The following is a 115343-nucleotide window of genomic DNA, read 5'->3' on the forward strand; positions in this document are numbered from 1 at the left end:
ACCTCCCCCGCGACGCGGGGGAGGAAAGACGCAGCGCTCATCGACAAAGGATTAAATTATATGACCGCACAAAGAGGAAAAGACCTTCTTTTGAAAATCGGCGATGGCGGCGAGCCGGAAGCCTTCAGCATTATTGGCGGCCTTCGCACCAAAACCCTGTCGCTCAACGCGACGATTGTCGACATCACCCATTCGCAGTCGGCGGGGGGCTGGCGTGAATTGCTGGCCGGGGCGGGCGTCAAGCAAGCCTCCATCGCCGGCGCGGGTGTTTTTCTGAACGACGCGGCGGCGCAAAGCGTGCGCGGCGTCTTCTTCGCGTCCGAATTGCGGAACTGGCGAATTATCGTACCGGGTTTTGGTGTTATTGAGGGCGGTTTCGTGATCGCCAATCTCGACTACGCCGGCGAGCATGACCGCGAGGCGGCCATGTCCCTCGCGCTTGAATCCGCTGGCGCGCTGGCGTTCACGGCGGAGGCGTAGGCCATGACTGTTTTTAATGACTGTCTCCCCACTCACCCCGGTGCAGGCCGGCGCCCGGCAAAAGCCCCTCTCCCCGGAAGGGAGAGGGGAGAGGAACGCGAGGAGGGCGCTCATGACCCATCCACGTGGTGATGTCCGTATAAGGATCAATGGCGAAGACCGCTCTTTGCGCCTCACTCTCGGCGCGCTGGCGGACATTGAACAAGCGCTGGGCGGCGGCGATTTCGAGGCGCTGCAGCAGCGGCTGAAAAAACCGCGCGTCGCCGACATCATCATGATTTTACACGCCCTCCTGCAGGGCGGCGGCGCGTCCCTGACGATGGAAGCGTTAAAGGCGAGCGATGTGGATCTCGCAGCGGCCTCCCGCGCCATCGCCAAGGCCTTCGAAGCGCTGGCCGATACGCCAGGGGGCGATGCTTCGCCGGGAAAGTCGCTTTCGGGGGCGGGGTAGAGCGATGGCGCGCCATGTTGTCTTTCGCGGTTTTGCGTCTCGGTCTTTCGCCGCAGGATTTCTGGGCGCTTGGCGCCGCGGAATGGCCGGCGCTCGTTCCCGCCAGCGCGACGCAAGGATTGAACCGCGCCGGTCTCAACGCGCTGATCGCACAACACAAGGAGAAGTCCGATGCCTGAACATGTGAATATCGAAGTCAACACGATCGGCCTGAATGAAGCCAGCCTTGAGATCGAACGCATTGCGCGCGAGCGGATCGCGCCCGCAGCGGGCCTGATTGAAGACGCGTTTTCTACGGCGGCGAATTCGATCCAGTCGAACCTCGCGCGCGCCGCCGAGCGCGGCGAGCTTTCCCTAAAAAAACTGAGCCAGGCGCTTCTGCGGGATTTGCGCCGCTTCGCCATCGACTCGCTTGTGCGCCAGCCGGTGCAGAATTTTCTGACCAATGCGCTCACCGGCGCCTTCGGCGGAGGAAGATCGAATGGCGGCGTTGTCGCGCCCGGCCAGTCGTTCCTCGTAGGCGAACGGGGCCCGGAACTGTTCACGCCCGCCGGCGCGGGAAACATCCGTCCCCTGAATGCTGCTTATGGCTCGGGCGGCGTGAGCGTCAACATCACCCTGCCGGGCGTCACCGATGCGGCGAGCTTCAAACGCTCCGAAACGCAAGTGGCCGCCGCGCTCGCCCGCGCCGTGGGGCGTGGGCGGCGGAATTTGTGATGAAGTGAGGGATGAGGGACTAGGGAAGAGGGACTGGGATGTCGCCAAAAGCTGCTTCTCAAATCCCTAATCCCTCATCCCTAATCCCTGAAACAGTTGAGTATCAAATATGTCCTTTCACGAAGTTTTATTCCCCGTCGATATCGCGCTGAATTCCGAAGGCGGGCCGACGCGTAAAACCGACATCGTCGCCCTCGTCTCCGGCCATGAGGAGCGGAACGCGCCATGGGCGGGCTCGCGCCGCGCCTTTAACGCCGGTTATGGGGTCAAATCCGTCGCCGACATCGAGGATGTCATCGCCTTTTTCGAAGCGCGCCACGGCCGGCTTTACGGCTTCCGGTTTCGCGATCCCTTTGATTTCAAAAGCTGCCGCGTGGCGCAAACGCCTGCGCCGGACGACCAGCTCATCGGAACCGGCGACGGCGTTGAAACATCGTTTCAACTGGTCAAACGCTACGCCTCAGGCGCGGCGAGTTACGCGCGGCCGATCCAAAAGCCTGTCGCTGGCTCGGTGCGCGTCGCGGTGGACGGCGTCGAACAAGCGCAAGGCGCTGATTTCACCCTCGATGAGACCACGGGGGGCGTAACGCTCGCCAGCGCTCCGGGGGCGGGGCTTTCCGTCACCGCCGGGTTTTTATTCGATACGCCGGTTCGTTTTGATACGGATGAATTGCGCATCAACCTCGCGGCGTTTCAGGCGGGCGACATCCCGTCGATCCCGTTATTGGAGATATTAATATAATGCGCGCGCTCGACCCGGCCCTTCAAACCCATCTCGATACCGGCGCGACGACGCTCGCGACTTGCTGGCGCATCACCCGCCGCGACGGTTTTGCGCTCGGCTTCACCGATCACGACCGCGCCCTCGCCTTTGACGGAACGGATTTTCTGCCCGACTCAGGCGCGACAGGCTCGGCGCTGTCTTCCTCCGCCGACCTTGCGGTGGATAACGCGGATATTGAGGGCGCGCTTTCGGCCGCCGCGCTTTCCGGAGACGATCTCGCCGCCGGGCGCTATGACGGCGCGGCGGTGGAAGTCTTCCGCGTCAACTGGGCCGCGCCGGACGAGCGCGTGCTCCTCAAAAAAGGCGTGATCGGCGAGATCACGCGGGATGGAAACGCCTTCCGCGCCGAATTGCGCGGCCTCTCTCACACTCTCGACCAGCCGGTGGGCCGCGTCTATCAGCGCCTGTGCGATGTCAATCTGGGCGCGCCCGAATGCGGCGTCGATCTTGATAACCCGGCGTTGAAGACTGGCGGCGCGGTGACGGCCCTGCGCGATGAACAGAGCTTTATCGCCGATGGTTTCAGCGCGTTTGATGACGGCTGGTTCGTCCACGGAGTATTGACGTGGGAAACGGGCGCCAATGCGGGTCTCTCCGCGCATATCAAGACGCAGGCTTCCACCGGCGCGGTCGCGCTCTGGCTGCCCGCCGGGGCCGCAATTGAAATCGGCGATACGTTTACGGCCACAGCAGGATGCGACAAGCGCTTTTCCACCTGCCGGGAAAAATTTTCAAACGCCGTCAACTTTCGCGGCTTCCCGCTCATGCCCGGGAACGACTTCGTCATGTCCTATCCGCTGAAATCGGAGCGCAACGATGGGGGGAAGCTGAAGTGATGCTTAACCGCTGCGCGCCACTTCTTTACCTCTCTCCTTTGGGGAGAGGTCGAAATTCGTACTGCGAATTTCGGGTGAGGGGAACAGCATTTCGGAAATTGTCTTCGGCATTCATGTTTATTCCCCCTCACCCTAACCCTCTCCCCGGCGGGGAGAGGGAACAGAAAGGCGCATAACCATGTCCGCCATCCCCTCATTCTCCTCAACAGCCAGCCGCTTGGCTGTCATCGACGCGGCGCGCGCATGGCTCGGCACGCCTTACGTGCATCAGGCGAGCGCGAAGGGCGCGGGCTGCGACTGTCTTGGTCTCGTGCGCGGCGTCTGGCGAGATCTTTACGGCGCGGAGCCGGAACGCCCGCCCGCCTACACGCCGGACTGGCCCGAGCGCCACTGGAAGCGCACGGCCGGCGGCGAAACGCTTCTCGCCGCCGCGCGCCGCAACATGATCGAGCGGCCCGATAAAAATTTTGAGCCCGGCGACGTTCTTGTCTTCCGCGTCGACCGCGCCGGTCCCGCGAAACATTGCGGAATCGTCTCCGGCGAGGATCAGTTCATTCACGCCTATGCGGGCCGCGCCGTGGTGGAGAGCTGGCTCAACCGCTGGTGGCGCGAGCGCATCGCCGGCGTCTTTCTATTTCCGGGTACGGAAGAGTGAAAATGTATCGATCCGCCCGCCCTGGCCGTCCTTCGAGACGCCGGCTTGCGCCGGCCCTCAGGATGAAGGGCCAGGGCGCGTGGCGGACAAATCGGAGAAATTAAGCCATGGCCCAACTCATTCTCACCGCAGCGCAAGGGGCGGGCGCCGCCGTCGCCAAGGGCGGTATCGGCGCGTTTCTGGCGCGCACTGTGGCGACGACCGCCGCATCCTACGCCGCCGGTTACGCTGACCGGCTGATCTTCGGCCCGCGCAAGCGAAAGGTCGAGGGCCCGCGCCTTGACGGGTTGCAGGTGCAGGCGAGCCAGGAGGGCGCGCCTGTCTTGCGCGTTTACGGCCGCGCGCGGCTGTCCGGCCAGTTGATCTGGGCGGCGAATTTCAAGGAAGCCACGTCGCAGACGACGGAAGCTTCCGGCGGCAAGGGATCGCGCCCCGCCGCGCAAACTACCTATACGGAATATCTCTATTCGGTCTCGTTCGCCGTCGGCCTGTGCGAAGGGGAAATCGACCGGATCGGGCGCGTCTGGGCGGACGGCAAGCCGTTCGATCTGTCTAAACATAATGTCCGCGTCTATCGCGGGAGCGAAGCGCAGAACCCCGACGCGCTGATCGCCGCGAGCGAGGGCGCAGGATCGGCGCCGGCGTTTCGCGGGCTCGCCTATATCGTGTTCGAGGATCTGCCGTTGAAAGATTTCGGCAACCGCATTCCGCAGCTTTCTTTCGAGATTGAAAAGAGCCTGAAGAAAACCGAGGCGCAAGCGCTGGAAAACAATCTCACCGCGGTCACCATGATCCCCGGCTCGGGTGAGTTCGTCTACGGAACGACGGGCGTCAACCGCGTCATCGGCGAGGGCGTGACCGCCTCGGAGAATATTCACAACAATCAGGGCGTCACGGATTTCATCGCGTCGCTCGATGCGCTTATGGAGACCGCGCCGAACCTCGCCCATGTGTCGCTGGTCAGCGCGTGGTTTGGAAATTCGTTAAACGCCGCGTCCTGCACGTTGCGGCCCGGCGTTGAAACGGCGGACAAGGAAACCGCGCCCTATGCGTGGAAAGCCGGCGGCGCCGCGCGCGCGGGCGCGCATCCGGTTTCAACCGTGAACGGCGTCGCGGCTTATGGCGGCACACCGGCGGACCGCTCGGTCGTGGAGGCCATCGGCGCCATGAACGCGCGCGGCCTGAAGGTGATGTTTCACCCGTTTATCCTGATGGACGCGGCCGGTTACCCCTGGCGCGGGCGCATCGATACGAGCGCGAGCGATAAAACCGCGGCGGCGCCGGGCGATATCGCCGCCTTTTTCGGAACCGCCAGCGCGGCGGACTTTTCCATCGCCAATGGCGATGTCGTTTATTCAGGCCCTGCGGAATGGTCTTTCCGGCGTTTCGTCCTGCATTACGCCAAACTCTGCGCGCTTGCGGGCGGCGTAGACGCGTTTTTGCTGGGCTCGGAATTGCGCGGGATCACGACGGCGCGAGATCATAATGACAATTACCCCGCCGTGGCGCAGCTCGTCTCGCTGGCGGCTGAGGTCCGCGCGATCCTCGGGCCCGCGACGAAAATTTCCTACGCCGCCGACTGGTCTGAATATTTCGGCCATCAGCCCGGCGACGGTTCGGGCGACGTCTTCTTCCATCTTGACGCTCTGTGGTCGGATGGAAATATCGATTTCATCGGCGTTGACAATTACATGCCGCTCGCCGACTGGCGCGACGGTTTTGCGCACGCCGACGCCGTCAGCGGCGCCGCCAGCCAGTACGATCTTGACTACCTCAAAGGCAATATTGAAGGCGGCGAAGGCTATGACTGGTATTATGCCAGCGCCGCCGACCGGGAGAGCCAGACGCGCACGCCGATTTCGGACGGCGCTCATGGCGAGCCCTGGATTTACCGGTACAAGGATTTCCGGAACTGGTGGTCGAACGCCCATTACAACCGGCCGGGCGGCGTGCGCGCGGCATCGCCGACGGCCTGGGTCCCGCAATCAAAACCAGTCTGGTTCACGGAGACCGGCGCGCCCGCCGTCGACAAGGCGGCGAACCAGCCGAATGTTTTCGTGGACGCCAAGAGCAGCGAAAGCGCGCTGCCCTTTTTCTCCTCCGGCGACCGCGACGATCTCGCCCAGCGCCGCATGATAGAGGCGCAGGCCGCCTATTGGCGCGCGGGCGCGAACAATCCCGTATCATCCGTTTACGGCGGGCCCATGATCGACGCCGAACGCCAGTATGTTTACGCGGTGGATGCTCGGCCCTTCCCGGATTTTCCGGCGCGCTCCGACGTCTGGGGCGACACGGCGAACTGGGAAAAGGGGCACTGGCTGAACGGGCGGCTCGGGCGCGCGCCGCTGGACCTTCTGGTGACGGCGCTCGCCGCCGAAGCGGATTTCACGGCGGTGGAGACCGGCGCGCTTAACGGCGTTCTCACCGGTTATCTCGTTGACCGGCCCATGTCGGCGCGCGAGATGATCGATCCGCTGGCGGATGTTTTTCAGTTCGACATTGTGGAAATGGGCGGCGCCATCCGGTTTCAGCCGCGCCACGGCGCGCCCGTCCTGACGATTGAGGCGGGCGATCTGGCGGAAAGGCGGGGCGGCGCCTTTACCCTGTCGCTGGCGCAGGCGGCGGACCTGCCGGCCGCCTTCCGTCTCGGGTTTTTCGACGAGCAGGAGGAATTCGCGCCCGCAACGGTGGAGGCGCGCGATCCCGGCGCGGGCTCGCCGCGCGCGGCGGGCGTTGATGTCGCCGCCGTCATCCCGGCCGCGGAGGCCGAAGCGCGGGCGCGCTCCATCCTCGCCGACGCCTGGGTGATGCGCGAGGGGCTGGCGTTTTCGCTGCCGCCCTCGGCGCTCGGGCTGGAGCCCGGCGATGCGGTCATCCTCAATGATCCGGGACCGGATGGTTCGGGACTGCAACGGCGCTACCGGATCGTTGAGATCGAGGACGGCGCGGCGCGCGATGTCTCGCTGGTGCGCGTCTCGCCGCAGGTTTACGAAGCGCCTGTGGGCGCGGCCATTTTTACGCCGCCGGGTGATGTGCGCGTCTTTTCCGCCCCGGTGTGGGAGCTGATGGACCTGCCGCTGATTGAGGGCGCCGATGCGCCGGCCGCGCCCTGGCTTGCGGCGTTCGCGGATCCGTGGCCGGGCGGCGTTGCGCTTTACCGCACGGCGGGCGGCGGCGCGCCGTCGCTGGCCGGTCTTGCGCCCGCCCGCGCGGTCATGGGGCGGCTCGAAACCGCGCTGGCGCCCGCCGGTTCCGGGCGCTGGATCGAACACAGCGCCGATGTGCGCCTGTTATTCGGGTCGCTGTCGTCAAAAGCGGAAGAAGACGTTTTCGCCGGCGCCAACGCCTTTGCGGTAAAGGCCGCTGACGGCGCGTGGGAAATCTGCCAGTTCCGCGACGCCGTGCTGCAGGAAAACGGCGCGTGGCGCCTGACCGGACTGTTGCGCGGTCAGGCGGGTACGGAGCGCGAGGCGCTTGCGGGCGCGCCCGCAAGCGCGCGTTTTGTCTTGCTGACGGCGGGGCTTGCGCAAATCCAGTTCGATATCGCACAGCGCGGGCTTAACTATGAATGGCGGGCGGGGCCGGAGGGCGACCTTCCCGATACGGAGAGTTTCTCCGGCGCGGCGCTGACCATGAATGCGCGCGGTCTCGCGCCGCTCAGCCCCGTTCATTTGCGCGCGCGGCGTCAGGGCGGCGACATCGCGCTCTCCTGGATCAGGCGAACGCGGACCGGGGGCGACACATGGGCGGGCGAGGTTCCGCTCGGTGAAAATTCCGAGCGCTACCGCCTGACCATCTATGACGGCGAGACGGCCGTGCGCACGGTGGAGACGGCGGCGCCGTCCTATGTTTACGCCGGCGCGGATATCGCGAGCGATTTCGGCGGGCCATATGCCGATTCCGCCATCACTTTTGCCGTTGCGCAGATTTCCGATGCGGTCGGCGAGGGGGTGGAGAGAAAAGAGAGCGTTGTATTCAGTTAAACCGACAATCGGCGAAAAACCGAAAACCCCGTCCTCATCCTGAGGTGCAAACGCGCAGCGTTTGCCTCGAAGGATGTGCTGCAAACTCAGTATTCGCCGCACATCCTTCGAGGCTTTTCGGCAATCGATCGATTGCCGAAAAGACGCCTCAGGATGAGGCTTACGGTGATCATTCAAGATGAACGAGCGCCGCCTCGATGACGCCAAAATAAAACAGTACAAGGAGTAAATTACAATGAGAAGCAATGAATTCAGGGGCGCCGATCTTGCTGAAGCGGTCAGGAACGCCACGGCGGCGTATCGGAAGCCAACCATAACTGAAGCCAAATCTTATTGCAGAAACCTGTTTAACGAATTTGATCGCAAGAAAACCCGATTTGATCACATGCATGATCGAATTGTTGATATGCAGCGTGAGATTAACCGGCTGGAAGATCAAGCGCGCAATGCACGAAATACAGCTGCATTGTCAGCATTAATCGCAGCTGCGGGCGCATTGGGAAGCGCTGCGCGCGGACTCGATAAGCTCAGAAAGCTCCGCCTCGGGAAATTCACAAAAGGAGATTTATTAGACTTGGTGCCATTCGTTGGCGGAGCCCTCTCAGCTGGGGCTAATGCTCTAGGCGCAAGGTCGGCCTTTAGGGAGGCGCGGCGATTAGAACAAGAAATTGAACGGGTGAAGTCTCAACATGAAAGACTGGGCGATGAATTGATTAGCCTTGCGGAAAGCTATGAAAACTCAAACTGCCATTTGAGACCCGGAATAGTTTGATTGTTTTAGCGGCGGCGCCTTTGCGCTTATATGGCTATCCAGCAGAAATTTCGCAAAAGCGCCGACCAGAATGCAAAATAGTAGAATGGCGAAAGATGAAAAGCCCTTCGACTTTGGAAAGATCCTTGCGGTTGCAAAAAAACAAAACAGCGCTAACGCAATTGCCGTTATGCCTGTTCCTATTTCGTAAGTAAAATTCAACAACCGGCTTTCGAAAACGGAGCCGGACAGGCCGGTCCAAATGAGCATTCCGATCAATCCGGCCCAGGCGATGAAAATCAATATTCTTCTGGTCATTGCTCTGGATGCGTCTGATTTTCTGGCTCGTGATTTCATCCTGTCAGCCAGAACATATAAATGTAAAGCAGACCGAATGTTGCGGCTATGCCGGAAATCATCGAGACCATGAATTTCGCCCGCAGCGACCAGCTTGGATTGTCGATGGCTTTATCGTCGTCGTTCAATATTTCCCCCGGCTCAAATTTTATTTGACGGGGAAACTCGCGGATAAAACGGCGCCAGTCAAACGCGCCGTCGCCCTCAGCGAAACCAGCAGCAAGGAATCAGCGCCCCCCGCTCCCCAATCCCCACACAATTTCCCCCGCAAAATTAACCCTAAACTCTTCATTTCGGGCGAAAATCACCTATCTCTAGGGGGAACAGGCGTGCGCCCTTGGCATTGGAGCGCGCGCTCTTTTATGAACAAGAGTTTAACGGCCGCGTAAAACGCACGAATGCGGCCGGTGAAGGAACAGGCGAGCAAGTGGCGAAGAACCCTTATCTGGTGCTGGGGCTTTCCCCGAAAGCGACCGACGCGGAGATCCGCTCGGCGTTTCGTCAGCTTGCGAAAAAATATCACCCGGACCGCAATCCCGGCGACAAGAAATCCGAAGACAAGTTCAAGGAAGTCTCCGCCGCATTCGATATTCTGGGCGATCCGGAACGCCGCAAGAAATACGACCGCGGCGAGCTTGACGATGACGGGCGCGAACGTCCGAACCCGTTCCATCAATGGACGCAGCGCGAAGGCGGCCGGCCGGGTCAGGGCGGTTATGGCGGCGCGCAGGCCGGCGGGCCGGGCGCCGGCGCGTCGTTCGAGGATTTTTCCGATATCTTCTCCGATCTGTTCGGCGCGCGCGGCACCCGCGGCGGCGGCGGTCACCACATGCGCGGGCGCGATGTGCGCTACCGCCTGGAAGTCGATTTTCTGGACGCCGTGAACGGCGCGAAAAAGCGCGTCACCATGCCGGACGGCAAAAATCTCGACCTGTCCATTCCCGCCGGCTTTGAAGACGGCCAGACCCTGCGCCTGAAAGGCCAGGGCGAAAAAGCGCCCGGCGGCGCCGGCGACGTCTATGTGGAGGTCAAGGTCAAGCCGCATGCGATTTTCGAGCGCAAGGGCGACGACATTCATATGGAGGCGCCGATCTCGCTGAAGGAAGCGGTACTTGGCGGCAAGATCACCGCGCCGACCGTGGCGGGCGATGTTTCCGTCAACGTGCCGAAATATTCCAGCTCCGGCACCGTATTGCGGCTGAAGGGGCGCGGCGCGCCGAAACGGACCGGCGGCGCGGGCGACCAGTATGTAAAGCTGAAAATAGTCCTGCCTGAGGGCGGCGACAAGGCGCTTGAGGAGTTCGTCAAAAACTGGAAAGGCGCCGATCAGAAGGCGCGCAAGGATTTCGCCGGCGCATGACCGGGACGGCTCGCGGCTCTGCGCTTCATCCTTCGGGCTGGCGAGGCGTGTAATTGCGCCGCTGGATAAGGGTGGTAAAAGCCGCCAGTGATCAAAGGCATCGTAACGTTTTCTCATGACCCTTAACCCCCGCAAAAGAGAACGTCTCAGCGCCTTTCTGGGCGAGCTGCCCGTGGCGGCGGCGGTGAAGCTTTTCGCGGCCGTGGAAGCGGACATGAAAAGGGGCGGCGAAGCCCTGCCGCATGATGCGATCCTCGACGATCTGCGCGCCGGGTTGACGGCGCGGGGCGCCGCCCCGCCGTCGCGCGCGCCGGACGCCAAGCGGACCTTTTTCGAGCCGTTTGAGGACTTTTTCGTCAGTATAAGGACGGGGAAGAAACGTAAAGGCCAGATCGCGCGCACCTCGCTCGATCCGGTCTGGCGCGTGATGATGACCGACACCGCCATGACCGAAACGGCGTTCGCCGCCGCCGCGCTCGACGACGCCTATGCGGCCGACGAGGAAACAAAGCCGCTTGTGGATGCGATGTTTCTGAGCGCCGAAGCGGGCCTCGGCCGTCTTTGCGGCCACGCCGCCGCCAGCGCCATGTCGCAAGAAACGTTGATCGGCGAGCTTGGCGGAGAGGGCGCGCTGGAGGATATGGAGGAGATTTACGCGCTGATGCAGGGCGTCGAAATGCTGCGCCGTCTGCGCGCGGCCGCGCCGTCGCACGCGCCGTCCCTGAGCGAAGAACAATATTATGAGCTGCGCCAGATCTTTTTATCAGCTTACGAACAGTCTCCGGCCCTCGGCGGCTACATGCTGCTGGCGCTGAAGGGACGGCTCGAGGCGCCCTGGCGCGCCCTCGGCGTTTATTATCATCTGGCGGGAAGCGCCGATGAACAATTGTCGGCGGCGCAGGAAACCGTAATGGCCCTGCCCGAAAGTCTGTTCGAGGATCTCGAGGGGATTGCGCGCTGGCTCGAACGGGCCTGCGCGGCGCCGCTCGACGCGCAGACGTCGCTCGCGCGGCTCGCCTGGTTCGCCGATTACGCCGACGGGCTGGCGGCGCATGCGGCGAAGGCGGGCGACAATGTCTTTCTCAACCGGATCGAGGCGTGCCGGGATATCGCCGGCGAAGCGCATGAGCGGTTTGCCGAACAGGCGCTGCAGGCGATGCGCGCCGTCATGCCGGTGCGCGCCATGCGCGGCTCCAGCCGTCTCGCCGCGCCGCGCCCGGATTTTTCAAAACCGTTGAGCGCGGAGACCATCACAGACGCCAGACAGGCTGCGGCGCTGATCGCCGCCGCGCCGAAAAACGCCAACCGCCTTGGCGCGGATACCGCCGCCATTGAAACGCTCGCCAATGAAGCGCGCGACCAGGCGCAAGTCTACGCCAATGACCTGGTGGCGGAAATCCGCGCCGCGGAAGGGCCGGAACGCGCCGCCGCAAGGCGGTTGCTGGACCAGGTGCTTGATGTCATCGCGCCCTTGCTGAAAAGCGACGATCTCGGTCTTATTCGTGATCGCGCCGCGGCGGCCGCGGTCACGGTTTAGTGCGCAGCAGATAGCGCGTAATGCGTGGATAACCGAAGCCGGCAATGTTAAATCGCAACTTGCCTCGCACAAAGGATTGTCACTTTGACCGGCGAAACAAAGAAAACCGAATTCAGAACCGGCGGCGGGGAAAAACTCGCCGCCGCACTGGAGTTGCCGTCGGGCGATCCCAAAGCGTTCGCGCTGTTCGCCCATTGCTTTTCCTGTTCGAAAGACATCAAGGCCGCGCGGGAAATTGCGCGGGGACTGCGCGCGCAAGGCTTTGCGGTTTTGCGTTTCGATTTCACCGGGCTTGGCGGCTCCGAAGGCGATTTCGCCAATACGAATTTCTCCTCGAATGTGGAGGACCTTGTCAGCGCCGCTGATTATCTGCGCGATGAATTTGAAGCGCCGTCAATCCTGATCGGCCATTCGCTCGGCGGCGCCGCTGCGATTGTGGCGGCGGGCCGTATCCCCGAGGTGAAGGGCGTCGCCACGATCGGCGCGCCGGCGGAAGCCGACCATGTGGCCATGCAGATCGGCGAACAGCGCGAAGAAATCGAAAAGAACGGCTTCGCCACCGTCAGCCTTGCGGGCCGTCCGTTTACGATCAAACGGCAGTTTCTGGAAGACCTCGAACGCCAGGACGTGCTGACCTGCGCGGAAAAGCTCAAAAAACCATTGCTGTTATTGCATGCGCCGCTTGATGCGACGGTGGGCGTCGATAATGCGTCCAGAATTTTCGCCGCCGCCAAACATCCGAAAAGTTTCATCAGCCTCGACAGCGCCGATCATCTGTTGTCGGACCCGGCGGATGCGCGTTATGCGGCGCATGTGCTCGCCGCCTGGGCGGCGCGCTATCTTGATGAAGATGCGGCGTATGAACGTCCTGAGCCGGCTTCGACATCCGGCGCGTCGTCATCAGCGCCAGCCTTCGCGGACGGCGCGCTGGCGAAATCGATCAACGGTGAAGCGCTCGCCATGACCATGTCCATCGACGGCCACCCTATGGTGATCGATGCAGGGACCGCCGCGGGCGGCGCCAATCTGGGGCCGAACCCGACCCGGACTGTCGAGGCCGCGCTCGCCGCCTGCGCCGCGATCACGGCGAAAATGTACGCCAAGCGCAAGAAATGGGATCTGGGCTCGGTGGAAGTGCGGGTGCGCCGCGCGGCGTCTGAAGACGATCACGCGCCGCATCTTCTGGAAAAGGAGCTTCGCGTGACCGGCGAACTGGACGATAAACAGCGCCAGCGCCTCCTTGAAATCGCGGATAAATGTCCGGTTCACCGGATGCTGACGGAAGGGGTTCAGGTTCGATCGCGAATCGGTTGATTTACATAAACAATTTTTAATATTGGCAAGGCGCTTTTGCTGACGGTTGATCGTAATTATCTACATTACAATCTGAAAACGATGGGGCGCTTTTGAAAAGAGCCCGATCCGGTAAATATTGCCGGGTTCGGCCCTGAACAGAAGGCAACAAGGGAAAATGAAGTTGAATAGCAGTCAATCAAAATTGAAAAGCAAAAATACCTCCAGGCCAGCATTTTACGCCGTCGCCGCGGCCGGCGCCGCCGCAACCGCGCTCGGTTTCGCAGCGCTCGGCTCAACCGCCGCAACGGCCCAGGCGCCGCGCCTCATGGCGCCGCCGGTTTCCGCCGACGGCACGCTGTCCTTCGCGGATCTTGTGGAGCGCGTCAGCCCGGCCGTGGTCAGCATCCTTGTTGAGCGCGAAGTGGAAACGCCGCAGATCCCAGACAGCCTGGAGCAGTTTTTCAATTTCCGCTTCGGCAATCCCAGTAATCCAAACGCGCCCGCGCCGGATGATTTCAACAACGGCGTGCGCCGCATGGAAGCGCAAGGCTCCGGTTTCTTTATCGACACGGACGGCCATATCGTCACCAATAATCATGTGGTTGAGGACGCCGACAATGTCCGCATACGTCTCGCCAATGGCGACGAGATCAGCGCCGAAGTTGTCGGCACCGATCCGTTGACCGATCTCGCCGTGCTGAAAGTCGACGCCCGGCGCAATCAGCCCTTTGTAGAATTCGCTGACGACGTGAATTTGCGGGTCGGCGATTTTGTGCTGGCGGTCGGCAATCCATACGGTCTCAACGGCACGGTCACGAGCGGCATCGTTTCCGCAATCGGCGGGTCGAACCGTGAAAACCAGTATCTTGATTTCATCCAGATCGATGCGCCCATCAATCGCGGCAATTCAGGCGGGCCGACATTCGATCTGAAAGGGCGCGTCGTCGGCGTCAACACCGCGATCTTTTCGCCCACCGGCGGCAGCGTCGGCATCGGCTTTGCGATCCCCGCCCGGGTCGCCAAGGAAACCGTCGCGCAACTGATCGACAATGGCGCGGTGACGCGCGGCTGGCTCGGCATCCAGCTACAGGAAGTGACGACCGAGATCGCCGCGGCGATCGGCATGAAGCAAAGCGGCGGCGTTCTGGTTGCGGATGTTATCGACGGCACGCCGGCGCAAAAAGCCGGGCTTCGCGACGGCGACGTCATTCTCGGCATCGCCGGCGAAGAGGTGCGCAACTCCAATGAGCTGTCGCGCCGCGTCGCGTCCTTTCCGCCGGGCCGCAAGATCGAACTGCAAATCCATCGCGACGGCAGGACCCGCGACATTGACGTGACGCTGGGCCAGCGCGACGACGACCAGACAGCCGCCGCTGAAGATGTTCCGTCTAATGACAATGACAGTCTTGCGGCCGATCTGGGCTTGCGCATCGCTGAATTGAACCAGACATTGCGTCAGCAATATCGCGTACCGGACAATGTGGACGGCGTTATCGTCACCGGCGTTCGTCCCGGCAGCGCAGCGCAGGACGCCGGGTTGCAGCCGGGCGTCGTGATCCTTCAGGTCGACGGCGATCCGGTCACCTCCGGCAACGATCTCAGATCGAAGATCCGGAACGCCAGACAGGAGGACAAGGACGCTGTCCTCTTGCGCATGCAGTTCGGCGCCAACCGCCAGTATGGCGCGCTGTCGCTGGATAATGAGTAACGGTTGATTTTCCGGCGCCGCCCCCATGCGATGTAAATTCGCTCGGCGCGGCGCCGAATCGTTCGTGACGGAATTATACCGCTCCTGCCGTGTTGCATTTCGGCGAAACAGATTAAGGTGACATCAATGCGAATCCTTCTTGTCGAAGACGATGCGGAAGCGGCGGCCTACGCCGCCAAGGGCCTGCGCGAAGCCGGCCATGTGGTGGACCACGCGCTGGATGGCGAATCCGGGCTGAATATGGCGACCTCCGGCGGTTATGACGCTTATGTCATCGACCGGATGCTGCCGAAAATGGACGGCCTTTCTCTTCTCTCCAATCGCCGCGACGACGGCGATGTAACGCCGGCGCTGTTTTTATCAGCCCTCGGCGAAGTCGATGATCGCGTTTCCGGGTTGAAAGCCGGCGGCGACGATTATCTCGTCAAGCCCTATGCGTTTTCCGAATTGCTCGCCCGCGTCGAAGCGCTGGGCCGGCGACGCGGGGCGCCGGCGGAAGTCACGACCCGGTTCGCCGTCGCCGATCTGGAGCTTGATGTTCTGAACCGCACCGTGCGCCGCGCCTCGCAGAAGATCGATCTGCAGCCGCGCGAATTTCGCCTGCTGGAATATCTGATGCGCCACGCCGGGCAGGTTGTGACGCGCACTATGCTATTGGAAAATGTCTGGGAGTATCATTTCGATCCGCAGACGAACGTTATCGACGTGCATATCTCCAGATTGCGGGCGAAGATCGACAAGGATTTTGACAAGCCGCTTTTAAAAACCATTCGCGGCGCCGGTTACAAACTCTCCGACGACGAGGGCTGACGGGCCTCCATGCTGCGCATTCTCCGCACGACGTCATTCCGCTTCACGGTAATTTACGTCGTGTTGTTCGCCGGTGCAGTGGCGATGCTGGGGGCTTATCTTTACAGCGCCACTTTCGGCGAGGCGGCGAAACAGACCGACGATGTCATCGACAGCGAAATCGGCGTTCTGGCGGAGTTGTTCTCCACCTCCGGCCCGGGCATGCTCACGCGCGTTATCCGTCAGCGTACGGCATGGTCGGACGATGCGATCTATATGCTGATCGGCGCGCCTTCCGGCGCAGTGCTTGCGGGCAACCTGACCGCGCTGCCGCCCGAAGCGCTGACTGCGGAAGGCGATTTTTTCAATTTCAAATTCGAAAAACCGCTGGTTGACGCCGCCGGCCGCGAGGTCGGCGTGCAGCAGCGCGAAGCGCGCGGAAAGATGATGCGTTTTCGCGCTGCGCCGGATGCGGAACAATCCTATCTGGTGGTCGTGGCGCGCGATGTGGCGAGCCGGGAATATCTGCGCAACCGTTCGCAAAGCGTCGTCACCCGCGCCGCGCTGGTGACCATTGCATTCGGCGTCGTCATCGGGCTGATTTTCTCGCGCTCGCTCTTGCGCCGCGTTGAGGTCGTCAATAAGACGTCGCGGGCGATCAGGGGCGGTGATCTTTCACAGCGCATTCCCACCACCGGCGCCGGCGACGAACTTGACGACCTCGGTGAAAACCTCAATTCGATGCTCGATCAGATCGAACGCCTGATGGCCGGTATGCGCGATGTATCGGACAATATCGCCCATGATCTGCGCTCGCCGCTGACGCGTATACGCAACCGGCTCAGCGACGCCACCGGCGCCGATCAGGAGACCAAGGATACGGCGATCCGCGCCACCATCGAGGATTCAGAAAAACTGCTGGCCACATTCAATGCGCTCTTGTCGATTGCGCGCATTCAGTCCGGCGAGGGCGCCGGCGTTCTGAAGCCCATCGATATTGTCGCCATCGCCGAGGAAATGGCGGAGCTTTATGAGCCCGCCGCGCAGGACGCCGGTTTTGCGTTCAGCCTCGTCACCGCGCCGACCCCGGCGGTCAAGGGCTCGCGCGAGCTTGTCTCGCAGGCGGTGGCGAACTTTCTCGACAATGCGCTGAAATACGCCGCCGGCGGTTCGCGCATTGAGTTGACCGTGGGGCCTGTGAAGGGCGGCGGCGCGATCCTGTCCGTCGCCGATGACGGCCCTGGCGTTGCGCCCGAAGACCGCGACCGGATTTTCGAACGTTTCGTGCGGCTTGAAAAAAGCCGTTCGACGCCGGGCTCCGGTTTGGGGCTGTCGCTCGTTTCAGCGATTGCGCGCGCGCATGGCGCGAGGCTGGAATTGAAAGACGGTCTTGCGCATGCCGACGGCGACGGACATGGTTTGCGGATCGTCATGACATTTGCCGCATCCGAGTAAAGACAAAGCCGCAGAAACTGATTCAAAATCACGATTTACCTGTAAAACACTGGATTTCAGCGCGATCAGCGCTTGCGTGCAACGGGAAATCAGTTCTTGTTTTCCTGTCATCACCCACTGTCTGAAATTGCGGTCGGCGTAGATGGACCGATTGGTCACGGAAGAGACCGCGCTATTTGAGGAATTTCAAAAATGAGCAAAGCGGAATTTATCGCAAATGTCGCCGAGGCCGGCGATATGAGCAATGCGGAAGCAAAGCGGGTCGTCGAACTGGTTTTCGGTGAAATCGAAAAAGGCCTGAAACGCGCCAAGAAGGACGGTAAATATACGATCGGCACTTTTGGAACATTTACGGTTTCCAAGCGCGCGGCGCGCAAGGGCCGCAATCCCCGCACCGGCGAGGAAATCAAGATCAAGGCGTCGAAGTCATTGCGCTTCCGGCCGTCCTCATCGCTGAAAGAAGCCGCGGGCTGCTGAGCGCGAAAACTTTATTACGGTATTGTTAGCGACCGCCGCCCGGCTGCGCCCGGCGGCGGTTGTTTTTTGGGTGGATTTTTAACGCCGCCCATTGTCAAATCAAACGCAATGACGGCCGGTCAAAACTTCACTTCATCAATCAAAAGCGCGCCTCACATTCATGACGCTGAGGCGGCGGATCGCTTTCGCGCCGACCTCGGTGAAGCATTTACTACGTTGCCCAAAAGCGCGCAGGATTTATTGTACGGGGTCGCGTCATGTTCGCCTTATCTGCGCCGTCTTGCGCTGCGCAGGCGCGATGATCTGTCCGCGCTGTTTGACCGGCCGCTGGCGCAAACGCTCGCAGAAGCGTGCGACGCCGCGCACGCAAGCAGCCGCGACGTGTCTGCAGAAGAGCAGATGCGCCTTTTGCGCGACGCCAAGCAGCGCGCCGCCATGGCGATTGCGCTGGCCGATATCGCCGGCGCTATCGATGTGATGGAAGCGGCGGCGGCGCTATCGCGTTTTGCTGACGCCTGCGTGGAAGGCGCGCTCGCCGGCGCCGTTGCGCGTTCGCCGCTGTCGTCGCCAAACGGCCTCAGCATTCTCGCCATGGGCAAGCATGGCGCATTCGAGTTGAATTATTCCAGCGATATCGATTTGATCGTGCTGTTCGATCCGGCGCGCATGGAGGTGGGCGATCGCGCGCAGGCGCAACAACACGCCGTCGCCGCCACGAAGGACCTCGTCAATTTATTGCAAATGCAGACAGGCGACGGCTATGTGTTTCGAACGGATTTACGCCTGCGGCCCGATCCGGGCGTCACGGCGCCGGCGGTTTCCGTCGCGTCGGCTGAGGCTTATTATGAAGCTTACGGACAAAACTGGGAGCGCATGGCGTTTATCAAAGCGCGGCCCTGCGCCGGCGATATGGAAATGGGCGCGTCATTCCTGCAGTCTTTGCGCCCGTTTATCTGGAGAAAATATCTGGATTTCGCCGCCATCGAAGACGTCCATGCGGTGAAGCGCCAGATGCATTCGGCCAAGGGCGGCGGCGATGTCGCGTTTGAGGGCCATGACGTGAAACTCGGCCGCGGCGGCATTCGCGAGATTGAGTTTTATGCGCAAACGCAGCAATTGATCCTGGGCGGGAGGAACAAAAATCTGCGCCAGCGTGAAACGCTTGAGGCGCTGGGCGCGCTTCAGGCAGCGGAACAGATTACCGAAAGCGCCCGCGAGGCCTTAAACAGCGCCTATCGCTATCTGCGCCATGTGGAGCATCGGTTGCAGATGATCAATGATGAACAGACGCACCGTCTGCCGTCATCGGCGGATGAAATTCAACGCGTCGCTGTGTTCTGCGGCGAGCGGGACCCGGAACAGTTTCGGGAAAAGTGCCTGTCGACGTTTAACGCTGTCTCGCGGCGTTACGATACGCTTTTCAAATTCGACAGCGACGAAACGGAGCAACCGGGCCCGCTTGTCTTTACAGGCGTTGAAGCCCATCCGGCGACGTTGGAAACGCTGGAGGCGCTGGGCTTTCAAAGAGCCAGAGACATCAGCGCCGCCATCCGCCGATGGCACACGGGCGCCTTGAGAGCCACGCGAACGGAACGCGCGCGGGTGCTGTTGACGAAACTTGTTCCGCCCCTGCTTGCAGCGCTTGCCGATGCAGGCGAGCCGGATGAGGCGTTCTTCGCTTTTGAAGATTTCCTGACGCGCCTGCCGTCCGGCGTTCAGGTGTTCTCGCTGTTGCTCAGCAATATAGATGTCTTTGATACGCTGATCCGTCTCATGACGATTTCGCCATATCTGGGCCGTCAATTTTCAAAGCATATCAATCTCGTGGAAAGTCTTCTGGATCAGAACTGGGGCGCGCCCCTGCGCGATCCGGCGGGCTATGCCGGCGAGTGTGCTGAAGCCGTGGCGCAGGCGCCGGATTATGAAGCGGCGCTCAACGCCGCGCGCCGCTGGGCGAGCGAGACAAAGTTCCGCATTACGGCGCGGCTCGCCGTCGGCCAGATCCATCATGAAGACGCGGCGCGCCATTACACCGCCATCGCTGATGCGTCGATCGGGGCGCTTGTCGCCGCCGCCGCGCAGGAAATGAAAAGCCAGCACGGCGCGATCGACGGCGAGTTTGTGGTCATTGGTCTGGGGCGCCTCGGCGCCGGAGAAATGACGGCCACGTCGGATATTGATCTTATGTTCGTTTACGATGCGCCGCCGGAAGTGCAGTCCGACGGCAAACGGCCGCTGGCGCCAGCCGAATATTTTACGCGCCTCGTGCGCCGCGCCGTAACGGCTTTATCTGCGGCCACGGAAGAGGGCGCGCTATACGAAGTGGACATGCAATTGCGCCCCTCCGGCAAGGCGGGGCCGCCGGCCGTCAGTCTCGCCGCTTTCATACGCTACTATGAAGACGAAGCCTGGACGTGGGAGGCGATGTCGTTAGTGAAGGCGCGCGTCGTCGGTCCTGATGGTGCGCTTGCGGAGCGAGCGGATGCACAGATCAATGCTGTGCTTTCGCGGCGAAGGGATGCGCAGACCGTCGCTCGCGATGTGGCGGACATGCGCTTGCGGCTGAATGAAGCCAAGCCCGGCGCCGGCCCCTGGGACGTTAAAAATATTTCCGGCGGCGTTACGGATATCGCCTTTCTCTGCCAGTACCTGACCCTGGCCGGCGCCGGCGCGGAAACGCGCCCGCCGCGCGCTGTCGGCGCGGCGCTCGACTGGTTTGCGAAAAAAGGCGAACTGGCGCAGGAAGATGCAATGAAACTGAAAAATGCGCACAACACGTTCGAAGCGGTGCTTCAGTCCGGACGGGCGGCCACCGGCGGCCTTTTCGCCCCCGAAATCGCCGGAAAGGCGTTGCGGGCGCACATGGCGTCTGTGTGCGGAGAAAATTCAATCGAGGCGGCGGAGCGTGTCTTGATCAATCTGGAATCCGAGGTGGAGCGGCTCTTTGCTGCGCGCCTGGCGTGAAGCGCGGGTCAGCCCTATCTCATGAGCGGTCAGTTTGATTTTCTGGTAATCGGCGACGATGAAGCAAGTTTTTGCGCGGCCGCCTGTGCGGCCAAAGCAGGCGCGCATGTGGGACATTTAAAACTGTCGCGCCGGAAAAAACAGAGCGCGGGGGCGGCGGCGCCCGCTGTGCCGAATTTTGTCTGGCGCCGTCTTGAGCTGCAAAATTACGATCTGACGCTGGAGCCCGCCAGCGCGCGGGTGACCTTGTTCAAGGAAGGCCAATCGATTGTCACTTACGCCAATCCCCGCGAGACGCGCGATGCGCTGGCGGCGCGCGATATACCGGATCACGATGTCTGGGTTGATTTTGTTGAGGAAGTTTCCGCGCTGGCGAATGGCGGTTTCGCCGAGCCCGGCCGCGGCGCGCCGCTGAGCGGAAAGTCCTTTGCAGGGTTGCTGACGGATCCGAACGCTCTTGCGCGCGCCGCAAGACTTTACGGGTCGTGTGCGGAACTGGCCGATGATTATTTCACGGACGAAAACCTGCAGGCGCATGTCAGCGCGCATGCCCTCGCCCCCGGCGGCGCCGGCGGCGAGGACGCCGGCACGGCGCGCGCGCTCGCCGAATTTTTCGATGAAGATTCTTGGCGCGTGCGTACGCCGGACGATTCACCGCCCTTATTGAGAGTGTTGTCGCAAGTTGCAAAAGACGCAGGGGTCGTGGGTTGGTCCGGCAGGCTGAAGGAGATTGCCCGCGAAGGCGCGAAATCCATAAGGGTTCACGCCGGCGATGAAGAAGACATAAAAACGCGATTTGTTTTCTTTTCAACGCCGGACGCCGCGATCGCCGCCGGCGCAGCGGATTTGCTGGCGGGCGGCCCGCGCGCGAAAGTCACCGTGCGCTTTAAACTCTCCAACCGGCCTGAGCCGCCGGCGGGCGATGAAAAATCCATTTTTCAAATCATCGACAATGCGGAGGATATAAATGCGGCCAGCGCCGCCGCGGTCAAAGGAGAATTATTTGAAGGCGTTCCCGTAGAATTTGAATACGCGGCCAATGGTGAGATTATTGCGCATACGGCCTATTTTCCAGCGGCGTTTTACGAAGACGGGGATTGGCGCGGATGGACGGGGCAGGACCGTCAGGCTGCGGCCGCTATTGTCAAGAACCGGATCGCCTCGCGGCTTCCGGATTTCGCGGCGGCGGTGCGCGGCGCGCAAACCGAGGTTGAGGCGCCGGGGGCCCGTCGCCGGGAGATCGGCGGATGGGACCGCGTTGTCATTCAGCCGCATCGCCACAACGCGATCAGCGCAGCGGTAAAGCTGATCGATAAAGTGATGTTGCGCGATGAGTGACGTAGACGCCGAAATCAAGGAAGACATGGCGGATCCGCAACGTTCCGGCCGCATCGAGGGCGGGATCGACGCAATCGTCATCGGCGCCGGCGTCGATGGGCTGGCCGCGGCCGCCTATCTCGGAAAAGCCGGACTTCATACCGTGCTGGCGGGCGCCGGCCAGGATATCGGCGGACGGATCAAGGAACGTGAACTTGCGCCCGGCGTTGTCGGCGTCGATGGAGAGCATCTTGTTACGATCCTCGATCCGGATGTCATCGCCGAGCTTGATCTTTATCGGCACGGGCTCAGCTTCGCCGCGCGGCGGCTGGAAACGACATGCTTTTTCGAGAACGGGGAACCGTTCAAGTCTGACGGGGACCTTGCGCGTTTGCAGGTCGCCATTGACGACGCCGGCGATCGCGAAGCTGTGGAATCCTTCATGATGGAGATGCTGGACCTGTCGGCGTTTTTGCGTCCCGCGTTTCGCGCAGCCGCGCATGGGCCCGGCGGAGATGCGGACCGTGTTTTAAAAAAAGCCATAGCGGGTGCTACGGCGCAGCGCGCGGGGCAGATTCAACGCTATCTGTTCGCATCGGTTGACGATGTTCTGTCCGAACGATTTGAAGACGGACCTTTAAAAACGTTTCTTTACGCAGAAGCGGCGTTTCGTTCGGGAACCGCGCCGAACGAGCCTTTCAGTTTCATGTCTTACTTGCGGCGGCTTGCGGGCGAGGCGGCGGGCCTGCAGGGCGCAAAGGCGTATCCCGCCGGCGGCGCGCTTTCGGTGGTGACGGCGCTGCGGCGCGCCGCGCAGCAGGCGAAAGTCGATATCCGCGTTTCAGCGCCGGTGAAATCCATTCTCATCGAAGGCGATCGCATCGCGGGCGTAACGTTGGAAGACGGCGGACAATTACGCGCGCCGATCGTGATTGCAGCCGCCGGCGCCGAGCGTGTTTTCCTGAACATGATTGGCGTGGACAAGATCGATATTGAGCTGCAGCGGGTGCTGACAATGCGGCGCAGACGGATAGCCACCGCAAGGGTTCAACTTGTCCTGAAAGGCGTTGCGCAGGATGACGTGACGAAATCGAATATGCGCCGGCGGCTGTTTTTTGCGCCGGCGCCGGAAATGGTCCGGGCGGCGTTCCTGGCGGCGCGCGCTGGAAAAACGCCTGAACATCTGGTTATCGAAGCGCTGTTTCCCGGCGCTCTGGATGAGAGCGCCGTTCATGAGGGGCGCCAGTTGATGTCGGTCATGGCGCATCCTGTTCCCTTTGACGAAACGCCGCCTGAGACGCGCCGGGATGAAATTAAAGAGGCCGCGTTGAAGTGCATTGATATGTTTGCGACGGGACTTTCTGATCGTATAGAAACAGTTGACGTACAGTTGCCGTGCGATGAAGCGGCGGCGGCGGGAACCGCCGCAGCGACTTTCGCCGCAAAGCCGGAGATGATCCGGCAGTGGGCGTTTGCATCCGCTGTCACACGCGCCGCCGGCATCGCCGGATTTTATTTCTGCGGTCCAGAGGCCCAGACCGGCGAAGGAATTTCATGTGCTTCGGCGCGTATCGCGGCGCGCGCAGCTTTACGCGCCTATCACAAGGGGATCGGATGATTTTTCCCGGTGAGGATATTTTTGCCGATGCGCCGCGGCCGACCCCGTTATTTACCGCTGTGGCCTCCGCCAGCGAAGCGAACCTGTGGACATCTATAAATGGCTGGACGGCCGCAAGGGTTTATTCGTCTGTAAGCCAGGAGTACGAGGCGGCGAAAAGTTTTGCGGCGCTCGCAGACCTTGGCCCCCTGACGCGTTACGCCGTGCGCGGCGCGGCGGCGCCCGAATATCTGGGCCGGCTCACAACGGCGCCCGCACACAGGCTGCATGTGGGCGAAAGCGCGCGCGGCCTGATGCTTGATGACAAAGGCGACGTCATCGACCTTGCCGAAGTTTCGCGCCTTTCCGGCGATCTGTTCGTGGCGACATGCCCGAGCGCGCATGGGCGGCGGATAAAGCTGGCGGCGCGCGGGATGAATGTTGATGTTGAGGACATCACCGGGCAAGTCGCCGCGCTTGGCGTTTTTGGCCCGCAAACGTCCGGCGTGCTGGCGGCGGCGGGATTGAAATCAATTAACGAGACCGTTGCGGCGTCAGGCGTGCTGCGCGGCGTTGAAACCGCTTCGCGTCCCCTGCAATTTGGCGCGCTGCCGGGCGTCGAACTTATTTTTCCAAAAGAAGAAGCGTTGACCATCTGGGAGCGGATCATGCGGCGCAGCGCCGGCCAGCCGATCGGTCTCGACGCTTTTGAAATCCTGCGTCTGGAAAGCGGCGCCCCCCGGCCAGGTGTTGATTTCACGCCAGCGGACCGGGTCAGGGGAAATGACGGCCGCGCCAGATCGCCGGCTGAGCTGGGACTGGCGCATCTGGCGCCGCTGGACCGGGGGTGGTTTAACGGGCGGCGCGGCCTGCGCGCGCGCGGCGGCGCGGCGGCGCGGCGTCTCGTCTCGCTTTCGCTGGATGCGGAGACCTCATCGCCGGGCGCCGCCGTCTTTCAGGGCGATAAAACCATTGGCCGGATCACCAGTTGCGCCTGGTCGCCAGCCAGCAAGCGGGTCGTCGCCTTTGCTGACATCACGGCGTCAACACCCGGAAAAGATTACCAAATCGCCGTTCCGTCCCCGGCTGAGGGGCGGGTTTCAGCGTGGGTGTTCGACAGTGCTGAAAGCGCGCTGGCAAGGGCTTTTTCACGCGAACAGGACCGGTCCGCAGGATCAGCGACGGATTTTCGCCGTTGAGCCGTTTAAGGTTTGCTGGAAGGCGAATGACACAAACAACATTCGAGGATGAACATGAAGAACAAGATTGTTTTTAGCGCCATCGCGGCGGCGGGCGCCGCTCTCCTGACGGCCGGCGCCTATGCCGAAGACGGCAAGGGTCGCGGCGGTTACTGGGAGAAAATGGACACAAACGGCGATGGTGAAATCACCGCCGATGAAGCGTCGGACCGTTTTGCGGAACGTCTTGAGGCGGCGGATACTGACGGCTCCGGCGGCGTTTCCAAGGCGGAAATGGAAGCCTATCACAAGGCCCGCCGTGCGGAGCGGCGCGAAGCGCGCAATCCCGACAAGAACGACGATGGCGTTGTCGATCGCACCGAATTCGTTAATGCGGCCCAGGAACGTTTTGAGCGCATGGATAAAAACGGCGACGGCGTGTTGAGCGAAGACGAACGCCGCCGTCGCGGTCATCGCGGACGGCATCGCCGCGGCGGCGACGATAACTAAGAGTTGTTTCTCATCTCCGGTCCGCGCAAAACGCCTATCAGTGCGGGCCGGTAAAGACAGGCATTGCCGGCGCTTTTGTTGGAACATGAAACCGATAGCGACGAAGCGCTGGTCAGGCGCGCGGGCCGCGGCGACAAAGCCGCAGCCGCGCTCTTGGTCGAAAGGCATACGAGTATGATTTACGCCGCCAGTTACAGAATGCTGGGTAACGCGCACGCCGCAGAGGATGCGGCGCAGGAGACATTTTTGCGGTTATGGCGGAACGCCGGCAAATGGAAACCGCAAGGCGCAAAGTTCGAAACCTGGCTTTATCGCGTGGCGATGAATTACTGCCTTGACCAGTTACGTAAATCGAAGCGCGAAGCGCCGGAAGAAGCCGCGCCTGAACGCGCTGATAATGCAGACCGGCAGGACCAGAAGCTGTTCCTGTCGGAGCGGCGTTTCGCCATCGACGAAGCGCTTGCGGGACTGCCGGACCGGCAACGCCTCGCGATTACGCTTTGTCACTATCAGGAGCTTTCGAATATCGAAGCTGCGCAAATCATGAATGTGAGCGTCGACGCGCTGGAGTCCCTTTTGGCGCGGGGCAGGCGGGCCTTGCGCGACAGGCTTGCGCCGATGCGCGAACATTTGATGGGAAAGATGGACGATGAGCAAAACAGCCATGTCAACTGACCGTCTCGAAGAATTGCGCCGCGTGTGCGAGGTTCACGGCGCCGACCCGGCCCGCTGGCCGGCGGACCAGCGCGCGCGTCTGTTGCAAGTTTACGCCAGCCGCGAGGCCGCTGAGATTCGCGCCGAAGCCGAGGCGCTTGACGGGTTTTTGAACGCCGCCACAGCGCCCCGTATGGCGGAAGATCTGGAGCGCCGCATCGCTGCATCCTATGCGCCGCCTGCGAAAACCGCGCGTTCGCTCAATGACTTTTTACGCATGTTGTCGCCGTTTTCCGGCGGCGCGCCGCGCCGGCTTATTCCCGCCGGCGCGCTGGCGGGGCTCGGCGCGATCGGTCTGGCGTCGGGTGTCATGTCGGCTTCGGCCCAGGCGCCGTTGACGCCGGAAGGCGAAGCGCTTGCTTATGTTGAAAGCGACTTCCTGTTGGCGTCGCTTGATGAAGAGGAGGCCGCGACATGGGACGCGGACTGATTATTTTGCTGGTCGCATCGCTCGGCCTCAATATTTTTGCGTTCGGTCACTTTTCCGGGCGAATATTGGCCGGCGACAAGCCACCGCCGTCGCGCAGTCATATTGAGCACGGATCTCGCGGCGGATTTGATAATCCGTTCCGGTTGATGCGGTATGCGGATGAGTTGTCGCCTGAACTGCGGGAGGCGTTTCGCGCTGAGATCAAGAAAGAATTGCCGGCGTTGCGTGAGCAGCATGACCGCATGCGTGAATTGCGCCGACAATTGAGCGCGCTTATCAGCGCGGATACATGGGATGGTGCGGCGGTGGCGGCGAAGCTTGAGGAAATTCGCACGGCGCAGGACCGCCAGCGCGATGCGTTTAACCGCGCCTATGTCGGTGCGTTCGAAACATTGCCGGCCGATCAGCGAAAGCTGTTGGTGGAAAGAGCAAAGGAGCGCCGGGATGAGCGCCGGCGCAAACGTAAAATGCGCCGCGACGGCGATGCGCGGCATGATCAGCGCTCCGATGGCCCGCCGCCCGACAGACCGGCCGACAGTGCGGCAGAGGAAAATGAAGCGCCGCCGGAAAACTGATTTTCTGTGCGGCCTCGCTGTTGCGCGCCGTTTCCCAAGAATGACTGATGTTTTCTATAATTCGCGCTACGTGTATTTGCGCGGTGTCTTTTCGCATCGTGTGTGACTGGCGGGCGGAGAGGGGTCGTACAGTCGCGGCCGGTATGCGGGTCGTGAACAGTCCCTATTCCGCTGCCTGGGTGGCGTCGAAATTCGGCGTTGCGGGTTGTTCCTTGCCGGTTAAAACATGCGCTTCGCTGCGGATGAAACTCGGCAGACGGACTTTTGCGTTTTCGCGGCGCGGGAAGGTGGCGCAGGCGACGGTGCCTTTGCCCGGCTGGCTCGCCAGCGCCAGAATGCCGCCCTGCATATCCATCAGTGCGCGCGACAGGGCGAGACCGAGGCCCGAACCGTTCTGCGTGCGGGAGAAATGGCTCTCGGCAAGCTCGAACGGCGCGCCGAGTTTGGACAATTGCGCCTTGTCGATGCCCGACCCTGAATCGGCGACGATCACGGTGACGCCGTCAAGATCGGCCTCCGCTGTCAGCGTCACCTCGCCGCCGCCTGGGGTGAATTTCAGCGCGTTGGATAAAAGGTTCAACACGACCTGTTTGACGGCGCGGCTGTCGGCCCAGACGGGCGGCGCGTGGCCGACCGATGCGGTGAGCTTGACGCCGGAGTCGCCTGCGCGCTTGGCGACGAGACGAACGCTTTCTTTCAGGATGCGTTCAAGCTCCATGCGCTTCGGTTCCAGCGCCAGACGGCCCGCCTCGATCTTGGACATGTCGAGAATATCGTCGATCAGTTCCAACAGATGACGCCCGCTGGAAAGAATATCGCTCACATATTCTTTATACTTCAGATCGCCGAGTGGTCCGTAAAGCTCCGACTGCATCACTTCGGAGAATCCGTTAATCGCGTTCAGGGGCGTTCTTAACTCATGGCTCATATTGGCGAGGAATTCCGATTTGGAGCGGCTCGCCTCCTCGGCGCGGTATTTTTCATACTCATATTTGCGCAGCGCCTCGGAAAGCTCCTTGCGCGAACTTTCAAGGTCTTCGACGGTGTGCTGCAATTCGCGTTCTTTTTTCTTTTGCGCCCAGGCGCGGCGTTTAAGGTCCGTCACGTTCGTTGCGACACAGACAGAACCCGCCTCCGCGGTCTTGCGGCGGGAGACATGCGCCCAGCGCGAGCCGGGCAGGGCCACTTCCTGATTTTCCTGCTGCTTGTCTTCCAGCGGACCGAAATGCGCAGCAAGCACATCGCCTGCAACGCCGGCGCTGGTGACGACTTCATCGAGCGTCAGTCCGGCGCGCAGCATCTTGGCCGGAATGCGGAAGATCGAAGCAAAGCGCTTGTTCCAGATGGCGAGGCGGCCATGCGCGTCCCATAAGACAAACGCTTCGGGAATGCTTTCAATGGCGTCGCGCAGGCGCGTTTCTGCGATAGCCGCGCCGGGCGCCAGCGTGGCCGCGCCCACAAGGTCGAATGCGACGCCGGCGCGCGCAAATCGCGTCGCTTCGGCGGAGGTGCGGAAATAGGTTCTGGCCCAGCCGCCGTCGGGCTCGCGCAGGCGCACAACGCCTTCCGATGCGCCGGAAGGCTCGCCGGAAATCACCGCCAGCGCGATGCGCAAATCCTGCGGATGCACCAGCGCGGATATTTCCCGCAATGTCAGCTTCCGGTCGCGTGCGGAAAGCCCCAGCGGCTGCAACAGCGATTTCGACAGATGGACCGTGCGCTCCTTGTGATCGTAAAACCAGGGCGAGCATCGCCCGCCCGCGAGCGCCGCATTGAAATCCGTCAGTGTGGAAAGCGCGTGGGCGGCGGTGGCCGCGGCGCGCGACTGGCGGATGAACGCCGCTACGAGCGAGCCGATGACCAGCGCGATCGCCCCCATGATGACGGCGTAACTGACCCAGATCGGAGAGCGGTCGAAAATATCGCGCGCGGGTGCAGCGACCACCAGCGCATCGCCATTGTCGAGGCGGCGCCAGGCAAGCGCCAGATCGCCGCCGGCAAGGTCGAGCCGGGTTTGGCCCTGTCCTTCGAGATCAATTGTTTTCATGCTCGCGGCGGGAATATCCACCACATCTGTGCGTCCCGCCGCCGTAATCACGTCGCCGCCGGGCGAGAGATGAAACAGGGCGGCATAGCCGGCGGGTTTGACGCTGTTCAGCGTGTCGCGCACCGGCGCGCCGGTCATGATGGAAATATTGAGCGCGGCGGCGCCGTCATTGGCGGCCTGCATCAGACGGATTTGCGTTTCGGTTTCGCGCAAACGCGCCTTTTCGTTCACCTCAAAAATGAAAAGCGCCGATAAAGCGATCATGAAGGCGCCGGTCAGCGCCGCCAGCCGGCGCGGACTGAGCGCATCGATACGCGCCGAGAGCGCCTCGCCGTCGCGGGCGTTCAGCGCGTCCTTGCTGTTGGTTTTATCCTCGTCCGACATGGGCCAGCGTTTTTTCAATATCCGGGCGAAAAGCGTGTGGAAAACAATTGTACCGGAACCTTGCGCCTGTTCGCCATACACGCGCGGAAGTTAAGGATTTGGAAACTATTCTGTTTCGCTGGTGCGTGTCACCAGAGGGGCTCGCCCAAAATACGCCAGATGGTGAAAAATAAGAGGATCGGACGTCCGCCTGCCCGAAAATCCACATTTCCCGGCGCTCATTGATTAACGAATCAGCGCCTGAAAGCCGCCGGGTCGAGGCCAGCAAACGTCTGGCCATCGGTTTGGGTTCAACCCGTCTGCAATTTCAGGTTCGGCGCAGCGAATCGTGCGGGAGGTCGCGCGGGGGTTTTCCCCGTTTCGCGCTTGGTTTCCAAGGGGCTGGCCGGTATGAACCCTGCCCATGAGACATTTTCTGAACACCGCTGACTGGTCCCGACCCGAATTGCAGGCAATGATTGACGAGGCGCGCCGTTTCAAGGCCTCGCCGAAAGGCGATGTCCTGAAGGGCAAGACCGTCGCGCTCCTGTTTCTCAACAACTCGCTGCGCACGCGCACCTCGTTTGAGGTGGGGATCAATCATCTCGGCGGTCACGCCGTTATACTCTCGCCGTCCGGCGGCATGTGGCCGCTGGCGTTCGAGGACGGCGCCGTGATGGACGGCGAGGCGGAAGAGCATGCGCGCGAGGCGGTAAAAGTGCTCTCGCGCTATTGCGATATGATCGGCGTGCGCGCCTTTCCGAAATTCACGGACTGGGAGGAGGACCGCAAGGACAAGATTCTCTCCGCGTTCGCCAAATACGCCGATGTGCCCGTCATCAATATGGAGACGATCACGCACCCCTGTCAGGAGATGGCCCTGGCGATGGCGTTGCAGGAAAAACTCGGGCCACTCGACGGCAAGAAGTTCGTCTTGACCTGGACCTATCATCCGAAGCCGCTCAACACCGCCGTCGCCAACTCCGCGCTGATGATCGCCGCAAAATTCGGCATGCAGCCGACGCTGCTTTGTCCGAGTGAGGATTATATCCTCGACAAGCGCTATATGGATCAGGCGCGCATGGACGCCGAAGCGAATGGCTGCACAGTCAAGGTGTCGCACGATATCGACGAAGCCTATTCAGGCGCTGATGTCGTTTACGCCAAGAGCTGGGGCGCGCTGCCCTGGTTCGGGAACTGGGCGCCGGAAAAGGAAATCCGCGACGCGCACAAACATTTCATTGTCGATGAAGACAAAATGGCGAAGACAGACAACGCCGTCGTCTCCCACTGCCTGCCCATGCGCCGCAATGTGAAGATGACCGACGCGGTGTTCGATAGCGCCAACTGCATCGCCTATGACGAGGCCGAAAACCGCATGCATGTGCAAAAGGCGATTATGAAGGCGCTGGCGGGGTGAGTGATTTTTTAAAAAATACGCTCATGGTTTGCATTTCAGTGCTGAACTTGGCGTGCGCCTCTGTAGAAAAACAGGTGAGCGATATCGATGAGCTGATAGATAGTGGATGGGAGTTAGAATATTATAATGAGTGGTTCGACGCGGTATTGGATACATTTGGTAGTAATCGCGTAAGTTATGGGCCGACGCATGATCGGTTCACGCTGTTAATACACCCAACCTTTGATGAAATCACCTTGATTCGAATCGAAAAGCGACCTGACTATAAGGTGGAGTCCGCAATTGGGATCGGTAATTTTGAGGGCTTCACGCAAGTCGCGGTCAGTTTTTATGATACTGAATTTGCCTCGGGCTCGGAGGAACATCCATTGCAATATCAGCGGGCAATCCGCGATAAGTTCGCAATTGAGTTAAGCGTTGAAGAGTTTGATGCGATTTTCCACGCTTTGGACTCCGCAGAGCTAGCCGCGATGCCAGCGTCTTCCCAAGAGAACGGCTGTACTGATGGAACTCGGATGTTTGCTGAAATCTCAAAAGGCGATGAAAGAAAACTTGTAACGCGTCACAATTGTGATGAGACGTACAAGGCAGATTTCTCGACGTTCGAGCCTTTATTCGTATTTGCGGGTAACAAAATCCCCTCACTCCGAAGCAAACTGGCGGCGATTTGGAAAACAGAGACGCGTCGGGAGTTGATTGTAAAATGACCCAGACCGCCTCCACCCGTCAGACTATCGTCCAGTTGCTCTCCAACATGAGTGACGGGAAGGAGATTCGCGCCTATCTCCAGCGCTTCTCCGAGGTCGACCGGTCGCGCTTTGCGGTGATCAAGATCGGCGGCGCGATCCTCAATGAACAATTGGAAGAGACCGCTTCGGCGCTCGCCTTTCTGCATACGGTGGGGCTGACGCCGATTGTGCTTCACGGCGGCGGGCCGCAACTCGATCTGGCGCTGCAAGAGCGCGGCGTTGAAACGAAAAAGGTCGACGGGCTTCGCGTCACGGATGAGGCGACGCTAGACGCCGCGCGCGACGTTTTTATCGGCGAGAACATCAAGCTGGTGGAGGCTGTGCGCGGACAGGGCGTGGAGGCGGAAGGGCTGATCGCCGGGGTCATCGAGGCGGATTATCTGGACAAGGATAAATTCGGGCTTGTGGGCGCGCCGCGCCAGATCCGTCAGGGGCTCATCAATTCCGTTGTGCGCTCCGGCGCCATGCCGATCCTCACCTGTCTTGGCGTTGCGCCGGGCGGTCAGCTTGTCAATGTCAACGGCGACACCGCGACGCGCGCGCTGGTGGAAGCGCTCCAGCCCATGAAAATCGTTTTTCTTACAGGCACAGGCGGTTTGCTCGACAAGCATGGAAATATCATGCACTCCATCAACTTCGCGTCGGACTACGATAAGCTGATGAACGCCAAATGGGTCGAGGGCGGCATGCGCCTGAAGCTGCAGGAGATCAAACGCCTGCTCGAAGCCTCGCCCTTGTCGACGTCCGTTTCCATCACCACGCCAGCCGGATTAATCCGGGAGCTTTTCACCCATGGCGGCTCTGGCACGCTGGTCCGCATGGGCGAGACCATCAGCGAGCATAAAACAAGGGACGGCGTCGACAAGGCGAAAACAATTGCGCTTGTTGAAGACGCCTTCGGCAGAAAACTGAAAGCCGGCTGGTGGGACGAACTTGATATTCACGAAATCCAGATGTCGGGGAGTTATCGCGCCGGCGCCATCCTGACGAAGCTTGATGATTTTATCTATCTCGACAAGTTTGCAGTCGTCGAAGAGGCGCGCGGCGAGGGCCTGTCGCGCACCATCTGGCGCGCTTTCGTGAAGGACAATCCGGTGTTTTGCTGGCGCTCGCGCACCGCGAACGGGTTCAACGCATTTTATCATGACAGCGCCGACGGCTCGGTCAGGGCGGGCCCATGGACCGTCTTCTGGAAGGGCGAGCATGATTGGTCGCGGATCGAACGCATGGTAAAACGGGTCGCCGCCTTGCCGGCGTCGTTTGTTGAGTAGTGGTCTGTGGTCTGTGATTTGTGATCGGTGATCCGAATGGCGGGGCAGGATAAAGTGAACCGGGTTCAAAGTTTTCAGGATCTTGACGTCTGGAAAATGTCCATTGACCTTGCCGAGACGATCTATCGTGCGTCGGGCGCTTGGCCGAAAGAAGAAAGATTTGGTTTGACGCAGCAGATACGTCGCGCGGCCGCTTCTATCTCGGCAAATATTGCTGAGGGCGCTGCGCGCAACGGTACGCGCGAGTTCCTACACTTTCTGGGTATCGCGAAAGGATCGCTTGCGGAGACGAGAACTTTTCTGGTTTTGGCTGAGCGGCTGGATTATCTAGATGCGGCGGCGGCTCAGGCGTTGATTCTTAAAGCGGAAGATATTAGCCGAATGCTCGCCGGTCTTACTAAATCTCTTCAGGCCAGGGTTTCTGAAAAATGAACACTGATCACACAACCACAGACCACGGATCACCCTTCCAATGAGCACGCCGTTTCTTGTAGGACTTGTTGGCGCGCGCGGGCATACGGGCCGCGAGCTGATCCGGCTGATCGCCGATCATCCTGAATTGATGCTCGCCTATGCGGTGAGCCGCGAGTTCGCCGGGCGGCCCGTTGCGGATATCGCGCCGGAGGACAAGGACGAATGCGTTTTCGAGGCGCTGTCGCCGGAAGAGGCGGCGCGCCGGCGCGCCGATGTCGTCATTCTCGCCGCGCCAGACGGCGCCGCTGCGCCTTATGTGGAAGCCATAGAAACGCTCGCGCCGCAGCGTATCATTATCGATCTTTCAGCCGATTACCGGTTTGACGATCAATGGGCGTACGGTTTGCCGGAATTGAACCGGGCTAAAATTCGCGGCGCGACGCGCATCGCCAACCCCGGCTGCTACGCTACGGCCGCGCAGCTTGCGCTTGCGCCGCTGGTCGCCCGCTTTAACGGGACGCCGAGTCTTTTTGGCGTTTCCGGCTATTCCGGCGCCGGGACCGCGCCGTCGCCGCGCAATGACCCGGAACGGATCAAGGACAACCTCATGCCTTACGCCGTCACCGGCCATAAGCACGAGCGTGAAACGGCGCGCCACCTCGGCCGCCCCGTACATTTTACGCCCCATGTGCACCCGGCCTTCAGCGGTCTGATCGTGACCGCGCATATTCCGCTTGCGGAGAAAATGGATGCGTCGGGACTTGCGAAAGTTTTTGAAGAAAAATACGCTGGGGAACCGCTCATCGCCTTGCGCAATGCGCCGCCGGAACTTAAAGATGGTGCGGGTCGCAAAGGCGTTTTGATCGGCGGTTTTGCAGTCAGCGAAAATGGAATGAATGCGGTGGTCATCGCGGCCGAGGACAACCTCCTCAAAGGCGCGGCCGTGCAGGCTATCCAGAATGTCAATCTCGCGCTTGGTCTTGATGAAATGAAAGGCCTTGCTCATTGAAAGGATGATCCAATAAACAATGGCGGTGGGTGAAAGCGATTTTCTGGTGCAGGCGGCAACCTATCTTGGCGCTGCAGCGATCGCCGTCCCCATTTTCAATCGCCTGAAACTTGGATCCATTCTCGGTTTTCTCGCCGCCGGCGTGGCGGCCGGCCCTTTCGGGCTCAACCTCCTTCAACGACAGGAAGGCGTCTTTCATATCGCCGAGCTTGGCGTTGTGCTGTTTCTGTTTATCATCGGACTGGAATTGTCGCTGTCGCGGCTGTGGTCCATGCGCCGCCAGATTTTCGGGCTGGGCGCGGCGCAGATGATTGTCACGGGCGCCGTGATCGCCGGCCTTTTTATCGCCGTGGGCGTAATGCCGGCGCCGGCCGCCGCCATCGCCGGGTTTTCGCTGGCGTTCTCCTCAACCGCTTTCGCCTTGCAATGGATCAAGGACAGGGGCGAATTGAATACGCCCTACGGCGCGCAATCATTTTCGGTGCTGCTGTTTCAGGATCTCGCGGTGATCCCGCTTCTGGCGGCGGTGCCGATTGTTGCGGGCGTCGGCGCTGACGGCGATCCGTGGGAAAGCGCCGCGAAGGCCGTGGGCGTTGTGACTTTGCTCATCATCATCGGCAAATTCGGTCTTAACCGGCTTTTCCGGATGGTGGCGAGTTCCGGTTCGCGCGAAGCCTTTGCGGCGACCGCGCTGTTCGTGGTCGCATTGACGGCGCTGTCAGTCGCCTGGGCCGGACTGTCCATGGCGCTCGGCGCATTTCTTGCCGGCGTTCTTCTCTCGGAGTCGAGTTACAAGCACCAGATTGAAACCGATATCGAGCCTTTCCGCGGCCTTCTTCTCGGGCTTTTCTTTATCTCCATCGGCATGCGTCTCGATTTTAACGTTATTCTGGCGTCATGGATGATCGTCATTGGCGGCGCCTTGGGGCTTGTGTTGATCAAGTCGCTCATGCTGTTCGGTCTGGCGCGGCTGTTCGGCGCAAAGCCCGGCGTCGGCGTGAAAACCGCCGCCACCTTATCGCAAGGGGGCGAGTTTTCTTTTGTCGTCTTTACGCTGGGCGTCAGCGCGGCGATGTTTACAGACGCACAAGCCAGCCTGATGGCGGCGATCGTGACGTTATCGATGATGCTGACGCCGTTCATGGTGGCGCTTGCCAATCGCTACGCCCGGGAGACGCATGATAATGGCGAGGATCTGGAAGGTCCATCCGCCGGTCGCGACCACGTCATTATCGTCGGTTTTGGCCGCATGGGGCAGATTATATCGCAGGTTCTGCAAAATTCCGGCGTCGCCGTGACGGCGATCGATCGCAACCCGTCGCATATCCGGAATGCGGAACGGTTCGGGTTCAAGGTCTATTTCGGCGACGGGGCGCGGCTCGATATGCTGCTCGCAGCGGGCGCCGCGGACGCCAAGGCGATTATTCTTTGTATGGATGATCCAAAATCAGTGAATCTCGCCGTGACGCTGCTGCGTGAAAAATTCGCCGACAAGACGATCATCGCCTGCGCCCACGATCGCATCCATGAAATCGAGCTTAAAAAACTCGGGCCCGATGTCATCGTTCGCGAAACGCTTGAGTCAAGTTTGCTCATGGCGCGCGAAGCGCTCGCCAGGATGGGTTTTGAAAGCGGCGTAATCGAGGACTACGTGCAGCAGTTTCGCAAACTGGACAGGGAAAGGCTGCTCGCGCAAATAGACGAAGGGCCGGAGGCCGGGCGCGATCTGATGCATAAACGTTTCCGGACTGCGTCCGAACGAAGAGGCGAAGCCAATACCGGCGCCTGACCGCCGCCGGGGGCGTTGTTATTGCACCGCTTCAATGACCGCGTCGCAGATATAATCTACCTGTTGCGGCGTAAGATACGCATGCATCGGCAAGGCGAAAATTTCCGACGCGACTTTTTCCGTAACGGGCAGGCCGTTCGCTGGCGCGTAGTCGGAAAACGCCGGCATGAGATGCAAGGGCGTCGTATAATAGATGGCGGTCGGTACGCCGGCCTGCTTCAGTTTCTGAACAACGCTGTCACGATTTTCAACGCACAGGGAATAATATCCCTGTCCGGAAACGGCGCCCTTTATATCGGCCTGCGGCCGGCCCACGCCTTCCAGGCGGCGATCATATTCGTCGGCAATCCTGCGCCTTGCGGCCAGTTCATCGTCGAAGATCGACAGCTTCTCCAGAAGAACAGCGGCCTGAAAACTGTCCATGCGGCCGTTAAATCCGACGCGAACGGAATCTTTGCGCGCCTCGTCTGTGCCGTGCCAGCGGATTGACGCCCAGCGTTCGCGATCAAGCGTATTCTGGCTGAAAATCGCGCCCGCATCGCCATAGGCGCCGAGCCCCTTGCCGGGAAAGAAGCTGGTCGCCGTCGCCGGGGCCAGATTGCCGACTTGCTGACCGTTCAACTCAGCGCCGAAGCTTTGCGCTCCGTCAGAAAGCAGAAAAAGATCTTCAGCCTTGGCGATTTCGGAAATAGCTGGGTAATCCGCAGGCGAACCAAAAAGGTCCACAGGAATAATCGCGGTGGGCTGGAGCCTGCCTTCACTTTTAACGGCGTCTATGCGCCGCTGAAGATCCGACGCGTCGATGTTGAAAGTCTCGGGATCGATATCCACGAAGACAGGCGTCGCGCCGGCCAGAAGGATGGCGTTCGCCGTCGCGTTATAGGTGAACGCCGGTACGAATACGGCGTCGCCGGCGCCGACGCCGCGCGCCAGCAGCGGAATGATCAGCGCCGCAGTGCCGCTGGCGCATGCAATAACGGTTCTGGCGCCGGTGCGTTCCGCCAGCGTCTCTTCAAGTTCGTCGATTTCGGGCCCGGCGATATAGCGGCCGTGATCGAGGACATTTTGCAGGCGCCGTTCTATCGCGGAGCGAATACGCCTTTGCTGCGCCACAAGATCGATAAACGAAATATCGCCCACCTGCGTACGTCCGGCGATTGTCAAATTGACCACGCTGTTCATGCCCGCCGCCTTTCCAGATTTTCTTTTACTTCCGGCGTTTGCCCGGCAATGCCGGCCGCCTGTTCTATTCGCAATGCCCAGCGAAGGGCTTCTCTTCCGTCCCGGCCGGAAACCGTTGGCGTACGCCCATTCATAATATTGGCGATAAATTCATTGGCGCCAAAAGCAAGCGGGTCGCTGAAGGCAAGAGTAGGCGCATCGGCAAACATTTCCGGCTGCAATATCGCGGGTGTTGAGTTCGAAACGCGGCGGCGCAGGAAATCAAACTCGATAACGCCGTCATCATAGACAAGCGTCATGCGGCGTTCCGGCGCCGGAGTTCGCCGGCTCGCCATCAGCGAGACAACGGAACCGTTTGTCAGCCCTAGCTCCGCACTCGCCTCATGGTCGCCGCCTTTCGCGGATAGGCTGGAGATTTCCGCCTGCGAAAGGTGACGCACGAGATCGATGTCATGAATGAGAAGATCGAGCACGACGGAAACATCTTCGCAGCGGCCGCTGCCGGCTGCGCTGCGAACGCTGTCGATTTTTAACGGCGCCCGGCTGCGTCCGAACAGTCCCGCCGCCTCAAAAACATATCGTTCCTGATGGCCCACCTGCAAAACGGCGTTATTTTCTGAGGCCAGATCGATAAGCGTGTCGGCGTCGGCGACATTGAGCGTAATGGGTTTTTCGATAAATACGTGCTTTTGCGCCTTCAGCGCCGCACAGGCGATCTCAAAATGTGCAGTGGCGGGCGCCGCGACAATAATGGCGTCGGTCGCGGCGAGCAGATCCTCAAAATCAGATATTGCTTCGACATTGTGCTTGCCGGCTAAAGCCACGGCGCGTTGCGCGTCTGGGTCGTAAACGGCCGTAAGGGGCGCTTGCGCGTTCCTCGCGTATTTGGATGCATGATAGCCCCCAAACACGCCGGCGCCGGCGACGCCGACTTTGATGATTTTCGTCACAATACTCGCTCCGCCAGCTAACCCCCGACGCTAGCGGGAACGGCGCAGAAATCCCGCTCCCGAATTCACTGTATAGTGTATCGCGCCAAACTAAATAGGCCGCATTATCGGGCTGAATTCAAACAATATTTCCAGCTATTTCATGAAAAGCTATTCATCGCGCCGGAAAAACTAATAAAGCCTAAACGCCGCTGAGCCTGCTTTCCTTGAAGCGGTCGGCCAGAATAAACGCCAGATCCAGCGCCTGGCTGGCGTTCAGGCGCGGATCGCAATGCGTGTGATAGCGCGATGAGAGATCAGCCTCTGAAATTTCCTGAGACCCGCCGAGACACTCCGTGACGTTCTGTCCGGTCATCTCAAAATGCACGCCGCCCGGAATAGCGCCTTCCGCGCGGCAGACATCGAAAAATGTTCCGACTTCCGAAAGAATAGAATCGACATGGCGGGTTTTGGTGCCGCCGTCGGTCTTGATTGTATTCCCGTGCATGGGGTCGCATGACCAGACGACCTTGCGCCCTTCGGCGGTGATTTTACGCACAAGCGGCGCTAATCCGCGCTCGGCCTTATCGGCGCCGAAGCGTGCGATCAGAACGATGCGTCCCGCCTCGTCCGCCGGATTGAGAATATCGAGCAGATGTAAGAGTTCGTCTGCTTCAAGGCTCGGCCCGCATTTGAGGCCGATCGGGTTTTCAATGCCGCGGCAAAATTCAACATGCGCGCCGTCGGGCTGGCGCGTCCTGTCGCCGATCCACACCATATGGGCGGAGGTGTCGTACCATTTGCCGCTCGTCGAATCGACGCGCGTCATCGCGGCCTCGAAACCGAGCAGCAGCGCTTCATGACTCGTGTAAAAATCGACTTCGCGAATGGCGCGCACGTCCGAACCGTCAACGCCGCACGCCTCCATGAAGGTGATTGATTCTGAAATTTTATCGGCAAGCGCGCGGTACCGGTTCTCCTGCGGATTGCCGGACACGAATTCCAGATTCCATTTGTGAACATTGCGCAAGTCGGCGTAACCGCCGGTGGCGAAGGCGCGGATGAGATTCAGCGTCGCCGCGGCGTGGCCGTAGGCTTTTAACAGACGCTGCGGATCCGGCGTGCGCGCTTCGCTGATAAATTCCATGCCATTGATATTGTCGCCGCGATAGCTCGGTAAGGTTTGGCCGTCGATGCTTTCTGTCGGTGATGAGCGTGGTTTCGCAAATTGACCGGCGATGCGCCCGACTTTGATGACCGGCAAGGCTGCGCCAAAAGTCAGCACAACCGCCATTTGCAACAGCACCCGAAAAGTGTCCCGAATATTATTCGGATGAAATTCCTTGAAGCTTTCCGCGCAATCGCCGCCCTGTAGTAAAAACGCCTCGCCGCGGGATACATTCGCCAAAGATTGGCGCAGCGTACGGGCCTCTCCGGCGAAGACCAGCGGCGGATATCCTGAAAGCTCTTTCTCAACGGCCTCCAGCGCCGCTGGATTTGGATAATCCGCCGGGATGTGCAGCGCGGTCTTTTCCCGCCAGCTATCGGGCGTCCAGTCCATTGTCTAACTACTCCGTAACAAACGGGGTGTAGCCCGCTGACCGCTGCGCTGCAACATACAAAATCGGCCTGTAACGATTTGAGTAGTCCCGAAGTGATTTTCGAGAAGGGCGAATGCCTGCTATCAAGCCGATGCTTGAATGTAAAAAAGGATTTTTCGATGTCTCATACAGTAAAGAAATCCGCGATTTTTTCGGCGGCTGTTCTGATGATTTCGCCGGCGCTGGCGCAGCGTGATTTTTCAGACGTGGAGATCAAGACGACCGCTGTGGGCGAGGGGATTTATATGCTTGAGGGGGCCGGCGGCAATATCGGCCTGTCTGTGGGCGAAGATGGCGCTTTTGTCATCGACGATCAGTTTGCGCCGCTCGCGGAGCGAATTGTTACGGCAATTGAAAATGTTTCAGAAGAACCGGTGGCGTTTGTCGTCAATACCCATTGGCACGGAGATCACACAGGCGGCAATGAAGCCATGGGCGGTATGGGCGCGCATATCGTCGCCCATGATAATGTCCGGCAACGGTTGAAAGAAGGGTTGACGAGAGCCGGCGGAAACACGACCCCGCCGGCGCCGGACGCTGCGCTGCCGGTGATTACGTTTTCACACGCCATGTCATTTTACTGGAATGGAAACGACATCAGAATTTGGCATCCTGAAAATGCGCATACGGACGGAGACGCGATAATTTTCTTCAAGAACGCCAATATTGTTCATATGGGCGATGTATTTTTTAACGGGAATTATCCGTATGTCGATCTGGAATCCGGCGGCGACCTGGATGGCTATATCGCGACCCACGAAAAAGTACTCGGCAAGATCGACGATGAGACAAAAATCATTCCGGGCCACGGCGCGCTTGCTTCAAAAGCGGATTTGCAAAGAACGCTCGATATGCTGAAAGACGTACGCTCGCGCATTCAGGCCCTTATCGATGACGGGATGAGCGAAGAAGACGCCGTCGCCGCCGATCCGCTGGCGGATCTTAACGCTGATTGGGGGCAGGGCTTTATCAGCGGCGAGCGCATGACCCGCACGGCTTATCGTTCACTCAGCGCCGAATAAAAAAGAGCGCCCGATTTGCGGGCGCCCAGTTTTCAGGGATGGTAGTGCAATTATAACGGTTGATCCGTGTCTCCCGGCCTTATCAGGCCTCGAGGCGAATTTCCGAAACTTCGCCGCGCCGGATTTTGCACACGGCGTCGATTGTATCGCCGCCGCCATTGGGGATCAGGGCAAGCGCGATGGTCTTGGTTGAACCGCCGCCGCCGCGCACGAATTTTGCGCGATATTCCCCCGGCGCGACCAGGCCTTCGCTCTCGGCCGCAGCGGCGCACATCTGTAATTTTTCAGCCCAGTCTGTTGCGAGTGCAGGGGTGGCTGATGCGATCAGCGCCGCGCCGGCGGTCAAAGCTAAAATCTTGTTCTGCATGGGTTTCTCCGTGATTCAGGTTTATGCGTTTTACGTAAGTTTCTTATTGCTAACTATGAACATATTACTATATAAAATTAAAGTGTCAAATATATTTTTTCATTATCGCCGTGTTTCTTTGTATGCACGACAAAGTAACGGCCATTGTAGTAAGCTAATGAATAATAAACCAAAAAAACGGCTCTGGAGGAAACTGAATGGCGCGCACATATAATCAGGACTGCATTCTGGCGCATGCGCTGGACCTGTTGGGCGAGCGCTGGACGCTTCTGATCATCCGCGATCTTTTTCTGGGGCCGCAGCGGTTTGGCGATCTGCAATCGGGATTGCCCGGCATTGGCGCTAACCTTTTGAGCAAGCGGTTAAAGGAGCTCGAAGAGGCGGGGCTTGTCTCCAGCACAACTGTATCCGGTGAAACGCGCGGGCGTTATCGGCTGAGCGAAACCGGCGAGAATCTGCGGCCTACAGTGCGCGCATTGATGAAATGGTCGATCAAGTATTTTCTAGACCGTCCGGAAACGGCGCCCGCGCATCTGTGCATTTATACAAACGATTTACAGCCGGACTCGGTTGCGCTCGCGATCGAAATTTTCGCGGCGCATTGCCCGGCGCTGGAAAACAACTATGTCGCGCGCGTTATCATCGATGACTTTCCGTACACGATCTACAATATGAACGGCGAGTTAATATGCCGCCGCGGCGCAGATGCGCCGGCGGTCGCCACTTTGGAAGCGGACGTGGCGACTGTCATGCAGGCGTTTCGCATGGAGCTTACGCTGGATGAGGCGAAATCCCGGATGAAGCTGAACGGCGATAAACAAGCATTGAACCACTTGCTGCAATGTATCGTGCTGTCCACCAACGAAACCTTTGCGCGCGATGAACAGCAGTCTCTTCAGGCGGCGGTATAATTGCGAAAGCCTAAACGGCGGCCTCGAAATTCGCTTCCGTCAGGGATTTGACGTCATCGACCGTCACGCCGGGCGCCAGTTCGACCAGTTTCATACCCTTGCCGCGCTCGACTTCGAATACGCCAAGATTGGTGATCACCATATCGACGACTTCCTTGCCGGTAAGCGGCAGGGAGCACTCATGCAGCAGTTTCGGCGAGCCCGATTTTGACGCGTGATCCATCACAACCACGATTTTCTGAACGCCGGCCACGAGATCCATGGCCCCGCCCATGCCTTTGACAAGCTTGCCGGGGATCATCCAGTTGGCGAGATCACCCGTCTCCGAAACTTCCATGGCGCCGAGAATGGCGATGTTTATGTGACCGCCCCGGATCATTGCGAACGAGTCTGCGCTGGAAAAATACGACGTCCGGCGCAATTCGGTGATCGTCTGTTTGCCTGCATTGATAAGGTCGGGGTCGACCTCGTCTTCGTAAGGGAAGGGGCCCATGCCAAGCATGCCGTTTTCCGACTGCAGCGTCACGTCAACGCCTTCCGGAATATAGTTTGCAACGAGCGTCGGGATGCCGATACCGAGATTGACATAAAAGCCGTCTTTAAGTTCGCGCGCAGCGCGTTCGGCCATTTGATTGCGATCCCAGCCTTTCGGATTATCAGCCATTACGCTTTCTCCTTTTCGCGGGTCGTGACTTTTTCAATGCGTTTTTCATGCTCGCCCTTGATTAATCGGCGCACGTAAATTCCGGGAGTGTGAATATTGTTTGGGTCCAGTGAGCCAAGATCCACGATTTCTTCAACTTCCGCGACGGTCGCCTTGCCGGCCATCGCCATATTCGGATTGAGATTACGCGCAGTCTTGCGATAGATAAGATTGCCCTGCTCATCGCCTTTCCACGCCTTGACGATGGACAAATCAGCGACAAGGCCGGTTTCCATAATATGGGTTTCGCCGTTAAAGTCTTTGTGTTCCTTGCCCTCGGCGATAATCGTACCGACGCCGGTTTTTGTGTAGAAACCGGGAATGCCGGCGCCGCCGGCGCGGCACCGTTCCGCAAGCGTGCCTTGCGGATTGAATTCCAGCTCCAGTTCGCCGGATAAATATTGCCGCTCGAATTCCTTGTTCTCGCCCACATAGGACGAAACCATTTTTTTGATCTGGCGCGTCTGCAAAAGCAGACCAAGCCCGAAATCGTCCACGCCGGCATTGTTGGAAATAACCGTCAGATCCTTCACGCCGGCGTCGCGAATGGCGGCGATCAGGTTCTCCGGTATGCCGCAAAGCCCGAAACCGCCCGCCATGATCGTCATGCCGTCGAACAACAGGCCGTCCAGCGCGGCGGCGGCGTCTTTGTAAATCTTTTTCATGGAACAACCTCCGCAAAGTCGGCTCTCGACTATCGCAAAAGACCGGCCCCGTCCACATGAAGCATTCATGTTCATGCCAATAGCGCTTTGCCGCGCTAACCGGCGGGTTTATGGTCCGCTCATGACCGAATGGAAAACGCACCACAAGATTTTTACGGCGCTCGGGGCGGGCGCTGCGGCGCTGGTCGTTTACGCAGGCGTGAAAGCCGACCGCATGGCGCGCATTGGCGCCGGCTACAAGGCGAAAATCGCCTGTTCAGAGATATTTGTCGCGCGCCGCGACCCCAGGGCTGTGGTGAATGTTGAATTTGAAAACATCGACGCTGCCATGGATATGGTCAGCGTCCAGGTTAATCAAAAACAACACTATGTGCGCGCTTCTGGACCGCTGGGGCTGGGCGGCGTCCGCGCCGTTTACCGTGAGGGCTATGGTTGCACGCTTGCGAACGCCGGCGGATTGCATCCCATGCCGGAAGCGGGCGCGCCTGCAGCGGGCGCCGCGTGGCCAGAAGCGCCGCCTGTATCCGGACAGGCGATTGAGCGCATTGATTACGCAGCGCTCGACGTCGCGTTGAGCGATGCTCTTTCTGAAATTGAGGCTAACCACCGTAGTCTGCTTGTGGCGGTGGACGGCAAAATCGTTGATGAGCGCTATGCGGACGGTTTTTCGCGTACGACGCCATTTTTATCATGGTCCATGGCGAAGAGCGTGACTGCAACGCTTGTCGGGGCCGCAGCCATGCGCGGACTGCTCGACGTGGACGATCCCGCCCCGGTCCCCGAATGGGCGGGCGACGATGAAAAATCCAGAATTACCTGGAATGACCTCCTGCGCATGCAAAGCGGTCTCGCCTTTGGCGAGCATTACGATCAAATACGTTCGGACGTAAATCGCATGCTGTTCGAACGGGCGGATTCAGGCGCGTTCGCCGCCCGTGCGTCCGTTGAAAATCCGCCGGCAGAGACATGGTATTATTCAAGCGGCACGACAAATCTCTTGTCGCGTACATTGCGACAGGCGCTTGAGGAGAACGGGCTCGAATTCCATGCATTTGCACGGGAAGCGATTTTCGACCCGATAGGCGCGTCAAGCGTCATCATGGAGCCGGATGCGTCCGGGACCGTGATCGGTTCTTCTTTCATGTATGCGACCGCGCGCGACTGGGCGCGGCTCGGCCAGCTTTATCTGCAGGATGGCGTCTGGAATGAAGAACGGCTTCTGCCTGAAGGCTGGACCGAATATGTGCGTACGCCGGCCCTTGCATCGGATGGTCAGTACGGGGCGCAATTCTGGCTGAACCGTGAGGGCGCGGACAGGCCCCGTTTTTTCCCCGGTCTCCCGGAGGAAATGTATTTCTTCGCGGGCCATGAGGGCCAGTATGTTTTCATTATTCCCGACAAACGCATGATCGTCGTCCGGACCGGCATGACGCGGGGACGCTCGGCGATGGAAGCCGTCGCCCCGCTGCTCGCCGAAATTTACAACGCCGTCGGCGCGCCGGAAGGGACGGAACTGTGAATTCGCCGGGTCTGGAGGAGTTCGACGCGCTGGCGCGTCAGGCTTATGCGTCTCTTCCGGCCGAATTCCGCAAACTGTGCGGCAATGTCGTTATTCACGTTGCAGAGGAAGCGGACGCGGAAACCTTGCGCGCGGTCGGACTGTCTCGCCCATTGGAGCTTTCCGGATTATTTGAAGGTATCGCGATTGGCGAAGCCCGTGACGCGCCGCCCAATCACGTACATCTTTATCGCCGCTCCATCCTCGCCGAATGGCGCGCGCGGGGCGACATCTCCCTCGAAGAACTTGTGACTCATGTTCTGGTTCATGAAATCGGCCATCATTTCGGCCTAAGCGATGAAGATATGCACGCGATTGAAGATCAGGCGGAATAAAAATGGCGGCGCCAGCGCCTTTCCATTTGCTCAAAAAGAGCATAAATGCCGCTCATGACCGACGCTCTTAAAATCGCGATCGCCCAGATCGCCCCTGTTGTGGGCGATATTGACGGCAATGTGGAGCGTATCCGCCAGGCGCGCGCAAAAGCTTCGCGCGACGGCGCGGATCTGGTGGTGTTTTGCGAGCTGGTCGTCTCAGGCTATCCCCCGGAAGACCTTGTGCAAAAACCATCCTATCAGCGCGCCTGCCGAGAGGCGGTGGAGCGCTTAGCAAAAGACACGAGCGACGCCGGCCCGGCGATGATTGTCGGCGCGCCGTGGCGCGTAGGCGAGGAGTTATACAACGCCGCGTTTTTGTTGGCGGACGGAGTGATCGCAGAAACGCGTACGAAAGTGCGCCTGCCCAATTACGGCGTATTCGATGAGCCGCGCCGGTTTACGCCGGGGGCGGACTACCCCGAGCCCATAGCGTTCAAGGGTGTAAAACTGGGCCTCATGATCTGCGAGGATATGTGGCTGCCGGGGGCGGGCGAACATCTGGCGAATGCGGCCGCTGAAATTTTTATTGTGCCGCATGGTTCGCCCTTCCGCAAAACCGCGCTGGAAGAACGCGAGATGGCGGCCCGCGACCGCGTCACCGCAACAGGACTGCCGCTCATTTTCGTCAATCAGCTTGCCGGGCAGGATGAGGTCGTGTTTGACGGCGCGGCGTTCGTCATGAGCGCGAGCGGCGCAGTGCAATATCGCTGCCCGCAATTCGCCGAATGCGTGACGCTGACCACATGGCGCAGGGGCGCCGGCGGCTGGGCTTGCGTCTCCGGACCCGAAGCCGCGTGGGTCGGGGCTGAGGAAATGATCTATCGCGCCGTGACCATGGCCGTGCGCGATTATGTTCTGAAGAACCATTTCAACGGCGTTGTGATCGGCCTTTCCGGCGGCGTTGATTCGGCGCTCACCGCCGCCATCGCCGTCGATGCGCTGGGCGCGGACAAGGTTCACTGCGTGATGATGCCTTCGGTCTATACCTCGCGGGAGAGCCTTGAGGACGCCGAACAATGCGCAAAGGCGCTCGGCGTTTCTTACCGCTCGATTTCCATCGGGCCCGGCGTCGCCGCGTTCGATAAGATGCTAGCGCCGGTCTTCGCCGACCTTCCCCCCGACACGACGGAAGAAAACATCCAGTCGCGCCTGCGCGGCGTCATCCTCATGGCCTTGTCGAACAAGTTCGGCGACATGGTTTTGACGACCGGCAACAAGTCCGAAATGTCGGTGGGCTACGCAACGCTCTATGGCGACATGAATGGCGGCTTCAATCCGCTGAAGGACATCTACAAGACGGAAGTCTTCGCGCTGTGCCGATGGCGCAACACGCATCACGCGGACGACCTGATCGGGCCAAAGGGAGAAGTGATCCCGGAACGGATCATTACAAAACCGCCCTCGGCGGAGCTGCGCGCGGACCAGAAGGACGAAGACTCGCTGCCCGCTTACGAGACGCTGGACCCGATCCTTGAGATGCTGGTGGAAAAGGAAACGCCGGTGCGCGACATTGTCGCCAGAGGCTATGACGAAAAAACCGTGCGCCGCATCGAACATCTTCTTTATGTGGCCGAATACAAGCGCCGCCAGGCGCCGCCGGGCCCGAAGGTCGCGAGCGTCAATTTCGGCCGCGACCGGCGCTATCCGATTACGAACGGCTGGCGGGATCGTTGAAAGTTAGAGAAGGAAGACATGAAAATGACGGCAAATGCGGAACGCTCTCCCTCTGCGTGAACTTTGCATTTCCACATTGCGAAATTTTTACTTCGCATACGTGGTATAATTTGGACGGCGTAGAATTAACAAAGGTATTGCTAAGTCAGGCGGCGCGGTCTCTTCCCCCGTTTACGGGGGAAGTGCCCCGAAGGGGCGATGGGGGCGCTTCAGCGCCAGTGAAAAACCCCCTCCGTCCCGGCCGTGCGGCCGCGACACCTCCCCCATTGGCATAGGGGAGGGAAAAGCGCGTTGCTCCTGCGCCGGAATGGGCGGATTTTCTTTGAAACACCGTACACGCATAGAGCGAGGGGCGGCGAGACAGATTTTCCTTATTTTCCGAAGCGTCGCGGAATAAATGTAACGCCGCACGCAACATCGCCGCCCGCGTCAGGCGATGATTCGCCTTCACGTTCGCTCAACGGTTGCCGGGGTTAAGGCGTTAAGGCTTCGACTCCCGTGTGTCGTGACCCTAACCCCGGCTCACCGTCGCGTCGTTATCCACCACTTTTGAAATGACCGTATACTGCTCAGCAGTCCGGATATTGAGAGGCGGTGAGCGCTGCCGTAACTCGCTGGTCCGGATTGCGGCGCGCGGGCGGCCGCCTGCTCCGGCTATATCAAACGCGTGTTTCGCGCGGGCCGGAGACGGACAGGCGGCTTAGACCCGGCCGGCTGCTTCAGTCGAGTCTTCGGGGAAAGGCGGGAATTCCAATTCCGTCGAATTTGGAAAACCCGCGCCGAACACGATCGATTGGCGGCGCTGTAAAAGCCGCGCGCGGGACGTGATGCGTCCATGTGCTTAATACCAAGCGATGAGGATGTCTCACGTCCCGCGCGCCTCTCATCTTCATGCGTTCGCGCCGGAACCGGCGGCGGCGAGGAAAAGTTATGGATAAAAATGCGCGCCCTCAGGATGAAGGGGATTTTGGCGTCTCGAAGGATCGCCGGGACGAACGGCGGCTGGGGAGGAGCCGAATCACGCGCGCAAAGCGGGGGGAAGCGGTAAAGGGGAGGCGGACAGCGCCTGCCAACGCCTATTTGACCCCGCCCCGCATCCCCGCTAATGGCTCGCGTCCTTGTATAACCTGAGACCTTAAATGACCGTCAAAGTCCGTTTCGCCCCGTCGCCCACCGGCAAGCTGCATGTGGGGAATGTGCGCGCCGCCTTATGGAACTGGCTGTTCGCCCGCAAATCCGGCGGAACGTTCGTCCTGCGCATCGACGATACTGACGGCGAGCGCTCCACCGAGGAATATGAGGACGCCATCCGCGCGGACCTCAAATGGCTCGGCCTCGATTGGGACGAGACCGTCAGCCAGTCGTCGCGCTTCGCGCTGTATGACGCCGCGCGCGACAAGCTGAAAGACGCGGGCCTGTTATACCCTTGTTACGAAACTGCCGAGGAGCTGGACCGCAAGCGCAAGATCCAGCGCGCGCGCGGCCTGCCGCCGGTGTACGACCGCGCGGCGCTGAACCTTTCCGACGACGACATCGCGAAATACGAAGCCGAAGGGCGCAAGCCCCATTGGCGGTTCAAGCTGTCGCAAACGCCGGTGCGCTGGAACGATCATATTCGCGGCGAGGTGACGGTGGACACGGCGAGCGTTTCCGACCCCGTATTGATCCGCGAAGACGGCATGTATCTTTACACGCTGCCGAGCTGTGTGGATGACATCGATCTGCAAATCACCCATGTCATGCGCGGCGAGGATCACGTCACCAATACCGGCGTGCAGATAGAGATATTCAGGGCGCTGGGCGGCGAGCCGCCCGAATTCGCGCATCATTCGCTGCTGATCGGCGCTGACGGGCAGGGCCTGTCGAAGCGCCTCGGCTCGCTGTCGATCGAGGCGATGCGCAATGATGGGCTTGAAGCCGCCGCGATCACGAGTTTGCTTGCAAAGCTTGGCACCGCCGATCCGGTGACGGCGCAACCGGACCTTATGGCGCTTGCCGGCGGTTTTGATTTTGACCGGCTGGGCCGCGCGCCCGCGCGCTTCGACATGGCCGAGCTTGAAGCACTGAACGCCAAGCTGTTGCACGAAACGCCCTATGATGAAGTGGAATCGCGCCTGAAAAAACTTGGCGTCACACCGCCCTTATGGGAGGCGGTGCGCGGCAATATCACCCGGCTCGCGGACGCCGCCGAATGGCTGGCGGTTATCAACGGCGAAGTTGATCCAGTGATCGAAAATCAGGACTTCGCAAACGAGGCGGCAAGCCTTGTGCCGGATACTCTTGATACGGACAGCTGGGGCGCCCTGACGAATGCGCTCAAAGAAAAAACCGGCGCGAAAGGAAAAAATCTATTCATGCCGCTCCGCCTGGCGTTGACCGGCCGCGAACGCGGGCCGGAAATGGCGGCGCTTTTGCCGCTGATCGGTGCGGAAAAAGCGCGCGCGCGGCTGCGCGGCGAGCGCGCCTAGACCAGTTCCCGCAACATGTGTTTTTCAGCGTAATCGAATGCAGCAGGGACGTTATCTACAAAGGCGATATCGTTGATGAGCTCCTTGTCGGCGAGCTTGTTGTCCACGACGTGGTGCAACAGCTCTTTCAGCGGCGACCAGAAATTATTGACGTTCAAAACAATGAGCGGTTTGCGGTGCAGCCCGAGCCGCGCCCAGGAAAGAACCTCGATAATTTCTTCCAGCGTGCCGATGCCGCCGGGCAGGGTCAAAATGGCGTCCGATTCCTCGAACATCAGCATTTTGCGCTCATGCATATTGTCGACGACCTTGTGATCGACGCCCTCGAGAATGCCCTCAAGCTCCACCAGGAAATCGGGAATGACGCCGAAAACCTTGCCGCCGGCGTCCCGGGCCGCGCCTGCTGTCGCGCCCATCAGCCCCAGCTTGCCCCCGCCATAGACGATCCGGCAGTCCCGGCGGGCGGCCTCCTTGCCGACTTCGATGGCGGTTTCTTTGAAGGCGGGGTCGCTTCCCGGTCGGGACCCGCAATAAACACATAATGATTTCATATACTTACACGTTTCTTGTTGTTGGCTGGGCATTGTACGCGGAATTTCTTAAGGGTAAAGTAAATTGGGGTCCGCAACATTATTTCAAGGAGCATGGCCGCCATGCGTGTCGTTATTATCGTCCTGTTACTGATTGTTCTCGGATTTATCGGCTGGAAAGCTGCGGAACGTTTCAAGATTATTGACGAACCGGACCGTCCGCCCGCATCCGTTGAAACACCGGTGACGCCGGACGATCCAGAGGTCGACGCGCCGGCTGAGCCGTCCCTGCCGAGTTTTGATATCGTGCGTGTTGATCGCACAGGATACGCGGTCATTGCAGGGCGCGCCAAACCTGGTTCCGAGGTGACGATCTTTGCTAATGAAGAGGAGCTGGCGCGAACCGACGCTGAACCGGACGGTTCATGGGTGATTGCGACGGATACGCCGCTGGACGGTGGACCGGTTGAACTCAGCCTTTCAATGCGGACGGCGGACGGCATGACGATCCGTTCGGAAGACACCATCCTGATTTACGTGCCCGAACGCGAAGGCGATTTACCGCTCGTGTTACGCACAACGCCCGGCGGCGCTACAGAAGTGCTGCAAGAGCCGCGCGATGCGGCGGATGGACTTGGGCCTCTTTCGCTGGACGTTATCGACTATGATGATACAGGCGCTGTCATCTTTTCCGGCCGGGCCGAGCCGGGGCGCGTCGTGCAATTATTCATTAACAGGCAGATGCTGGGACAAACCGCCGCCAGCAGCGATGGCCGGTGGTCGATTGCGCCGGAAGCGCAGATCGCCCCCGGCGTCTATCAACTTCTGGTGATTCAACTGGATGAAGATGGACGTCCCGCTTATGCAATCGAGCTTCCTTTTGAAAGAGCGAACCCGGACAATATCGATCTGCGCGATGGGCGGGTGATCGTCCAGCCGGGCAACAGTCTGTGGCGCATTGCGCGCCGCGCCTATGGCGAGGGTGCGCAATATACGATCATATATGAAGCGAACGAAGATCAAATTCGTGATCCGGACTTGATCTATCCTGGGCAGATTTTCAACGTGCCGGATTCTGACGAGGATGCAGAAAGCGATCCGCAGTAACGGATTATTCCGCCGCGTGGGGCACGGCGTCCCGCGCCGGCGGCTGAATCCGTTTTTGCCCCACTTCGTTGACGGCTTTTTTTCGGAAGAGGCGATTACGTATAACGGTTGGCGCCGCCAGCATGACCGGGGTCAGGATCAATGTCAGGATTGTTGAAAAGGCAAGACCGTAAACAACCGCAGACGACAACAGCACCCACCAGTCTGACGTCGACGAACCATGGGTAATCGTGCCCGCTGAAAAGTTGACATTGATTTCAAACACCATGGGTAACAGACCAAGGATGGTTGTGGCGGTCGTCAAAAGCACCGGCCTTACCCGTTGCGCCGCTGTCCGGACAACGGCGTCCTCCACCGACAGACCCTTGCGGCGCAGATACTGATACGTGTCGATCAGCACGATGTTATTGTTTACAACAATGCCGGCGAGCGCCACGATTCCGGTGCCGGTCATAATGATGCTGACATACTGTCCGGTCAGCGCGATTGATAATAATACACCGAGCACGGACATAATGACTGCTGTTAATGTCAACGCGGCGTGGTAAAAGCTGTTAAATTCCAGAAGCAATATCATCGCGATCATAAAGAGCGCAGCAATCATGGCGTTCTGGAAAAACACGGCGGCGTCAGCAGTCTCCTGATCAGCGCCGCGCATGATCCACGATACATCAGGGCCCAATGCGTCCGATTCCAGCCAGCTTTTCATATTGGCTATGGCTCGGTCCTGACTGACTGCATAGCCATCAATCTGCGTATTTCCGTTCGCTTTGACTTCAATGATGCGCGCGCCGTCTCGCCTGATAATCCTGTCGACTTGCGGCTTGGCTACCCGCGCAACAAAATTAGACAAAGGCACAGACCCTTGCGGTGTTTGCGCGCGAACCTGATCGAGGGCGAAAATATTCCGGTGTTCTTCCGGATAACGCGCGCGTATATCCACTTCATCGTCGGCGTCCTGGGGACGATATTTATCGATCAGGAGCCCGTCCGTTACGAATTGCAGAACGGCGCCCGCCTGTTGGACGGACAAACCATATCGTCCAGCGAGCGCCCGGTCGATTTCGATGGACCATTCAATGCCCGGCAGGGGAAGCGTGTCCTCCTGATCCATATAGGCGGGAACCTCGCGGCCATTGATCTCCATAGTTGATGACTCGACGAAGGCGCGTGCTTTTTTTGCAGCTTCAACCATAGCCTCAAAATTGGGAGACGTAATCTCAACCTGCACGTCCTTGCCCACAGGCGGCCCGGATTCGCGCTGGCGCACTTCAACATGAATGCCGGGAATGTTGCTTACGCGTTCGCGCAATTGATCCACAACGACTCGCGAGTGTTCCCGCTCGGAATAATAAACAAGATTGAGACCCACCTGACCAATTGTTTCAACAGGCGTATCCTGGCCGCGCGCCAGCTCCGGACCGGTCTGGAGGTAGATGTGTTCTATCGCGGGATGATCTTCTATACGGGCGGCGACTTCCTTGACGATTTCAATATTCTGTTGCGGCGAAAGATTGCCGCGTCCCATGACGAGAAGGTTTATCTGATCATCGTCGTTTCGAATAAAAAACTCCGATTCTGGCGCAGCGACGATAAACGACCCAATGCAAAATGCAGCGACGCCCAGCGCGCCAACGCCGACGAGGATGGGACGAGCCACCAGCGCTTTTAGAAATCGCGCGTAATCTGCAACCGGACCTTTTAATGTTGTCGGATCAATTTCATCGACTTCATATTTTTTTGTCGGCGCTTCGGTTTTTCCTTTCATTCCAAGCTTTTTCTTCATCCAGTCTGGAATAGCGAAAAGCGACCCGATTACGGGCAGAAAAACCAGCGCGACGACAAGTGAAGAGAGCAATACGAAAATCAGCGTCAGCGGCAGATATTTCATGAATTGTCCCGGCGTATCCTGCCAGAACAGAAACGGCGCAAACGCCGCCAGTGTCGTCGCCGTGGACGTGATCACCGGCCAGAACATCCGTTTGGAGGCCTCCAGATAGGCGGCGCGCCGCGCGGCGCCTTCGGCCATGCGCCTGTCGGCGTATTCAACGATCACAATCGCGCCGTCGACCAGCATGCCGACTGCGAGAATTAAACCGAACATCACCATCATGTTCAGCGTGTAGCCGAACACAGCCAGCAGCATGAATCCCATGAGGAACGTCGTCGGTATGGCTACGCCCACCATGACTGCCGAGCGCAGGCCAAGCGCCGCCACAACAACAATCATCACGAGCAAAACCGCAGTCATTACAGATGCGGTGAGGCCGCTCAGGCTGTCTTTTACGAATATGGATTGATCCGCGATGTATTCATATTTGATGGTCGGCGGCCAGAGATTTGCCTCTTCTTCTATGACTTTGCGTGCTTCTTCTATTGTTTCGACGATATTGAATCCGGATCGTTTGGAAATCTCGACGCCGATCGCCAGTTGACCATTGAATAACGCATATCCTTCACGGTCTTTAAACGTGCGGCGGATGCTGGCCACATCGCCGATGGTCAACACATTTTCACCGCTGACCCTGACGGGCGTATCGGCGAGATCTTGCGCATTGCGAACCAGACCCGGCGCCTTTACCGTAAAACGCCCGTCTTCAAGGTTGACTGCGCCGGCTGTGACAAGCTGGTTGTTGGTGTTGACCGCGTTAACGACCTCAAGTTCCGTGAGGCCGTAAGATTCAAGCACCTCCGGATCGACAATGACTTCGAGCAGTTCTTCTCGCGCGCCGGTCAGCCGCGCTTCGAGAACGCCGGAAATGCTTTCCAGCCTGTCTTCAAGTCGCTGGGCGGTCTGAAATATCGCGCGTTCCGGCGCCTCGCCGTAAATGATAGTGGTCAGAATCGGAAATTGTGTTTGGACATTGAATTCCTGGACAACGGGTTCTTCCGCATCGTCAGGATACTCGGACTTGGCGCGATCGACCGCTTCGCGCACATCAAGCACAGCTTGGTCGATATCCACTTCCGTTTGAAACTCAAGGACGAATTGCGCGACGCTGTCGTAAGCGAAGGCGTCCATCTGTTTGAGGCCTTCGACATTCTGAAGTTCAAGTTCCGTTGGCCGCAAAAGCAGACGCTCGCCGTCCTCCGGCGATATGCCGGGGAGGACAATTGTCACGCCGACAAACGGAACCGGAACGTCAGGATCCGCTTCTCTGGGGATGGTTTTGTAGGCAAGAAGTCCAAAAAAAACCATCACCACCATCGCGGTCATGACAACGCGCGTACGCGAAAAAGCAGCGTCGATCAGCCTGGTCATGAGGGCGTGTCCGTATCGTCCGCCGACGCTGTTTCCACGATTTGTCCGGCTGAAACATATTCCTGACCGCGTACGATAAGCGTCACATCGCCTTCAAGTCCGGAAACCCATACTCCGGAAGGCGTCTCGCCAATCATTGTCACCGGCGCGAACACAACGGCGTTGCCGGAACCGATCGTCCGCACGCCAATATCGCCTCCGTCATCCAGCACCAGCGCTGAACGCGGCACGCGATGCGCATTTCGTTCTTCGGCGAAGACCCTGAATTCCGCCGTGACTCCGTCTCGCAGCGCGCCGTCCTCATTGGGAATTTCCAATTCCACATCAAACGTTCGAGTCGCCGGGTCGGCGGTGGAGGAAACCAGGCGCACGCGGCCTTCTACGACTTCACCTGTGGCGAGACGCGCGACGCCGCGGTCGTCTTTGGTAATTTTGTTGACGTCCTGCTCGGAAACGGCGCCGACGACAAGAAACGGCGAATGCTGAATAATCGTCGCACAGGGATCGCCCACAGCCATGAAATCGCCGACCTCTACGTATCGCCGATCAAACACGCCCTCGAAAGGCGCCTTAATGTCCGTCTTTTGCAGCTCCAGCGCGGCGCGTTCCATCGCGGCGGCCGCCTGATCGCGGCTTGCTTTCGCGGCCGCGACGCCGGTTTCCGCCCGAAAGCCGTCCTCGAAAAGTTTCGTCGCCGCCTTGTAATCAAGCTCGGCTTTTTCGAACGCGGCGCGCGCTTCGCCCAGTTGAGCGCGCCGCGCATCGACGTTCAACCGGCAAATTACGTGTCCTTTTTCGACGATTTCGCCCTGTTCCGCCGGGGTTTCGAGGACAGCGCCACTGGTTTCCGCTCGTACGGTGACCTTGCGCTCCGCTTGCGTGCGCCCGCGAACCACAATTTCATCCCGCCAGCTTTCCGGGGAAACCGCCGTAGTGAGAACTGTGAACGTTGAGCCGGTTTCCGGCGCCGCCGTGTTTTCGCCGCCGCCAGCTCCGAATAGACTGGCGACAAGGAAATAAAGAGCGATCAAAGCGACGACGATGCCGGCCAGCTTGACGGATTGTGAAACTTTCATGGGGCCGGCTCATTCCAGATATGGATAATAGTGAATTAACCGCGATCATGTGAACAAATTCTTCACAGTTCACTATACTGGTGAGTTTACCTGCTTGCTTCAACCATTGCAGTGCAAAATATACTGATTTTTTGCAGCTGTCGCACGACAGTGCAGCGAAACTGACCAATTAATAATATTGGTTTGGCATGAAAGCGGCCGGCGCCTTGTTCAAGACGGTGCCGAGGATATTTGTTTGACCCAGAACGCGCTTCGCCTCTTTTAATTCATCAACCCGCGTATCGCCGCTCGCTGCCACCAGCAGCACGCAGTCGACCTTGGGAAGGAAAGCAATCGTGTCATCGCAACCCAGGAGCGGCGACATGTCGAAGATTACAACCCGGGATGAAAATCCGTTTACCGCGGTATCGATCAGTTGATCAGCACGCGCGGAGGTAAGCAATTCGGCGCCGCGCCGGGTCACACGCTCATTCGCCAATACCAAAACGTCAGGCAATTCAGGGCGCAGGGCGATTTCCCGCAATTCCTTGTTGCCCTCAAAATAATCGAGAACGGAGGGAAAATCTTTCAGACCGAGATATCGCGCCACGCTTGGCCGATAAAAATCGAGATCAATCAAGGTTGCGCGCGAGCCGCTTTTCGAACCGATCGCGATGGCGAGATTGATGGCCGTGACGGTCTTGCCGGCGCCCGATCCGGGCGAGACAACAGCCAGTGTGCGCCAGTTATTGGCTTCCATCTTTTGCAGCACGCGCGTGCGCAGAACACGATAGGCGTTCAGCACAGGGTCCTGTTCATTGGCGATAATCCGGTGTTTGCCGAAATTATTGAAGTCGCATTCCGCTGGCGCGAAGTCATAATCATGCGACGGGGCGCGCGGTTCGGGGCGCGCCGCCGCGGCAACCGCATTCGCCGCCGCTTCCTGGGAGGGAGTGACTTTGTCGCGCTCGTGCCGTGCGCGGGTAACTGCATTTCTGATGCGGTCCATGGTTTCGCCTTACGCCAAAATTCTTTTCAACTTCTTCACGCAGCCTCAGGTCGCGCCGCCGGTCGTTTACGCTTGTGTGCGTGTTTTTTCCTGCGGCCAATAAACGGCAACCGCAAACGCCGCTCCTTCTCGCCGTGAATATAGGGAATAATGGCGATCGGCTGGCCATCGAGAACGTTGGATATGTGGTTGCGGCCGCGCAAGCGGGATTTGAACATTTCAACGCCAAACGCTGTGGCGGCGCCGACGCCGATAGCCGCGACCAGCGCTGCAAAAATCAATTTCGCACGATCCGGACTGGAAGGCTCCTCAGGGTTCAATGCAGGCTCAAGAATGGAGAACTTCTCCGCTTGCTGATTTTCTTCCAGGTTTTCAGCAAGCTGGGCGTCCTGCTGTTTTGTGAGGATGTCCTGATACTCCTGGAACATGTTTTCATAGTCGCGGGTCAAGGCGGCGAGCCCGCGTTCGATTTCAGGCGTTCGTTCGATGCGCTCTTCCAACGCAATAATTTTCTGCGACGCTGAATCCGATTGCTTGTTCAGCATTCGAATCCGGTTTTCGACTACGGCTATGCGCCCTTCCAGTTGAACGCCGGCGAGATCGTTTGCGCCGCGTCGGCTTTCTTCCGTGATTCTTTCGCTAAGCGCGGTACGCGCCGCCTCGACATCGGTTTCGGCTTCCGCAATCGCTTCCGCATCCGGCTCCGGCGCCCGCTCAAGCTCGGTCAGACGATCTTCCGAAGCAGTCAGTTCGTCGCGAAGCTTTGTGATTTCCGCGCTGGGGGCCATGCGCCGTTTCAGGGCGGCGATTTCGTCCCGCTTGGCGCGCACTTCCGGGTAGGTGTCCTGATAAGTCGCGCGCAGTCGCGCCAGTTCAGACTCAAGGCGCGCCAGTTCAGAGGTCATGCTATTGTCGCCTGCGCCGCCGCTGATCAACTGGTTTTCCAGAAACCGGCGTTCTTCTTCCAGTTGCGAGATAGACGACTGGGCCGACGATAATTCACGCTGCGCGCGCTCCAGCATATCGAGATTGGTGTTGAGCTGTTCGGGGAGCGCGCCGGAATTTTCCGTTTTGTATTCGGACACCCGGTTTTCAAGCTGCGAGACGGCGTTGCGGAGCCGCGCCGTTTCTCTTTCAAAAAACTCCGTTGTATTGGACGCGCCAGTGGTGCGCGCGCGGACATCCTCGTCAAGAAACAGCGTCATGAATTTGTTGGCGACGAGATAGGCGTTCCGGGGATTGCGGTCTGTATAAGCGACGGTGAATGCAATCGTGCCGTCGCCGGAGCCGCGATTGGCGGATGTCGTAATCAAATCGACTCGCAACTGGCTGCGCATACGCTGCACACGTTCGGTTTCGGACAGTCCCAGTTCGCGGGGGAAGAGATTATGCTCATCTGCGACTTGCAGAAGGCGGTTTCTCGTCATGACGCGCTGGCGGATTGTCTGGATCCGTTCCTGGGCGTAGGCGTTGATCGTCGAGCGTATGAATTCTGTCGGGATTTGCTGGGATTCAACAAGAATGGTGCCCTGCGCCGTATATTTGGCCGGCAGCAGCATGACTGTAATGACGCCAATAGGGGCGATCACCAGCGCCGGAATCAGAAAATATAATATCCTGCGCTTGAGGATAATCAGTGCGTCTTCAAGGGTAAATTCATCGCCCATGATGCGAACATTCCATTCTTCTTAAGGCCGCATGGCCATAAATCCCAACGCCGTGCGAACCTTTTCGCGACGCTTAATTTGCAAAAAATACGCCGTATTCAAGGCTGTTAACCACTCGGCGATTTATTGCACAGAACTGTCGGTAACCTCTTAACGTAAGTTTCGTTCCATTTCGCCTTTTCACGATATTTCTAGAGGCGCATGTTAAAACAACATGTTAAAGCCAATCTTAGCAAATGCAGCATGAGCGAGACAGTAAAATCGAATGGGCCATAGCGGATTTGACCAAAATCGCCGATTTTTCCTCGGGATCATAATTGTAAATTATCGCACGCCCGCGCTGGTGGAGACATGCCTCGCCTCGCTTGAGCCGCAACTGGCCGAGATCGACGCCGGGGTCGCTATCGTCGACAATGCATCAGGCGACGGATCGTTTGAAAAATTAACGCGCTATTGCGCCGCATCGACGGTTGAAAACCGTCTCAAAACGGTTGCGGCCCCGAAAAATGGCGGGTTCTCCGCCGGCAATAATGTTGGTTTTGACGCGATTTCTTCGGAATATGTCCTGCTTTTGAATAGCGACGCGATCGCGCGCCCCACGGCGCTGGCGGCGCTGGCGCGCGCGGCGGCGGATAACGGTGAGACTGCGATTTTCACGCCACAGATAGTTTCAACCGCAGGCGAGCCGTTAGTCTCCCGTTTCCGTCGTCATTCCCTGATCAGCGAATTTGTGGAGGGGGCGCAAACCGGCCCGGTTACTAAGCTATTTCCCGCCGGCGAAACCCCGATTTTTCCGGCGGATGAAACGACCAGTCCGGATTGGGTGAGCTTCAGCGCCGTGATGATCCGGCGCGGGGAGATCGACAAAGCTGGTCCAATGGATGAGGGCTTTTTCCTGTATTTCGAGGATTGCGAGTATTGTCTGCGCCTGAAAGCGCAAGGCGCAAATATCAAATACGTTCCGGACGCAGTTTTTGAACATGACGCGGGCGGCACGACGAAACTGCGTGAAAAGCAGGGCGCGGGCGCGCGGTTGCCGGGATATTACTATCGTTCGCGCTCGCGCTATTTTCGTCAATTATATGGGCCGGCGGGCCCTGCTATCGCCAATATCGCATGGGGACTAGGCCGCGCCCTCGCCCGCTTACGCGGGCTTGTCGGGCGCCCGGCGCCCCGGGTGGCTGAAAGCCGCGCCCGCGATATCTGGATCGGGTGGCGCGGCGACCGGGCTTAATTATCCGGGTCGAACTCCTGGGTAATCGGAGCGTCCGCAGGCGGAATGTACTTCGGCAGTTTGGGCTGTAGATCGCGCATGTATTCTTGCAGTCTTGCTTCCGCCACATCCTGCGACTCTTCTTGCAGGATCGGCGTCATAATCCGGATCATCGCGCCGTCCGTGCGCCGGATGCGTACGGCGTCGAAAATCAGCAGGAATTTCATGACGAATTCATTGGCGATTTTGCGTCCGCGCTGGTCATACCAGTAATAGACGAGCTGCCGCATGCCTTTATTTTCTATGATAATCCGGTTGTAATGAAACGTCTCGCCGGTTTCGAGCGTGATCGGCTCGATATCGTGATTTGTAATCTGCCATCCGCCGCCGGGAATACACTGACGCGGTGAATGCCAGCTATGGCCGTGTCGCTGCATATTGAGATAAGCGATATAGAGATTGAAGTGTTCGCCCTCAGGGTTGGTCATATTGGAGACGATAAAATCGTCTGCGCCCAACACGTTCAATGTTTGCGCATCGATTTGTTCGATCTGGGTGTCCCACCCTTGGAATTCGTAGGGAAGCGTTGCGAGATCATCGCGCTCCGGCACTTTCAGGATATTCGATACGCCGAAATGAACGTATACGCCTGCCGCGAGAATTAGCGCCAGCGATATCAGCGCGTTACGAATAAATATGGGCGCCGCCCATGGTTTGGCGGGTGTTACCGGTTCAATGTCCGGCATGGCGAGTAAATCGGCGGCTTTGTTTTTATTGCCTGTTGCTTTGGCCAGAATAACGATGACGGCGAACAGCATCGCCAGACAAAACAGGAATACAACCCAGCCTTCAAACATGTGGATGAAGCCTTCGGCGTGTTCAGTGCCGAATTGCTGCACCAGAATGCCCGTAACCGCGATGCGTACGCTGTTCATGAAAATCGTGATGGGAATCGTTGAAAGAAAAACGATCGCGCGCTGCCACAGCGGCGCTTTGTACAGATACGCCGCCAGAAACCCGAGACTTAAAAAAGGAAAGAGATATCGAAGCCCGCTGCACGCTTCGGCGACCTGAAGTTTGTAGTCCCCGAGATCGATAATGTTTCCGGTCAGGAGCACCGGAATTCCAAGCATTTCGATCATCCCGACGCCAAGCTGTGAAGACCAGAGCTGGAATTGCTGAGACAGAACCGTGATGGCCCAATAAGGCGGCGGCACCATGAACAGCAGAAAACCGATCGGCAGCAAGGAAAGCCGGAATATACTCCAACCGCCAAGCGCCAGGGCCAGGGATGAGAAAAGCAGCAGCATCGCCAGCTGCTGAAAGATCATCAGCGATGTCACGGTCAGTTCGGAAAGAATCAGCACGATCGACGAAATCACTACGCCCGCGAGCCCCAGAAGCTCGGGCCGGCCAACGCTCTTTTGCAGCGCGTCCTTGCGGGACCAGAGCATCCAAGCCGCGATCAGCGGCAGAAAATAGCCGTGGCTCAATTCCTGTTGTTCGCCCCAGCGCTTGAAAAGATTTTCAATGCCCCCCGCATAAGCGAACAATATCGCCAGCGCCAACGCGCCGATGAGATAAAAAGGGCGCAATTCGAAACTTGCGCGGGACGGCGTCGTCGTGGGCATTGTCGCATTTGACATAAATAACTGATTGAACTTTCGGTGTATGGCTGCGCGCGCCGTTGTGGGTACTGGTTTCGATGAATCATGACAAATCAGCAAAAAAGGCGCCGCGGATCAATCGACATCGGCGTGATGTGGCGTACTTTCGTCGTTTTTGCTGCGGCGTTAACGCTACCGGACTCCTGTTTCCTTAAAGCTGTTTTTGAGAATTTCATAGCGTAAACAGTTGGTTACCGAGATGTTGCGCGAATGCGTCCGGCCATAGTCGCTCGCTTTTTCAAACAAAAGTATGGTTAAAGACATCTTTTGGGTGAATCTGGCCTCATGTTTGCTCTTCAAATTGCGCGTAGTGCGGCAAGACTTTATTTACGATAAACCCCGTTCCGAACTGATACGATGCTTTCGGTGTTTACCGTAATTGACGGTATTGAAAGACAAATGGCAGAGCCGAACCTTTATTCTAACTCTCAACCGGACATGCTGGACGCAGGACGTTCAGACGATCGCACGGTTTCCTTCGAGCGCGATGATTTCGACCGGGACGTGTGGTGTCTGATGGGACTGCCCGTTGATATCGCCGATATCGACCGGGCCGTGGCGTCTATCGACAGGGCTGTGCGGGATGGCGCCCGTCTTTCCTTTGTGACGCCGAATGTCAATTTTCTAGTCCGGGCCTTACGGGATCAAAAAGCGCGCCGGGAAATTATAAACGCGGATCTCAGTCTTGTAGACGGCGCGCCGCTGGTGGCGATGGCGAAACTTCTCGGCGTGCCCGTGACGTCCAGGGTCGCCGGATCGGATCTGTTTGAGGTGCTGCGCCGCCGGCCGGGATTTTCGGGTCGCAAACTCCGGGTCTTCTTTTTTGGCGGCCGGGACGGCGCTGCCGAAGCGGCTGCAAATGCTGTAAACAAGGAAAAAGGCGGGATCGAAGCCGCGGGATTTTACAATCCGGGTCATGGCGACGTTGACAGCATGAGTACGGATGCGATCATTGAGCGGATCAACGAAACGTCTCCTGATTTTGTAATGGTGGCGCTGGGCGCGGCCAAGGGGCAGGCCTGGATCGAAAGAAACCGTGACAGATTGACGGCCCCGATAACGGCACATCTGGGCGCCGTGGTCGATTTTACGGCGGGCGGCGTCGCACGGGCGCCGCGCTGGATGCAGCGGACCGGCCTGGAATGGGCGTGGCGGATAAAAGAGGAGCCCTCCTTGTGGAAACGCTACTTTTTGGATGCTCGCGCCCTTTTGATGATTGCTGCAACCCGGCTCGCGCCGCAAATGACAGGGCGGCGCAAATCAGGCGGAACAAAACCCGCCGCTTTTATTGAACGAACAGCGGGCTCGGTTGAAATTATACTGTCTGGCGATCTGACGCACGGCGCCTTGCGGCCTGTCCGGGATGCATTCAGAACCGCCGCGGCCGAAGGACGTCCCGTTTGCCTTAATTTTACGAAAGTCCTGTCTTTTGATCGTGCTTTTCTAGGCCTTGTCCTGATGTTGGAGAAAAATCTCGCCGCCAAGGCGGCGCAAATATCGTTGAAAGGGTTGGCGAAAGCGCAAAACAGGACGTTTCGAGCGAATAATATGATTTATAGCACTGGCGGCGATAGCGATCACGGCCATGCGGCGGATATGCCGCCGGCCCGACAGGCGGCGGTCTGAGCGCTGCAGCGCATTGTAAGGAACAAACAACAGTGGCAAACGAGACGCCACAGGAGCAGGGGTATTATCCATGACGGTTAAATTAAGCAGGGTTGAACAGTCGATTAAGAGAAACGGTCTGAAAAGTCTGATGGCGGCGTCCCTGCTGGCGCTCGCGGCTGCATGCGCCTCTCCAGAAGAAAAAGTCGAACGGTATTATGAAGATGGGCAGGAGTTTCTTGAAGAAGGCGAACTGCCAAAGGCGTATATTCAGTTCCAGAATGCGCTCAAAATCAATGAAGAGCATGTGCCGTCCATGGTTGGACTGGCTGAAATCGCCGAGGACCGGAACGATTTTCAATCGATGTTCGGGATTTTGCAAAATATTGTTCGCCTCGATTCCACCCAGGTCGATGCGCAGATCAAGCTTGGCAAACTCTATCTGATTGGCAGCGATGAAACCGCCGCGCTTGAACAGGCGGAGAAGGCGCTGGCGCTAGAGCCTGACAATCTGGATGCAAAAGCTTTGAAAGCCGGCGTGCTGTTAAAAATCGGCGACAACGCCAGCGCTGTTGAGCTGGCGCGCGAGGTTGTGGCTGAAGATCAGGCGAACGCCGAAGCGGTTACGGTGCTTGCGACCGATCGCTCCGTTTCAGGCGATCAGGAAGGCGCGCTCGAAGAAATTAACAAGGCCCTCGCCGTCGATCCTGAAATCGCCATGCTGCAATTGCTCCGCATCCATGTGCTGCAATCCATGGGGCGGCAGGAAGAGTCGCTCGACGCATATGCGGAACTGATTGACCTCTTTCCGGAACAGTCCGCTTACCGCCGCGTCTACGCGCAGGAGCTTGTTCGCCGCGGCGATTTACCGGCTGCGCGCGACCAACTGGAAGAGATTGTTGCGCTTGAGCCGGATAACCTCACAGCGATCATCAATGTCGTCCGGCTGATCAAGCGTGCGGACGGAACCGACGCTGCAGAGGCAAAGCTTCGAAGCTATCTGGAAAGCGCGCCGGAAAACACCGATCTCCGATTTGCGCTCGTGGATTACAACATCGAGGAAAATGATTTCGAAGAGGCGCGTTCGCTGCTGGACACAATGGCCAATTCTGACGATCAGGACATTGCGTTAAGAGCGAAAAACAAAATCGCCGCCATCATGCTCAAAAACGGTGAACGCGATCAGGCGCTGACATTGATTGATGAAATTCTGGAAGCCGATTCGCGCAATACGGATGCGCTCCTGAAAAGCTCGGCGCTGTTAATCGATCAAGAGGAATACGATCAGGCCATCGTCAATTTGAGAACGGCGCTCGATAACAGTCCAGATTCTCACGACGCCATGATGTTGATGGCGGCGGCGTTTGAAAAGCAGGATAATTTCAGCTTTGCGCAAGCCGAATATGCAAAAGCATTCGAAGCGAGCGATCAGGCGGCGCCTGTGGCTCGACAATTCTCAAGATTCCTGCTGCGCCGGAAAAACCCCAATCGCGCCGAAGAAGTACTGGTGGATTCTCTCGCCGCAAATCCTGAAGATGTCGAAAACCTTAAATTGCTCGCCTCGATCCGTCTGGCGCGCCAGGACTGGCGCGGCGCGGAAGAAGTCGCAACCATGCTTGAGCGCGTTGAAAATCAGGATGAGCTTGTCGCCAATATTAAATCCGCTTCTTTTGTGGGGGCGGGCGATTATGAAAGCGTGATCGAGAATTTTTCTCCCGATGCATCCAACTTGCCGCTTGAGAGCCAGCCGCTCGCCGCGCTGGTTACATCCTACATTCGCACTGAACGCATCGATGAAGCGGAAACGCTGTTGAATCGTATTATTGCGACTGACGAAGACAATTATTCTGCGCGGCTATTGCTGGCGCGCATCCATGGACAGCGTGATGACGAAGAGGCGTATGTTGCGTCGCTGGAAGAGGCGGTGGCGCGCGCGCCTGAGCGGCCGGAAGCTTATGAACTGCTTTACCGGCATTATCTCGGCCAGAGAGAGATGGACAGGGCCGCAGCGCTGATCGAAGACGGTCTTGAGGCGGCCCCGGACAACAGCGCAATGCGTGTTTTCAAGGCGGACGTATTGATTACGCAAGGAAATCGTGAAGAAGCGCTCGATCTGTACGCAGATCTTATTGATGAGCGCCCGAATGACCGGATTATCGCCAATAACTTTGTCAGCCTGTCAAGCGATTTACGTCTCGACGAGGCCAGCATTGCGCGCGCCCTTGAAGCGGCGAAAACGATTGAAGATCTCGAAAACCCGTTTTACCGCGATACGGTAGGTTGGGCGTATTATCGCGCCGGCGAATATGAAAAAGCTGTTGAGTATATTGCTCAGGCTGTCGAGGGCGTGCCGCAAAATCCGGAGATGCTTTATCATCTGGGCGCCGCGCAATTCGCCAATGGCGATGAAGACGCGGCCCGCGCCAATCTGGAAAAGGCGCTGGAACTGGGCGGAGAAGAATTTCTGTTTCAAGACGAAGCCCGCGCAGTGTTGGACCGGATGTAATTTTAATCGCGGCCTCGCCGCGCGCTGAAGCGCCAGAGTGTTCCCGCAGACGCCGATTGGAAGCTTTTAGAGCATGTACGAACAGTTTTTCGGTCTCTCGGAAAAGCCGTTTTCCATTCAGCCTGACCCTTCTTTTCTATATTGGGGGCGCACGCACAGGCTCGCCTATGCAATGCTGGAATATGGCGTGCTCAATTATGCAGGCATTTCGGTAATTACTGGCGAAGTCGGGTGTGGAAAAACGACTCTCGTTCATCGTCTGCTGGATCAGCTGTCCGATAGTCACACGGTCGCCCTTTTGTCGAATGTGCAGGCGGGCCGCGGCGACCTTTTAAGCTGGGTGCTGATGGCCTTTGGCCAGCCTTTTGAGAAAAACAGCCACGTTGCGTTGTTCTCTCAATTGCAGAATTTTTTCATCGGAGAATATGCAAAAGGAAAGCGCATTGTACTGATTATCGATGAGGCGCAAAATCTCTCAGTCGATATGCTTGAAGAGCTGCGGTTGCTTTCAAACATCAACGCCGGCAAAGACCAACTTCTGCAGCTAATTCTGGTTGGCCAGCCTGAACTGAAAGATGTTCTGAACAGGCCTGAATTACTGCAATTGACGCAGCGTGTAGGGTCGGACTTTCATCTGACGCCGCTGAGCCGCGATGAAGTGCAGGCCTATATAGAAACGCGGCTTTCCATCGCGGGCTGCCGGCGGCGCATATTTACAGAAAGAGCGATTGATCAGATCGCCGCCCAATCGCGCGGCGTTCCGCGCGTGATCAATGTCATCGCCGACACCGCGCTGGTATACGCATTTTCAGCCGAAGACCTCGTTGTCGGCGTTGAAACGATCCGGAATGTCATTCGCGACAAGAAGGCCTATGGTGTTTTCGGCATTGCGTCTGACGAAAATGCTGCGCCGCCAATCTCGCCTGCGAAAAAAGAAGGGCCGAGCGCTTTTGTAGATGGCGACGATCGGCCGCCAGAGCGACACGCATCTCAGGAAGAAGCTCCGCCCCGTTCTGGCGTTACGCAATCCAATGGCGCTGCGGCAAACAGCGAAGCGACGGAACGCCGCCGCCAGCCGCCCCCGATCAAAACTGTATCGGATGTGCAATCCCGTGCTGTGCGGGAAACGCCTGCGACAAGCGCGAATTTTGGCGCGGAGACGAAAACCGCTGTACGCGCGAAGAATCCGGCGCCGTCGCGAGATACAGCGCCAACGCCCGCCCCGACGGCAAAGCCTGTTGAAACAGCGTCGCCTTCAACAGGCGTCATTGTTGTTAGCGATAATCCAAAAGTTTCGCCGGAAGCCGCCATTCGGTCGGTGGCTGACAGTCGCGCCGTTGTTTTCGCCCCGCTTTTCCCGATGGCTGAGGCGGCGGCGGTTGCGAGAAAAGCGGGCGCCGTTGTTGTCGAGAGCGATGTCAGACCGCAACAGACGGTTGGCAGGGCGCGCAATGCCGGTTACCGGCAGATCAAGAAAATTGCGCCGCATTTGAAGTATATCCAGTTCATGGATGCGGATATGGCTGTCGATCCCGATTGGATAAACGCCGCCGAGCGTTTCATGGAGCGCCGGCCTGAAGTCGCCGTTGTGGAAGGCGCCATGCGCAATCAGCCGGGCCATAATTTTCATTTCGCAACGCTTTCTGAACTGAAAAATAGTGAAACGCCGGGAGAGATCGTCGCGACAACAAGCGGCGGCGCCCTGGTGCGCGCTTCTGCTTTCGAAGCGGCGGGCGGATTTCGCGGCGATTTGATAACCTGGGACCTGGAAGATTTGTGCATTCGCCAGCGCCGGCGCGGGTGTCATGTCTGGCGTCTTGATTCCGGCATGCTGATACGAAATCCGCAAAAAGCGACGTTGCGATCATGGTGGAAAAATGCGCTGCTGCGCGGGTATGACAATGCTTACGCGATGTCTATTCATGGCGGTCCGCCGGAGCGGCAGGGCGTGTCGCAAACAATACAGGCTGTGTTGTGGGGCTGTGTTTTTCCGGTAGTTATCGCGGTTATCGCCACGCTCGGCGGGCTCGCGGCATCCATGCTTGCGCCCATGACGCCGGCACGATACGTCGCCGCGGGAATCATCGCAGCCGGGATTGGCGTGTACATGATTAAATATCTTGCAAGCGTGCTTCGCCGCGGGATGTTTCGTCCGTCTTCATGGCGCAATGGTTTTTACGCCGTGTTTGGCAGGTTTGCCGAATTTTTCGGCGCCTTGCGTTTCTGGACCAGCGGTTCGAGGCCCCAGGGTTAACACCGCATGGACACTGTTTTCGTCATACTCTCCGCAGGCCTGGCGGTCGCGGCGCTTTTTCTCGCGGCTTTTCTATTCGTTGAAGTCATCGCATCGCTCCCGCGCCCGGCCAATGCGGCGCGGCGCGCTCTGACGGGAAAAATTGCCGTCATCATCCCGGCGCACAATGAATCTTCTGTCATCGGCGCGACACTGAGCAATATTCAACAGCAATTGAGTGACGGCGACAGACTTATAGTTGTTGCGGATAATTGTAATGACGATACAGCAGAAATCGCCCGGCGCGCGGGTGCGCAGGCGGCGGAACGAACGGATGCGGACAAGCGCGGCAAAGGCTACGCCCTGCAATTTGGAATCGACATGCTGCGCGCTGCGCCGCCGGACATTGTTGTTCTCGCCGATGCCGACTGCATGTTCGAAGAGGGCGCGCTGCGCAACATTGCTGCGATGGCCGAGCAAAGAGATCGGCCCGTTCAGGCGCTTTACCTCATGAAAGCGCCGATAGGGGCCAGTCCGCGCTTGCAGGCCGCCGAATTTGTCTGGGGTTTTATCAATCATACGCGGATGCTGGGGCTGCAAAGGCTATTTGACGTGACTCGGTTCACAGGCTCCGGCTTCGCCATTCCATGGCGCCATATAGAGAAAGTTCCACTGGCGTCCGCAGAGATTGTCGAAGACCTTTCGTTGACATTCGACCTGACGCGTGCGGGCGCTGCGCCGGTGCTAGCGCCGTTGCAAATTGTCGAAAGCGATTTCCCGGTGGGCGAGCGTGCGCTCGCGCGGCAGGCCGCCCGCTGGTCGTTGGGCTCATTGCGCTACAGTGCAAAATCAGGACTGTCTTTGATAGTAGAGGGCGTTAAATCATCAAACAGCCGTCTTGTCGGCGCCGCGATCGATCTATTAATTCCTCCCCTGACGATCTTCATCGGCCTGCAGGGCGCAATTGCGTTGTTGGCGCTGGGCGTGTGGCTGTTCACCGGTGTGTCCTGGCCATTTGCGGTTGTTTGGTGGTCCTTGGCGCTCACGGCCAGCGCTGTCGTTATCGGATGGGCGCGCCATGGACGCGATGCGCTGCCGCCCTCGTCGCTTGGCGGGCTTGTCGCGTTTCTTGCAGCAAAAGCAAATGTCTTTGGCCGTTCCGGCCGCGAAAGCGCAAAAAACTGGACGCCAACGCGCGGCGGCGATGATGCAGGAAACGGCGCGTGAAAATTTCGCAAGATACAGTCGGCTTTGTCGCTATCGGGCGAAATGAGGGTGAGCGTTTCAAGCGATGCCTCGCCTCGCTGATGCGCGAAGGCGACCGGATTGTTTATGTGGATTCCGGCTCCACTGACGGCAGCGTCGCCCATGCCGAGCGCGCCGGCGCGGCGGTTGTCCGGCTCGACACTCAAATTCCGTTTACGGCGGCGCGCGCGCGAAACGCTGGCTTTGCAGAACTGGCGCGACGATGGCCGGATACGAAAACCGTGATGTTTATCGACGGCGATTGTGAGATCACGGAAGGGTTTGTGACTGCCGGTCTTGAACGTCTGACCGGACAAAGCGATATTGGAATTGTTACGGGAAAGTGCCGCGAGCGCGATCCCGACGCCACTGTCTATAACCGGCTGTGCGAAATTGAATGGAACGGACCTGTCGGCGAGATAGAAGCTTGCGGCGGCATTTTCATGACGCGTGCCGATATTTTCCGGTCTGTCGGCGGATTTAACGAAAAAATTATCGCGGCGGAAGACGATGATTTTTGTATTCGCGTACGCGCGCTTGGCGAGCGAATTGTCCGCATAGACCATGATATGTGTTTGCATGATGCGGATATGCGCCATTTCGGGCAATGGTGGCGGCGAATGGTAAGAGCCGGGCACGCTTTTGCCCAGCTCGGTGACATTCACGGCGATTACTTCAAAGCCGAGCGCCGTCGCGCCTGGGGCTGGGGGCTTCTCCTGCCGGCAATCGCCCTTGTTGGCGCGCCCGTGTCGGGCGGTTGGACGCTTTTGCTGTTTGGGCTTTATCCGCTTTCATTCTGGCGTACGCGCGGCAATCTCATAAAAGACGGACAGCAGCCAAATCATGCAATGCTGGGCGCCGCGTTTCTGACGCTGGCGAAATTCCCCAATCTTCTGGGCATGATTCAGTATCGACTCAAAAAAATGACCGGAAACGAAATCGGGATTGTTGAATATAAATGACACAACCAACTATCAGAGCGGCGCTCCTGGGCGCTGGGTATATTTCAAGCTGGCACGCGCAGGCGATTAAACGCGCGCATGGCGTTGAACTGACCGGCGTATGTGATGTGTCGCGCGGCGCAGCACAGGCCTTGGCCGATGCGCATGGCGGCGTTCCCGTGTTTGGTTCGCTCGACGAGATGCTTCAGGCTGGCGTCGCTGACGCCATTCATATTTTGACGCCGCCGCATCTTCATGCCGAGGCTGCCGAAACAATCATTAACGCCGGCGTCGCCGCCTTCGTGGAAAAACCTTTCGCCCTGAGCGCAGCCGATTGCAGCCGCCTTGATCAACTGGCGAACGAAAAAAACGTGGCGCTTGGCGTCAACCACAATTTTCTGATGCTGCCGTCATACGACAAGCTGAAACGGGACATTCAGCGCGGTGTGATCGGGCCGATAGATACGTTTGAGGCAAACTGGCAGTTTCCGTTGCCGCCACTGCGGTCGGGGCCTTTCAATTTGTGGATGCTACGCGAAAGCGGAAATCTTTTATTTGAGCTCGGGCCGCATCTGTTCGCGTTTGTCGCAGATATTTTTGGCGAACTGGAAGACATTGCTGTCGATCTGAAATACCCGATCGCCATTCCCGGCGGCGTAAAGCATTATCAGGGATGGCGTATAACGGGACGCGCCGGCGACGCGTCGATCACTGTGAATATTTCTCTGGTGGAAGGCGCGGACAACCGCAGCATCGCTTTGCGCGGACTGGGCGCGCGCGCGCGATATGATTTTGCACAGGATATTTATCAGCTCGAACGCGCCGCAATGGGGGACATTGTCGTTGGGCCGTTTTCCCAGCAAATGTCCGCCGCAGGCCAGGCGATGGGCGCCGGCGCCGCCAACACATTTCGTCAACTAAAATCGCTGAACGCGCTTGCGCCTTACGGTCTTTCCATCCAGCGCGCCGTCGAGCGGTTTTACCACGGGCTCAGCCGAGGTGAACCAGTCGACCGGCGTCTCAGCGCGGGACTTGCCGCGAAAGCGACGGCGATGATCGAGACGGTGTTGAAGGCGGCGGCGCCAGATCTCGAACAAATAGACCATGAGGATAAACCGGCCCCGCCGGCAAACGGGAAAACCATGCTGGTGATTGGCGGTACAGGATTTATCGGAAGGGCGCTGTGCGACGCGCTTTTTGAGCGCGGCTATAATGTGAGAATTTTCTCGCGCGGCTCGGGCGGCGGCATGGCGCGTCAGGATGGGCGCAGTTCCGTATACACGGGCGATCTAAAATCCGATGATGATTTGCGTGACGCGATGAATGGCGTGGACGGTGTTTTTCATCTCGCCAAAGCGACGGAATCAAGCTGGCGGGGCTATCTGGAAAACGATGTCGCGGTGACCCGCCGGATTGGCGAGGCGTGTATCGCCGCCGGCGTCAGGCGCCTTGTTTACACCGGCACGATCGATTCCTATGACGCCTCACAGCCTGATCGCCCAATAACCGAAGAAACGCCGTTTGATCACGATCTTGAACGGCGCAATCTTTACGCGCGCTCGAAAGCGGCTTGTGAAGAAACGCTGAAAGAGTTGGCGGACACTCAAGGTCTGCCGCTTGTGATTGTTCGTCCGGGCATTGTGATCGGCAAGGGCGGGCCGCTCCAACATTGGGGGATCGCCATGTGGCGCGGCGCCACAGCGTGTAAAATGTGGGGCGACGGGCGCAATATACTGCCTTTTGTACTGGTGGACGACGTTGCGGACGGTCTTGTCTTATCCATGGAAACAGCAGACGTCGAAGCGCGGTCATTCAACCTGATTGGAGACCCCATGCTAAGCGCTCGCGATTATTTCACCGCGGTGGGAGAGGCCAATCGCGTCAATATGCGCGCCCAGGCGACGCCAATCTGGACCTATTATATTGTCGATGTGGTCAAATACTGGCTGAAACGCGTCCTGGCGAAGAAAAGCGGCCTGACTAAACCCAGTTTCCGGGACTGGAAATCGCGCGCCCAGCTTTCTCCTTATGAAAACAAAACAGCAAAATCTGCGCTGGGCTGGACGCCGGAAAGCGATCGCAACGCTTTCATTAAACGCGCCATCGGCGATGCAAACCTGTTCGGTATATATACTTCGAAGACTGATTAACGCGGAATTATTTTGAACGTTCGCATTCTTTCCCGCGTAGGAAACACTTTGTTATTTTCTATTGCCAAAGAAAAAACGCCGCGGCTTTGTTCCATTAATATCAAGTAGGAAATGCAGAAATTCCGCCTCATTTTGAGATTGCGGACAAATCGAACAACCCCCGCAACCTCATCTTTTCTGTAAGCGCGTAGCTTTTTGTCTGTGTCGTCAATGACGCAAAATAATTTAGCATGGGCGCGGGCAAATTATGAGTTCTGGTGTTGGCGGCAATCGCAATTTCACGTCGTTAAATCTTGGCGACATTTTAGAAGCTTCTCAGGCAGGACTGATTGCATCGCCGCCAAAAACGCGGCGCCGCAAGCGCCGGAAAAACCTTGCCAAGTCCTTAACGCAAGCCAGTATGATAGCGCCTTTACTTGCTGCGGAAGGATGCCTGACGCTGGGCGGGCGCGGCGGGCCCATCGCGCAAACAAACGATGACCCGGCGCCGGCCGGGGGAGGCGTCCCGCCAGCGACGCCCCCGGTTGACGAGCCCACTACGGCGCCGGTTGAAACGCCATCTTCGCCAACGACCCCGCCCACCACTTCGCCAGCGCCGATCCAGGCGGCCGATGACGATAATTTCGGCGTTCACGCAAATACAACTCTGCAAATTGCGCCCGAAGACCTTTTGGCGAATGATTTCCATGCGCCGGGCGTATCAGTTGAACTTGTTCGCGTTTTCGGCGCATCGAACGGCGCGGTCATGTTTCATGACGGCGTTATTCATTTCACGCCGGACTCCGGTTTTGAAGGCGTCGCCACATTTCGCTATGAAGTCCGCGACAGTGACGGCAATTTGAGCGAAGCTGTCGTCGAGGTTGAAGTTGGCGCGCAAGACCAGAACGGTGATGCTGGCGACGGCGGACAAGATAATGGCCATAATGGCGGTCATGATAACGGCCATGGCGGCGGCCATAACAATGGTCATGACAATGGCCATGATGATGGTCAGGGCGGCGGCGATAGCCACGACCCGGCGACCGGCGGCCATGGCGCCCATCCGCATCCGGACGATCCCGCGAAAGCAGAAGAACACATGGCCGTGCTCGCCATTGTTGCTGTAGCGGACGCAACGCATGTCGCCGTCAACAATGGATCATGGTTCGATCCGTCGACATGGCGCGACGGCCAGGTGCCGGGCGCCGGCGCCAAGGTCGTAATCCCTGAAGGCGTTGAAGTCGCCTATGACGGTGAAAGTCCGGTTTCCCTGTTCACTGTACGTGTAGACGGCGCGCTGGAGTTTGCAACCGACGTCGATACTTTTATGGAAGTCGATACGCTTGTTGTTGCGCCGGCGGGACGGATGACGATCGGCACGATCGATAATCCGGTGGCGGTAAATGTCGAGGCGGTCATTCAGATCGCCGACAATGGACCTATCGACACCAATTGGGACCCTATGCTGTTCTCGCGCGGCGTAATCAGCCATGGCGATATACAAATTCACGGCGCGAAGAAGGAAGCATTCCTGAAAGTCGCCGCTGACCCGATGGCCGGCGACACTTCATTGACCCTGCAGGAAGCCCCGGACGGCTGGAAAGTCGGCGACAAGCTCGTTTTGACCGGCACGCATCTGACGGATTCCGAAAGGGCGCCCGCCGGTCAGCCGCGCAATGATACGACAGAAGACGAGGAACTGGTAATCACGCGTATCGACGGAAATACGATCTATTTCGACAAACCGCTGGTTTACGATCACGAAGGGCCGCGCGCCGATCTCAAGGCGTATGTGGCGAATTATTCGCGCAATGTCCGGATTGAAACGGAAAATGCGGACAGTGTGCCCAATCACCAGCGCGGCCATGTCATGCTCATGCATTCCGATGAAATTGACGTGCGCTATGCAGAGTTTTTCGAACTGGGCCGCACTGATAAATCAGAACGCGCATTCGATGTCGCCGATCTTGCGAATGTAGACGCCGACACGAATATAAAGGCGCGGTATTCATTGCATATCCATCGCGCAGGCGTATCTGATCTGGACGATCCGGCCATGCTTGTCGGTAATGCGGTCTGGGGCTCGCCCGGTTGGGGTTATGTCCATCATGACTCAAATGCAGTCCTGGCCGACAACGCTGCTTATGATGTTTACGGCGCTGCTTTTGTCGCCGAGACGGGCAATGAGACAGGCCGCTGGTCCCACAATATTGCAATAAAATCCATCGGCAACGCCGGCGGCGCCAAATGGCACGAAGACGTTCAGGCGTTCGACCTTGGCCGGACAGGCGCAGGTTTCTGGTTTCAGGGCAGGCTTGTAGACGCAATCGACAATGTCGCCGCCAGTGTTCCGGGCGGGCACGGTTTTGTATACATGTCCCGAGGCAACGGCGCTATTAAAGTGAATCCCGCTACAGCCGACTGGTCGGAATCGCTGCGCTACATGGATGAAGTTTACATAAATTTTCCTGTCATATCGCAATTTGACGGCAATGAAGCCTTTGGCGTGAAGACCGGCTTGGAAGTCATCAAGGCCGGGCCCGAACAGTTCAGCGACCTGCGTTCTGTCATTGAAGACTTTACCGGCTGGGAAGTCAGCAACGGCATTCATCTTCAGTACACCGCGCATTATACGCTGAAAGATATCGACCTGGTGGCGACGGATCAATCCAGCGGGGGCCGTAATCCGAACAATGGAATCTTGCTCGACATCAACTCGTTCGATAATACGATAAACGGCGCTACTATTGCCGGTTTTGACGTAGGCGTGAACGCTGCAAAATCAACGATCAATCTGAACTTCCCGTTTGACGGAAATTTCGGCCAAGTGATTATCGATGTGAAGGTTGAGGGTGCGCTACTGGACTTTAAAAACCTCAGTCCTGCGCTCGGCGATATTTTCCTGACCGGCGACCAGCTCACGGCGGGCCGCCTCGATTTCGATTCGGATTTTGACTATATCCCGGTTACTCCGACGCCCGAATCGCGCGGTAAACTTGATTTGAGCGGCGTTAAAACTGATTCCGTCGGCGAAGCAGTCGTCTCTCCCAGCTGGGATCCAAATCGTTTTGATTATTTCACGATTAAAAATGCGGTTGAGGAAGAAGGCTACTGGACATTGCCCGACGGCCGGCAGGTCACTGTCATCGACCAGTATTTCGCCGACCGCGCGACCGGCGTCGTGGACAAGGTCAGCGTTTTCGTAGAGTGGGAACGCGATTTCAGTACGTTTGACGTCGCGCCCGAATATCACGGCGTGCTTGATCTCGACAGCGACGCGCCAGTGGCGAGAGGCGATTTCGCCACGGTCGACGCCGACGGTTTTGTTGATATTGACGTGCTCGCCAACGATTATGATCCCGACGGGGACGATATCAATATTGACGGCATTTGCCCGCCCACAAACGGCGCGGTGTTCGTCAACGACGACGGAACGTTGCGCTATGTGCCGGACCCCAATTTTTCAGGCACGGATACGTTTATGTACTGGGTTGAAGACGATCACGGCAACTTCACCAAAGGCGTCGTCAATGTGACGGTTGAGATTTAAGCGCCATCCGCCATTCTGACATGACAGTTTCATCGGTCTCGATGTTCACGCGCGCCGCATGATAACGCTTTAATTTCGACGGGCTCAGCTCAGCGAGCGCCCAGACGGCGGCGCCGCGCACCAGCGGGCTCTCGTCGTCAAGCAAATTTTCCGCTGCATCGGCTAGCCCGGCGTCGTTTGAATTGCCGATTGCGATCAGCACGTTCCTGATAAATCTGTTGCGGCCCGTCCGTTTGACCGGCGAACCGGAAAAGAGCTTGCGGAAAGCAGCGTCGTCAAGCGAGGAGAGATCACGCAATGCTGGCGCGCGCAATTCGTTTCGAGCGTGAAAAGCGCCTTCGCGCGCCGTCTCTGCGAACTTGTTCCAGGGACACACGGCAAGGCAGTCGTCGCAACCGTAAATGCGGTTGCCCATGGCCTTTCTGAATTCGTGCGGAATGGGCCCGGCGTGTTCGATCGTCAGATAGGAGATACAGCGCTTGGCGTCTAACTGATAAGGGGCGGGGAATGCGTTTGTCGGGCATATATCAAGGCAATTGCGGCAAGTGCCGCAATGATCAGTCTCTTTATCGTCGGACCTGATATCCGCGGTTGTGAATATCGCGCCGAGAAAAAGCCAGGAGCCGAATTCGCGCGAGACAAGGTTCGTGTGTTTGCCCTGCCAGCCGACGCCCGCCTGTTCTGCCAGCGGTTTTTCCATTACTGGCGCGGTGTCGACGAAAACCTTCACTTCTACATCGTTTTCAATTGCGATCTGCCGCGCGAGGCGCTTCAGCTTTTTTTTGACGACATCGTGGTAATCGCGGTTTTGTGCGTAGACGGATATAACGCCGTTGTTTTTGTGTTCCAGCGCCCGCATCGGGTCGCTGTCAGGTCCGTAATTGACCCCAAGCATGATGACGCTCTTGGCGTGCGGCCACAATGATCTGGGGTGCGCGCGCTCATTGGCGCGATTTTCCATCCATGCCATGTCGCCATGGCGGCCAAGGTCGAGAAAATGCGTCAAGCGTTCGCGAACCGATGACGGCAGGTCCGCGCTTGTAAATCCGACTGCGTCAAAACCGATTGCCGCCGCCGACTGCCGAATGCGGGTTTCAAGATCAACGCTGTCTTTTTTCATCAGAAATCAGGATCGTCGTAATGTGCAGGCGGGGGCACGCCGTCGATCCGGTCTCGCAGGATCGGCCGCAGACTCGGGCGGGATTTCATGCGCGCATACCATTCCTTGACCGCGGGAAATTTCTCCCAGGGAACAAGATCGAGATAGTCGAGACAGGATAGCTGCGCCGCCGCGGCGATATCGGCGACAGTGTACCGCTCGCCCGCGAGCCAGTGGCGCTGATCGAGCAGCCACGCGGCGTAATCGAGATGCCAGACGAGGCAGTCCGCACCGATCTTGAGGCGTTCATAATCAGGCTGGCCGCGCCGCATCAGGCGTTTATCGATTCGCTCGCGCAGCGTATTGTCAGACACCTCGGCGTCGAATTTTTCCACGAACCAATGGGTCAGGCGCCGCGTTTCTGCTCGGGCCGCCGAGGTGGAGGGTAAGAGCGGACTGTTCGGATAAGCGTCCTCAAGATACTCGGCGATAGCGATGCCCGGGCAGACCGCCAGATCGCCGCCCGTTGGCGGCTCGTCCAGCAGCACCGGTATGGTTACCGCAGGGTTAACGGCGGAAAGGGCGCCGTCTTCGTCATCCCAGGGCCGCTTTTCCACAAATTGCGCCGGTAGCCCTTTCTCCGCAAGCATGATGCGGATGAGCCGTGAAGCCGGGTCAAGCGGCATGTGAAGCAGTGTTCGCATGGTCTCCTACATAACAGGCCCGCTGTCAGGACAAAGCCGGAATCGGGTTTTTGCGGCGATTTTCCCGTTTAAGGCGAGTGAACGGCAGATGACTTGCAACGCGACGCTTCGACAGGCGGCAAAACCGCTGATTGGCGCGAAGGCAAGGCAGAGGCTGTTTCAAATGGATACGACCCGCAACGCTTATGAAGAAGACGTCCCGCAAGTGAGCTGGCGCAGCGCCGCCCCCCGTGCGCGGGCGGCCGCCATGGCGATATACGCCTGGCGAGAGCCAGGCTGGTCATTTCTGTGGGCGATTGCTGCAGCGCTGGTATTTGCTGGCGCAGCGGCTTTCTCGCCCGCGTTGTTAAGTCTTACGCCGACGGCGGATATGATCGCCCCGGTGGCGGAGGCGCGAGCGGCGCTGGCCGGAGAGGCGGCCCTGGTTAACCATGATGCGCCGTTATTCTTGTTTCTCTTGATGGGCGCGGACATTTTCGCCGATGCGCCGGGACGGGTGCATCTCGTCGCCAAAGCGCTGGGCGCAATTCTGGTGCTCTATCCGCTCGCTTATTTGTCTGCTTCACGATTTCCCGCTCTCTTCGCCGCCGTTATCACCGGCGCTTTTGGCGCCTATGCTGCGGCGCCGTTTTCAGGGCCTGCGGAGTTGGGACTCGCCATTTTCCTCGTCAGCGTTCTGTCGTTTCTTTCGGTATCCGCAGATGAATCAGTCGGCAGGGCGCGCTTTGAAGGGGCGCTGGGCGGCGCTGGACTTTTTGCCGTGTGGCTTCTCAACCCGGTTTTCGCTCTTGCCGGTTTCATTGTCCTTTCCGCATGTCCGTTCATCACGGGCCGGTTCGGATTACAGCGATACGCGACAGCCCTTGGACTGTTCGTTGTCTTCGCAATCATCGTTGAGGTGTTTGCGCCCGGCATGAACGGCGCGCGCGCGGCGGCGGCGTCCGACCTATTGCAAATGAAGGACGGCGTGACCGGCGGTGAAAGCGCGCTTGGCCTTGGCGGCGCGGCTTATGCCGCGATGCTGGTGATATTTTCCGCCATGATTTTCGGCGGCCAGGCGCACCGGCGCAATTGGGCGGCGGCGGCGGGATTGATGATCGCCGGATTGATAGCAGCGCGGATAACGGGCGCCAACGCGCTGCCGGTTTTCGCCATGTCGGCGGGGCTTGCCTGCTTTTCGGTATCATCACCGTTTTACGACGGGCTTTTCCGCGATCACGACCGGGCGAGCGTCGCCACGGCGTTGACGGCGGCGGGGCTGACCCTGTTCTGGACTTTGGCGATTGCAGTTCACGCCGCCGGCCAGTTTTCATTGCAATACAGCGCCTCGAAAAAAGCGCCGGAAGACATCCGCAGCGAGTTGGCGCTGGTGCAGCCGGGCGGACCGACCATTGCAAAATGGGTTGAAGAGGGGCGTTTTTCCACGCCGGAGGCGCGGGAGTTTTTCGCCCTGACGCCGGTTGATCAGTCTGCGATGCTTTTGGAGGCGGCGGCGCGCGCACGCGTGTTTGCGGCGGAAGGTCTTAATGTAGCATTTTTGACCGGCGCCGATACGGCCTGCGTGCTGGCCCGAAAACGCGATTGCCATGCGGACGGTCCGGCGGCGGCGAACGCTGCTAATGTCGTTTTCGTTCCCCGCCTCGACATGGACCCGAAAACCGCAGCTGCTAAAGGCCGTTCCGAGGCGCTTCTCTACACGCAGTTTCAAATGGTGGAGCGGACGGCGCTGTGGGATATCTGGGTGCGGCGCGGCACGCCGGCCCCGGCCAATCTTTTTCCGGTGAATGAAAGGGGAATGTATCGCTAGGCGATTATACGGAACAGCCGGCCCGCAAGAAGCATTGCTGCTCAGATCCGGCGCGGCGTTGCTGGTTTCTAACGGCGCCGTTAACAGCTTCCGGTGCGTTTAGCGCGGACGGCGACGCGCATTCGCTCTATTGCTTTCATACCGATCCGTAATTGCGCCGCTTCAGCCGCTGACATTGAGTCTGTTTTGATTTCGGCTTCAAGTTTCATACGAACATCAATCTCGACATTGTCGCTGGCGATAGCGCCGGTATAGGCAAAATGGCTCATTCCGTCCGCAAGCTTGCGATCCACAGGGCAGATGATGTCTCCTGAGATCGCGTTTCCTTCCCGCGTCTGCTGGTGCGACGCGCATGCGGGATGTATTAAATATGCGTATTTTGCAAGCGTATGCGGGAAAGCGTTTGTCTCACCTTTTTGCACGCATATCGAATTGGGCGCTTTTTCTTCATCTATCTTAATAAGGCCTGAACCGGACCGGGTGATTTCATACCGGCCTGGCTCCAGATCGACCGGCGCCTGGTCGGCGGCGCCGGGCTGTTGCGAACAGCCAGAAGCGATCGATGCGATTATGCTGGCGGCCAATGCGCGCACGGGTCTGGTAAGTCGGCTCATCTTAACGCTTTCAGGTTGCGGGTTTCGCCTGAAAATCTAGCTATGCGCCATTAAGAATCGCTTTCGCGCATCTCGCCAATTGCGGCGTAGCGAGTGGTGAAACCGAAACGACTTTGACGAGCGTGTGCTCGCCCCAGCTGTTGCGTTAGTTTTTTCCCCAGGCGATGAAATGCGGGTTGTCGTAGCCCCGGGACTTTTTTCCGTATAGCAACGGTTCGTTTTCAGGATGCGTGACCACGCGCCCGCCAGCGGCTTCAAGGACCGCCTGGCCGGCGCCGGTATCCCATTCCATGGTGCGGCCGAAGCGCGGGTAAATGTCGGCGACGCCCTCCGCGACGAGACAGAACTTTAGAGAAGACCCGGCGGCGGTAAAGTCGGCGACGCTCAACCCGTTCAGATATTCGTCCGTCTCTGGCGAACGATGAGAGCGGCTAGCGACAGCGATCAGGCCTTTTGAAGGCGCAGTGCGTGCGGTTATCGGCGCGCGCGGGCCCATGGTCCCGTCTTCATCGATCAGGGCTTTCCATGCGCCTTCGCGTCCGCCGGCGAAAATAAGATTTGAGGCAGGCGCATAGACCACGCCGAATACGGATTTGCCGTCCTCGATCAAAGCGATGTTTACAGTAAACTCACCGGTGCGGTTTACAAACTCTCTTGTGCCGTCCAAGGGGTCCACCAGAAAGAACTGCGGGCCAAGATCCTCAGGAATATCGCCGTCAGAGGCGCTTTCCTCCGCCAGCACCGGTATGCCGGGCGCAAAATTTTTCAGGCCGGCCAAGATGATTTCTTCGCCCAGACGGTCGGCTTCCGTGACGGGGGAGGTGTCGTTTTTTTCGTCAGTTTTGAAATCGCCGGCGTATATTTCGAGCGCAGCGGCGCCGGCATCCAGTGCGATCGCACACAACGCATCGGCGAGGACGTCATCGGTGAGTGAAACTTTTGTCATAAAGACGCATTGATAAGGACATTGCGAAAAACGCAACTGGCGATTTGCCGCGCTTTGGATTCTACCGAAATGCGATGATCGTGAACCCTGCGCACTGTTTTGGTGTTATTCCACTGGCGGGCAGGACATCTTGTACAATCCAGCCCTCATCGGCGAGCTGATTCAAGCGTGACTGTAGGGCGGCGGCTGCGGCCCGGCCATAGTCGCGCTCATCGGCGACAAGACCCAGCGGGCGCGATTTCGCGTCCCGCCAGCTTACATGAAAGGCTGCAAACTGTTTCGACATGGCACAGATTATCCTCTGGTCGCATGATAGCCCTAATCTTGCAGGTAAACTATTCAAGCTTCGGGCCGCGCTTCATTACACCATAGGATATTGCAGGCTCTGCGAGAGTAGGGAATAAGAACGGATAATGGCAGATCCTGGATTGAGCAGCGCAGACAGTTTTTCGACCGACGGGGTTCGCCGCCGCGCCCCTGTGGCGCGCGCGCTTTTTGGCGATGTCGTGCAGTTTATCGACTTCATGCTGATTATTTTCACCTCGGTCGGTGTCGCCTATCTTTATCACACTTACGGGTTGCAAACCGAATTCGATTTTCAAAGCTACGCGGCGGCGGGCATTCTCGGAGCGACAGGCTTCACGACCTTGATGCGCCGTGACGGCTATTACGAGTTTGAACAGCTCACTTCCGCCGACGGATCGTTACGGGCTGTGATGTCGCGCTGGGCGCTGACGGCGCTGGGATTACTGGCGTTCGGGTTTGCGCTGAAAATCTCCGACAGTTTCTCGCGCGTTTGGTTGTTCGCCTGGTCGGCGGGCGTTCTTGTTTCCGTCATCGGCGTACGATTTGCCGCCGTGGCTTTTGTCAAGCGCACCAGCCGGGACGGCGGCGTTTTTGCGCGCCGCGTCGCCATAGTCGGCGCAACCTCTTTAGGCGTTAAATTCGCCGAGCGCGTAAAAGACTCTCCGATGGGAATTTCCATCGCCGGCGTTTATGATTCAGGATTGAAAGACAACGGGGATTCACATCTCGCCGGGGCGAAAGGCGCGCTGGACGATCTCGCCATCGCGGCGCGAAACGGCGTGATCGACGATATCGTCATCGCCGTGCCCCGCGCTGCGCCGGAAGAGATGGCCGCTCTTGTGCGGCGGCTTTCCATTTTGCCGGTGTCCATTGCAATCTGTCCGAACATCCACTGGCTCGATCATCTGGGCGGCGCCATCAACAATGTCGGCGGCGTCAGAGTTTTGTCGTTGTACCGCCGGCCGCTGGAAGGCTGGGGCGGCGTTCTCAAGACCATCGAGGATTACGTACTGTCTTTGCTCGCAATCGTGCTTCTGTCGCCGGTCATGCTGGCGATCGCAATTATCATCAAGCTTCAGGGCAAGGGCCCGGTTTTGTTTGCGCAGCAGCGCCACGGGTTTAATAACGCGGTTTTCAAGGTCTATAAATTTCGCACCATGACCACCGCCGACGATGGCGATGTGGTTGAACAGGCGAAGGCCGGTGATCCGCGCATCACGCCGGTAGGCAAAATCCTGCGGCGCTACAGTCTTGATGAGCTGCCGCAATTGTTCAACGTGATCAAAGGCGACATGTCGCTGGTCGGGCCGCGGCCCCACGCCATGGCGCATAATCATCAATATGCGCGGATGATCGAAAACTATTCCGGCCGCCACAAGGTCAAGCCGGGCATCACCGGCTGGGCCCAGGTAAACGGTTTTCGCGGCGAGACTTCGGAAACCGAACAGATGGCCGACCGTGTTCGCTTTGACCTTTCTTATGTCGATAACTGGTCGCTCTGGTTTGATATTAAAATCCTGATTTTGACAGTTCGGGCGGTGGTTTTTCCCCAAAACGCCGTTTAAGAGCAGATTTAACAACCCGGCGCGCCGTTTACTGGCGACGCCGCCTTAATTGATACGTTCAGGATACTCTTATGCGCGTCACCATGATCGGCACCGGCTATGTGGGCCTCGTTTCCGGCGCCTGTTTTGCTGATTTCGGCCACGAGGTTGTCTGCGTCGATAAAGACCGGGCGAAAATCGAAAAACTGGAAAATGGGGAGATCCCCATTTACGAGCCCGGGCTTGAAGCGCTTGTCGCGGAAAACGTCAAAGCGGGAAGACTGAGCTTCAGCCTCGATCTCGCGGCGTCTGTTCCTGACGCAGACGCGGTTTTTATCGCCGTTGGCACGCCTTCCCGGCGCGGGGACGGTTTTGCCGACCTGTCTTATGTTCATCAAGCTGCGAAAGAAATCGCGGAGGTCATGAAGGGGTATACAGTCGTCGTGACCAAATCCACGGTGCCGGTCGGCACTGGCGGCGAAGTCGAAGAGATTATCCGCAAAACCCGTCCGGACGCGAATTTCTCGGTCGTTTCCAATCCGGAATTCCTGCGCGAAGGCGCGGCGATCATGGATTTCAAGCGTCCCGACCGCGTTGTTGTCGGCGTTGAGGACGATCGCTCCAGGAAAATCATGCGCGAGCTTTATCGTCCGCTCTATCTCAATGAAACGCCCATCGTTTTTACCAATCGCGCAACGTCGGAGCTGACGAAATACGCCGCCAACGCTTTTCTCGCCACGAAAATAACGTTCATCAACGAGATGGCGGATTTGTGTGAAAAAGTCGGCGCCAATGTACAGGAAGTCGCGCGCGGCATTGGTCTGGACGGCCGAATTGGCTCTAAATTTCTGCATGCGGGTCCCGGCTATGGCGGATCGTGCTTTCCCAAAGATACGCTGGCTCTGGTCCGGACGGCGCAGGTTAATGATTCGCCGACGAAAATCGTCGAAGCTGTCGTTGAAATCAACGATGCGCGCAAGAAGAAGATGGCTGATCGCGTCATCGCGGCTTGTGGCGGCAGCCTGAAGGGCAAAACGATTGCAGTGCTCGGGCTGACATTCAAACCGAATACGGACGATATGCGAGATGCGCCGTCGCTCGACATTGTACCGGCGTTGCAAAAAGCCGGCGCGCGCGTGCAGGCGTTCGATCCGGCAGGCGTGGAAGAAGCGCAGAAAATCCTACAAGACGTCGTTTATGCTGAAGGCGTGTATCAGGCGTTGGAAGGGGCAGATGCGGTCGCCATCATAACCGAATGGGATGAATTTCGCGCCCTCGATATGGAGCGGGTGAAATCACTGCTGAAAGCGCCGATTATGATTGACCTGCGGAATATTTATAATCCCGCGGAAATGGCCGATGCAGGCATAGAATATCACTCGATAGGGCGGCCTTAAGGGTTCAGGCGGCGCGTAGTTTTTTCAGAACCGGGTTCTTGCGCTTGCCTGCGCGCGCGGGCGTGGCGATGTCGAGACGCGCGCGCGATAAAATATCAGTCGTGACCATCGGCGCTTCGCTTTTGAAGACTGTCTTGCCGTCATCATCCACATAGATAACGTAAAAGCCGTCCTCGGCGTTCAGCGCGTGGCGCAACAGCGCCGGATCCAGCCAGTCCATGGCGTCGCCGTTCTGGCGCGGCGTGTCGTCGCCATACACTTCCATCACCGTCACTTCGTTTCGGATCAGCGCGGCGATTGCAGGCTTCAAAAGCCGCCGCTGGATTTTACAGGCGGGATGATTGGCGTATGCGCCGATGATGAAAAGCGTGTTGCGCGGTGAGAATTTTTTGACCGTTTCCGCTTTTCTCAGACTGGAGCCGATTTCTGGTATGAGGTTCGGGCGCACTGAAGCCACCGCGGCCACAAAGCCGAAGACGAGGCAGGTCGCAATAATGGCGAATGTCAGTTCCATAACATGGGGAAAATACTGCCTTGTCCTTGCTGGCGCGTTAACCGATGTGAAAAATTGTCCCGTTCTGACCTTTCCACATGATGTCTACTGTTCTGACGCCGACAAAAATGGCGGAATATCGCCAGCGTGGATGATTAACAAATTATGAATATCACGGGTTCCCGCACGCCAAAAGCGATATGCGATGAGGCGGCGATGGTTTCGCGTCTGCGTTTGGGGAATTCATCTTCGGGGAAGATCGGCAGCGTCCCGTAGCATCTCATCGTAGAGCCCTTCGGGCAATCTGCGGCGCCGGCGGATCATGATGGCGGCGATGATCAGCATGGCGGCGCCGACGGCGACGAAAGCGAACCGCGGATCTGCGCCAGTAGCCGTAATCGCAAGCAGGCTTAAAGACCCGGGTATGGCGAAGGCGGCGTTGGCGAAGGCGCTCGCCGCCATGATGCGCGCCCGGACGGGCGGCGGCGCGCGGCGTTGCATGGCGGCTTGCAGCGGCGCGATATAAACGCCTGAAAGACCGGATGTCAGGATCAATACGCCGACCAGCATCAGGCCAGGTCCGCTTGCAAACAACGCCCCGAGGCCGAGCGGCGCGTCGGCGGAACCTGCCGCCAGCGGCGTCAGAAAATACAGCGAAAAACTAGCTGCGCCGGCGAGCGCGATAGAAAGTGTTGATGCAAAGAGGCCAGACCGTCCTTTCGGCAGGCTCGCCGCACTGATCGCCCCCAGCCCTGCCCCGATGGCGAAGAGACCGTTCAGCGCCGCCCAGACGATCGGCGTTGCGTGCAGCGCGTCGCGCCCATAGATCGGAATGATCACGGTGACCGCTGTGGATAAAAAGTAAAAAACGCCCACGCCCAGTAATGGCGGCGCCACGCCGGGCGATGAAAAAACGATGCGGAACATCCGCACGGTTTGTGAAAATCCGTTGAAGCTGAGTTCAAGTCCTGGCGCATTCGCTGCCGCGTAGGGCGTGCGCAGCGCCGCAAGAAACCCGATAGTCGCCGCGCTGATCAGCACTGCGCCGACTTTGACGCCGCCGCCTTCCATCGCAATTAAAACGCCACCCGCCATGTAACCCACAAGGATGAATGTGAATAGTCCCGCATTGCAAAGGCCGTTGCCGCGAACCAGTTCCTCCGGACGAAGATATTTCGGCATCGCGCCGATGCGTACCGGCGAGAAAAACGCCGACTGCGCGCCCATGGCGAACAGCATGGCGACGGCGAGCCAGCCTGTTCCCGTCGCAAAAGCGATTGCGGCGGTGCTCATCAATATTATTTCAGCAAACTTCGTGCGCCGGAACATCATTGACGTTTCATACTTGTCCGCCAGTTGTCCCGATACGGATGAAAAGAGCAGTATCGCCAGCGGCAGCAGGGCGCCGATAAAGGGCAGGGCGTTATCGGCGTCGTCAAAAAAAGGTGCGGAAATAATGCCCGCGGGAATGCCGATCAGCAGCGCCTGACGCAACGTATTGTCTGCAAAAGTGCCAAACGACAGCGCCGTCCACATGGGCCAGAAGCGCCGCTGAAAAAACAGCGGGCCCGTACCGGTCCTTATGTCCGCATTGTCGGTCAATCTCAGGATTTTCCGGGATCGGGAAGAACGGCGCCGATCTCAACGCCTTCGGGGCGTTCATCGCCCAGAAGTTCAATGGAGCGTGTTTCGATCGCCGTCTCAAGGCGGCGCATAAACGTTTCCTTATCAAGGCCCGGCGGGATGGGATCGAGGAATTCGATCACCGCTTCGCCTGGCGTCAATCGCCAGCTTTGTTGCGGCCACCGAAGGCCGAGATTGGTGGCGACGGGCAAAACCGGCCGTCCATAGGCCTGATACATATGATAAACGCCTTTTTTGTAACGATATTGCCGCCCCGCCGGCGCGAGATGACCTTCGGGATAAATCAGAATACGGCGTTCTTCGGCGCTCGCCTTGTTCAATTCACGATCGACCAGCCGCGCACGGGCGTAAGCGCCGCCGCAATTGTCGACGACAATTGCGCCCATCCTGCGCAAGAGCCCGCCGACCAGCGGAAACTTTTCCAGATGATCGCCCGTAACAAAAGCAAGATCGCGAAACTGCGAGAACATTACAAATCCATCGCCCCAGCTCTGGTGCTTGGCGGCGATGATGCAGGGCCCGTCTGGAATTTTGTCCTTTCCGGCGATGCGCAATTTTATGCCGGCGAGGCTCTGCATCCAGAAACACATGGTGCGGGTGTAGCCGAGGATCCAGAACATCAGCGGCTTTCGGCCCGGCAGGAGCAAAAGCGGCAACGCGCCGAGAACATAAAATATCGACGTCAGCCAGTATGCGACCTGAAACAGTAAAGAACGCAGCAAGATCATGAGCGCCCTACGCTTTGAGAACCGCGATGACGGCATCGCCGAGCGCGCCCGCGCGCGATGCAAGGCCGCCTTCAATCCGGCCGTATTTTTTATGCAGCGCTGTTTGCAGAACGACGCCGAGCGCCGCTGCCGCCTTAAAGGCGGCGTCGCCTTTTGCCAGTTCTCCCCGATCCATCGCCGCGCCGATGATGTCTTCGACCAGCGTGACGGGGTTATCCGCGCTGTTGCGCGCCGAAGCATCCGTAAACGGAAGAAACCTGTGCGTCGTCAGCAGATGGTAGGCAAACAGCGGCCAGTCTTCGTCGGCGACAGCGGCGTATCCGGCGACGATTGCGCGCGCTGTTTCCTCAATCGTCCGCCCGCCTGCCGCCGCTTTGCGAATGCTTTCGCCAAGACGTTTGTGAATGGCGGAGAACATCGTCTCTGCGAGCGATTCCTTGCTGGTAAAATGCCGGTAGAGCGCGCCTTCAGAAACGCCGCTCGCCGCAGCGATCTCCCGGGTCGTGACTGCGTCAACGCCCTTGGCGCAGAACAGCGTAAGCGCGGCGCGTTCAATGCGGGCTTTGGTCGTGCCGGCGTCCGCCGTAACGCCCCGTTCGTCGCTTTCGGATGTCGGCATAATCACATGGGTCCCGAAAATAATGGCCTTCCAGCGGGCTTTTACCGCTCATCGCACCTCGCAACCTGCGGCGATGAGCGCAGCAAAAACCAAGAAAGTAAACGCTCACCCCAAATAAGATGTCTCAGGCGCTGTGTCAAGTGAGCGCTCACTATCAGGCTCTAAGTGTAGTTTTTCAGGTCATTAGAATGTCCTGGTGGAGAAGTGTGAGGATTTTGGAGTCAACGGCTCTGTCTGGGCGCAGCAAGAATTGCAGGCAATTTCGTTGCCGCTAATGCAAGGCTTCACCACGTCTCAGGGATCATCGTTCCGAAGGCTGATCTTTGAGCAAAAAAATGCATTGCCCGCGCGGCGCAGATCGTATCGCCGCCGCTCAAAAAGTTTTGTTGAGTGGCGATTAACGCCGCAGGCGCTCTAGGCAATCACGCGCTCCGGTTTTACCGGCGCAACAACGTCGTCTCCTTTAACAGCTTTCATCACTGTCTCGGCCACGTGCTGGGGCAGGGTGACGGGCGGGCCTGAATAGCTCGCCGGGGCCCAGTAAAAACTGTCCGGATTATGATCGCCCGTGCGAAGATTGTCTGCGACATCGATTTCGCCATATTGATCGGAAACGATCTTGCGGAAATTGCGGGGCGCGCCCTCGCGGTTCCATTCCACGAGCAGATCCGGTAATAACTCAGCATACGGACCGGGGAACTCTCTCGACGTTTCCACAACGCGCTTGACCAGCGGCAGGCCCGTATCGGCGTTTTTAAACGTCGCCAGGGCGTCCCTGATTTCCTGGACGACAGCTTTATAAGCCGGGCCGCGCGCGATAACGCCGTGTTTCTCGCGGCCTTTCACATTGATGCGCACAGCGCCCGAATTGTCGTTATGCGGAATGGCGAAGAAACGACGCCGCGCATATTCATGATTGGCGAAGCGTTTGCGAATGGCCCGGGCCAGCGGTCCAAGCTTCCAGCGGAGCTTCTGTGGAATAATGGAGCGGTAGGTTTCACGCGCCGCCTCTGCGCCGGAAAGGGGCGCGCCGACGCCAAGATCGATCCGGCGCATCATCTCCTCCATGGCGTGGTTTGCGCTGACCAGCATTTCCATGCCGGGCCCGCCGAGATTGAAAATATTCGCGTCGGGACCGGCCGCATTCACCAGCAGGTCCACAGCGCGGTCGAGCCGGCGGTAACATTCGCGCAAGGGCTCGCGCACCGCGCGCGCCAGCGCCGCGTCATAACGCTCATGGTTCGGATCATCGAGATGGTAATAATAATGCCCGACGTCATGCGCCTCTGCGAAACATGCAATGAACAGATCCCAGTTTTGTTTGCGCAACTGTTCGGCGATGAAGTCGGCCTTCACTTCTATGCGTTTCAAAATCAGGCCCAGATAGTCTTTCAGCTCTTCAGCTGTTTCGCGCTTTCGGCATGCAAAACCGCCGGCGGCGGCGTCGCCGTTGAAATATTTTTGCGCATCCGCCGCAATCGTTTGCGGGAAATAGATTGTTTGCGTCAGCGGATCGTGACCGAGCCAGTTGTCGAGCAGGATGCCGTTCTTCATGGGCTTTGCGATCAGGCGGTGCCAGTCGACGACGCCGACGCGATAGCCTTCCCGGTCAAGCGTGTTCCAGAAATGCGTAATGTCCGGCAATGACGATTCGTGATTGGGAACGATGTCATAAGTGTTCGGCTTGAACTGCATGTAAAAATAATGGCCGTGATGGCCTGGTCCAGCGCCGATCGAGGCGGCGTTCCAGAAATTCGACGCGCCCATGGCGGCGTCGTTCTCGAAATGAAAAACGCGCGACGATGCTTTGAGGCGCGCCATGGCGGGAAGCTCCCCCTCAGCCATCATCGCATCCATATAGCTGTGATCTGCGCCGTCGAAACCGAAAAACAACGTTTTCGCCGCCATGCCCCGTTTCCCCTTCTGCCCCGCCTTAAAACTAAGATTAATGTCTGTCCCGAAGCAAGATTCCCGCCACAAAGGCGCCGAGCGCTCAATGATCCCGCATGAAATGTTAACGCCGGATCTCCCGGTCGCGCCCGCCCGTCGCCCCGCCGGCGCGAAAGAAACAGGCCGCGCGCATTGCAACCCATTGATGGATCGCTATATATCCGCCGACTTCATGGGCCGGGGAGGGCGTCATCTTCGCTTTTCCGGAAACCGGCCGAACCAAGCCCAAAGGGAGCGATAACCGCCATGTTCATTTCGCCCGCTTACGCGCAGGCCGCTGAGGGCGGCGCCGCCAATCCGCTGATCCAGATGGCGCCGCTGATCCTGATATTCGTTATTTTCTACTTTCTGCTGATCCGGCCGCAGATGACGGCGCGCAAAAAGCACATGGAAATGGTTTCCAATGTGCGCCGCAACGACGTGGTCGTGACCCAGGGCGGCATTGTCGGCAAGGTGACCAAGGTGCTCGACGATAATGAGGTGATGGTGGAAATCGCCGATAATGTGTCCGTTAAAGTCGTCAAGACGACCCTTTCCGACGTGCGCACCAAGCCGGCGCCGGCCGCGAACGAAAACAGCAAAAAATAAAACGAAAAGACGTGCGTCCGGCGCGCGTTGCGAGAGGTCGAAATGCTTCAATTTTCCCGATACCAGACCGCCGCCGTCGCCGTCCTGATGCTTCTGGCGATGCTGTTCGCCGTCCCGAACCTGTTGAGCGAGCAGACGCGCAGCAGCCTGCCGGGGTTTATGCCCAAGGGAACGATTAATCTCGGCCTCGACCTGCAGGGCGGCTCGCACCTGCTGCTCAGCGTCGATACGGAAAAGGTGATCGACGACCGCGTGCGCTCGATGATGTCGGATATCCGCCGGGAAATGCGCCCAAATAGCGCCGCCGGCCGGGATCGGGTTTCCATCGGCGGGCTGACTTACAATGAAGAGGAAAACCTCATCACGCTGCGCCTTTCCGAAGCTTCGCAGGCCGATGAAGCCGAAACGCGCGTGCGCGAGGTGACGCGCGGCGTCGGCGGCGCGCTCGCCCTCGGCCAGCGCGATTATACCGTAAACGTCAATAACGACCGGATCCAGGTGGCCATGACGGCTGAGGCGCAGACCCGCTACGCGCTTCAGGCCGTGCGCGATTCCATCGAGGTGGTGCGCCGGCGGATCGACCCCGCCGGCAACAAGGAAGTCTTGATCGCGCCCCAGGGCACGGACCGCATTGTGGTGCAGGTGCCCGGCGATAACGACCCCGAAGCATTGAAAGATCTCATCAACCGCACCGGTCAGCTCAGCTTTCACCGGCATGACCCGACCGTCAGTTTGCAGGACGCCTCGGAAGGGTTTTTACCGCCGGGGCGCATATTTGTGCCGTTTTCGGACATCGCCGGCAATGCGGGGCCGGGGCTTGTGCTCTACGAAGATGCGGAAGTCACCGGCGATATGGTGCAGACGGCGTCTTCTCAGCAAAATGTGGACGGCGGCGGCTTCCAGATCAATTTTACCTTCGATAATCGCGGCGCGCGCCGTTTCGCCGAATACACCCGCGATAATGTCGGCGCGATTTTCGCCATTGTGCTCGACAATGAAATCATTTCCGCGCCGACAATCCAGACAGCCATTACCCAGGGCTCGGGCCGCATTACCGGCAATTTTTCAGCGCTGGAAGCGGCGGATACGGCGCTTCTGATCCGTTCCGGCGCGCTGCCGGCGGAGTTACAAACCATCGAGCAGCGCTCCGTCGGCGCGCAGCTTGGGCAGGACTCTGTTGAGGCCGGCGCCAAGGCGCTCGTCATCGGCTTCATCGCGGTCATTATCTATATGGTGATTTCCTATGGCCGGTTCGGGATTTACGCCGACCTTGCGCTCATCGCCAACGTCATCCTGATCGCTGGCGTCTTGTCGCTTCTGGGCTCGACGCTGACCCTGCCCGGCATCGCCGGCATCGTTTTAACGATCGGCATGGCGGTGGACGCCAATGTTCTGATTTTCGAGCGCATCCGCGAAGAACTGCTTGCCGGCAAGGCGCCCATCAAGGCGGCGGAGGTCGGCTACGACAAGGCGCGTTCGGCGATTATCGACGCCAACATCACGACGTTTCTCGCCGCGCTCATCATGTTCCAGCTTGGCGCCGGGCCCGTGCGGGGCTTCGCCATCACGCTGGCGGTGGGCGTCGTTACCTCCGTCTTCACCGCATATGTGCTGACGCGTCTGTTCGCAGGGCGTTATCTGCTCGGTACGCGCCCAAAAGAAATCACGTTGTAAGGGGAATCCGCCATGCTTTTGAAACTCGTCCCCGACCGGACCCATGTGGGTTTTATCAAGCTGCGCTTCGCCGCGCTGATCCTGTCGGCGCTGCTTGTGGTTGGCTCCATCGCTGCGCTGTTTACGCTGGGTCTGAATTTCGGCGTCGATTTCAAGGGCGGCGTCACCATCGAGGTCGCTGATGACGAGCCGATTGACATCGGCGCAGTGCGCGAAACGGTTTCCGGCCTAGGGCTTGGCACCGTCGACGTGCAGGCGATTCAGGACTTTGCGGGCGCCGAAGAAGCGGTGCTCGTAAAAATCTCCCAACAGGAAGTGGATGATCCCGAAGCCGGCGAGGACGCCAATGAAACAGCCCAGCAGGAAGCCAACCAGCAAGTGCAGGATGCGTTGCGCACGCTGCTCGGCGACGGCATTGATTTCCGGAAAATCGAGGTTGTCGGCCCCACTGTTTCCGGCGAGCTGATCCAGAAAGGCGCCATCGCCGTGGCGCTCGCCATCGCCATGATGCTGATTTACATCTGGCTGCGTTTCGAGTGGCAGTTTTCGCTGGGCGCCATCGTTGCGCTGGTGCACGACGTCATCATCACGCTTGGCATGTTTGCGGTGACGCGGCTCGAGTTCAATCTGGCGATCATCGCCGCAATCCTGACGATCGTAGGCTATTCCATGAACGACACCGTCGTCGTCTACGACCGGGTGCGTGAGAATTTGCGCAAATTCAAACAAAAGCCGCTGGCTGAGCTGCTCGATGTTTCCATCAACGACACGCTATCGCGCACGGTGATGACGTCGCTCACCACCATGCTGGCGCTTGTGGTCCTCGTTGTGTTCGGCGGCGAAGTCCTGCGCGGCTTCACGCTGGCGATGATCTGGGGCGTGGTGATCGGGACCTACTCGTCGATCTTTGTCGCGTCTCCGTTTTTGTTGACGACCAACGTAAAGCGCGACTGGTCGAAAGCGGCGGCGCAGACAGTCTGAACCGACAGTCGCGTTTTGCGTTGCAATATACCTGCGCCGCGACACGGCTTTGTGTCGAGGCGGCGTTAACAATCCTTTCAAATTCCTTAAGGGATTTCAGGCTTCACGCCCGCCGGGCGTCGCAAAAATGTCACTGCGGGACAATATCCGCCTCAAAAAGAAACGCGCCGTTGACGATCAACATGCGTTCATACAAACCTTAAAAACTAGGGTTACCAGAATTCACATGACCTGACGGGTGAGAATCGTCTGAGACTCCGTGTTGCGGAGACGGCGGAGCTCTTAAAACAGCGTTACAACCAAAGAGGGCGCATATGACTAAGAAATTCGGGGCACTAAGCTCTACCAAATTCCGTTTTTTACTGGGGGCGAGTGCTTCCGCTTTAGCTCTAGGCGGCCTGACGCCGGCCATGGCGGAAAACGAGGCTGAAGATCTCGTCGTAACGGGTGCGAGCGCCGCAGCAGCGGTCGCAGCGGTTCAGGATACGACGCCTCTCGCAGACGAAGATCGCGACGTCGTTGTCGTGACAGGTTCGCGTATCCGCCGCCCGGTCGATGAGACAATCGCTGTGACCGATATTGACGCGGTTCAGTTTGAAACCCGCGCCTTCACCAACACCATTGAAGCGCTGGAAGATCTGCCTTTTGTTGCAGTCGGCGTGAACAATCAGGGCAATGCAACGCAATTCGGCGACAACAACGCCTTCGTAAACCTCTTGAACTTCGGCACCAACCGCACCGTGACGCTGATCGACGGCCGGCGCGCCGTGAGTTCGAACCAGGGCACGGTTTTCGTGCCGGGCAACGTTTCCGGCGCCCAGGTCGACCTGACCATCATCAACCCCTCGCTGATCAAGACGACTGAGATCCAGACGGTCGGTTCTGGCCCGATTTACGGCGCGGACGCTGTGGCCGGCGTGGTCAACGTCATTCTCGATCGCGATTTCGAAGGTCTTGAATTTATTGCGCAGGGCGGCATCACCGATGAGTGGGACGGTGAAGAGTTTCGCGTTTCGGGCGCATGGGGCTCAGAAGTTATGGACGGCCGCGGCCATGTTGTGCTCGCCGGTGAATATCTGAATTCCAACGCCATTTACGGCAGCGAGGATCGTCCGGTTACCAACTCGATTGATGTCATTAATAACCCGCTCAGCCTGAGCGGCACTGACGGCATCCCGGACCAGATTTTTCAGGCGAACCAGCAGGACCCGCAGATCCCTCTGGGCGGCACGCTGTTTACCGGTCAGACTGACTCAGGATCGGCGGCAAGCTTTATTTTCCCGAACTCTTGCACCGGCGCCGCGGCGGCGTTTTGCGGCGCTAACGGCGGTCAGACGCCGTACCAGTTTGCGCTGGCCAATCCGTCCTTGAACGGTCTTGACCCGTTGGCGTTCTTCGGCACTTTTGGTCTTGCCTCGGCATATCCGACAGTTCCGGTAGGCATGGGATCGGCCGAAGCAATGGCTGGTCTTACGTCTATTTCCGTACCGTTGACGTTTGACGCCTCCGGAAATCCGGTTGCTTTGAACCTTGGTAATTTCCTGCCGCCGAACGTAGCTGACCAGGACGACCTTATAGGCGCTGGCGGCTTCGATAACCGGCACCTGCGAACGCTTCGCGCAGCGCAGGATCGCTACACCTTCAACGGCCTTTTCAAGTATGAGTTTACGCCGGCGCTTCGCTATGAAGGCGACCTGCTCTATTCTCGAATCGAAAATACGCAGCGATCTGACAATTTCGGCACGCAGACCGGCGGCGGATCGATCACAGCCGGCAATGGCGGTGTTCCGATTTTCTACGACCAGAACCCGTTTGTTACGGCTGCGACGCAAGCGCAGATTGCCGACATCGTTGCGGCGAATGGCGGCATGAGCCCCTTCGGTCAGATCGGCGGTGAAAACGTGTTCTACATGACGCGTTCCCTTGCCGATATTACAGGGTCGCTTCAGGGGAATGTCACGAACATGGAGGGCAACATCTCCACTACGTGGCGCACAAGTCACGCCCTTTACGGCGAATTTGACGGCTTCAACGGCAACCAGCTCTACTGGGATATTGCCTTCGCCTACAGCCGTAACAAGAGCGAAAACGACGGTACGAACGACATACTCGACGTCGAATTCGCGTTGGCGACAGACGTTGTCGACGACGGCACAGGCAACGCTGTCTGCCGTCAGCAGACTTTGGCGTCGCCGGAAGCGATTAACGTTCGCAATCCCTTCCTGACGAACATCAATATCGCAACGGGCATCACGCCGACACAGGCGCAGATTGACGCCTGTGTGCCGCTCAATCTTTTCGGTGCGGGCAACGCGTCTCAGGCCGCGATCGATTACGTCACCGCAGAGGTTGATTCCGAAAACGTCGCTCAGCAGTATTATGGTGCTGCTTCGCTTGGCGGCGACCTTTTCGAACTGCCGGGAGGACCGCTCGCCTTTAACTCACAGTTCGAGTGGCGCCGTGAGACGTTGACGTTTACGCCGGGCCAGGTTTTCGAACTAGGGTTGGCGCGTTCCACCATCGGTCAGCCGGGTGAAGGCTACGCCCGGTTCTTCGAAGGCGGTACGGAATTGCGCGCGCCGATTTTCGGCGGCGATGTCCGTCCATTCGGTTTCAACCTGCTGGAGCTTGAAGGCGCCGTTCGCGTCGTCAACCGGGCTGGTGAAGGTACGCCGAACGGGATCGCTAACCCGTCGGTTGAAACCAACACAGGTACGGCTATTACATTCACAGCCGGCGGTCGCTATTCTCCGTTTGAGGGCATTACTTTCCGCGGTAACCGGACCCGTGCGGTTCGTTCGCCGTCGATTGTGGAATCGCTCGGCGCTCCGCAGACAGGTTTCTCCGGGATCGCGCAATTCTTCCCTTGTAACGCGTTCTTCAGAAACGGCGGTCCGTCCAGCGGCATTCGCGACCAGAACTGCGCAGCCTTCGAGCAGCAGCTTGGTCTGCCGGTCGGCGCCTTCGCCAGCCTCGCGCCGCCTCCGGGAACGGTTCCCGCCGGTGTCGCCGGTAACCCGAATCTCGAAAACGAGATCGCCAATAACTACACCGTCGGCGTTGTGCTTCAGCCGGATTTCATCCCGGGTCTGACGATTCAGTCCGACTACATCAATATGCGGCTGGACAACCAGATCCAGCTGGCTTTCTTCGGCGACCAGTGCTTCGACCAGCCAACATGGCCGAACACGCAGATCGGCGGCCTGAGCGTGTGTGACTCCATCATTCTCGCCACCGGCCCGATGGGCAACCTTCTGGGCACGCCTGTGACCATTCCGAACACAAATATCATCACAGGCAATCCGCTGATCCCTCAAGCCATCCCTGGCTCGCTGGCGCCGGTGCAGGATCCGTTCACGCTTGGTGCGGCGCTCTTCTCGAACGCCAATGCGGGTTCGTTCCGGCTGGAAGCGATCAACTCGCAGATCGCATATTCGTTCGATGTTGCGGATTTGGGCATGCCTGCGTTCGGTGAAGTCTCGCTCAACGGCTATGTGTATTACATCCGCCGGTTCGAGGCGTCTGACAGCGGCACCTTCGGCGCCGATACGGTCAACAACAGAGGCGAGCCTGGTTCTGAGAAGTTCCAGACTCGACTGGATGTGAACCACCGGATCGGTCCGTTCTCGCATCAGTTGCAGTGGTTCCGTAACAGTGCGGCTGTTGAAAACCCTGACGATACGGCTCCGCTGGATGAAGAACCTGATTATTTCCGTCCGGAATCGAACTTCTTCAACTACTCTATCGCGTATGATATCAATGATAACTTCACCACGCGATTTGTTGTTACGAACCTGACGGATCACAATCTTGCACCGGAATTCGGCTATGTGTCCGCCGGTCTTCCGGCGCCGGACAATGGCATCGGCCGCAGATTTACACTGCGCGTTGACGCCCGCTTCTAATCGAGCGTTCGATTTTAAATCATGAAAAAGGCGGGCTCTCGGGCCCGCCTTTTTTGTTTCGTAAACACTGGTAAGCTTGCAACACGCGCAAAAAAAAGCGGGCTTTGATAAAGGCCCGCTTTAATATTCAATTGCTGTTTTCGAACGTGAAACTAAACGCTTTACGCCGATTTCAAATTCTTGTTCGCAAAATCCCAGTTCACCAAATTGTCGATAAATGCGCTGATATAGTCGGGCCGCTTGTTCTGGTAATCGAGATAGTAGGCATGCTCCCATACATCCATGGTGATGAGGGGCGTTACGCCGGAATCGGTCAGCGGCGTTTCCGCGTTCGGCGTGTTCGTCACGTCGAGTTTGCCGTCCTTTACGACCAGCCATGCCCAGCCTGACCCGAACTGCCCGGCGCCCTTGGCGGCGAAGGCGTCCTTGAAATTGTCGTATCCGCCGAAGCTGTCCTTGATTGCAGCAGCAATATCGCCTGTAGGCTCGCCGCCGCCGTCAGGGCTCATGGAATCCCAGTAAAATGTGTGGTTCCAGACCTGCGCGGCGTTATTGAAAAGGCCCTGATCGCTTTTTTCCTTTGCGGCGCTGATGATGTCTTCCACCGACGCGTCGTCGAGATCCGTGCCCTTCACTGCGGCGTTTGTCTTGTCCACATAACCGGAATGGTGTTTGTCGTAGTGGAATTGAAGCGTTTCTTTCGAAATATGCGGCGCGAGCGCGCCTTTATCGTAGGGAAGTTCGGGAAGCGTAATCGCCATTGAAAAAACCTTTCCTTTCTTTTGCGTCAACCTTGAACGCCGATCTATGTATTATAAAGCGCTGGCGCCATGCGTATGCGTCGAATTGTTGCGGCGCGCGGCGCATCTAAATAATTTTCAATCCTATCGTGCAGGCTTTTTATGAAACACTTTTCTCACCGCTATGTTCCTTTTCAGATGTAAGCCGGCGCCATGACGGACGCACAGCCTTCTTCGGCGCAATATTGCTCGAATCTCGTGCGCGCCCGGGATGACGATCGCTGGCTGGCGGCAGGATATGCTCCGCAGCCGCTACAAAGAATCCTGCTGGCTTTATACGCCATGCATGCGGAATTGCGCCGGGTGCCGCAAGCGGTCAGTGAACCGCCTCTGGGCGAGATTCGCCTGCAATGGTGGCGCGATGCGATCGGCGAAATTCGCGCCGGCAAACCATCGCGCGCGCACCCGGTTGTCGAAGAAATCGCCGCCGCGGGTCTAGCCGATCAAAAATATGAAGCGCTGCTGGAGCGGGCGATCGACGCCAATGCGCGCCCTTTATACGGCGCGTCATTTTCCAGCGTCGAAGAGTTGGAAACCTGGTGCGCGGATGCTGACGGCGCCATTGATGCGGTCGGCGTGCTCGCGTTGCAGGGAAGCGAAGCGCTCGCTGACACAGCCAGAAGGGCTGGCGCCGGTTTCGCCATGGCGCGTGAAGGCTGCACAATAGCGCCGCAGCTCGGTGATATCTCGTCAGCCCGCGCCATGCAGATTGCGCGCGCCGAAGCCAGAGCGCTCAACGACGCGCCGGCTTCTGTTTCGCCGGCGATCCTGCATCTGTCCCTGACAGGAAAATATGCGCGCGGCCCCGGCGCACTTTTTGCGGCGACGAAACGTCTGCGGATGTTTCGCGCAATGGCCTTTGGCGCCTATTGAACAGAGACCTCGTTCAATCCTGTTCGAAACAGCGCAAATGATTTTACTGTTCGCCGCTAAGTGTGATGTTCAATATTTTCTTCGATCAAGGCTTTGTTATAAGCAGCGAGCGCTTTAACGCGAGAAAGATAGCCGACGACTTTTTCCGGCGCGTCGGTTTCGACCACAGGTAAGCCGTGTTCTTCCGCTTCGTTCAGTTTTGCGAGCGCTTCGCCGAGAGAATCGCGCGTGTCCAGGCGATCGGCCTCTTCCGGCAAGGGCGCGCCGGGCGGCATTTTTTCCATGACTTCACGCACGCGCATTGTTTTCAGAATAATGCCTTGCGGTCCTTCCGAAAGATCATAACCGCGCCTTGATAGCTGCCAGTGAAAGAATGATTGTCCGCACAACCACTGTGTGACGAGCGTGGCGATGGCGACTGCCACCATCAGCGCGATCGTAATGGAATAGTCGCCGGTCATTTCAAAAACGATGAGCGTCGTGGAGATTGGCGCGCCGAGAATAGCCCCGGCCGCGGCGCCCATGCCGATCATGGCGTAGTAGACCGGACTTGCGGTAAGGCCGGGGAAAGCGACGCCCAGAATGGCGCCGAACGCCGCACCTGCGAAAGCGCCAATAACAAGCCCCGGAGAAAAGACGCCGCCGCCGAAGCGGCACGACAGCGTCACGGCCGTTGCGGCGCATTTCATCAGGACAAGAATCATTAAGAGCGGAATTGCATATTCGCCGCGCAGCGCTTTGGTTACCGCCTCGTATCCGACGCCAAAGATTTCAGGATAAAATGCGCCGATAAACCCGATCACGACGCCGCCAATAGGCGGTAAGAGCAGATAGGAAATGTTGCGCCTCTGGGCGAATTCGCGGACGCCGACTGTCAATCGCTGTGTCGTCAGCAAAAACCCCGAAGCGATAAACCCGCAAATCAAGCCGAGAATGGCGGCGAGCGGAACGTCTATAGTGCCCGAGGCGCCGTATTCCGGTATGGAAAAGGCGGGATAATTGCCAAGATGGATACGGGTGACGATGGCGGCTGAAACGCTGGCCGCGGCAATCGGGCCGAATACCGAAAGCGCATAATTGCCGAGAATCACTTCCAGCGCGAAGAGAACGCCGGCGATGGGCGCATTGAAGCTGGCAGACACCGCCGCCGCGGCGCCGCAGCCGATCAGGGCGCGGCGTTGTTTGGCGCTGAACCCCAGATAGCGATGCAGGACAGAAGCGATAGTCGCGCCCAGATGCACCGCCGGGCCTTCGCGCCCTGCGCTTGCGCCCGCGCCGAGAGATACGGCGGAAACGGTTGCGGAAGCGATGCCTGAACGAAGCGAGACATGGCCGCCGGAAACGGCGCGCGCTTCAATAACATCGGGCACGCCCTGGCCTCGCCCGCCCTCCAGCCATTTGAACCTGTCGGCAAGATAGAGCAGCGCCGAAACGGCCAGGCCGCCAATGACCGGCGCCGCCCAGGCGCGCAGAAAATGGAGTGAAGACGCGCCGCTGACGACGCCCCCTTCGGTTTCGCCAAAGGCGATCACCGACACCATGTCGATAGCGTAGCGAAAGCCGATGACGCCATAAGCGCCGGCGGCGCCGATAATCACGGCGATTAACCAGACTTTATAAACGCCGAGGTCTGGCGTGCGCCGGCGCAATTTGCGCATGAAAATCAGGATTCGGGCGACATTACGCGGCATGAGGATCAAGGTTCATTTCGAAAAGCGTTCATATCAGCATTCACGCACAAGTCTAAATGTCATGAATTGTTTAACGTCGAATTCACCCTGCTTTGCGAAAGTCAACGCCAATTCACCGCATGCAAGCCAGGGGAAGTTTATGGCGGCTCCAGCCACTCATTCCGCCCGAAATTCATCCGATAAAATCGATCCCGCACGAGCGCCGGCGGCGCTGGAGCGATGGCGACGCGCTGTGGCGGACTCCATGGGCGGCGATCCTGGCGCGCCGCTTGATCAACCGGATCGCCGGTTGTTGATGCTGAGAATATTTGGCGCGACGCGCAGGCTGGCGGAATTGTGCATGACGCATCCGGACGCCGCCGCCAAAGCGCTGATGGATGGCGCGTCTCCCGTTCTTGCGGAAGCCGCGCGGGATCTGAGCGCGCTTGATCGCGGCGTCGGCGGGCCTGAAGCGCTGCATGCGGCGCTGGCGCCGGTGAAGAACAGGGTGGATGTCGCCATTTCCATCGCGGAGATGGGCGGCGAGTGGAGCGTTGCCGACGCGACGGCGGCGCGTGTCGATTTTGCAGAGCGCATGGTGGAAACAGGCCTTCGCTGGTTGGTGCGGGCGGCGGTCAAGCGCGGCGAGTTGCCGGTTGAAGACGCCGACAATTTCCTGCGCGGCGTCTTCGTTGTCGCGGGCGGCGATTTTGCCCATGAAGATTTGTCTCCATACGGACCGCTGGATTTCATCATTCTTTATGATGAGGATATTTTCAAAAACCCCGCGGCGCGCGGCGCCGACAGGATTTTCGTGCGCATCGGCGCGGAAATGCGCGAAGCGTTTGAGGGCAAGACCGGCGATTATCCGCTCTATGCGTTGCGCACGCCGCTGGGCTCCGGAATCGGCGGCGCGGGATTTGCCGACAGCGCGGCGCGCGTCAAGGCGACGGCGGCCGGCCCGCAGGCTGACGCTTTGAAAATCTGGCTCGGCGGGGCGCGTATTGTCGCCGGCGACCGGACGGCGGGCGGGGCTTTTCTTGAAGCCATTGAAGACATCGTCTGGGGCGACAATCCCGTATCGCCCGACGCCATTAAATCTTTTGTGGAAAAAAGCGAAGCTGATCCACGCGATGTATTCCGCCGTGTGGCGGGCGTTTGCCGGCTCGCGATCGGCGGATTGCGTCCTGTATTCCGCACCGCCTCGGCGCGTGAAGTCTTCGAAACAGCGGCCCGCGCGCGGATGCTGGGCATGGATGTATCGCGGCGTCTCATCGCCGGCGAGGAACTGGCGCATAGCGCAGTTGCGCGTTTGCAGATGTTAAAAGGCGCTACGGCCGTTCTGGCTGAACGCGACGATGAAAAAGCGGCGCTTGCGCTCTTATGCGGGTTTTCAACTCATGACGATCTCGCCGCTGCGCTCGACGGCGCCAAAACCGATGCGTCAAACACGCTGAAACGGCTTGCAAACGGCGTCCAGGAAGAAGTTGCGCTATATCGCGGAAGTGTTGAAGAAGGCGACGCCGACAAGCTCGAAGATCTGGGCTTTTTGAACGGCGCCAGTCTTTCCCAGTCCGTTGACGGCTGGGCGCGCAAAGCGAAAGGCGTCGGCGGCGACAAGAAATTCTCCGCACACGCCCCAGGCCTTCTGACCGCCTTCGGCGAAACACAGTATCCGGATGATGCTGTGCGCCTGTTCGACCAGCTTGTAAGCACCGCCGGTCACGACCATGACGTTTTTGCGATCGTGAGCGAAGGCGCGCCCCGTCGCGACGGCCTCGTGAACGCGTTCGGCGCGTTCGGCTCGGTAATCGAACCGCTGACATCGAGCCCGGACGCGGCGTCCGTCATTTTCGAACCGCAAGGGTCCGAGACGCCGCAAAGCGGCCAGGAATGGCTTTCCCGATTTACGCCGCCGGCGCTGACTGGCCAAAACGCCATCGCCGATATCGCCGCATGGCGGCGCGAGACCATAGCGAGAGTGGCGTTCAGCGCCGCATGTGGGGCGACGCCTTTCGATTCGGCCGTCGAAGCGATGGACGCTATCCACCTGCGCACATTGGCGGATGTTTTCCATATAGCACGCGCGCAATCGCCAGCGTCCGAGGCCGGCGCCGGCGACAAGATCGCCCTGCATATTTTCGAGGCGGAAGGACCCCACCTGCCGGGCGCCGCGACCCATATCGGCTTTATCGCCAGCGATGATCTTGGCGAGCCGGGCGAGGCTTTCGCCAAACGTTATATCGCCGCGATCAGCGATCTCGATCAGGGCGCGTTCGAGATTTTCGTCGATGCGAGTCATCGCCCCGCCGGCGTTTCCGGCCCGATCGTGCCGTCTGCTGCGGCGTTTAAATCATATGTACAGTCGGAAGCGGTCGCGCACGAACAGATTATGCTGGCCCGCGGCCGGGTGATTGCAGGTAACGACAAAATCTTCGCGACGGCGCAGGACGCATTGCGCAGCGCAGTTGCGGGCGCGCGCCGCGCCGACATCTTATTCCGTGATCTTGACCGGGCGCGGGCGCAGCGCATGCGCCGCGAAAAACCATCCTGCGACTGGGATATTGACCGGATCGAGGGCGGACGCTGCGACGTTGAGCTGGTCATCAGCACCCTGATTTACAAATACGCGTCCGCGCATCCTTTCGTGCAGGACACTCATCCGGCGGAAGCGCTGGAAGCAATGGCGCGATCGGGGCTGATTTCCGAGGATGCGGCGCAAACCCTGGCGTCAGCGCGCGCATTCTGGGCGCGGCTGCAAATGGTGCGCGCTTTGTCCGGCTGGAGCGATCCGACGAGAACGCCGGTGCGCCGCCGGTTTGGAAACCTGCTTGCCCGCGCCGCCGGCGTTCAAAAATTCGAGCAGGTGCGGCCAATGATGCGCGGCTATGCAGACGAGATCAGCCGGGCTTATGCGAGCCTAGTGCTTGGCCGTCCGTGTACGACGACGTCCATCCAGGCGGCGAATTAGTCAGACGGAGAAAGCTTTTTCAGGATGTATACGCGGATCGCCGAGGCCAGTCCCGGCGGCGGCGTTTGCGTCAGCCTGTCCCGGTCAATCCTGTAAATGAGCGACGGCAGCGTGCGTTGCTCTTCAATGGCGACTTTTTCGATGGCGGCCCAGAATTCCGCTTCCAGCGCGATGCTGGTGCGATGGCCTTTGAGGCTTATGGATCGTTTTTGCATCATAAAAAGGCGAAACCGGTTCCCTCGCATACCCCCACTGAGGAAACCGGTTCGCGCGCGCGGCGCAAGCAAAAAAACGAAAAGTCTGTGATCAGCCCTTGGCCCAGTTGTCGAGACCGTGTGCGCGAATTTTTGAAGTCGCGAGCGTCACGCCGTCGATAATACCGGCCATGTGCGAAACAGCTTCCGCATCAGCGCTGGAAAGGTCTGCGCCAAGCGCGCCGTAAAGCGCTTCAATGTCCACGTCATGCGCAAACAGGAATTGTGCAAGCAGCAGCCGGAGCTGGTTCTCGGTGAGTTTTGTGTCCGCCATCGGTGTATCGTCCTTGTCCCAAAATCATACAGACCCATTGCGTCTTCGCCTGATTCCAGCGGGTCCTGGATGATGATTAGGCAAGATCCGGTCCAAGCAAAGCGCCGATTTTGCGACCGTCCAAGAATTTTCGCTAAGCTGCTGGCGGCGCTGATCTATTTAGGACCGATCATTTTTTCCGGTTTCACGATCCGGTCGTATTCGCCAGCACTGACAAAGCCGAGATTAACCGCTTCCTCTTTCAGCGTTGTCCCATTTTTGTGCGCTGTCTTGGCGATTTTAGTGGCGTTGTCGTAACCGATTTCGGGCGCCAGCGCCGTCACCAGCATCAGGGACTGTTCCATCAGCGATTTGATTCGGTCTTCGTTTGCTTCGATCCCGGTAACGCATTTATCCGTGAAGGCGCGGGCTGAATCCGAGATGAGCCGGATCGATTGCAGGGTATTGTAGGCGATCACGGGTTTGAAAACATTCAGCTCGAAATGTCCCTGGCTGCCGGCGAAGGAAACCGTGGCGTTATTCCCCATTACCTGCGCGCACACCATGGTGAGGGCCTCGCACTGAGTCGGATTGACCTTACCCGGCATGATGGAAGAGCCCGGTTCGTTTTCCGGCAGCGAGATTTCGCCAAGGCCTGAACGCGGACCTGACCCCAGCAGCCGGATATCGTTCGCGATCTTGAAAAGGCTGACGGCGATTTCGTTGAGCGCGCCATGCGCTTCCACCATGGCGTCGTGGGTCGCCAGCGCCTCGAATTTATTCGGCGCCGTGACGAAAGGAAGCTTCGTGAAATCGGCGACATGGCCGGCGAATGTTTTAGCAAATTCTTTTTTGGAATTGACGCCGGTGCCCACCGCCGTACCGCCCTGCGCCAGGCTGTAAAGCGCGGGCAAGGCGCCCTTGGCGCGTTTCATTCCGTTTTTCACCATGGCTGCATAGCCGGAAAATTCCTGGCCGAGCGTTACCGGCGTCGCATCTTGCAGATGCGTGCGCCCGATTTTGATGATTTTCGCAAAAGCCTTCTGTTTGGCGAAAAGCGCGGCGTGCAAATGCTCAAGCGCCGGAATGAGCGTGTGATTGATTTCTTCCGCCGCCGCAATGTGCATCGCCGTCGGGAATGTATCGTTTGACGACTGGCTCATATTTACATGATCGTTCGGGTGGACCGGGTCTTTTGATCCAATCTCGCCGCCAAGAATTTCAATCGCCCGGTTGGCGATCACCTCATTGGTGTTCATGTTCGATTGCGTGCCGGAGCCTGTCTGCCAGACCGACAGCGGAAAATGATCGTTGAGCTTGCCTTCGGCGACCTCGCGCGCGGCCTTTTCAATTGCTTTGCCGGTTTTTGACGGCATGGATTTCAGTTTCATATTTGTGCGCACGGCGCAGAGTTTGACGACGCCCAGGGCGCGAATCATCGGGGCGGGCATGGTTTCGTCGCCAATCGGGAAATTGATCAGCGAACGGGCGGATTGCGCGCCGTAATATTTGTCGGCCGGAACGGAAAGCTTTCCAAAACTGTCGGATTCGGTGCGGGTATCTGCCAAGGGTGCGCCTCTTGAATTGGTTTATGCGGGATCGGTATGGGCGCGGTTTACCGACGCGCCGCGGCAAGGGCAAGACTTTGCAATGCGGGGGCAAATCCCGCTGGTCCATGGACGTTTAAGCTTAAATTAAGGGTAACGATTGCGTTCTATCGTGCGGATCAACTCCGGCGGACAGAATGATGGAACAGACAATCGGCGTAAAACCGGCCCTCCGTTCAGGCGGCGTCAATCGATTCACCGGTTTTTCCGGTCTCTCGCCGGCGCTGAGAATCAGGCTGGCCCTCGGCGCTTTCCTAACATTGATTGTCGGGACCGGATTGCTGGCGGCGGGGCAGGCGTTTCTGAACGATCCCGATACGCTCTGGCATGTCAGCGTCGGCGGCGATCTGTGGGATGAAAAGGCTTTCCCGCATCTCGATCCTTATTCTCACAGTTTCGCCGGAGAGCCGTGGATCGCAAAAGAGTGGTTGTCACAGGCCATCCTGTTCGCCGCCTACGCCCTTGGCGGCTGGAACGGCGTGGTGTTGTTGACGACGGGCGTACTCCTGATTGTTCTAATGCAAGTTTACTGGCCGCTTTCCGGCGCAGTAAAACCTGTTTATGCGGCCGGCGTCGCTGTGGCGGCATTTGCGCTGTGCGGCGATACGTTTCTGGCGCGCCCGCACATTATCGCGCTGCCTGTACTCATATGGTTTGTGTACGGCGTATGGAGCGCTGGCCGGCGCGGCAGGGCGCCGTCCTTCTGGCTGCTCGCGGTCTTGTGCCTGTGGTCGAACATGCATGGCAGCTTTACATTCGGGTTTATAGCGGCCGGGCTGACATTTCTCGCCTATCTTTTCGAACACCGGCGGTTCGCCGATGCGCAAACCTACCGCTGGATAATCTTTCTGGCGCTTTGTCCGTTTGTCTCGATGATTCACCCTTATGGGTTTGAGGCGATCTGGTCGACGATCATTATCATGAATAATGAAGCGGTGCCCTATATCGCCGAATGGCGCGCTTTTTCCGCTCAGGAAGACAGGCTCGTGGAATTCGCCTTGCTGGGCGGCGCCGCTGCGGCGGCGGCGACGCGAATCCGGCTGCAGTTGTTTACAGTGCTGTTCCTGTGCCTGCTGGCGCACATGTATCTGAATCATGTTCGCTTTTCCTATATTCTGTTCACGCTGGCGCCGCTGTTGATCGCGCCTGAAGCGGCAAGACAGTTTGCGCTGATGAGTTATCGGACCTGGGCGGCGCAAATCGATCAGTCTGGGTTGGAGCGAGCGATCGCGAAACACGCGGCGACGGCGACTGCGGCGTTCGGTCTGCTGCTTTTCATTGTGATGATCTGCGGGTTTTCGCTCGCCCCGTGGGCGCCGCGGCAAACCTATCCCCTTGCCGCAATTAACGCCGCGCGCGATTACGGCGTGACCGGCAACGCCATGAACGGTTACAGCTTCGGCGGCGCCTTGATCTTTGAAAAAATCCCCACCTTTGTGGATGGCCGGTCCGACAGGCTTTATCAGAACGGTTTCATGGACAAGATCGAGACTGCGCGATCAGCGGGCGGGGCGGAGGCGCTTCAGGCGTTAATCCGCGAGTACGATATCGGCTGGACGATTTACCGTCCCGGCGATGCGCGCGTTAAAATGCTCGATGATCTGCCAGGGTGGCGCCGTCTGTATGAAGACGAATACGCCGTCGTGCATGTCATGGCGAACGCGTCCGGATAAGTTATTTCTTGCGGAAAGCGTCGAGGCTGACGACGTCGGCGCTCTCGCCGTCTTTATCCGCCTTGCTGTCTGTACCCTTGTCGCTTTCAGGCAAATTATCGCTGTCCGCTGCTTCGCTTGGCGCGGGTGTCGAATCACCGGGCTCCGACCCGGCGTCGGCGTCAAAACGAATGCCGAACTGCGCGCTCGGGTCTGCGAATTGCGTGACTGCGTCAAAAGGAATTTCAAGGCGTGATTCAATCCCCTTGAACCAGAGGGTCACGCCGAAATGTTCGTCTGAGACCACAAGATTTTCAAACTGGTGCTGCAGGACGATTGTCATCAGTTCCGGATATTGATCGCTCAAATGCTTGGGGATGGAAACGCCGGGCGCCTCCGTTACGAACTCGATAAAAAAATGATGATCGCCGGGGGCGTCACCGAGTTCGGCGACGAGTTTCAGTACATCGCGCATCAAAAACCGGTAGGCGCGTTTTTGCGCGTCCTGAATAAGGTCGCCGTAATCCAGTTCGACGTCGTCGCTCACTGTGCCTCGCCTTTTTGCAGTCGTGATTGTCTTGTAACGGGGTTAATCGCAGGTGGCCAGTATGAAGCGCGGGTTAAGCTTACCTGGCTCCGGATCGCTCCTTGGACAGCGCGATATTCTTGTCTGGTCCAGATAAACATCTACCCAGCGCCGCCGGGCTGTGAATTTCAAACTCTAAAGAAAACGTCCTACGTTTCTGGCGCCCTGGGCCCGAAGGGGCGCTAATCTTATAATTCCCGGCGCCCGGGAATGTATGTGTAATAAGGTTATCGGAAATAATAGTCCCGGCTTCTGGCGCCAGGCGCCCCGCGCCCGAAGGGGCGCAATACTATAAACCCCGGCGCCTGAGGGTGTTTTCGTAATTTGGTTATCGGAAATAATAGTCCCGGCTTCTGGCGCCAGGCGCCCCGCGCCCGAAGGGGCGCTAATCTTATAAATCCCGGCGCCCGGGAATGTATTTGTAATAAGGTTATCGGAAATAATAGTCCCGGCTTCTGTTGCCAGGCGCCGGGGGGCCCCGCCTAGCCTTGGAAAGGGGCTAGGACTTTAAAGCGAGCTACTCGCACTGCTTACGCAGCGAGAGCGAACTCTTCCGAATGGTTGTCATTAGCAACTATTCAAGTTTAGCCAAATAACGGAGGCAACCCGGGCGAAAACATCGTCTTTACACGCTCGTCGATCCTAGTTCGGCCCCGTCAAAATCTCCCCTTCATTGAGAGGGGAGAGAGACTTTGGTGGAGCCGCCGGGTACCGCCCCCGGGTCCGATACGCTTATTGCACGCGTCATTTATCGCCATAGTCCGCTTGCGCAGACGATCTGAATATAAGCAAAGATCGCGGATTTTCAAATGTCACAGCGAAAACCGTCGAAAATCACCATTAATGTCAAGATTCTGTTACATCCATGCAGTATGTGCGCCATGCGTGCACATTGTGCGGGGGCATCGGGCGGACAGGATGGAAGCCGGCGATTTCAAGAAATGGCGCAAGACGCTGGGCCTGTCCCAGAAAGACGCCGCACAGGTTCTCGGTCTGAAACGGCGCATGATCCAGTATTATGAAAAAGGCGAACGCGACGGCGATCAGGTCAAAATACCGCGCGCCGTCCGTCTGGCCTGTTACGCCTTGAGCCAGGGCGTTGAAGATTATAATGGGCCGAGCCGCAAAATTCACATGCTGAAAAAAGACGGCTAGCAGATTTTCTATCCGCCGCCGTCGTTTTCCGGCGCCGGCTCAAGGTCAACATTTTGATATTCCCAGTAATTTTTTGAGGACCGCGCGCGTTTTACGCCGGCGCGGATCGCCTCGATTTCGGGGTGGTCGTCTAGCGTCAGCATTTTTTCCAGCGCCCGGTCGCCGTATTTGCCGAGCTTGAAACGCATATAGCCGAAGTCAAATTCGTCAATCGCAATCCGCTCCCCGGCGATGAGCGCATATTGGCTTTTTGCGCTGATGGCCCAGGGGTTCGCCAAGGGGCTCGCCAGCGTCACAAGGACAAGCACCCATAACGCCGCCATTACCGTGTTGAGCGAGCCCACCAGCGGCATCCATTTTTTGCCGCGCCAGTTCAATTCGGTCGCCAGCCCGGCGAAACAGACAACGGAATACGCCGCGATCAATCCGTTGACGGCGAGCCCCGCAATGCGCGGCGGCGTCAGGCCGTAATCGTCGATCCTGATCCAGAAGGCGTAGAACGCGATCAGCGTATAAACCGGAAAGCCGATCAGCGTGATCAGGGTGGGAATGCGCAGCCAGAGCGGCGGCGGTCCGCCTTCGCCATTCTGGTAGACCCCGTTGAATATCAGCATGCCGACAAGCGAAAGCCCCATCATCCAGGCGCTGGGATAAGGTCTGTCAAACACCAGCGCCACGCCTTTCAGCGCAATGACCAGCAAAAGCGTTACGGTGAAAACGGCGGTGATGATCATCAAAATCCGGCACAGCAGAAGGAGGACATATTGCAACGCGCCAAGAACCGATTGCAGGCCGCGCATCAGCGCGATCGAAAGTCCGCCGATAGCGCCGAGGAATGGCAACAAAAACCAGGGCTCCTGAAACAGATCATTGAAAAAATTGACATCCAGTTCTTTCAGCAGCCGCGCCCAAGCAAACAGAAGGACCAGCGCGAGAGCGGCGAACAGTTTGGCGCCCCCTGCAATCAGCGGCATGGTCAGGCCGTGAAAAAACACATGCGCATAAGCGGGCGGCGCGCCGGAAGTCATGCCTGCCTTGATCAGCGTCACAAGAAGATACGCCGCAAGGCCCCGGCTTATAAAAAACCAGAAGAGCGTCGGGAACTCCGCAAGGTTGTTCGTATCAGCGCCAGCAACCCTGGCCATGAAAAAATCGGACGGCGCAAGCAGGGCGGCGATGAAGACGGCCCCGCCGATAGCCTTCAGGAAGGCGCCTCTTTCCGCCAGCAGCAGATAGGCGGCCGCGGCGGTGGTTGTGAAAAACAGCGCCGTGATCCCCAGCGCGTTTTCATCGCGTCCGTCGATCCAGAATTCGGCGATGCCGTAAGCGGCGAACCCCGTGAGCAGCCCCACGATAAGCCCCGGCAGGGCAAGCCCTTTGCCTGTATCGCGCGGCGGCGCAGTGTTGGCGGTTGCTGTCATGGACGCCTGTTCCCTCCCGTTGCCCCGGTCGGCACCATAGCATGCGAAGCCATGTGGAAAAAAGCGGCGGAATACCCATGGTTGGACTTGGCGGCGCATCAGCTAAACTGCCGGACGAAACAAGGGATTCGCAAGACATTCATGCGTCAATATCTGGATTTGCTGCAGCGCGTACTCAATGAGGGCGATGAGCGCCTCGACCGGACCGGCGTCGGCACGCGCGCCGTATTCGGTCATCAGATGCGGTTCGACCTCGGCGAAGGGTTTCCTCTGCTGACGACGAAAAAACTGCACACCAGATCCATCGTGCACGAATTATTGTGGTTTCTCGCCGGCGACACCAATATCCGGTATCTGAAAGAAAACGGCGTATCGATCTGGGATGAGTGGGCTGATGAGCGCGGAGAGCTGGGGCCGGTCTATGGCCGCCAGTGGCGTTCATGGGCGGCGCCGGACGGGCGCGCCATCGATCAGATCAGATGGGTCGTCAATGAGATCAAGACCAATCCCGCCTCCCGCCGGCTCGTGGTGACGGCCTGGAACCCCGCCGACATCGACAAGATGGCGCTGGCGCCCTGCCATTGTTTGTTCCAGTTTTTTGTCGCGGAGGGAAAACTGTCCTGCCAGCTCTATCAGCGATCAGGCGATGTGTTTCTCGGCGTTCCGTTCAATATCGCGTCATACGCGTTGCTGACGGCGATGATGGCGCAGGTTTGCAATCTGGCGCCCGGCGAATTCGTGCACACGCTCGGCGATGCGCATTTATATTCGAACCATATCGAACAAACGCAAAAGCAACTCGCGCGCGAGCCCGGACAATTGCCGGCGTTGCGGCTCAATCCGGATGTAAAAAGCATTTTCGATTTTACTTTCGACGATATCGTCTTTGAAAATTATGCACCGCAGGGGCATATCAAAGCGCCGGTGGCGGTATGACGCTATCAATTCGCCAGGCGGTGAGCGGCGATGAAGCGATCATTCTTTCCTTTATCAGCGAACTTGCAGCTTACGAAAAGCTTGCGCACGAGGCTGTGGCGACGCAAAGCGATCTCACCGCGACCTTGTTTGCAGACAACCCGAAAGTCTTTGCCCTGATTGCTGAAAATGACGGCGAGGCGATTGGTTTCGCACTGTATTTTTTCAACTATTCAACATTTCTCGGAAAACACGGGCTCTATCTTGAAGATCTGTATGTGCGCGAAGCTGAACGCGGTTGCGGCGCGGGACGGGCGCTCCTGGCGCGCCTTGCGGAAATCGCCGTGAAAAGCGATTGCGGGCGGATGGAATGGTCGGTGCTCGACTGGAACAAACCGGCGATCGATTTTTATAAATCCATCGGCGCGGCGGCCATGGATGAATGGACTGTTTATCGCCTGACCGGCGGCGCGCTTGCCGAACTGGCGGAGAAAGCGCGCGCATGAAACCGCTCATCACATTTGTTGTTGCGGCGGCGCGCAATAACGTCATTGGCGCGGGCGGCGGCCTCGCGTGGAAAATTTCCGACGATTTGAAATGGTTCAAGCAGACGACCATGGGCAAGCCGCTGGTCATGGGGCGAAAGACGTTCGATTCGATCGGCAGGGCCTTACCGGGCCGCGACAATATTGTTGTGACGCGCAGTCCGGACTTTCTGTCGAAGAAAACATTTATCGCGCGTTCGCTTGACGATGCGCTCATTCTGGGTCGCGCTTGCGCGGAAGCGGTGGATGCGGAAGAAATCTGCGTCATCGGCGGCGGTGAAATCTACAGGCAGGCGATGGCGTGCGCCGACCGGATTTATCTGACTCGCGTCGACGCTGATATTGAAGGCGATGCGTATTTCCCGGCGCTTGATTCGCGAGATTGGGTGGAAACCCGGCAGGGATCAGCGCCGAAAAATGACAAAAATGAGTATGCTTGCGAATTTTTCATACTGGACCGGCGCTCGCGAATCCGCTCCAAACAGCCTTGATTTTAACGATTTTGGCGACGCCGCGTTCAGGCTTGAAGCGATAAAATGCAATTTGCAGCGCCTGATGCTCCTATCGCCCGCCGCCTTGCGTTAAGGTTTCGAGGGAAGGGCTGGGGCGTTTCGAGCCCGGATGCAAAATCAAAGGGAAGGGGAAAGCCATGATCAGGGCGATCTCGATAATCACGGCGGCGGTCTTGGCCCCGGCGAGCGTTGCGGCGCAATCATACAATACCACATGCACGCGCGGCGGCGATGCGCGCACGATCGAGGTCGTGACCCCGGGCGAGGTCGGGCAGAGTTGTGATGTCCGCTACACTCGCAGCGCGAGCAACATTTCTGTTCCCTATCACGCGGACAATTCCGACGCTTTTTGCAATGAAAAAGCGCGCGCGCTGGTGCAGCGTCTTTCATCGGCGGGATTTAGCTGCGCCGCGGCGTCGCCGTCCTTGCGCGCCCAGGCGGAAGAGCCAGCGCCGCAGAGCGCCAGCGAAAGCGATTTTGTGATTGAAACACAGCGCGTCGCCGAAACGTCCGCGCCGGAGGCGGCGTCTCCGCAAACCCCGAATTTGGCCCAGCCGTCGCGTATGGCGGCGCAGCCGCAGGAAGATGAAGAGACCGATCAGCCAGGCCCCGTTATGTTCGAACCGGCGCCGGCGTCGGTCGCGGCGAATGACGAAGAAAACGATGGCGCCCTCGAAGACGAAATGAACAAGATACTGGCCCAGCCGGCGGCCGAAGCTGCGCCGCGCGGTCCGGCGCAGCTTGTGGGCGAGCGGCGCGAAAGTCCGCGTGTCGGACCGCAACCTTCGCCGGTCGGCCGATTTGCCGGCGCCGATCCAGAAACGCCGCGCCGGGCCGTTCCCGTCACGCAAGCTTCCGCGACCGATGATGCGCAAAGCGATGCGGCTGAGCCGCTGGCCGCGCAGCCTGCGCCTGCGTCAGCGTCGCAAACGTCGGCTCCGCAAAAAAAGGATGCGCTGCGAACGCCCGCCGACATCATCCGCGCCAGTCTCAACGCCCAGGCGGCGGCCTGGAACGAGGGCGATCTTGAAGGCTTCATGGAAGGCTACTGGAAAAGCGATGAGTTGAAATTCGTCTCCGGCGGAGAGATCACACGCGGCTGGTCATCCACAATGAAACGCTATCGCGACCGCTACGCCGGCGGCGAGGGGCTCGGCCAGCTCAGTTTCGAACGGCTGGAGCCTAAGCTTGTCACCGACGACGTCGCCGTGGTCACGGGCCGGTTCAATCTGTTGCAAGGCGGCGAGACGTCCAGCGGCGTGTTCACGGTGGTCATGCGCCGCGATAACGGCGCGTGGCGTATTGTGCATGATCACACCAGCGGCGAGCAGAACGCCGGGTAATTCTATCGTTCGATCAACCGGGTGATGTCCTGCGCGAGTTTTTTAAAAACATCCGCGCCCGGATGATCTCGGGCCGCCAGCGGCTGGCCGTCGTCGGAAGCCTGGCGCAAATCGGGATAGAGCGGAATGGCGCCCAGAAACGGCGCGTCAAGCGCGTCTGCCGCATTTCTGGCGCCGCCTTCGCCGAACAGATATTGACGCTCGCCGTCCGCGCCCTCCAGCCACGCCATGTTTTCAATCACGCCGATGACGGGCGTTTTTGTCTGGCGAAAGAGTTTGACGCCGCGCCGCATATCGGCGAGCGCCATTTCCTGCGGCGTTGACACGATGACGGCGCCGGCGAGACGCTTTGTCTGTATGAGCGACAGATGCGTATCGCCTGTGCCGGGCGGCGTGTCGATGATCATCACATCAAGTTCGCCCCAGGCGACATCGCTCATAAGCTGGCGCACGGCGCCCATGACCATGGGTCCGCGCCACGCCACGGCCTGTTCCGGATCGATCAGCATGCCGATCGACATAAGCTTGACGCCATAGGCTTCGCTCGGGACGATCTTGCCGTCTTTCATGACAGGCTTGTCCTTGACCCCGAACAGCGTCGGCGCGGAGGGGCCGTAAATATCGGCGTCCAGCAATCCGGTTTTCAGCCCCGAAGCGGCGAGGGCGACAGCCAGATTGGCGGCGATCGTGGATTTTCCGACGCCGCCTTTGCCGGACGCAACGGCGATCACGGATTTTACGCCGGCGAGGGTTTCCGCCGCCGCCTCGGCTTTCGGTTTTTGTTTCAGGCCAAACGGGTTTTGATGGCCGCCTGATGGGCCGCTTGCGGGTTTTTGCTGGTCAGTTTGGCCAGAATCGGTTTTAGCGGCGGAATTCGAGGCGGCTTTCGAGGCTGGCGCGTGCGCCGTGGCGACGGCGGTAACGGCGGCTGCGCCCTTCACGGCGCCGGCGGCCTTTTTGGCTTCTGCGAGCAAGGCTTCCGCTGCATCGCGGTCTGCATCCTGATCGACCGCCAGCGTGAAGCGCACCCGCCCGGCGGCGTCGGCGCCCAGCCCATGGATCATACCGTCAGCGACGATATTGCGGCCGGTCGCCGGGTTGTTCACGCCCGCCAGTGCGGCGCGTATGCGTAAAATCAGGGAGTCGCTCACCGTTTTGCCTTTGAAATCCTTCAAAAAATCGCCGAAAAGCGCCCGAAAGCGGCTTCGGCGCGTTGCGCCGGGCGATGCGTAACATATATACGGGCGCAGATAGGTTCCAACCGTTCGCCGCGCGACACGCGTCACGCGGAACGACGCAATTCAGACAAGTGAGGCATGAATGCCCTGGCAAGACAATTCCGGCGGAGGCGGCCGCGGTCCCTGGGGACAGCCCCCCAGAGGCAATAGAGGGGGCGGCAATAACGGCAACGGCTCGAACAATGGGGGCGGCCGCAATGAACCGCCGGATCTTGAGGATCTTTTGCAGGCCTCCCGCCAGCGCCTGAAACGCGCCTTTCCGCGCGGCGGCCGAGGCGGCGGCGGTGGCGGCGACGGATTTCAGTTGAACCGCGGCACAGCGGGACTGATCGCCGGCGCAGTCATATTGCTGTGGGGCTTCAGCGGCATATATCAGGTCGCGCCGAACGAACTGGCCGTTGTAACCACTTTTGGCGATTATGAAGACGTTAAAGGTCCCGGCCTTCACTGGCATATCCCTGTGCCCGTGCAGAGCGTCGTCAAGCAGCCGGTTCAGGCGTTGCAGGATATGCAGATTCCGGCGGTAAACCGCCGTTCCGGCCAGTTGCCCGCCGGGCTGATGCTGACGGGCGACAAAAATATCGTCGATGTCGCCTTTACCGTGCAGTGGCGCATCAAAGCCTCCCTGGCCCCGGAGCAGGGCGAGGAAATGCCGGGCGTCGCGCAATTCACATTCAATATTGACGATCCGGAAGCGCTGGTGCGCATGACCGGCGAAGCGGCGATGCGTGAAATTGTCGGGCGCAATACGCTCGATTACGTACAGACGGACGGCCGTACAGAAGTCGCCTCGCAAACCCAGGAACTGATGCAGAATGCGCTGAATTCCTATCAGGCCGGCATTCAGGTCGAACGCGTCAACTTAACGCTCGCCGAACCGCCGACCAGCGACGTGAACGAAGCGTTCCGCGATGTTCAGGCGGCGGAGCAAAATCAGGCGACTGCGATCCAGCAAGCCCGTCAGTATACGAACCAGGTCGTGCCGGAAGCGCGCGGTCAGGCGCAACGCATTCTTGAAGAAGCGGGCGCCTACGCCGCTGAACGCACTGCTGACGCCCGCGGTCAGGCGGCCCGGTTTAATGAGATATATTCAGAATATGCACAAGCGCCGGAAGTGACGCGCCAGCGCATGTATCTTGAAACCGTGGAGCGCGTTCTCGGCGATATGGACAAGATCATCGTTGAAGAAGGCGCAGGCTCGGGCGTCGTGCCGTATCTGCCGCTTGATCAGGTGCGGCGCGGCCAGAACGCCAACCGGCAGCAGGGAGACAATTAAAATGAGTAAATTTCCTCTCTCTTTCATTATCGTGCCGATTATCCTGTTGCTGATCGTTATCCTGAACGCGGCGTTTATCGTTCCGGAAACGCATTCCGCGCTTGTCTTCCGTTT

General features: G+C 58.7%; 94 protein-coding genes and 1 other RNA gene (1 of these 95 running past the window's edge). 62 read left to right on the forward strand and 33 right to left on the reverse strand.

The features are described from left to right. The 9 genes from ACQK2Q_RS00005 to ACQK2Q_RS00045 all read left to right on the forward strand — a co-directional run. The coding region (locus tag ACQK2Q_RS00005; RefSeq protein WP_425407700.1) for a phage major tail protein, TP901-1 family at nt 1-480 on the forward strand (480 nt) is incomplete at its 5' end. A gap of 112 nt (nt 481-592) precedes the next feature. Then, the gene (locus ACQK2Q_RS00010) at nt 593-931 is read left to right on the forward strand and encodes a GTA-gp10 family protein (RefSeq protein ID WP_425407701.1); all 339 of its coding nucleotides are present in this window, start codon (nt 593-595) and stop codon (nt 929-931) included. A gap of 14 nt (nt 932-945) precedes the next feature. Further along, entirely contained in the window at nt 946-1110 is a 165-nt protein-coding gene (locus tag ACQK2Q_RS00015) for a phage tail assembly chaperone (RefSeq protein ID WP_425407702.1), read from the forward strand. Further along, complete coding sequence (locus tag ACQK2Q_RS00020) at nt 1103-1648, forward strand: phage tail tape measure C-terminal domain-containing protein (protein ID WP_425407703.1); 546 nt, start codon at nt 1103-1105, stop codon at nt 1646-1648. Before ACQK2Q_RS00015 ends, ACQK2Q_RS00020 begins: the two co-directional genes overlap by 8 nt. A 109-nt stretch (nt 1649-1757) precedes the next feature. Continuing rightward, nucleotides 1758-2390, forward strand: coding sequence for a phage distal tail protein, Rcc01695 family (locus ACQK2Q_RS00025; RefSeq protein ID WP_425407704.1), 633 nt, complete (start codon nt 1758-1760; stop codon nt 2388-2390). Then, nucleotides 2390-3268: a DUF2163 domain-containing protein gene (locus ACQK2Q_RS00030; protein ID WP_425407705.1), complete on the forward strand. Its 879-nt coding sequence runs from the start codon at nt 2390-2392 to the stop codon at nt 3266-3268. The genes ACQK2Q_RS00025 and ACQK2Q_RS00030 overlap by 1 nt, the downstream gene beginning before the upstream one ends. Before the next feature lie 178 nt (nt 3269-3446). Beyond that, a complete protein-coding gene (locus tag ACQK2Q_RS00035) occupies nt 3447-3923 on the forward strand; it encodes an NlpC/P60 family protein (RefSeq protein WP_425407706.1) in 477 nt (158 codons plus the stop codon). Nucleotides 3924-4030: 107 nt separating this feature from the next. Then, nucleotides 4031-7906, forward strand: a complete 3876-nt coding sequence (locus tag ACQK2Q_RS00040; RefSeq protein WP_425407707.1) for a baseplate multidomain protein megatron — start codon at nt 4031-4033, stop codon at nt 7904-7906. Nucleotides 7907-8141: 235 nt separating this feature from the next. After that, a complete protein-coding gene (locus ACQK2Q_RS00045; protein WP_425407708.1) occupies nt 8142-8678 on the forward strand; it encodes a hypothetical protein in 537 nt (178 codons plus the stop codon). A gap of 332 nt (nt 8679-9010) precedes the next feature. Here ACQK2Q_RS00045 and ACQK2Q_RS00050 read toward each other — a convergent pair whose 3' ends face one another. Beyond that, on the reverse strand, nt 9011-9142 hold the full coding sequence (locus ACQK2Q_RS00050; RefSeq protein ID WP_425407709.1) for a hypothetical protein: 132 nt from the start codon (nt 9140-9142) through the stop codon (nt 9011-9013). 209 nt (nt 9143-9351) lie between these two features. On the opposite strand from ACQK2Q_RS00050, the gene ACQK2Q_RS00055 reads away from it, so the two are divergent. The 15 genes from ACQK2Q_RS00055 to ACQK2Q_RS00125 all read left to right on the forward strand — a co-directional run bounded on the left by ACQK2Q_RS00055 (nt 9352) and on the right by ACQK2Q_RS00125 (nt 26921). Beyond that, nucleotides 9352-10374 (forward strand): DnaJ C-terminal domain-containing protein, encoded by a 1023-nt coding sequence (locus tag ACQK2Q_RS00055; protein ID WP_425407710.1) that lies wholly within the window; start codon nt 9352-9354, stop codon nt 10372-10374. 115 nt (nt 10375-10489) lie between these two features. Then, the gene (locus ACQK2Q_RS00060; protein WP_425407711.1) at nt 10490-11911 is read left to right on the forward strand and encodes a hypothetical protein; all 1422 of its coding nucleotides are present in this window, start codon (nt 10490-10492) and stop codon (nt 11909-11911) included. An 84-nt stretch (nt 11912-11995) separates the two neighbouring features. Further along, nucleotides 11996-13225, forward strand: coding sequence for an alpha/beta fold hydrolase (locus tag ACQK2Q_RS00065; protein WP_425407712.1), 1230 nt, complete (start codon nt 11996-11998; stop codon nt 13223-13225). A gap of 184 nt (nt 13226-13409) precedes the next feature. Next, nucleotides 13410-14915 (forward strand): Do family serine endopeptidase, encoded by a 1506-nt coding sequence (locus tag ACQK2Q_RS00070; protein WP_425407713.1) that lies wholly within the window; start codon nt 13410-13412, stop codon nt 14913-14915. A 126-nt stretch (nt 14916-15041) separates the two neighbouring features. After that, the gene (locus tag ACQK2Q_RS00075; protein WP_425407714.1) at nt 15042-15725 is read left to right on the forward strand and encodes a winged helix-turn-helix domain-containing protein; all 684 of its coding nucleotides are present in this window, start codon (nt 15042-15044) and stop codon (nt 15723-15725) included. Between the two features lie 9 nt (nt 15726-15734). Further along, the gene (locus tag ACQK2Q_RS00080; protein WP_425407715.1) at nt 15735-17159 is read left to right on the forward strand and encodes an ATP-binding protein; all 1425 of its coding nucleotides are present in this window, start codon (nt 15735-15737) and stop codon (nt 17157-17159) included. Between the two features lie 192 nt (nt 17160-17351). Further along, nucleotides 17352-17636, forward strand: coding sequence for an HU family DNA-binding protein (locus tag ACQK2Q_RS00085; RefSeq protein ID WP_425407716.1), 285 nt, complete (start codon nt 17352-17354; stop codon nt 17634-17636). A gap of 108 nt (nt 17637-17744) precedes the next feature. After that, nucleotides 17745-20600, forward strand: coding sequence for a bifunctional [glutamine synthetase] adenylyltransferase/[glutamine synthetase]-adenylyl-L-tyrosine phosphorylase (locus ACQK2Q_RS00090; RefSeq protein WP_425407717.1), 2856 nt, complete (start codon nt 17745-17747; stop codon nt 20598-20600). Between the two features lie 21 nt (nt 20601-20621). Then, nucleotides 20622-21938, forward strand: coding sequence for a hypothetical protein (locus tag ACQK2Q_RS00095; RefSeq protein WP_425407718.1), 1317 nt, complete (start codon nt 20622-20624; stop codon nt 21936-21938). Next, nucleotides 21931-23535: a phytoene desaturase family protein gene (locus ACQK2Q_RS00100; RefSeq protein WP_425407719.1), complete on the forward strand. Its 1605-nt coding sequence runs from the start codon at nt 21931-21933 to the stop codon at nt 23533-23535. The genes ACQK2Q_RS00095 and ACQK2Q_RS00100 overlap by 8 nt, the downstream gene beginning before the upstream one ends. Further along, a complete protein-coding gene (locus ACQK2Q_RS00105; RefSeq protein WP_425407720.1) occupies nt 23532-24713 on the forward strand; it encodes a glycine cleavage T C-terminal barrel domain-containing protein in 1182 nt (393 codons plus the stop codon). Before ACQK2Q_RS00100 ends, ACQK2Q_RS00105 begins: the two co-directional genes overlap by 4 nt. A gap of 54 nt (nt 24714-24767) precedes the next feature. Next, nucleotides 24768-25202: an EF-hand domain-containing protein gene (locus ACQK2Q_RS00110; RefSeq protein ID WP_425407721.1), complete on the forward strand. Its 435-nt coding sequence runs from the start codon at nt 24768-24770 to the stop codon at nt 25200-25202. Nucleotides 25203-25280: 78 nt separating this feature from the next. Further along, the gene (locus ACQK2Q_RS00115) at nt 25281-25877 is read left to right on the forward strand and encodes an RNA polymerase sigma factor (RefSeq protein ID WP_425407722.1); all 597 of its coding nucleotides are present in this window, start codon (nt 25281-25283) and stop codon (nt 25875-25877) included. Further along, on the forward strand, nt 25852-26346 hold the full coding sequence (locus ACQK2Q_RS00120; RefSeq protein ID WP_425407723.1) for a hypothetical protein: 495 nt from the start codon (nt 25852-25854) through the stop codon (nt 26344-26346). The genes ACQK2Q_RS00115 and ACQK2Q_RS00120 overlap by 26 nt, the downstream gene beginning before the upstream one ends. Continuing rightward, the gene (locus tag ACQK2Q_RS00125) at nt 26331-26921 is read left to right on the forward strand and encodes a periplasmic heavy metal sensor (RefSeq protein ID WP_425407724.1); all 591 of its coding nucleotides are present in this window, start codon (nt 26331-26333) and stop codon (nt 26919-26921) included. Before ACQK2Q_RS00120 ends, ACQK2Q_RS00125 begins: the two co-directional genes overlap by 16 nt. Nucleotides 26922-27084: 163 nt before the next feature. Here the strand turns inward: ACQK2Q_RS00125 and ACQK2Q_RS00130 are convergent, their stop codons facing one another. After that, the gene (locus tag ACQK2Q_RS00130) at nt 27085-29352 is read right to left on the reverse strand and encodes an ATP-binding protein (RefSeq protein WP_425407725.1); all 2268 of its coding nucleotides are present in this window, start codon (nt 29350-29352) and stop codon (nt 27085-27087) included. A gap of 397 nt (nt 29353-29749) precedes the next feature. Here ACQK2Q_RS00130 and ACQK2Q_RS00135 point away from each other — a divergent pair, with 397 nt between their 5' ends. From ACQK2Q_RS00135 to ACQK2Q_RS00160, 6 genes are read left to right on the forward strand one after another with little or no spacing between them, the layout of a single operon-like run. Next, nucleotides 29750-30751 (forward strand): N-acetylornithine carbamoyltransferase, encoded by a 1002-nt coding sequence (locus ACQK2Q_RS00135; protein WP_425411097.1) that lies wholly within the window; start codon nt 29750-29752, stop codon nt 30749-30751. After that, nucleotides 30748-31458, forward strand: coding sequence for a hypothetical protein (locus ACQK2Q_RS00140; protein ID WP_425407726.1), 711 nt, complete (start codon nt 30748-30750; stop codon nt 31456-31458). Before ACQK2Q_RS00135 ends, ACQK2Q_RS00140 begins: the two co-directional genes overlap by 4 nt. Next, nucleotides 31455-32771, forward strand: coding sequence for an acetylglutamate kinase (locus ACQK2Q_RS00145; protein ID WP_425407727.1), 1317 nt, complete (start codon nt 31455-31457; stop codon nt 32769-32771). The genes ACQK2Q_RS00140 and ACQK2Q_RS00145 overlap by 4 nt, the downstream gene beginning before the upstream one ends. 36 nt (nt 32772-32807) lie before the next feature. Continuing rightward, nucleotides 32808-33203 carry a four helix bundle protein gene (locus ACQK2Q_RS00150; protein WP_425407728.1) on the forward strand — a complete coding sequence of 132 codons (396 nt, stop codon included), beginning with the start codon at nt 32808-32810 and terminating at the stop codon, nt 33201-33203. A 40-nt stretch (nt 33204-33243) separates the two neighbouring features. Further along, nucleotides 33244-34194 carry an N-acetyl-gamma-glutamyl-phosphate reductase gene (gene argC, locus ACQK2Q_RS00155; RefSeq protein WP_425407729.1) on the forward strand — a complete coding sequence of 317 codons (951 nt, stop codon included), beginning with the start codon at nt 33244-33246 and terminating at the stop codon, nt 34192-34194. Nucleotides 34195-34213: 19 nt separating this feature from the next. Beyond that, nucleotides 34214-35983, forward strand: a complete 1770-nt coding sequence (locus tag ACQK2Q_RS00160) for a monovalent cation:proton antiporter-2 (CPA2) family protein (protein WP_425407730.1) — start codon at nt 34214-34216, stop codon at nt 35981-35983. A gap of 18 nt (nt 35984-36001) precedes the next feature. On the opposite strand, the gene ACQK2Q_RS00165 is transcribed toward ACQK2Q_RS00160, so the two are convergent. The 3 genes from ACQK2Q_RS00165 to ACQK2Q_RS00175 all read right to left on the reverse strand — a co-directional run bounded on the left by ACQK2Q_RS00165 (nt 36002) and on the right by ACQK2Q_RS00175 (nt 39655). Continuing rightward, nucleotides 36002-37165 (reverse strand): DegT/DnrJ/EryC1/StrS family aminotransferase, encoded by a 1164-nt coding sequence (locus ACQK2Q_RS00165; RefSeq protein ID WP_425407731.1) that lies wholly within the window; start codon nt 37163-37165, stop codon nt 36002-36004. Beyond that, complete coding sequence (locus tag ACQK2Q_RS00170) at nt 37162-38115, reverse strand: Gfo/Idh/MocA family protein (RefSeq protein ID WP_425407732.1); 954 nt, start codon at nt 38113-38115, stop codon at nt 37162-37164. Before ACQK2Q_RS00170 ends, ACQK2Q_RS00165 begins: the two co-directional genes overlap by 4 nt. Nucleotides 38116-38296: 181 nt before the next feature. After that, entirely contained in the window at nt 38297-39655 is a 1359-nt protein-coding gene (locus ACQK2Q_RS00175) for a class II 3-deoxy-7-phosphoheptulonate synthase (RefSeq protein ID WP_425407733.1), read from the reverse strand. Nucleotides 39656-39814: 159 nt separating this feature from the next. Here ACQK2Q_RS00175 and ACQK2Q_RS00180 point away from each other — a divergent pair, with 159 nt between their 5' ends. Then, nucleotides 39815-40717 (forward strand): MBL fold metallo-hydrolase, encoded by a 903-nt coding sequence (locus ACQK2Q_RS00180; RefSeq protein ID WP_425407734.1) that lies wholly within the window; start codon nt 39815-39817, stop codon nt 40715-40717. Nucleotides 40718-40799: 82 nt separating this feature from the next. On the opposite strand, the gene ACQK2Q_RS00185 is transcribed toward ACQK2Q_RS00180, so the two are convergent. Next, a complete protein-coding gene (locus ACQK2Q_RS00185) occupies nt 40800-41084 on the reverse strand; it encodes a hypothetical protein (protein WP_425407735.1) in 285 nt (94 codons plus the stop codon). 197 nt (nt 41085-41281) lie between these two features. Between ACQK2Q_RS00185 and ACQK2Q_RS00190 the strand changes: the two genes are divergently transcribed. Beyond that, nucleotides 41282-41995, forward strand: coding sequence for a winged helix-turn-helix transcriptional regulator (locus tag ACQK2Q_RS00190; protein ID WP_425407736.1), 714 nt, complete (start codon nt 41282-41284; stop codon nt 41993-41995). Nucleotides 41996-42005: 10 nt separating this feature from the next. On the opposite strand, the gene ACQK2Q_RS00195 is transcribed toward ACQK2Q_RS00190, so the two are convergent. After that, complete coding sequence (locus tag ACQK2Q_RS00195) at nt 42006-42659, reverse strand: CoA transferase subunit B (RefSeq protein ID WP_425407737.1); 654 nt, start codon at nt 42657-42659, stop codon at nt 42006-42008. Next, complete coding sequence (locus tag ACQK2Q_RS00200; RefSeq protein WP_425407738.1) at nt 42659-43363, reverse strand: CoA transferase subunit A; 705 nt, start codon at nt 43361-43363, stop codon at nt 42659-42661. Before ACQK2Q_RS00200 ends, ACQK2Q_RS00195 begins: the two co-directional genes overlap by 1 nt. A gap of 121 nt (nt 43364-43484) precedes the next feature. Here ACQK2Q_RS00200 and ACQK2Q_RS00205 point away from each other — a divergent pair, with 121 nt between their 5' ends. From ACQK2Q_RS00205 to gltX, 4 genes are all read left to right on the forward strand, one after another. Beyond that, nucleotides 43485-44882: a serine hydrolase domain-containing protein gene (locus tag ACQK2Q_RS00205; RefSeq protein WP_425407739.1), complete on the forward strand. Its 1398-nt coding sequence runs from the start codon at nt 43485-43487 to the stop codon at nt 44880-44882. Continuing rightward, complete coding sequence (locus tag ACQK2Q_RS00210; RefSeq protein WP_425407740.1) at nt 44879-45256, forward strand: metallopeptidase family protein; 378 nt, start codon at nt 44879-44881, stop codon at nt 45254-45256. The genes ACQK2Q_RS00205 and ACQK2Q_RS00210 overlap by 4 nt, the downstream gene beginning before the upstream one ends. A gap of 54 nt (nt 45257-45310) precedes the next feature. Next, the gene (locus tag ACQK2Q_RS00215) at nt 45311-46972 is read left to right on the forward strand and encodes an NAD+ synthase (RefSeq protein WP_425407741.1); all 1662 of its coding nucleotides are present in this window, start codon (nt 45311-45313) and stop codon (nt 46970-46972) included. Nucleotides 46973-48111: 1139 nt separating this feature from the next. Continuing rightward, nucleotides 48112-49440 carry a glutamate--tRNA ligase gene (gene gltX, locus ACQK2Q_RS00220; protein WP_425407742.1) on the forward strand — a complete coding sequence of 443 codons (1329 nt, stop codon included), beginning with the start codon at nt 48112-48114 and terminating at the stop codon, nt 49438-49440. On the opposite strand, the gene ACQK2Q_RS00225 is transcribed toward gltX, so the two are convergent. Then, nucleotides 49437-49991 (reverse strand): TIGR00730 family Rossman fold protein, encoded by a 555-nt coding sequence (locus tag ACQK2Q_RS00225; protein WP_425407743.1) that lies wholly within the window; start codon nt 49989-49991, stop codon nt 49437-49439. The two genes, gltX and ACQK2Q_RS00225, sit on opposite strands and share 4 nt — an antisense overlap. A gap of 102 nt (nt 49992-50093) precedes the next feature. Here ACQK2Q_RS00225 and ACQK2Q_RS00230 point away from each other — a divergent pair, with 102 nt between their 5' ends. After that, on the forward strand, nt 50094-51077 hold the full coding sequence (locus ACQK2Q_RS00230; protein WP_425407744.1) for a LysM peptidoglycan-binding domain-containing protein: 984 nt from the start codon (nt 50094-50096) through the stop codon (nt 51075-51077). A gap of 4 nt (nt 51078-51081) precedes the next feature. On the opposite strand, the gene ACQK2Q_RS00235 is transcribed toward ACQK2Q_RS00230, so the two are convergent. The 4 genes from ACQK2Q_RS00235 to ACQK2Q_RS00250 all read right to left on the reverse strand — a co-directional run bounded on the left by ACQK2Q_RS00235 (nt 51082) and on the right by ACQK2Q_RS00250 (nt 58070). Next, nucleotides 51082-54339 (reverse strand): efflux RND transporter permease subunit, encoded by a 3258-nt coding sequence (locus ACQK2Q_RS00235; RefSeq protein WP_425407745.1) that lies wholly within the window; start codon nt 54337-54339, stop codon nt 51082-51084. Beyond that, nucleotides 54336-55415, reverse strand: coding sequence for an efflux RND transporter periplasmic adaptor subunit (locus tag ACQK2Q_RS00240; RefSeq protein ID WP_425407746.1), 1080 nt, complete (start codon nt 55413-55415; stop codon nt 54336-54338). The genes ACQK2Q_RS00235 and ACQK2Q_RS00240 overlap by 4 nt, the downstream gene beginning before the upstream one ends. Before the next feature lie 169 nt (nt 55416-55584). Next, nucleotides 55585-56403 (reverse strand): CpsD/CapB family tyrosine-protein kinase, encoded by an 819-nt coding sequence (locus ACQK2Q_RS00245; protein WP_425407747.1) that lies wholly within the window; start codon nt 56401-56403, stop codon nt 55585-55587. Nucleotides 56404-56438: 35 nt separating this feature from the next. After that, the gene (locus ACQK2Q_RS00250) at nt 56439-58070 is read right to left on the reverse strand and encodes a GumC family protein (RefSeq protein WP_425407748.1); all 1632 of its coding nucleotides are present in this window, start codon (nt 58068-58070) and stop codon (nt 56439-56441) included. A 265-nt stretch (nt 58071-58335) separates the two neighbouring features. On the opposite strand from ACQK2Q_RS00250, the gene ACQK2Q_RS00255 reads away from it, so the two are divergent. Next, on the forward strand, nt 58336-59304 hold the full coding sequence (locus ACQK2Q_RS00255; RefSeq protein WP_425407749.1) for a glycosyltransferase family 2 protein: 969 nt from the start codon (nt 58336-58338) through the stop codon (nt 59302-59304). On the opposite strand, the gene xrtD is transcribed toward ACQK2Q_RS00255, so the two are convergent. Next, a complete protein-coding gene (gene xrtD, locus ACQK2Q_RS00260; protein WP_425407750.1) occupies nt 59301-60929 on the reverse strand; it encodes a VPLPA-CTERM-specific exosortase XrtD in 1629 nt (542 codons plus the stop codon). The two genes, ACQK2Q_RS00255 and xrtD, sit on opposite strands and share 4 nt — an antisense overlap. Nucleotides 60930-61349: 420 nt before the next feature. On the opposite strand from xrtD, the gene ACQK2Q_RS00265 reads away from it, so the two are divergent. The 7 genes from ACQK2Q_RS00265 to ACQK2Q_RS00295 all read left to right on the forward strand — a co-directional run bounded on the left by ACQK2Q_RS00265 (nt 61350) and on the right by ACQK2Q_RS00295 (nt 75159). Beyond that, complete coding sequence (locus ACQK2Q_RS00265; protein WP_425407751.1) at nt 61350-62576, forward strand: WecB/TagA/CpsF family glycosyltransferase; 1227 nt, start codon at nt 61350-61352, stop codon at nt 62574-62576. A 70-nt stretch (nt 62577-62646) separates the two neighbouring features. Then, nucleotides 62647-65061: a tetratricopeptide repeat protein gene (locus ACQK2Q_RS00270; protein ID WP_425407752.1), complete on the forward strand. Its 2415-nt coding sequence runs from the start codon at nt 62647-62649 to the stop codon at nt 65059-65061. Between the two features lie 73 nt (nt 65062-65134). Continuing rightward, complete coding sequence (locus ACQK2Q_RS00275; RefSeq protein WP_425407753.1) at nt 65135-67315, forward strand: AAA family ATPase; 2181 nt, start codon at nt 65135-65137, stop codon at nt 67313-67315. Between the two features lie 6 nt (nt 67316-67321). Continuing rightward, a complete protein-coding gene (locus ACQK2Q_RS00280) occupies nt 67322-68521 on the forward strand; it encodes a glycosyltransferase family 2 protein (protein ID WP_425407754.1) in 1200 nt (399 codons plus the stop codon). Beyond that, entirely contained in the window at nt 68518-69501 is a 984-nt protein-coding gene (locus ACQK2Q_RS00285) for a glycosyltransferase (protein WP_425407755.1), read from the forward strand. Before ACQK2Q_RS00280 ends, ACQK2Q_RS00285 begins: the two co-directional genes overlap by 4 nt. Beyond that, the gene (locus ACQK2Q_RS00290; RefSeq protein WP_425407756.1) at nt 69498-71630 is read left to right on the forward strand and encodes an NAD-dependent epimerase/dehydratase family protein; all 2133 of its coding nucleotides are present in this window, start codon (nt 69498-69500) and stop codon (nt 71628-71630) included. Before ACQK2Q_RS00285 ends, ACQK2Q_RS00290 begins: the two co-directional genes overlap by 4 nt. Before the next feature lie 247 nt (nt 71631-71877). Continuing rightward, a complete protein-coding gene (locus ACQK2Q_RS00295; protein WP_425407757.1) occupies nt 71878-75159 on the forward strand; it encodes an Ig-like domain-containing protein in 3282 nt (1093 codons plus the stop codon). Here ACQK2Q_RS00295 and queG read toward each other — a convergent pair. Then, entirely contained in the window at nt 75137-76279 is a 1143-nt protein-coding gene (queG, locus tag ACQK2Q_RS00300; protein ID WP_425407758.1) for a tRNA epoxyqueuosine(34) reductase QueG, read from the reverse strand. The genes ACQK2Q_RS00295 and queG overlap by 23 nt on opposite strands. Then, a complete protein-coding gene (locus tag ACQK2Q_RS00305) occupies nt 76279-76962 on the reverse strand; it encodes a glutathione S-transferase family protein (RefSeq protein WP_425407759.1) in 684 nt (227 codons plus the stop codon). Before ACQK2Q_RS00305 ends, queG begins: the two co-directional genes overlap by 1 nt. 163 nt (nt 76963-77125) lie before the next feature. On the opposite strand from ACQK2Q_RS00305, the gene ACQK2Q_RS00310 reads away from it, so the two are divergent. Further along, nucleotides 77126-78769, forward strand: a complete 1644-nt coding sequence (locus ACQK2Q_RS00310; protein ID WP_425407760.1) for a hypothetical protein — start codon at nt 77126-77128, stop codon at nt 78767-78769. An 80-nt stretch (nt 78770-78849) separates the two neighbouring features. Here ACQK2Q_RS00310 and ACQK2Q_RS00315 read toward each other — a convergent pair whose 3' ends face one another. The 3 genes from ACQK2Q_RS00315 to ACQK2Q_RS00325 all read right to left on the reverse strand — a co-directional run bounded on the left by ACQK2Q_RS00315 (nt 78850) and on the right by ACQK2Q_RS00325 (nt 80615). Then, nucleotides 78850-79383: a DUF3617 family protein gene (locus tag ACQK2Q_RS00315; protein WP_425407761.1), complete on the reverse strand. Its 534-nt coding sequence runs from the start codon at nt 79381-79383 to the stop codon at nt 78850-78852. A 145-nt stretch (nt 79384-79528) separates the two neighbouring features. Beyond that, a complete protein-coding gene (gene cysQ / locus ACQK2Q_RS00320; protein ID WP_425407762.1) occupies nt 79529-80329 on the reverse strand; it encodes a 3'(2'),5'-bisphosphate nucleotidase CysQ in 801 nt (266 codons plus the stop codon). A 61-nt stretch (nt 80330-80390) separates the two neighbouring features. Beyond that, entirely contained in the window at nt 80391-80615 is a 225-nt protein-coding gene (locus ACQK2Q_RS00325) for a hypothetical protein (RefSeq protein ID WP_425407763.1), read from the reverse strand. A 127-nt stretch (nt 80616-80742) separates the two neighbouring features. Here ACQK2Q_RS00325 and ACQK2Q_RS00330 point away from each other — a divergent pair, with 127 nt between their 5' ends. Together ACQK2Q_RS00330 and ACQK2Q_RS00335 are read left to right on the forward strand one after the other, a co-directional pair. Next, nucleotides 80743-82200 carry an undecaprenyl-phosphate glucose phosphotransferase gene (locus ACQK2Q_RS00330; RefSeq protein ID WP_425407764.1) on the forward strand — a complete coding sequence of 486 codons (1458 nt, stop codon included), beginning with the start codon at nt 80743-80745 and terminating at the stop codon, nt 82198-82200. A 71-nt stretch (nt 82201-82271) separates the two neighbouring features. Next, complete coding sequence (locus tag ACQK2Q_RS00335) at nt 82272-83576, forward strand: UDP-glucose dehydrogenase family protein (RefSeq protein WP_425407765.1); 1305 nt, start codon at nt 82272-82274, stop codon at nt 83574-83576. Nucleotides 83577-83580: 4 nt separating this feature from the next. Here ACQK2Q_RS00335 and ACQK2Q_RS00340 read toward each other — a convergent pair whose 3' ends face one another. The 5 genes from ACQK2Q_RS00340 to ACQK2Q_RS00360 all read right to left on the reverse strand — a co-directional run bounded on the left by ACQK2Q_RS00340 (nt 83581) and on the right by ACQK2Q_RS00360 (nt 88968). Then, nucleotides 83581-84090 carry a hypothetical protein gene (locus ACQK2Q_RS00340; RefSeq protein ID WP_425407766.1) on the reverse strand — a complete coding sequence of 170 codons (510 nt, stop codon included), beginning with the start codon at nt 84088-84090 and terminating at the stop codon, nt 83581-83583. Nucleotides 84091-84312: 222 nt separating this feature from the next. Continuing rightward, complete coding sequence (locus tag ACQK2Q_RS00345) at nt 84313-85671, reverse strand: hypothetical protein (protein ID WP_425407767.1); 1359 nt, start codon at nt 85669-85671, stop codon at nt 84313-84315. Nucleotides 85672-85673: 2 nt separating this feature from the next. Continuing rightward, nucleotides 85674-86435 (reverse strand): lysophospholipid acyltransferase family protein, encoded by a 762-nt coding sequence (locus ACQK2Q_RS00350; RefSeq protein WP_425407768.1) that lies wholly within the window; start codon nt 86433-86435, stop codon nt 85674-85676. 13 nt (nt 86436-86448) lie between these two features. Continuing rightward, entirely contained in the window at nt 86449-87060 is a 612-nt protein-coding gene (locus ACQK2Q_RS00355) for a TetR/AcrR family transcriptional regulator (protein ID WP_425407769.1), read from the reverse strand. Between the two features lie 414 nt (nt 87061-87474). Continuing rightward, on the reverse strand, nt 87475-88968 hold the full coding sequence (locus tag ACQK2Q_RS00360; protein WP_425407770.1) for a hypothetical protein: 1494 nt from the start codon (nt 88966-88968) through the stop codon (nt 87475-87477). 288 nt (nt 88969-89256) lie between these two features. Here ACQK2Q_RS00360 and yajC point away from each other — a divergent pair, with 288 nt between their 5' ends. From yajC to ACQK2Q_RS00380, 4 genes are all read left to right on the forward strand, one after another. Continuing rightward, complete coding sequence (yajC, locus tag ACQK2Q_RS00365) at nt 89257-89598, forward strand: preprotein translocase subunit YajC (protein ID WP_425407771.1); 342 nt, start codon at nt 89257-89259, stop codon at nt 89596-89598. A 42-nt stretch (nt 89599-89640) separates the two neighbouring features. After that, the gene (gene secD, locus ACQK2Q_RS00370; protein ID WP_425407772.1) at nt 89641-91272 is read left to right on the forward strand and encodes a protein translocase subunit SecD; all 1632 of its coding nucleotides are present in this window, start codon (nt 89641-89643) and stop codon (nt 91270-91272) included. A 12-nt stretch (nt 91273-91284) separates the two neighbouring features. Further along, the gene (secF, locus tag ACQK2Q_RS00375; protein WP_425407773.1) at nt 91285-92253 is read left to right on the forward strand and encodes a protein translocase subunit SecF; all 969 of its coding nucleotides are present in this window, start codon (nt 91285-91287) and stop codon (nt 92251-92253) included. A 314-nt stretch (nt 92254-92567) separates the two neighbouring features. After that, entirely contained in the window at nt 92568-96158 is a 3591-nt protein-coding gene (locus ACQK2Q_RS00380) for a TonB-dependent receptor domain-containing protein (RefSeq protein ID WP_425407774.1), read from the forward strand. Nucleotides 96159-96319: 161 nt separating this feature from the next. Here the strand turns inward: ACQK2Q_RS00380 and ACQK2Q_RS00385 are convergent, their stop codons facing one another. Then, nucleotides 96320-96919: a superoxide dismutase gene (locus ACQK2Q_RS00385; protein WP_425407775.1), complete on the reverse strand. Its 600-nt coding sequence runs from the start codon at nt 96917-96919 to the stop codon at nt 96320-96322. A 192-nt stretch (nt 96920-97111) separates the two neighbouring features. On the opposite strand from ACQK2Q_RS00385, the gene ACQK2Q_RS00390 reads away from it, so the two are divergent. Beyond that, a complete protein-coding gene (locus ACQK2Q_RS00390; protein ID WP_425407776.1) occupies nt 97112-97831 on the forward strand; it encodes a squalene/phytoene synthase family protein in 720 nt (239 codons plus the stop codon). Nucleotides 97832-97887: 56 nt separating this feature from the next. Here ACQK2Q_RS00390 and ACQK2Q_RS00395 read toward each other — a convergent pair whose 3' ends face one another. After that, entirely contained in the window at nt 97888-99522 is a 1635-nt protein-coding gene (locus ACQK2Q_RS00395; RefSeq protein WP_425407777.1) for a chloride channel protein, read from the reverse strand. A gap of 139 nt (nt 99523-99661) precedes the next feature. On the opposite strand from ACQK2Q_RS00395, the gene ACQK2Q_RS00400 reads away from it, so the two are divergent. Next, a complete protein-coding gene (locus tag ACQK2Q_RS00400; RefSeq protein ID WP_425407778.1) occupies nt 99662-102472 on the forward strand; it encodes a hypothetical protein in 2811 nt (936 codons plus the stop codon). On the opposite strand, the gene ACQK2Q_RS00405 is transcribed toward ACQK2Q_RS00400, so the two are convergent. From ACQK2Q_RS00405 to fumC, 3 genes are all read right to left on the reverse strand, one after another. Continuing rightward, a complete protein-coding gene (locus ACQK2Q_RS00405; RefSeq protein WP_425407779.1) occupies nt 102469-102690 on the reverse strand; it encodes a ribbon-helix-helix domain-containing protein in 222 nt (73 codons plus the stop codon). The two genes, ACQK2Q_RS00400 and ACQK2Q_RS00405, sit on opposite strands and share 4 nt — an antisense overlap. A gap of 88 nt (nt 102691-102778) precedes the next feature. Then, the gene (locus tag ACQK2Q_RS00410; RefSeq protein WP_425407780.1) at nt 102779-103000 is read right to left on the reverse strand and encodes a hypothetical protein; all 222 of its coding nucleotides are present in this window, start codon (nt 102998-103000) and stop codon (nt 102779-102781) included. Nucleotides 103001-103155: 155 nt separating this feature from the next. After that, nucleotides 103156-104547 carry a class II fumarate hydratase gene (gene fumC / locus ACQK2Q_RS00415; protein ID WP_425407781.1) on the reverse strand — a complete coding sequence of 464 codons (1392 nt, stop codon included), beginning with the start codon at nt 104545-104547 and terminating at the stop codon, nt 103156-103158. A 176-nt stretch (nt 104548-104723) separates the two neighbouring features. Between fumC and ACQK2Q_RS00420 the strand changes: the two genes are divergently transcribed. Next, nucleotides 104724-106259 carry a hypothetical protein gene (locus ACQK2Q_RS00420; RefSeq protein ID WP_425407782.1) on the forward strand — a complete coding sequence of 512 codons (1536 nt, stop codon included), beginning with the start codon at nt 104724-104726 and terminating at the stop codon, nt 106257-106259. A gap of 1 nt (nt 106260) precedes the next feature. Here ACQK2Q_RS00420 and ACQK2Q_RS00425 read toward each other — a convergent pair whose 3' ends face one another. Next, nucleotides 106261-106785 carry an SspB family protein gene (locus ACQK2Q_RS00425; protein WP_425407783.1) on the reverse strand — a complete coding sequence of 175 codons (525 nt, stop codon included), beginning with the start codon at nt 106783-106785 and terminating at the stop codon, nt 106261-106263. A gap of 483 nt (nt 106786-107268) precedes the next feature. Next, nucleotides 107269-107638, reverse strand: a transfer-messenger RNA (tmRNA) gene (gene ssrA, locus ACQK2Q_RS00430). 104 nt (nt 107639-107742) lie between these two features. Between ssrA and ACQK2Q_RS00435 the strand changes: the two genes are divergently transcribed. After that, the gene (locus ACQK2Q_RS00435; RefSeq protein WP_425407784.1) at nt 107743-107979 is read left to right on the forward strand and encodes a helix-turn-helix domain-containing protein; all 237 of its coding nucleotides are present in this window, start codon (nt 107743-107745) and stop codon (nt 107977-107979) included. An 8-nt stretch (nt 107980-107987) separates the two neighbouring features. Here the strand turns inward: ACQK2Q_RS00435 and ACQK2Q_RS00440 are convergent, their stop codons facing one another. Next, a complete protein-coding gene (locus tag ACQK2Q_RS00440) occupies nt 107988-109400 on the reverse strand; it encodes a hypothetical protein (protein WP_425407785.1) in 1413 nt (470 codons plus the stop codon). Between the two features lie 141 nt (nt 109401-109541). Between ACQK2Q_RS00440 and ACQK2Q_RS00445 the strand changes: the two genes are divergently transcribed. The 4 genes from ACQK2Q_RS00445 to ACQK2Q_RS00460 all read left to right on the forward strand — a co-directional run bounded on the left by ACQK2Q_RS00445 (nt 109542) and on the right by ACQK2Q_RS00460 (nt 112715). Next, nucleotides 109542-110336 carry a thymidylate synthase gene (locus tag ACQK2Q_RS00445; RefSeq protein WP_425407786.1) on the forward strand — a complete coding sequence of 265 codons (795 nt, stop codon included), beginning with the start codon at nt 109542-109544 and terminating at the stop codon, nt 110334-110336. Continuing rightward, nucleotides 110333-110821 (forward strand): N-acetyltransferase family protein, encoded by a 489-nt coding sequence (locus ACQK2Q_RS00450; RefSeq protein WP_425407787.1) that lies wholly within the window; start codon nt 110333-110335, stop codon nt 110819-110821. Before ACQK2Q_RS00445 ends, ACQK2Q_RS00450 begins: the two co-directional genes overlap by 4 nt. Continuing rightward, complete coding sequence (locus ACQK2Q_RS00455; protein ID WP_425407788.1) at nt 110818-111351, forward strand: dihydrofolate reductase; 534 nt, start codon at nt 110818-110820, stop codon at nt 111349-111351. The genes ACQK2Q_RS00450 and ACQK2Q_RS00455 overlap by 4 nt, the downstream gene beginning before the upstream one ends. A 158-nt stretch (nt 111352-111509) precedes the next feature. Further along, the gene (locus tag ACQK2Q_RS00460) at nt 111510-112715 is read left to right on the forward strand and encodes a nuclear transport factor 2 family protein (RefSeq protein WP_425407789.1); all 1206 of its coding nucleotides are present in this window, start codon (nt 111510-111512) and stop codon (nt 112713-112715) included. 2 nt (nt 112716-112717) lie between these two features. Here the strand turns inward: ACQK2Q_RS00460 and ACQK2Q_RS00465 are convergent, their stop codons facing one another. Next, entirely contained in the window at nt 112718-113866 is a 1149-nt protein-coding gene (locus ACQK2Q_RS00465) for a P-loop NTPase (RefSeq protein WP_425407790.1), read from the reverse strand. 169 nt (nt 113867-114035) lie between these two features. Between ACQK2Q_RS00465 and hflK the strand changes: the two genes are divergently transcribed. Both hflK and hflC read left to right on the forward strand, forming a co-directional pair. After that, nucleotides 114036-115229, forward strand: coding sequence for an FtsH protease activity modulator HflK (gene hflK, locus ACQK2Q_RS00470; protein WP_425407791.1), 1194 nt, complete (start codon nt 114036-114038; stop codon nt 115227-115229). A gap of 1 nt (nt 115230) precedes the next feature. Continuing rightward, nucleotides 115231-115343 carry the start of a protease modulator HflC gene (gene hflC, locus ACQK2Q_RS00475; RefSeq protein ID WP_425407792.1) on the forward strand. Its footprint extends 763 nt past the window's final position, so the window shows 113 of its 876 coding nt (coding positions 1-113); it begins with the start codon at nt 115231-115233; its stop codon lies beyond the right edge, outside the window.

Source organism: Hyphococcus sp. (assembly GCF_965228385.1).
Taxonomy (GTDB): Bacteria; Pseudomonadota; Alphaproteobacteria; order Caulobacterales; family Parvularculaceae; genus Hyphococcus.

Excerpts from the sequence above, each read along its gene's own strand:
- ACQK2Q_RS00395 (WP_425407777.1), bottom strand. The coding sequence starts at position 99,522 with ATGCCGCGTAATGTCGCCCGAATCCTGATTTTCATGCGCAAATTGCGC.
- ACQK2Q_RS00160 (WP_425407730.1), top strand. The coding sequence starts at position 34,214 with ATGGCGGTGGGTGAAAGCGATTTTCTGGTGCAGGCGGCAACCTATCTT.
- ACQK2Q_RS00230 (WP_425407744.1), top strand. The coding sequence starts at position 50,094 with ATGCGTGTCGTTATTATCGTCCTGTTACTGATTGTTCTCGGATTTATC.
- ACQK2Q_RS00130 (WP_425407725.1), bottom strand. The coding sequence starts at position 29,352 with ATGTCGGACGAGGATAAAACCAACAGCAAGGACGCGCTGAACGCCCGC.
- ACQK2Q_RS00215 (WP_425407741.1), top strand. The coding sequence starts at position 45,311 with ATGACCGACGCTCTTAAAATCGCGATCGCCCAGATCGCCCCTGTTGTG.
- ACQK2Q_RS00045 (WP_425407708.1), top strand. The coding sequence starts at position 8,142 with ATGAGAAGCAATGAATTCAGGGGCGCCGATCTTGCTGAAGCGGTCAGG.
- cysQ (WP_425407762.1), bottom strand. The coding sequence starts at position 80,329 with ATGACAAAAGTTTCACTCACCGATGACGTCCTCGCCGATGCGTTGTGT.
- ACQK2Q_RS00290 (WP_425407756.1), top strand. The coding sequence starts at position 69,498 with ATGACACAACCAACTATCAGAGCGGCGCTCCTGGGCGCTGGGTATATT.
- xrtD (WP_425407750.1), bottom strand. The coding sequence starts at position 60,929 with ATGTCAAATGCGACAATGCCCACGACGACGCCGTCCCGCGCAAGTTTC.
- ACQK2Q_RS00435 (WP_425407784.1), top strand. The coding sequence starts at position 107,743 with ATGGAAGCCGGCGATTTCAAGAAATGGCGCAAGACGCTGGGCCTGTCC.
- yajC (WP_425407771.1), top strand. The coding sequence starts at position 89,257 with ATGTTCATTTCGCCCGCTTACGCGCAGGCCGCTGAGGGCGGCGCCGCC.
- ACQK2Q_RS00235 (WP_425407745.1), bottom strand. The coding sequence starts at position 54,339 with ATGACCAGGCTGATCGACGCTGCTTTTTCGCGTACGCGCGTTGTCATG.
- ACQK2Q_RS00040 (WP_425407707.1), top strand. The coding sequence starts at position 4,031 with ATGGCCCAACTCATTCTCACCGCAGCGCAAGGGGCGGGCGCCGCCGTC.
- ACQK2Q_RS00205 (WP_425407739.1), top strand. The coding sequence starts at position 43,485 with ATGACCGAATGGAAAACGCACCACAAGATTTTTACGGCGCTCGGGGCG.
- ACQK2Q_RS00280 (WP_425407754.1), top strand. The coding sequence starts at position 67,322 with ATGGACACTGTTTTCGTCATACTCTCCGCAGGCCTGGCGGTCGCGGCG.
- ACQK2Q_RS00190 (WP_425407736.1), top strand. The coding sequence starts at position 41,282 with ATGGCGCGCACATATAATCAGGACTGCATTCTGGCGCATGCGCTGGAC.
- ACQK2Q_RS00200 (WP_425407738.1), bottom strand. The coding sequence starts at position 43,363 with ATGAAAAAGATTTACAAAGACGCCGCCGCCGCGCTGGACGGCCTGTTG.
- ACQK2Q_RS00030 (WP_425407705.1), top strand. The coding sequence starts at position 2,390 with ATGCGCGCGCTCGACCCGGCCCTTCAAACCCATCTCGATACCGGCGCG.
- ACQK2Q_RS00390 (WP_425407776.1), top strand. The coding sequence starts at position 97,112 with ATGACGGACGCACAGCCTTCTTCGGCGCAATATTGCTCGAATCTCGTG.
- ACQK2Q_RS00385 (WP_425407775.1), bottom strand. The coding sequence starts at position 96,919 with ATGGCGATTACGCTTCCCGAACTTCCCTACGATAAAGGCGCGCTCGCG.
- ACQK2Q_RS00085 (WP_425407716.1), top strand. The coding sequence starts at position 17,352 with ATGAGCAAAGCGGAATTTATCGCAAATGTCGCCGAGGCCGGCGATATG.
- ACQK2Q_RS00335 (WP_425407765.1), top strand. The coding sequence starts at position 82,272 with ATGCGCGTCACCATGATCGGCACCGGCTATGTGGGCCTCGTTTCCGGC.
- ACQK2Q_RS00250 (WP_425407748.1), bottom strand. The coding sequence starts at position 58,070 with ATGGGCGATGAATTTACCCTTGAAGACGCACTGATTATCCTCAAGCGC.
- secF (WP_425407773.1), top strand. The coding sequence starts at position 91,285 with ATGCTTTTGAAACTCGTCCCCGACCGGACCCATGTGGGTTTTATCAAG.
- ACQK2Q_RS00295 (WP_425407757.1), top strand. The coding sequence starts at position 71,878 with ATGAGTTCTGGTGTTGGCGGCAATCGCAATTTCACGTCGTTAAATCTT.
- ACQK2Q_RS00355 (WP_425407769.1), bottom strand. The coding sequence starts at position 87,060 with ATGCCGACATCCGAAAGCGACGAACGGGGCGTTACGGCGGACGCCGGC.
- ACQK2Q_RS00225 (WP_425407743.1), bottom strand. The coding sequence starts at position 49,991 with ATGAAATCATTATGTGTTTATTGCGGGTCCCGACCGGGAAGCGACCCC.
- ACQK2Q_RS00325 (WP_425407763.1), bottom strand. The coding sequence starts at position 80,615 with ATGTCGAAACAGTTTGCAGCCTTTCATGTAAGCTGGCGGGACGCGAAA.
- ACQK2Q_RS00095 (WP_425407718.1), top strand. The coding sequence starts at position 20,622 with ATGAGCGGTCAGTTTGATTTTCTGGTAATCGGCGACGATGAAGCAAGT.
- ACQK2Q_RS00180 (WP_425407734.1), top strand. The coding sequence starts at position 39,815 with ATGTCTCATACAGTAAAGAAATCCGCGATTTTTTCGGCGGCTGTTCTG.
- ACQK2Q_RS00420 (WP_425407782.1), top strand. The coding sequence starts at position 104,724 with ATGATGGAACAGACAATCGGCGTAAAACCGGCCCTCCGTTCAGGCGGC.
- ACQK2Q_RS00330 (WP_425407764.1), top strand. The coding sequence starts at position 80,743 with ATGGCAGATCCTGGATTGAGCAGCGCAGACAGTTTTTCGACCGACGGG.
- ACQK2Q_RS00265 (WP_425407751.1), top strand. The coding sequence starts at position 61,350 with ATGGCAGAGCCGAACCTTTATTCTAACTCTCAACCGGACATGCTGGAC.
- ACQK2Q_RS00255 (WP_425407749.1), top strand. The coding sequence starts at position 58,336 with ATGGGCCATAGCGGATTTGACCAAAATCGCCGATTTTTCCTCGGGATC.
- ACQK2Q_RS00270 (WP_425407752.1), top strand. The coding sequence starts at position 62,647 with ATGACGGTTAAATTAAGCAGGGTTGAACAGTCGATTAAGAGAAACGGT.
- ACQK2Q_RS00305 (WP_425407759.1), bottom strand. The coding sequence starts at position 76,962 with ATGCGAACACTGCTTCACATGCCGCTTGACCCGGCTTCACGGCTCATC.
- hflK (WP_425407791.1), top strand. The coding sequence starts at position 114,036 with ATGCCCTGGCAAGACAATTCCGGCGGAGGCGGCCGCGGTCCCTGGGGA.
- ACQK2Q_RS00440 (WP_425407785.1), bottom strand. The coding sequence starts at position 109,400 with ATGACAGCAACCGCCAACACTGCGCCGCCGCGCGATACAGGCAAAGGG.
- ACQK2Q_RS00275 (WP_425407753.1), top strand. The coding sequence starts at position 65,135 with ATGTACGAACAGTTTTTCGGTCTCTCGGAAAAGCCGTTTTCCATTCAG.
- ACQK2Q_RS00185 (WP_425407735.1), bottom strand. The coding sequence starts at position 41,084 with ATGCAGAACAAGATTTTAGCTTTGACCGCCGGCGCGGCGCTGATCGCA.
- ACQK2Q_RS00020 (WP_425407703.1), top strand. The coding sequence starts at position 1,103 with ATGCCTGAACATGTGAATATCGAAGTCAACACGATCGGCCTGAATGAA.
- ACQK2Q_RS00125 (WP_425407724.1), top strand. The coding sequence starts at position 26,331 with ATGGGACGCGGACTGATTATTTTGCTGGTCGCATCGCTCGGCCTCAAT.
- ACQK2Q_RS00145 (WP_425407727.1), top strand. The coding sequence starts at position 31,455 with ATGACCCAGACCGCCTCCACCCGTCAGACTATCGTCCAGTTGCTCTCC.
- ACQK2Q_RS00195 (WP_425407737.1), bottom strand. The coding sequence starts at position 42,659 with ATGGCTGATAATCCGAAAGGCTGGGATCGCAATCAAATGGCCGAACGC.
- ACQK2Q_RS00075 (WP_425407714.1), top strand. The coding sequence starts at position 15,042 with ATGCGAATCCTTCTTGTCGAAGACGATGCGGAAGCGGCGGCCTACGCC.
- ACQK2Q_RS00110 (WP_425407721.1), top strand. The coding sequence starts at position 24,768 with ATGAAGAACAAGATTGTTTTTAGCGCCATCGCGGCGGCGGGCGCCGCT.
- ACQK2Q_RS00310 (WP_425407760.1), top strand. The coding sequence starts at position 77,126 with ATGGATACGACCCGCAACGCTTATGAAGAAGACGTCCCGCAAGTGAGC.
- ACQK2Q_RS00405 (WP_425407779.1), bottom strand. The coding sequence starts at position 102,690 with ATGATGCAAAAACGATCCATAAGCCTCAAAGGCCATCGCACCAGCATC.
- ACQK2Q_RS00460 (WP_425407789.1), top strand. The coding sequence starts at position 111,510 with ATGATCAGGGCGATCTCGATAATCACGGCGGCGGTCTTGGCCCCGGCG.
- ACQK2Q_RS00315 (WP_425407761.1), bottom strand. The coding sequence starts at position 79,383 with ATGAGCCGACTTACCAGACCCGTGCGCGCATTGGCCGCCAGCATAATC.
- argC (WP_425407729.1), top strand. The coding sequence starts at position 33,244 with ATGAGCACGCCGTTTCTTGTAGGACTTGTTGGCGCGCGCGGGCATACG.
- ACQK2Q_RS00015 (WP_425407702.1), top strand. The coding sequence starts at position 946 with ATGTTGTCTTTCGCGGTTTTGCGTCTCGGTCTTTCGCCGCAGGATTTC.
- ACQK2Q_RS00035 (WP_425407706.1), top strand. The coding sequence starts at position 3,447 with ATGTCCGCCATCCCCTCATTCTCCTCAACAGCCAGCCGCTTGGCTGTC.
- ACQK2Q_RS00450 (WP_425407787.1), top strand. The coding sequence starts at position 110,333 with ATGACGCTATCAATTCGCCAGGCGGTGAGCGGCGATGAAGCGATCATT.
- ACQK2Q_RS00090 (WP_425407717.1), top strand. The coding sequence starts at position 17,745 with ATGACGGCCGGTCAAAACTTCACTTCATCAATCAAAAGCGCGCCTCAC.
- ACQK2Q_RS00150 (WP_425407728.1), top strand. The coding sequence starts at position 32,808 with ATGGCGGGGCAGGATAAAGTGAACCGGGTTCAAAGTTTTCAGGATCTT.
- ACQK2Q_RS00340 (WP_425407766.1), bottom strand. The coding sequence starts at position 84,090 with ATGGAACTGACATTCGCCATTATTGCGACCTGCCTCGTCTTCGGCTTT.
- ACQK2Q_RS00410 (WP_425407780.1), bottom strand. The coding sequence starts at position 103,000 with ATGGCGGACACAAAACTCACCGAGAACCAGCTCCGGCTGCTGCTTGCA.
- ACQK2Q_RS00245 (WP_425407747.1), bottom strand. The coding sequence starts at position 56,403 with ATGGACCGCATCAGAAATGCAGTTACCCGCGCACGGCACGAGCGCGAC.
- ACQK2Q_RS00240 (WP_425407746.1), bottom strand. The coding sequence starts at position 55,415 with ATGAAAGTTTCACAATCCGTCAAGCTGGCCGGCATCGTCGTCGCTTTG.
- ACQK2Q_RS00445 (WP_425407786.1), top strand. The coding sequence starts at position 109,542 with ATGCGTCAATATCTGGATTTGCTGCAGCGCGTACTCAATGAGGGCGAT.
- ACQK2Q_RS00175 (WP_425407733.1), bottom strand. The coding sequence starts at position 39,655 with ATGGACTGGACGCCCGATAGCTGGCGGGAAAAGACCGCGCTGCACATC.
- ACQK2Q_RS00380 (WP_425407774.1), top strand. The coding sequence starts at position 92,568 with ATGACTAAGAAATTCGGGGCACTAAGCTCTACCAAATTCCGTTTTTTA.
- ACQK2Q_RS00025 (WP_425407704.1), top strand. The coding sequence starts at position 1,758 with ATGTCCTTTCACGAAGTTTTATTCCCCGTCGATATCGCGCTGAATTCC.
- ACQK2Q_RS00060 (WP_425407711.1), top strand. The coding sequence starts at position 10,490 with ATGACCCTTAACCCCCGCAAAAGAGAACGTCTCAGCGCCTTTCTGGGC.
- ACQK2Q_RS00400 (WP_425407778.1), top strand. The coding sequence starts at position 99,662 with ATGGCGGCTCCAGCCACTCATTCCGCCCGAAATTCATCCGATAAAATC.
- ACQK2Q_RS00010 (WP_425407701.1), top strand. The coding sequence starts at position 593 with ATGACCCATCCACGTGGTGATGTCCGTATAAGGATCAATGGCGAAGAC.
- ACQK2Q_RS00165 (WP_425407731.1), bottom strand. The coding sequence starts at position 37,165 with ATGAACAGCGTGGTCAATTTGACAATCGCCGGACGTACGCAGGTGGGC.
- ACQK2Q_RS00120 (WP_425407723.1), top strand. The coding sequence starts at position 25,852 with ATGAGCAAAACAGCCATGTCAACTGACCGTCTCGAAGAATTGCGCCGC.
- ACQK2Q_RS00105 (WP_425407720.1), top strand. The coding sequence starts at position 23,532 with ATGATTTTTCCCGGTGAGGATATTTTTGCCGATGCGCCGCGGCCGACC.
- ACQK2Q_RS00360 (WP_425407770.1), bottom strand. The coding sequence starts at position 88,968 with ATGGCGGCGAAAACGTTGTTTTTCGGTTTCGACGGCGCAGATCACAGC.
- ACQK2Q_RS00100 (WP_425407719.1), top strand. The coding sequence starts at position 21,931 with ATGAGTGACGTAGACGCCGAAATCAAGGAAGACATGGCGGATCCGCAA.
- queG (WP_425407758.1), bottom strand. The coding sequence starts at position 76,279 with ATGAAAAAAGACAGCGTTGATCTTGAAACCCGCATTCGGCAGTCGGCG.
- ACQK2Q_RS00455 (WP_425407788.1), top strand. The coding sequence starts at position 110,818 with ATGAAACCGCTCATCACATTTGTTGTTGCGGCGGCGCGCAATAACGTC.
- secD (WP_425407772.1), top strand. The coding sequence starts at position 89,641 with ATGCTTCAATTTTCCCGATACCAGACCGCCGCCGTCGCCGTCCTGATG.
- gltX (WP_425407742.1), top strand. The coding sequence starts at position 48,112 with ATGACCGTCAAAGTCCGTTTCGCCCCGTCGCCCACCGGCAAGCTGCAT.
- ACQK2Q_RS00080 (WP_425407715.1), top strand. The coding sequence starts at position 15,735 with ATGCTGCGCATTCTCCGCACGACGTCATTCCGCTTCACGGTAATTTAC.